Annotated in this window: 103 protein-coding genes and 2 pseudogenes (1 of these 105 cut by a window edge); 51 read left to right on the top strand and 54 right to left on the bottom strand. The window is 71.8% G+C overall.

Features of this window, described 5'->3' with window-relative positions:
* The 4 genes from ACZ58V_RS07500 to ACZ58V_RS07485 form a co-directional block, all read left to right on the top strand.
* Positions 1-1,675 carry the 3' portion of a bifunctional cytochrome P450/NADPH--P450 reductase gene (locus ACZ58V_RS07500; protein ID WP_471288868.1) on the top strand. 1,505 nt of this gene lie to the left of the window's left edge, so only the last 1,675 of its 3,180 coding nucleotides appear in the window; its start codon lies off the left edge, out of view; it ends in the stop codon at positions 1,673-1,675.
* 30 nt (positions 1,676-1,705) lie between these two features.
* A complete protein-coding gene (locus tag ACZ58V_RS07495; RefSeq protein WP_471288866.1) occupies positions 1,706-2,692 on the top strand; it encodes a phosphotransferase family protein in 987 nt (328 codons plus the stop codon).
* A gap of 73 nt (positions 2,693-2,765) precedes the next feature.
* Positions 2,766-4,055, top strand: coding sequence for an ROK family protein (locus tag ACZ58V_RS07490; protein WP_471288865.1), 1,290 nt, complete (start codon positions 2,766-2,768; stop codon positions 4,053-4,055).
* 60 nt (positions 4,056-4,115) lie between these two features.
* Positions 4,116-4,400 carry a hypothetical protein gene (locus ACZ58V_RS07485; protein WP_468185838.1) on the top strand — a complete coding sequence of 95 codons (285 nt, stop codon included), beginning with the start codon at positions 4,116-4,118 and terminating at the stop codon, positions 4,398-4,400.
* Between the two features lie 74 nt (positions 4,401-4,474).
* Here ACZ58V_RS07485 and ACZ58V_RS07480 read toward each other — a convergent pair whose 3' ends face one another.
* The 4 genes from ACZ58V_RS07480 to ACZ58V_RS07465 all read right to left on the bottom strand — a co-directional run bounded on the left by ACZ58V_RS07480 (position 4,475) and on the right by ACZ58V_RS07465 (position 8,460).
* Positions 4,475-5,503 carry an SDR family oxidoreductase gene (locus tag ACZ58V_RS07480; protein WP_468185841.1) on the bottom strand — a complete coding sequence of 343 codons (1,029 nt, stop codon included), beginning with the start codon at positions 5,501-5,503 and terminating at the stop codon, positions 4,475-4,477.
* 65 nt (positions 5,504-5,568) lie between these two features.
* Positions 5,569-6,717 carry an FUSC family protein gene (locus ACZ58V_RS07475; RefSeq protein ID WP_468185844.1) on the bottom strand — a complete coding sequence of 383 codons (1,149 nt, stop codon included), beginning with the start codon at positions 6,715-6,717 and terminating at the stop codon, positions 5,569-5,571.
* Entirely contained in the window at positions 6,714-7,379 is a 666-nt protein-coding gene (locus tag ACZ58V_RS07470; RefSeq protein WP_189722023.1) for an HAD family hydrolase, read from the bottom strand. The genes ACZ58V_RS07475 and ACZ58V_RS07470 overlap by 4 nt, the downstream gene beginning before the upstream one ends.
* 40 nt (positions 7,380-7,419) lie before the next feature.
* Entirely contained in the window at positions 7,420-8,460 is a 1,041-nt protein-coding gene (locus ACZ58V_RS07465; RefSeq protein WP_471288864.1) for a PHP domain-containing protein, read from the bottom strand.
* Positions 8,461-8,553: 93 nt separating this feature from the next.
* On the opposite strand from ACZ58V_RS07465, the gene ACZ58V_RS07460 reads away from it, so the two are divergent.
* The gene (locus ACZ58V_RS07460; RefSeq protein ID WP_189722021.1) at positions 8,554-8,790 is read left to right on the top strand and encodes a hypothetical protein; all 237 of its coding nucleotides are present in this window, start codon (positions 8,554-8,556) and stop codon (positions 8,788-8,790) included.
* Positions 8,791-8,892: 102 nt separating this feature from the next.
* Here ACZ58V_RS07460 and ACZ58V_RS07455 read toward each other — a convergent pair whose 3' ends face one another.
* The 4 genes from ACZ58V_RS07455 to ACZ58V_RS07440 form a co-directional block, all read right to left on the bottom strand.
* The gene (locus ACZ58V_RS07455) at positions 8,893-9,438 is read right to left on the bottom strand and encodes a VanZ family protein (protein ID WP_468185850.1); all 546 of its coding nucleotides are present in this window, start codon (positions 9,436-9,438) and stop codon (positions 8,893-8,895) included.
* A 145-nt stretch (positions 9,439-9,583) separates the two neighbouring features.
* Positions 9,584-10,246: a DUF4230 domain-containing protein gene (locus ACZ58V_RS07450; protein ID WP_468185853.1), complete on the bottom strand. Its 663-nt coding sequence runs from the start codon at positions 10,244-10,246 to the stop codon at positions 9,584-9,586.
* A 108-nt stretch (positions 10,247-10,354) separates the two neighbouring features.
* Complete coding sequence (locus ACZ58V_RS07445) at positions 10,355-10,735, bottom strand: anti-sigma factor antagonist (protein WP_468185855.1); 381 nt, start codon at positions 10,733-10,735, stop codon at positions 10,355-10,357.
* A 182-nt stretch (positions 10,736-10,917) separates the two neighbouring features.
* The gene (locus ACZ58V_RS07440) at positions 10,918-11,355 is read right to left on the bottom strand and encodes a MarR family winged helix-turn-helix transcriptional regulator (protein WP_468185858.1); all 438 of its coding nucleotides are present in this window, start codon (positions 11,353-11,355) and stop codon (positions 10,918-10,920) included.
* Positions 11,356-11,458: 103 nt separating this feature from the next.
* Between ACZ58V_RS07440 and ACZ58V_RS07435 the strand changes: the two genes are divergently transcribed.
* The 3 genes from ACZ58V_RS07435 to ACZ58V_RS07425 all read left to right on the top strand — a co-directional run bounded on the left by ACZ58V_RS07435 (position 11,459) and on the right by ACZ58V_RS07425 (position 14,664).
* On the top strand, positions 11,459-12,913 hold the full coding sequence (locus ACZ58V_RS07435) for an aldehyde dehydrogenase family protein (protein ID WP_471288862.1): 1,455 nt from the start codon (positions 11,459-11,461) through the stop codon (positions 12,911-12,913).
* A gap of 23 nt (positions 12,914-12,936) precedes the next feature.
* Positions 12,937-14,043 carry an NAD(P)-dependent alcohol dehydrogenase gene (locus ACZ58V_RS07430; RefSeq protein ID WP_471288860.1) on the top strand — a complete coding sequence of 369 codons (1,107 nt, stop codon included), beginning with the start codon at positions 12,937-12,939 and terminating at the stop codon, positions 14,041-14,043.
* Positions 14,044-14,205: 162 nt separating this feature from the next.
* Positions 14,206-14,664, top strand: a complete 459-nt coding sequence (locus tag ACZ58V_RS07425; RefSeq protein WP_471288859.1) for a transposase — start codon at positions 14,206-14,208, stop codon at positions 14,662-14,664.
* 19 nt (positions 14,665-14,683) lie between these two features.
* Here the strand turns inward: ACZ58V_RS07425 and ACZ58V_RS07420 are convergent, their stop codons facing one another.
* Positions 14,684-16,051, bottom strand: a complete 1,368-nt coding sequence (locus tag ACZ58V_RS07420; protein ID WP_471288858.1) for a cytochrome P450 — start codon at positions 16,049-16,051, stop codon at positions 14,684-14,686.
* A gap of 355 nt (positions 16,052-16,406) precedes the next feature.
* Here ACZ58V_RS07420 and ACZ58V_RS07415 point away from each other — a divergent pair, with 355 nt between their 5' ends.
* Positions 16,407-17,015 carry a 3'-5' exonuclease gene (locus ACZ58V_RS07415; protein ID WP_471288856.1) on the top strand — a complete coding sequence of 203 codons (609 nt, stop codon included), beginning with the start codon at positions 16,407-16,409 and terminating at the stop codon, positions 17,013-17,015.
* A 152-nt stretch (positions 17,016-17,167) separates the two neighbouring features.
* On the opposite strand, the gene ACZ58V_RS07410 is transcribed toward ACZ58V_RS07415, so the two are convergent.
* Positions 17,168-18,118 carry an NADP-dependent oxidoreductase gene (locus ACZ58V_RS07410; RefSeq protein ID WP_471288853.1) on the bottom strand — a complete coding sequence of 317 codons (951 nt, stop codon included), beginning with the start codon at positions 18,116-18,118 and terminating at the stop codon, positions 17,168-17,170.
* Positions 18,119-18,189: 71 nt separating this feature from the next.
* Between ACZ58V_RS07410 and ACZ58V_RS07405 the strand changes: the two genes are divergently transcribed.
* The 6 genes from ACZ58V_RS07405 to ACZ58V_RS07380 all read left to right on the top strand — a co-directional run bounded on the left by ACZ58V_RS07405 (position 18,190) and on the right by ACZ58V_RS07380 (position 23,733).
* Entirely contained in the window at positions 18,190-19,134 is a 945-nt protein-coding gene (locus ACZ58V_RS07405; protein ID WP_471288851.1) for a GlxA family transcriptional regulator, read from the top strand.
* Between the two features lie 263 nt (positions 19,135-19,397).
* Positions 19,398-21,116 carry a sensor histidine kinase gene (locus tag ACZ58V_RS07400; protein ID WP_468185877.1) on the top strand — a complete coding sequence of 573 codons (1,719 nt, stop codon included), beginning with the start codon at positions 19,398-19,400 and terminating at the stop codon, positions 21,114-21,116.
* A 5-nt stretch (positions 21,117-21,121) separates the two neighbouring features.
* Entirely contained in the window at positions 21,122-21,532 is a 411-nt protein-coding gene (locus tag ACZ58V_RS07395; RefSeq protein WP_193481281.1) for a roadblock/LC7 domain-containing protein, read from the top strand.
* Positions 21,529-21,900: a DUF742 domain-containing protein gene (locus ACZ58V_RS07390; protein WP_189722010.1), complete on the top strand. Its 372-nt coding sequence runs from the start codon at positions 21,529-21,531 to the stop codon at positions 21,898-21,900. The genes ACZ58V_RS07395 and ACZ58V_RS07390 overlap by 4 nt, the downstream gene beginning before the upstream one ends.
* Positions 21,881-22,486 (top strand): GTP-binding protein, encoded by a 606-nt coding sequence (locus tag ACZ58V_RS07385; RefSeq protein ID WP_468185881.1) that lies wholly within the window; start codon positions 21,881-21,883, stop codon positions 22,484-22,486. The genes ACZ58V_RS07390 and ACZ58V_RS07385 overlap by 20 nt, the downstream gene beginning before the upstream one ends.
* On the top strand, positions 22,483-23,733 hold the full coding sequence (locus ACZ58V_RS07380; RefSeq protein ID WP_468185883.1) for a cytochrome P450: 1,251 nt from the start codon (positions 22,483-22,485) through the stop codon (positions 23,731-23,733). The genes ACZ58V_RS07385 and ACZ58V_RS07380 overlap by 4 nt, the downstream gene beginning before the upstream one ends.
* A gap of 70 nt (positions 23,734-23,803) precedes the next feature.
* On the opposite strand, the gene ACZ58V_RS07375 is transcribed toward ACZ58V_RS07380, so the two are convergent.
* Together ACZ58V_RS07375 and ACZ58V_RS07370 are read right to left on the bottom strand one after the other, a co-directional pair.
* The gene (locus ACZ58V_RS07375) at positions 23,804-24,079 is read right to left on the bottom strand and encodes a hypothetical protein (protein WP_471288847.1); all 276 of its coding nucleotides are present in this window, start codon (positions 24,077-24,079) and stop codon (positions 23,804-23,806) included.
* A 104-nt stretch (positions 24,080-24,183) separates the two neighbouring features.
* The gene (locus tag ACZ58V_RS07370; RefSeq protein WP_471288845.1) at positions 24,184-25,797 is read right to left on the bottom strand and encodes a hypothetical protein; all 1,614 of its coding nucleotides are present in this window, start codon (positions 25,795-25,797) and stop codon (positions 24,184-24,186) included.
* 782 nt (positions 25,798-26,579) lie between these two features.
* On the opposite strand from ACZ58V_RS07370, the gene ACZ58V_RS07365 reads away from it, so the two are divergent.
* On the top strand, positions 26,580-27,044 hold the full coding sequence (locus ACZ58V_RS07365) for a pyridoxamine 5'-phosphate oxidase family protein (RefSeq protein ID WP_468185891.1): 465 nt from the start codon (positions 26,580-26,582) through the stop codon (positions 27,042-27,044).
* A gap of 79 nt (positions 27,045-27,123) precedes the next feature.
* Positions 27,124-27,516, top strand: a complete 393-nt coding sequence (locus ACZ58V_RS07360; RefSeq protein ID WP_189722006.1) for a VOC family protein — start codon at positions 27,124-27,126, stop codon at positions 27,514-27,516.
* A gap of 23 nt (positions 27,517-27,539) precedes the next feature.
* Here ACZ58V_RS07360 and ACZ58V_RS07355 read toward each other — a convergent pair whose 3' ends face one another.
* From ACZ58V_RS07355 to ACZ58V_RS07345, 3 genes are read right to left on the bottom strand one after another with little or no spacing between them, the layout of a single operon-like run.
* Entirely contained in the window at positions 27,540-28,334 is a 795-nt protein-coding gene (locus ACZ58V_RS07355) for a thioesterase family protein (protein WP_471288843.1), read from the bottom strand.
* A 51-nt stretch (positions 28,335-28,385) separates the two neighbouring features.
* Complete coding sequence (locus ACZ58V_RS07350) at positions 28,386-28,712, bottom strand: branched-chain amino acid transporter permease (protein WP_471288841.1); 327 nt, start codon at positions 28,710-28,712, stop codon at positions 28,386-28,388.
* A complete protein-coding gene (locus ACZ58V_RS07345) occupies positions 28,705-29,406 on the bottom strand; it encodes an AzlC family ABC transporter permease (protein ID WP_471288839.1) in 702 nt (233 codons plus the stop codon). Before ACZ58V_RS07345 ends, ACZ58V_RS07350 begins: the two co-directional genes overlap by 8 nt.
* A 62-nt stretch (positions 29,407-29,468) precedes the next feature.
* Here ACZ58V_RS07345 and ACZ58V_RS07340 point away from each other — a divergent pair, with 62 nt between their 5' ends.
* A complete protein-coding gene (locus ACZ58V_RS07340; protein WP_468185903.1) occupies positions 29,469-29,927 on the top strand; it encodes an Lrp/AsnC family transcriptional regulator in 459 nt (152 codons plus the stop codon).
* Positions 29,928-29,997: 70 nt separating this feature from the next.
* Here the strand turns inward: ACZ58V_RS07340 and ACZ58V_RS07335 are convergent, their stop codons facing one another.
* A complete protein-coding gene (locus ACZ58V_RS07335; RefSeq protein ID WP_184587111.1) occupies positions 29,998-30,294 on the bottom strand; it encodes a DUF4235 domain-containing protein in 297 nt (98 codons plus the stop codon).
* Positions 30,295-30,333: 39 nt separating this feature from the next.
* Positions 30,334-31,356, bottom strand: a complete 1,023-nt coding sequence (locus ACZ58V_RS07330) for a glutathione S-transferase family protein (RefSeq protein WP_468185906.1) — start codon at positions 31,354-31,356, stop codon at positions 30,334-30,336.
* A 159-nt stretch (positions 31,357-31,515) separates the two neighbouring features.
* On the opposite strand from ACZ58V_RS07330, the gene ACZ58V_RS07325 reads away from it, so the two are divergent.
* Positions 31,516-32,436 carry a cation diffusion facilitator family transporter gene (locus ACZ58V_RS07325; RefSeq protein WP_468185909.1) on the top strand — a complete coding sequence of 307 codons (921 nt, stop codon included), beginning with the start codon at positions 31,516-31,518 and terminating at the stop codon, positions 32,434-32,436.
* 68 nt (positions 32,437-32,504) lie between these two features.
* Here the strand turns inward: ACZ58V_RS07325 and ACZ58V_RS07320 are convergent, their stop codons facing one another.
* Positions 32,505-32,954, bottom strand: coding sequence for a nitroreductase family deazaflavin-dependent oxidoreductase (locus ACZ58V_RS07320; RefSeq protein WP_189721998.1), 450 nt, complete (start codon positions 32,952-32,954; stop codon positions 32,505-32,507).
* 75 nt (positions 32,955-33,029) lie between these two features.
* Positions 33,030-33,662 carry a LysE family transporter gene (locus tag ACZ58V_RS07315; protein ID WP_468185913.1) on the bottom strand — a complete coding sequence of 211 codons (633 nt, stop codon included), beginning with the start codon at positions 33,660-33,662 and terminating at the stop codon, positions 33,030-33,032.
* Positions 33,663-34,025: 363 nt separating this feature from the next.
* Here ACZ58V_RS07315 and ACZ58V_RS07310 point away from each other — a divergent pair, with 363 nt between their 5' ends.
* Positions 34,026-35,222 (top strand): cytochrome P450, encoded by a 1,197-nt coding sequence (locus ACZ58V_RS07310; RefSeq protein WP_471288835.1) that lies wholly within the window; start codon positions 34,026-34,028, stop codon positions 35,220-35,222.
* A 19-nt stretch (positions 35,223-35,241) separates the two neighbouring features.
* A complete protein-coding gene (locus tag ACZ58V_RS07305) occupies positions 35,242-35,442 on the top strand; it encodes a ferredoxin (RefSeq protein WP_372498772.1) in 201 nt (66 codons plus the stop codon).
* 9 nt (positions 35,443-35,451) lie between these two features.
* Here ACZ58V_RS07305 and ACZ58V_RS07300 read toward each other — a convergent pair whose 3' ends face one another.
* On the bottom strand, positions 35,452-36,003 hold the full coding sequence (locus ACZ58V_RS07300) for a TetR/AcrR family transcriptional regulator (RefSeq protein WP_468185918.1): 552 nt from the start codon (positions 36,001-36,003) through the stop codon (positions 35,452-35,454).
* Positions 36,004-36,095: 92 nt separating this feature from the next.
* On the opposite strand from ACZ58V_RS07300, the gene ACZ58V_RS07295 reads away from it, so the two are divergent.
* A complete protein-coding gene (locus tag ACZ58V_RS07295; protein ID WP_468185921.1) occupies positions 36,096-36,554 on the top strand; it encodes a nuclear transport factor 2 family protein in 459 nt (152 codons plus the stop codon).
* Between the two features lie 28 nt (positions 36,555-36,582).
* On the top strand, positions 36,583-37,119 hold the full coding sequence (locus tag ACZ58V_RS07290) for a flavoprotein (protein WP_468185924.1): 537 nt from the start codon (positions 36,583-36,585) through the stop codon (positions 37,117-37,119).
* Between the two features lie 3 nt (positions 37,120-37,122).
* Here ACZ58V_RS07290 and ACZ58V_RS07285 read toward each other — a convergent pair whose 3' ends face one another.
* Positions 37,123-37,998 (bottom strand): hypothetical protein, encoded by an 876-nt coding sequence (locus ACZ58V_RS07285; RefSeq protein ID WP_468185927.1) that lies wholly within the window; start codon positions 37,996-37,998, stop codon positions 37,123-37,125.
* Between the two features lie 213 nt (positions 37,999-38,211).
* On the opposite strand from ACZ58V_RS07285, the gene ACZ58V_RS07280 reads away from it, so the two are divergent.
* On the top strand, positions 38,212-39,180 hold the full coding sequence (locus ACZ58V_RS07280) for an aldo/keto reductase (RefSeq protein ID WP_468185930.1): 969 nt from the start codon (positions 38,212-38,214) through the stop codon (positions 39,178-39,180).
* Between the two features lie 85 nt (positions 39,181-39,265).
* Here the strand turns inward: ACZ58V_RS07280 and ACZ58V_RS07275 are convergent, their stop codons facing one another.
* Complete coding sequence (locus ACZ58V_RS07275; protein ID WP_468185932.1) at positions 39,266-40,108, bottom strand: phytanoyl-CoA dioxygenase family protein; 843 nt, start codon at positions 40,106-40,108, stop codon at positions 39,266-39,268.
* A gap of 61 nt (positions 40,109-40,169) precedes the next feature.
* Between ACZ58V_RS07275 and ACZ58V_RS07270 the strand changes: the two genes are divergently transcribed.
* Together ACZ58V_RS07270 and ACZ58V_RS07265 are read left to right on the top strand one after the other, a co-directional pair.
* Positions 40,170-41,150: a helix-turn-helix domain-containing protein gene (locus tag ACZ58V_RS07270; RefSeq protein WP_471288830.1), complete on the top strand. Its 981-nt coding sequence runs from the start codon at positions 40,170-40,172 to the stop codon at positions 41,148-41,150.
* A 242-nt stretch (positions 41,151-41,392) separates the two neighbouring features.
* Positions 41,393-43,513, top strand: a complete 2,121-nt coding sequence (locus ACZ58V_RS07265; protein ID WP_471288828.1) for a ricin-type beta-trefoil lectin domain protein — start codon at positions 41,393-41,395, stop codon at positions 43,511-43,513.
* Positions 43,514-43,524: 11 nt separating this feature from the next.
* On the opposite strand, the gene ACZ58V_RS07260 is transcribed toward ACZ58V_RS07265, so the two are convergent.
* Both ACZ58V_RS07260 and ACZ58V_RS07255 read right to left on the bottom strand, forming a co-directional pair.
* Positions 43,525-44,781: an SLC13 family permease gene (locus ACZ58V_RS07260; protein ID WP_471289917.1), complete on the bottom strand. Its 1,257-nt coding sequence runs from the start codon at positions 44,779-44,781 to the stop codon at positions 43,525-43,527.
* 65 nt (positions 44,782-44,846) lie between these two features.
* Positions 44,847-47,234: a SpoIIE family protein phosphatase gene (locus ACZ58V_RS07255; protein WP_468185940.1), complete on the bottom strand. Its 2,388-nt coding sequence runs from the start codon at positions 47,232-47,234 to the stop codon at positions 44,847-44,849.
* A gap of 257 nt (positions 47,235-47,491) precedes the next feature.
* Here ACZ58V_RS07255 and ACZ58V_RS07250 point away from each other — a divergent pair, with 257 nt between their 5' ends.
* The 3 genes from ACZ58V_RS07250 (at position 47,492) to ACZ58V_RS07240 (ending at position 53,831) form a co-directional block, all read left to right on the top strand.
* A complete protein-coding gene (locus ACZ58V_RS07250; RefSeq protein ID WP_471288825.1) occupies positions 47,492-50,581 on the top strand; it encodes a glycoside hydrolase family 2 TIM barrel-domain containing protein in 3,090 nt (1,029 codons plus the stop codon).
* Between the two features lie 146 nt (positions 50,582-50,727).
* Positions 50,728-52,971: a glycoside hydrolase family 9 protein gene (locus tag ACZ58V_RS07245; protein WP_471288824.1), complete on the top strand. Its 2,244-nt coding sequence runs from the start codon at positions 50,728-50,730 to the stop codon at positions 52,969-52,971.
* Positions 52,972-53,039: 68 nt separating this feature from the next.
* Positions 53,040-53,831 (top strand): alpha/beta fold hydrolase, encoded by a 792-nt coding sequence (locus ACZ58V_RS07240; protein WP_471288822.1) that lies wholly within the window; start codon positions 53,040-53,042, stop codon positions 53,829-53,831.
* 18 nt (positions 53,832-53,849) lie between these two features.
* Here ACZ58V_RS07240 and ACZ58V_RS07235 read toward each other — a convergent pair whose 3' ends face one another.
* Positions 53,850-54,782: a sigma-70 family RNA polymerase sigma factor gene (locus ACZ58V_RS07235; protein WP_468185951.1), complete on the bottom strand. Its 933-nt coding sequence runs from the start codon at positions 54,780-54,782 to the stop codon at positions 53,850-53,852.
* Positions 54,783-54,967: 185 nt separating this feature from the next.
* Between ACZ58V_RS07235 and ACZ58V_RS07230 the strand changes: the two genes are divergently transcribed.
* The 3 genes from ACZ58V_RS07230 to ACZ58V_RS07220 all read left to right on the top strand — a co-directional run bounded on the left by ACZ58V_RS07230 (position 54,968) and on the right by ACZ58V_RS07220 (position 57,537).
* Positions 54,968-55,213 carry a hypothetical protein gene (locus tag ACZ58V_RS07230; RefSeq protein ID WP_234845748.1) on the top strand — a complete coding sequence of 82 codons (246 nt, stop codon included), beginning with the start codon at positions 54,968-54,970 and terminating at the stop codon, positions 55,211-55,213.
* 3 nt (positions 55,214-55,216) lie between these two features.
* Entirely contained in the window at positions 55,217-55,594 is a 378-nt protein-coding gene (locus ACZ58V_RS07225) for a toxin Doc (RefSeq protein WP_193481257.1), read from the top strand.
* A gap of 314 nt (positions 55,595-55,908) precedes the next feature.
* Positions 55,909-57,537, top strand: a complete 1,629-nt coding sequence (locus ACZ58V_RS07220; RefSeq protein WP_471288818.1) for an RICIN domain-containing protein — start codon at positions 55,909-55,911, stop codon at positions 57,535-57,537.
* A 40-nt stretch (positions 57,538-57,577) separates the two neighbouring features.
* Here the strand turns inward: ACZ58V_RS07220 and ACZ58V_RS07215 are convergent, their stop codons facing one another.
* The 4 genes from ACZ58V_RS07215 to ACZ58V_RS07200 form a co-directional block, all read right to left on the bottom strand.
* Positions 57,578-58,747 (bottom strand): lactate 2-monooxygenase, encoded by a 1,170-nt coding sequence (locus tag ACZ58V_RS07215; protein WP_471288814.1) that lies wholly within the window; start codon positions 58,745-58,747, stop codon positions 57,578-57,580.
* Between the two features lie 77 nt (positions 58,748-58,824).
* Positions 58,825-59,517: an alpha/beta fold hydrolase gene (locus ACZ58V_RS07210; protein ID WP_471288812.1), complete on the bottom strand. Its 693-nt coding sequence runs from the start codon at positions 59,515-59,517 to the stop codon at positions 58,825-58,827.
* Positions 59,514-61,142 carry a purine-cytosine permease family protein gene (locus ACZ58V_RS07205; protein ID WP_471288810.1) on the bottom strand — a complete coding sequence of 543 codons (1,629 nt, stop codon included), beginning with the start codon at positions 61,140-61,142 and terminating at the stop codon, positions 59,514-59,516. The genes ACZ58V_RS07210 and ACZ58V_RS07205 overlap by 4 nt, the downstream gene beginning before the upstream one ends.
* A 206-nt stretch (positions 61,143-61,348) precedes the next feature.
* Positions 61,349-61,906 carry a hypothetical protein gene (locus tag ACZ58V_RS07200; RefSeq protein ID WP_468185964.1) on the bottom strand — a complete coding sequence of 186 codons (558 nt, stop codon included), beginning with the start codon at positions 61,904-61,906 and terminating at the stop codon, positions 61,349-61,351.
* A 324-nt stretch (positions 61,907-62,230) separates the two neighbouring features.
* On the opposite strand from ACZ58V_RS07200, the gene ACZ58V_RS07195 reads away from it, so the two are divergent.
* Complete coding sequence (locus ACZ58V_RS07195; RefSeq protein ID WP_471288807.1) at positions 62,231-62,665, top strand: protease inhibitor; 435 nt, start codon at positions 62,231-62,233, stop codon at positions 62,663-62,665.
* A 150-nt stretch (positions 62,666-62,815) separates the two neighbouring features.
* Here the strand turns inward: ACZ58V_RS07195 and ACZ58V_RS07190 are convergent, their stop codons facing one another.
* From ACZ58V_RS07190 to ACZ58V_RS07170, 5 genes are read right to left on the bottom strand one after another with little or no spacing between them, the layout of a single operon-like run.
* A complete protein-coding gene (locus ACZ58V_RS07190) occupies positions 62,816-63,022 on the bottom strand; it encodes a CDGSH iron-sulfur domain-containing protein (protein ID WP_468185970.1) in 207 nt (68 codons plus the stop codon).
* Positions 63,003-63,656 (bottom strand): HemK2/MTQ2 family protein methyltransferase, encoded by a 654-nt coding sequence (locus ACZ58V_RS07185; RefSeq protein WP_468185972.1) that lies wholly within the window; start codon positions 63,654-63,656, stop codon positions 63,003-63,005. Before ACZ58V_RS07185 ends, ACZ58V_RS07190 begins: the two co-directional genes overlap by 20 nt.
* Positions 63,657-63,677: 21 nt before the next feature.
* The gene (locus ACZ58V_RS07180) at positions 63,678-64,691 is read right to left on the bottom strand and encodes an iron-containing redox enzyme family protein (RefSeq protein ID WP_468185975.1); all 1,014 of its coding nucleotides are present in this window, start codon (positions 64,689-64,691) and stop codon (positions 63,678-63,680) included.
* Between the two features lie 41 nt (positions 64,692-64,732).
* The gene (locus ACZ58V_RS07175; RefSeq protein WP_471288804.1) at positions 64,733-64,921 is read right to left on the bottom strand and encodes a hypothetical protein; all 189 of its coding nucleotides are present in this window, start codon (positions 64,919-64,921) and stop codon (positions 64,733-64,735) included.
* A gap of 46 nt (positions 64,922-64,967) precedes the next feature.
* On the bottom strand, positions 64,968-65,978 hold the full coding sequence (locus tag ACZ58V_RS07170) for a Ppx/GppA family phosphatase (protein ID WP_471288801.1): 1,011 nt from the start codon (positions 65,976-65,978) through the stop codon (positions 64,968-64,970).
* A gap of 134 nt (positions 65,979-66,112) precedes the next feature.
* On the opposite strand from ACZ58V_RS07170, the gene ACZ58V_RS07165 reads away from it, so the two are divergent.
* Both ACZ58V_RS07165 and ACZ58V_RS07160 read left to right on the top strand, forming a co-directional pair.
* Entirely contained in the window at positions 66,113-66,454 is a 342-nt protein-coding gene (locus ACZ58V_RS07165) for an ArsR/SmtB family transcription factor (RefSeq protein ID WP_399022503.1), read from the top strand.
* A gap of 6 nt (positions 66,455-66,460) precedes the next feature.
* Complete coding sequence (locus tag ACZ58V_RS07160; RefSeq protein WP_468185985.1) at positions 66,461-66,988, top strand: SRPBCC family protein; 528 nt, start codon at positions 66,461-66,463, stop codon at positions 66,986-66,988.
* Positions 66,989-66,992: 4 nt separating this feature from the next.
* On the opposite strand, the gene ACZ58V_RS07155 is transcribed toward ACZ58V_RS07160, so the two are convergent.
* The 4 genes from ACZ58V_RS07155 to ACZ58V_RS07140 form a co-directional block, all read right to left on the bottom strand.
* A complete protein-coding gene (locus ACZ58V_RS07155; protein WP_471288798.1) occupies positions 66,993-69,815 on the bottom strand; it encodes an NHLP bacteriocin export ABC transporter permease/ATPase subunit in 2,823 nt (940 codons plus the stop codon).
* Position 69,816: 1 nt separating this feature from the next.
* The gene (locus ACZ58V_RS07150; protein ID WP_471288797.1) at positions 69,817-72,042 is read right to left on the bottom strand and encodes an NHLP family bacteriocin export ABC transporter peptidase/permease/ATPase subunit; all 2,226 of its coding nucleotides are present in this window, start codon (positions 72,040-72,042) and stop codon (positions 69,817-69,819) included.
* Entirely contained in the window at positions 72,039-72,845 is an 807-nt protein-coding gene (locus ACZ58V_RS07145) for a biotin/lipoyl-containing protein (RefSeq protein WP_468185990.1), read from the bottom strand. Before ACZ58V_RS07145 ends, ACZ58V_RS07150 begins: the two co-directional genes overlap by 4 nt.
* Before the next feature lie 115 nt (positions 72,846-72,960).
* Positions 72,961-73,176: a type A2 lantipeptide gene (locus tag ACZ58V_RS07140; protein WP_184587045.1), complete on the bottom strand. Its 216-nt coding sequence runs from the start codon at positions 73,174-73,176 to the stop codon at positions 72,961-72,963.
* A 744-nt stretch (positions 73,177-73,920) separates the two neighbouring features.
* Here ACZ58V_RS07140 and ACZ58V_RS07135 point away from each other — a divergent pair.
* Positions 73,921-75,345, top strand: a complete 1,425-nt coding sequence (locus ACZ58V_RS07135; protein ID WP_468185994.1) for a S1 family peptidase — start codon at positions 73,921-73,923, stop codon at positions 75,343-75,345.
* Positions 75,346-75,505: 160 nt separating this feature from the next.
* On the opposite strand, the gene ACZ58V_RS07130 is transcribed toward ACZ58V_RS07135, so the two are convergent.
* On the bottom strand, positions 75,506-77,662 hold the full coding sequence (locus tag ACZ58V_RS07130; RefSeq protein WP_468186218.1) for a PP2C family protein-serine/threonine phosphatase: 2,157 nt from the start codon (positions 77,660-77,662) through the stop codon (positions 75,506-75,508).
* A 220-nt stretch (positions 77,663-77,882) separates the two neighbouring features.
* On the opposite strand from ACZ58V_RS07130, the pseudogene ACZ58V_RS07125 reads away from it, so the two are divergent.
* Positions 77,883-78,506: pseudogene (locus ACZ58V_RS07125) on the top strand (LuxR C-terminal-related transcriptional regulator); the annotation flags it as partial.
* Here the strand turns inward: ACZ58V_RS07125 and ACZ58V_RS07120 are convergent.
* From ACZ58V_RS07120 to lanKC, 4 genes are all read right to left on the bottom strand, one after another.
* Positions 78,429-80,351: an ATP-binding cassette domain-containing protein gene (locus tag ACZ58V_RS07120; protein WP_471288794.1), complete on the bottom strand. Its 1,923-nt coding sequence runs from the start codon at positions 80,349-80,351 to the stop codon at positions 78,429-78,431. The pseudogene ACZ58V_RS07125 and the gene ACZ58V_RS07120 overlap by 78 nt on opposite strands.
* Positions 80,348-82,105, bottom strand: a complete 1,758-nt coding sequence (locus ACZ58V_RS07115) for an ABC transporter ATP-binding protein (protein WP_471288791.1) — start codon at positions 82,103-82,105, stop codon at positions 80,348-80,350. Before ACZ58V_RS07115 ends, ACZ58V_RS07120 begins: the two co-directional genes overlap by 4 nt.
* Positions 82,106-82,190: 85 nt before the next feature.
* Positions 82,191-82,307, bottom strand: a complete 117-nt coding sequence (locus ACZ58V_RS07110; RefSeq protein WP_010040504.1) for a SapB/AmfS family lanthipeptide — start codon at positions 82,305-82,307, stop codon at positions 82,191-82,193.
* 84 nt (positions 82,308-82,391) lie between these two features.
* A complete protein-coding gene (lanKC, locus tag ACZ58V_RS07105) occupies positions 82,392-84,998 on the bottom strand; it encodes a class III lanthionine synthetase LanKC (protein ID WP_468186004.1) in 2,607 nt (868 codons plus the stop codon).
* A gap of 186 nt (positions 84,999-85,184) precedes the next feature.
* Here lanKC and ACZ58V_RS07100 point away from each other — a divergent pair, with 186 nt between their 5' ends.
* The 7 genes from ACZ58V_RS07100 to ACZ58V_RS07070 all read left to right on the top strand — a co-directional run bounded on the left by ACZ58V_RS07100 (position 85,185) and on the right by ACZ58V_RS07070 (position 92,295).
* Positions 85,185-87,644, top strand: a complete 2,460-nt coding sequence (locus ACZ58V_RS07100; RefSeq protein WP_471288788.1) for a SpoIIE family protein phosphatase — start codon at positions 85,185-85,187, stop codon at positions 87,642-87,644.
* Between the two features lie 99 nt (positions 87,645-87,743).
* Positions 87,744-88,163, top strand: coding sequence for a CBS domain-containing protein (locus ACZ58V_RS07095; RefSeq protein WP_468186009.1), 420 nt, complete (start codon positions 87,744-87,746; stop codon positions 88,161-88,163).
* Positions 88,164-88,288: 125 nt separating this feature from the next.
* A complete protein-coding gene (locus ACZ58V_RS07090) occupies positions 88,289-88,471 on the top strand; it encodes a hypothetical protein (protein ID WP_468186236.1) in 183 nt (60 codons plus the stop codon).
* A 104-nt stretch (positions 88,472-88,575) separates the two neighbouring features.
* Positions 88,576-89,643, top strand: a complete 1,068-nt coding sequence (locus tag ACZ58V_RS07085; protein ID WP_189721960.1) for a glucose-1-phosphate thymidylyltransferase — start codon at positions 88,576-88,578, stop codon at positions 89,641-89,643.
* Positions 89,640-90,620 carry a dTDP-glucose 4,6-dehydratase gene (gene rfbB / locus ACZ58V_RS07080; protein ID WP_471288786.1) on the top strand — a complete coding sequence of 327 codons (981 nt, stop codon included), beginning with the start codon at positions 89,640-89,642 and terminating at the stop codon, positions 90,618-90,620. Before ACZ58V_RS07085 ends, rfbB begins: the two co-directional genes overlap by 4 nt.
* On the top strand, positions 90,617-91,495 hold the full coding sequence (gene rfbD / locus ACZ58V_RS07075; RefSeq protein ID WP_468186017.1) for a dTDP-4-dehydrorhamnose reductase: 879 nt from the start codon (positions 90,617-90,619) through the stop codon (positions 91,493-91,495). The genes rfbB and rfbD overlap by 4 nt, the downstream gene beginning before the upstream one ends.
* Positions 91,492-92,295: a class I SAM-dependent methyltransferase gene (locus tag ACZ58V_RS07070; RefSeq protein WP_215116788.1), complete on the top strand. Its 804-nt coding sequence runs from the start codon at positions 91,492-91,494 to the stop codon at positions 92,293-92,295. The genes rfbD and ACZ58V_RS07070 overlap by 4 nt, the downstream gene beginning before the upstream one ends.
* Positions 92,296-92,946: 651 nt before the next feature.
* On the opposite strand, the gene rfbC is transcribed toward ACZ58V_RS07070, so the two are convergent.
* Together rfbC and ACZ58V_RS07060 are read right to left on the bottom strand one after the other, a co-directional pair.
* Positions 92,947-93,555, bottom strand: a complete 609-nt coding sequence (gene rfbC / locus ACZ58V_RS07065; RefSeq protein ID WP_468186020.1) for a dTDP-4-dehydrorhamnose 3,5-epimerase — start codon at positions 93,553-93,555, stop codon at positions 92,947-92,949.
* Positions 93,556-93,559: 4 nt separating this feature from the next.
* Positions 93,560-95,503: a glycosyltransferase family 2 protein gene (locus ACZ58V_RS07060; RefSeq protein WP_471288783.1), complete on the bottom strand. Its 1,944-nt coding sequence runs from the start codon at positions 95,501-95,503 to the stop codon at positions 93,560-93,562.
* Between the two features lie 209 nt (positions 95,504-95,712).
* Between ACZ58V_RS07060 and ACZ58V_RS07055 the strand changes: the two genes are divergently transcribed.
* From ACZ58V_RS07055 to ACZ58V_RS07045, 3 genes and pseudogenes are all read left to right on the top strand, one after another.
* A complete protein-coding gene (locus tag ACZ58V_RS07055) occupies positions 95,713-96,216 on the top strand; it encodes a metallophosphoesterase family protein (protein ID WP_468186025.1) in 504 nt (167 codons plus the stop codon).
* A gap of 33 nt (positions 96,217-96,249) precedes the next feature.
* Positions 96,250-97,065: a methyltransferase domain-containing protein gene (locus tag ACZ58V_RS07050; protein WP_471288782.1), complete on the top strand. Its 816-nt coding sequence runs from the start codon at positions 96,250-96,252 to the stop codon at positions 97,063-97,065.
* A 70-nt stretch (positions 97,066-97,135) separates the two neighbouring features.
* A pseudogene (locus tag ACZ58V_RS07045) lies at positions 97,136-97,339 on the top strand (TetR/AcrR family transcriptional regulator); the annotation flags it as partial.
* Between the two features lie 477 nt (positions 97,340-97,816).
* Here ACZ58V_RS07045 and ACZ58V_RS07040 read toward each other — a convergent pair.
* From ACZ58V_RS07040 to ACZ58V_RS07020, 5 genes are all read right to left on the bottom strand, one after another.
* Positions 97,817-98,260 carry a carboxymuconolactone decarboxylase family protein gene (locus ACZ58V_RS07040; protein WP_471289915.1) on the bottom strand — a complete coding sequence of 148 codons (444 nt, stop codon included), beginning with the start codon at positions 98,258-98,260 and terminating at the stop codon, positions 97,817-97,819.
* Positions 98,261-98,509: 249 nt separating this feature from the next.
* Positions 98,510-99,562, bottom strand: a complete 1,053-nt coding sequence (locus tag ACZ58V_RS07035; protein ID WP_468186033.1) for an alcohol dehydrogenase catalytic domain-containing protein — start codon at positions 99,560-99,562, stop codon at positions 98,510-98,512.
* Positions 99,563-99,588: 26 nt separating this feature from the next.
* Positions 99,589-100,596 carry an NADP-dependent oxidoreductase gene (locus ACZ58V_RS07030; protein WP_468186036.1) on the bottom strand — a complete coding sequence of 336 codons (1,008 nt, stop codon included), beginning with the start codon at positions 100,594-100,596 and terminating at the stop codon, positions 99,589-99,591.
* 244 nt (positions 100,597-100,840) lie between these two features.
* Positions 100,841-101,173: a putative quinol monooxygenase gene (locus ACZ58V_RS07025; RefSeq protein WP_468186039.1), complete on the bottom strand. Its 333-nt coding sequence runs from the start codon at positions 101,171-101,173 to the stop codon at positions 100,841-100,843.
* 85 nt (positions 101,174-101,258) lie between these two features.
* Positions 101,259-102,365: an XdhC family protein gene (locus ACZ58V_RS07020; RefSeq protein ID WP_468186042.1), complete on the bottom strand. Its 1,107-nt coding sequence runs from the start codon at positions 102,363-102,365 to the stop codon at positions 101,259-101,261.
* A gap of 182 nt (positions 102,366-102,547) precedes the next feature.
* Here ACZ58V_RS07020 and ACZ58V_RS07015 point away from each other — a divergent pair, with 182 nt between their 5' ends.
* Complete coding sequence (locus ACZ58V_RS07015) at positions 102,548-104,518, top strand: GTP-binding protein (protein ID WP_471288780.1); 1,971 nt, start codon at positions 102,548-102,550, stop codon at positions 104,516-104,518.
* An 82-nt stretch (positions 104,519-104,600) separates the two neighbouring features.
* Positions 104,601-106,460, top strand: coding sequence for a cellulase family glycosylhydrolase (locus ACZ58V_RS07010; RefSeq protein ID WP_471288779.1), 1,860 nt, complete (start codon positions 104,601-104,603; stop codon positions 106,458-106,460).
* On the opposite strand, the gene ACZ58V_RS07005 is transcribed toward ACZ58V_RS07010, so the two are convergent.
* Complete coding sequence (locus ACZ58V_RS07005) at positions 106,457-107,710, bottom strand: YncE family protein (RefSeq protein WP_471288778.1); 1,254 nt, start codon at positions 107,708-107,710, stop codon at positions 106,457-106,459. The genes ACZ58V_RS07010 and ACZ58V_RS07005 overlap by 4 nt on opposite strands.
* A gap of 128 nt (positions 107,711-107,838) precedes the next feature.
* Between ACZ58V_RS07005 and ACZ58V_RS07000 the strand changes: the two genes are divergently transcribed.
* Positions 107,839-108,498 carry a TetR/AcrR family transcriptional regulator gene (locus tag ACZ58V_RS07000; protein ID WP_468186052.1) on the top strand — a complete coding sequence of 220 codons (660 nt, stop codon included), beginning with the start codon at positions 107,839-107,841 and terminating at the stop codon, positions 108,496-108,498.
* 1 nt (position 108,499) lies between these two features.
* Here ACZ58V_RS07000 and ACZ58V_RS06995 read toward each other — a convergent pair whose 3' ends face one another.
* Positions 108,500-109,495, bottom strand: coding sequence for a GlxA family transcriptional regulator (locus tag ACZ58V_RS06995; RefSeq protein WP_471289913.1), 996 nt, complete (start codon positions 109,493-109,495; stop codon positions 108,500-108,502).
* A 149-nt stretch (positions 109,496-109,644) separates the two neighbouring features.
* Here ACZ58V_RS06995 and ACZ58V_RS06990 point away from each other — a divergent pair, with 149 nt between their 5' ends.
* Entirely contained in the window at positions 109,645-110,526 is an 882-nt protein-coding gene (locus tag ACZ58V_RS06990; protein WP_471288776.1) for an NAD(P)-dependent oxidoreductase, read from the top strand.
* Between the two features lie 5 nt (positions 110,527-110,531).
* Here ACZ58V_RS06990 and ACZ58V_RS06985 read toward each other — a convergent pair whose 3' ends face one another.
* Both ACZ58V_RS06985 and ACZ58V_RS06980 read right to left on the bottom strand, forming a co-directional pair.
* Entirely contained in the window at positions 110,532-110,873 is a 342-nt protein-coding gene (locus ACZ58V_RS06985) for a hypothetical protein (RefSeq protein ID WP_468186058.1), read from the bottom strand.
* A gap of 5 nt (positions 110,874-110,878) precedes the next feature.
* Positions 110,879-111,997 (bottom strand): cbb3-type cytochrome c oxidase subunit I (locus ACZ58V_RS06980; protein ID WP_471288774.1); only part of this gene is annotated, 1,119 nt, incomplete at its 5' end.

Genomic DNA, 111,997 nt, shown 5'->3' with positions numbered 1-111,997 from the left:
CGGCAGCAACTACGGCACCTGCCGCGACTTCGCCGCCCAGCTCGCCGACGAGGCCGCCGCCGTCGGCTGCGAGACCCAGGTGGCAGCCCTGGACGCCTACGCCGGCGGCCTGCCCACCGACCGGCCCGTCGTGATCACGGCCGCCTCCTACAACGGCCGCCCCACCGACGACGCCACCGCCTTCGCCGCCCGCCTCGAAGAGGACCACGACCTGTCCGGCGTGACGTACGTGGTGCTCGGTGTCGGCGACCGCAACTGGGCCGCCACCTACCAGCACGTCCCCACCCGGATCGACGAGCGGCTCGCGGAGTCCGGCGCCACCCGGCTGCTCGACCGCGCCGCCGCCGACGCCTCCGGCGACCTCACCGGCACCGTCCGGGAGTTCACGGCGGCCCTGCGCACCGCCCTCCTGCGGCAGTACGGCGACCCGGACGCAACGACCCCGGACCCCGAGCCCACGGCCGCCTACGAGGTCCGCACCCTGACCGGCGGCCCGCTGGACGCCCTCGCCGAACGGCACGAACTCGTCCCCATGCGGGTCACCGAGGCCTACGACCTCACCGCGCCCGGCTACGCGCGCCGCAAGCGGTTCCTCCGCGTCGCCCTCCCGGACGGCGTCACCTACCGCACGGCCGACCACCTCACCGTGCTGCCCGCCAACGACCCGGACCTCGTCACCCGCACCGCCACCGCGCTCGGCGTCGACCTCGACGCGGTCCTGGACATCCGCGCCACCCGCCCGCGCCGCGACGGCATCGCCGTCGACCGGCCCGTGACGGTACGGCAGCTCCTCACCCACCACGTGGAGCTGCAGGAGCGCCCGAGCGCCGGGCAGCTCGCCGCGCTCGCCGACGCCAACCCGTGCCCGCCGGAGCGCATGGCCCTGGCCGCCCTCACCGACGACCCGCGCACGCTCGTGGAGATCCTCGAGGACCACCCGGCCCTGCGGGGCGCCCTGGACTGGCCCCAGCTCCTCGACCTCCTCACCCCGCTGCGCCCCCGCCACTACTCCATCTCCTCCTCGCCCGCCGTCGAACCCGGCCACGTGGACCTGATGGTGTCGCTGCTGCAGGCACCCGCACGCTCCGGCAGGGGCGTCTACCGGGGCACCGGATCCGGCCACCTCAACGCGGTGGAGCCCGGCGACACGGTCTACGCGCGCGTGCAGCCGTGCCGGGAGGCCTTCCGTATCGACGCCACCGGCGGAGCCGCACCCGTCGTCATGGTCGCGGCGGGCACCGGCCTCGCCCCGTTCCGCGGCGCCATCGCCGACCGCACGGCCGCCCTCGCGGCGGGCTCCGAACTCGCCCCGGCCGTCTGCTACTTCGGCTGTGACGCGCCCGACGCCGACTTCATGCACGCCGACGAACTGGGCGCCGCCGACACCGCCGGGGCCGTATCGCTGCGCCCCGCCTTCAGCGAGACCCCCGAGGGCGAGGTGCGCTTCGTGCAGCACCGCATCGCCGCCGAGGCCGAGGAGGTCTGGGGCCTGCTGGACGCCGGAGCGCGGGTGTACGTCTGCGGCGACGGTTCGCGGATGGCGCCCGGGGTGCGGGAGGCGTTCCGTACCCTGTACCGGAAGCACACTGGCGTTGACGAGACGGCCGCCGAGCAGTGGCTCGACGGGCTGGTCGCGGACGGGCGTTACGTCGAGGACGTGTACGCGGCCGGCTGAACGAAGCCGTAGGGGAGGGGTGGGCGCACGGTGGTGGACTCCTGGGAGCGGGCCCGGCGCATCCTGGAGGCGGCGGGCCTGGATCCCGGCCGCCTCGCCCGCCTCCGCCCGCTGACCGGCGGCACGTACAACACCGTCGAGGAGCTCCGCCTCACCGACGGCACCCGCCACGTGCTGAAGATCCCGCCCGCCGCCGCTGTTCCCGGCCTCCGGCACGAGCGCCGACTGCTCGTGTCGGAGGCCGAGTTCTACCGCTCGGCAGCCCGCGCCGGAGTCCAAGCGCCGCGGCTGGTGTCCATGGGGGACGACTTCCTGCTCATGACCGCCTGTCCCGGCGCCCCCTGGGACGACTCCCTCACAGCCGTGGAACAGACCGCGCTGCGTACGGAGCTGGGACGCCGGACGGCCCGACTGCACCGCGTGACGGGCCCCGGCTTCGGCTATCCCTCCGGCGCCCTCGGCCCGCTCGCCCCCGACTGGCGGACCGCGTTCACGACGATGTTCGACGCCGTCCTCGACGACGCCCGGCGCTACGGGGCCCGGCTGCCCCGCCCGGTCGACGCGGTGGCCCGTACCGCCCGCTCCGCGTACGGCGCCCTCGACGAGGTCACCGTCCCGTGCCTGGTGCACTTCGACCTGTGGCGGGGCAACATCCTCGTCGACCGCTCGGACGGAGCGGCCCGCATCGGCGGCCTCATCGACGGGGAGCGCATGTTCTGGGGTGACCCCCTCGCCGAATTCGTCTCCCTGGCGCTGCTGGGGGACATCAAGGAGGACGAGGCGTTCCTGGCGGGCTACCGGGAGTCCGGCGGCCGGGCCGGCTTCGACGCCCCGGCCCTCCTCCGCCTCGCCCTGTACCGCGCCTATCTGTACCTGATCATGCTCACCGAGACGATTCCGCGCGAGGTCGGCGAGGACCAGGAGCGCTGGGTTCAGGAGACGGTCGCCCCGGAACTCGTCGCCGCCCTGGACGAGATCGAAGAGCTCCTCGGCAGGAAATCTCACAGCGTGAAATAAGGGGTGGAGGAATGTCGCGCCGAGCCTGCCCCGGCGGTATGTTGCAGGTCGGACAAGAGGTGGAAGGAGCCGCATGGCGGGGCGGAACGGGCGCACGGTACGCGATCTCAGGCGGGCCAACCGCACGGCCGTGCTGCAACGGCTCTACTTCGACGGCCCGCTCAGCCGCTTCGCCCTCGGCCCGGCGACCGGACTGAGCTCCGGCTCCGTCAGCAACGTCGTCGCCGACCTGCTCACCGACGGGCTGGTGGAGGAGGCCGGCAGCGTCGACTCCGACGGCGGCCGCCCCCGCACCCTGCTGCGCGTCGCGCCCGGCAGCGGCCACATGATCGGCGTCGACGTCGGCGAGACCCGGGTGCGTGTGGAACTGTTCGACCTCACCCTGACCGAGCTGGCCCGCGTCGAGCGCCCGCTCGCCGTCCAGGGGTACGAGGTCGAGGTCATCGTCGACCACATCCGCCGGGGCATCGCCGAGGTGCTCGACACCGCCGGCCTGGCGCCCGAGCGGCTCCTCGGCGTCGGCATCGGCGTCCCCGGCATCGTCGAGCGCACGCTCGACCGAGGCGCGCTCGTGCACGGGCAGACCATCGGCTGGGACGCCGTCCCGCTGGAGGCCCTGCTCCGCACCGGAACCCCGCTGCCGGACACCGTCCCGTACTTCATCGACAACGGCGCCAGGACGCTGGGCCAGGCCGAGATGTGGTTCGGCGCCGGACGGGGCGCGCACAACGCCGTGGTGGTCCTCCTCGGCTCAGGCGTCGGCGCCAGCCTCGTCACCCCCGAGGCGGAGCAGGGCCGGGCCGTCGAATGGGGGCACCTGACCGTCCGGGTCCGGGGCCGCCGCTGCCGCTGCGGGGCGCTCGGCTGCCTGGAGGCCTACGCGGGCGCCGAGTCGCTGCTCGCCCGCTGGCGGGAGGAGGGTGGCCGGGGCCAGGACGGCACCGACGAGGAGTCCGCGCTCACCGCGATGCTCGCCGCGGCGTACCCGCCCGGGGACGGCGAGGCCGACCCGGTCGCGCTGGCCGTCCTGGAGGAGACCGCCGAGTACCTGGGCGCCGGGCTGGCCGACCTGATCAACCTCTTCCAGCCCGAGCGCATCCTCATCGGCGGCTGGGCGGGCCTGGCCCTCGGCGCCCGCTTCCTGCCCGCCGTACGCCGTCACGCCCTGTCCTACGCGCTGCGCCACCCGGCCGGGAAGGTGACCGTCGAGCTGGGCCGGCTCGGGCCCGACGCGGTCACGGTCGGCGCCGCGATCCTGCCGCTCGCCGACTTCTTCGCACGCGGCGGACGGCGTCCCGATCCCGCACCGGAGAGTCCGCTCCCCGCATGGCACGCGGTACTTCAGGAGCGGGCACCACGCTGAGGTTTCGCAGGTCACGCCGGAGGTACTCGCGTGGCGCCCGGACCACGAAGGGAGGACGCCGTGACCGACCACCGCCTCGAAGGACCCGGCGAGAACGGTCAGCCCGTCCCGCGGGACATGCCGGACCAGCAGGCCGCCAGCGGCGAGGACCCATGGGAGGCCGCCTCGCGCTTCACGGGCACCGGCGAGGCCGAGAAGGACGAGAGGGACGGGAAGGACCACGCCGACGAGCCCGCCGACGACGTCCCCGAAACGGACGAGGCGGGGACGGGCCGGCAGGGGGAGCCGCCCCGACAGGGAACGGTGCACCCCGAGCATCCGGTGCCGGACGAGCCCGCCGACTGAGTGCCCCTGAGCTCCGATGGCCGCAGCCGACCGTGGGGGCCGGCTGCGGCCATCGGGTCGGGTGTGGCCTGTGGTCAGCCCACCTTGTGTCCCCGCATCGGTTCCGTCCGCGCGCCCGCACCCTGCTGGAGTCCCTGCAGGAACTGCTCCAGCACCTCCGGCGCCGTGTGTTCCGGCCGCCAGCCGAGTTCCGTACGCGCGCGTGAGCAGTCCATCAGGGGCAGCCGCAGCACCGCGTCGAACAGGTGCGGTGAGGCGGGCAGCAGGCGCAGGCCCCAGGCGGCGGCGATCGCCGAACGGGCCGCCGTGCGCGGAAGCCGCACCGGACGGGCGCCGAACATCCTGCCCAGGAGGTCCGCGTCGACCGTCGGCTCGGCCGCCAGGTTGAACGCGCCCCGGGCGTCGGAGTGCACCGCCAGCCGGTACGCGTGCGCCGCGTCGTCCGTGTGCAGCGCCTGCACCCGCAGCCCCGCGATGTCGGGCAGGAAGGGCAGCAGCTCCGGACGGGCCGACGGGCCCGGCAGGAAACGCCCGCCGAAGATACGGCGTTGCTCACTCGCGGACTCCCGCTGGAAGAGGAAGGCGGGCCGCATCCGCACCACCCGTGTCTCGGGATGATCGCGCTCGAACGTGTCCAGCGCACGCTCCAGGTAGGCCTTCTCCCGGCAGTACGCGGCGTCCGGCCAGCCGTGCGTCGGCCACGACTCGTCCACCGTCCGGTCCTTGGGGCCCGGCGAGTACGCGCCCACCGACGAGGCGTGCACCAGCGCCGGCACCCCCGCGGCGGTCACCGCCTCGAACACCCGCATGCTGCCGAGCACGTTGGTGCGCCAGGTCGCCGCCGGGTCGTGCGTCGGCTGGAACGCCCAGGCCAGATGGACGACCGCGTCGGCGTCCGTGAACCGGTCCACGAGGTCGGACTCCGCGAAGGCCAGATCGACCGCGGACCAGTCCGTCTTCGGTGGCGACCACTCGGGGATCCGCCGGGCCAGGCCCAGCACGGAGGCGACCTCCGGATCCTCGGAGAGGAGGCGCACCACGCTGGTGCCCACATTGCCGGTGGCGCCTGTGACAACAACCCTCTTGCCCGTTCCGCTGCTCACCTTCCGCTCCTCTCGGCCGCATGGTTCCGCGAGCGGTGACCGAGTACCCGGGGGGCACGTGGATGTCACCGCCCCCGGTCGTCCGGCACGGTCTCGGCCCACAGGTTCTCCGCCTGGAGCAGCAGCGTGCCCAGGACCGCCGTGTGCGCGGCCCCCTCCCCGGCGTGCCGGCGCAGTTTCTCGTGCAGCTCCTGGTGCAGCTCCCGCATCGCCTCCTCGGTCTCCTCGTCCGGACGGGGCCGCACGCTGCCGTCGAGCAGACTGTCGGCCTCGGTGTGGCAGGCTTCCCCGATCAGCTCCAGCAGACGCGCGTACGCGTCGAGGGCCGGGCCCTCGGGCGGGGCGGGCGTCCGGTTGTCGTCCACGGACACCGCCAGGGCCCGGGTCAGCGCGGCCACGTGCCCGGTGACCCGGCCGAACCGCTCGTCCTCGTCCACCGGCGGCAAAGCGCCCCCGTGCGGCACGCGGTGCAGGCGCCGCAACGGGCCGTAGGTCAGGCGCAGGCTCTCCTGGCTCCACCGGCGCGCCGAGCGCAGCGCCTCCAGGCGGTGGTCCAGCCGGGACGACGCGCCGAGCCAGCCGGCGGCGGTCTGCGCGTCCCACTCGCCCTCGCGCAGGTCGGCGGCGACGGTGCGCAGGACATCGCCCGCCTCCCGGGCGAGGGCCGCCAGGTTCTCCCGTACGTCCCGCAGATGGACCGGCGGCAGGACGAGCGCGTTGACCGCGACACCGATCACGGCGCCCAGTGCCGCCTGCCCCACGCGATGCCCGACGCTTGACATGCTCACGGATCCCGCAGTGAGGGTGAACAGGGCGGTGGTCGCCGCGTAGATGCCCTGGTCGCCGAAGCGGGACCAGTTCGCGAGCAGCATCAGCACCGGGACGGACAGGGCGAGGGCGCCCGTCGTGTCGCCGGTGATCGCCTGTGCGGCCGAGGCCAGCACGGTGCCGACGCAGATCGCCCCGAACTGCCGCGCGCCCTGCACCAGCGAGCTGTAGACCGTGGCCTGCACCAGCACCAGCGCCACCCACGGCGCCATCAGCGCCAGCGGGTCCCCCATCCAGACCCCGCCCACCACCCAGGCGAGCACCGCCGCCGCGGCGGCCTTGAGCGACTGGACGACCAGATCGCGTTCCCGCCCGGGCCCGATCCAGGCGGCTCGCAGGGCGTCCCAGGCGGCCCGCGTCCCGCGCCGCACGGAGGCCGGCCTCATGCCAGCGGACTGCCACGGAGGGAGGACAGCAGGTGCGCGGGGTCGGCGTAGACCGCTTCCGCGCCGGACTTCTCAAGGTCGGTGCGCGGGATGCCGCCGCACAGCACGCCCACACAGCGCACCCCGGCGCGGCTGCCCGCGAGCATGTCCCACACGGTGTCGCCGACGAAGACCGCCCGCTCCGCCGGCACCCCGGCCAGCTCCAGGGCGTGCTCGACCGGCTCGGGTGCCGGCTTGCCCTCGTCGACGTCGTCGGCGCTCGCCGTGGCGGTGATGGCGTCGTCCGCGTCGAGGGCCCGGCGCAGCGCGCTCAGCTCGGCGCCGCCCGCCGAGGTGGCCAGCACCACCGCCCAGCCCTCCCGGTGCAGCCGTCGCAGCAGCGGCCCGGCCCCCGGCAGCGCGGGCAGCCGGTCGACGTACTGCCCGTACAGCGCCTTGTGGGCGGCGCTGATGCCGGCGTCCTGGTCCTTGTCACGGCTGTCTCCCAGCAGGTGGGCGACGAGGTCGGTGGAGGGCAGGCCCACGGCCCGGTGCACGGCGTGCGTCGGCACCTGGTGGCCCGCCTGCCGGAAGGCCTCCCACCACGCCACGACGTGCAGGTGATTGGTGTCGACCAGCGTGCCGTCGACGTCGAACACGGCCGCCCGTTCGGCGCTGCCCATGGGTGCTGCCCCTTCCTCTCCGGCTCGCCCGGGTACCACCTCAGCCGCCCGCCACTCCGGACGGCACCCGCCGCTCTCGGGTCCAGGCCAGCAGCTCCGGAAGGGACCATGTCGTCACCACACGCTCCGGCGGCACCCCGCACTCCTCCGCCCGCGCGCACCCGTTGATCTGCCAGTCCAGCTGCCCCGGCGCGTGCGCGTCGGTGTCGACGGAGAACAGCACCCCCGCGGCCACGGCCCGGCGCAGCAGCCGCCGCGGCGGGTCGAGCCGCTCCGGCCTGCTGTTGATCTCCAGGGCCGTGCCGGTCTCGGCGCACGCCGCGAACACCTCGTCCGCGTCGAACTCCGACTCGGGCCGCCCCCGCCCCGTCACCAGCCGCCCCGTGCAGTGCCCGAGCACATCCGAGTGCGGATCACGTACGGCGGCCACCATCCGCCGGGTCATCGACCGGGCGTCCATACGCAGCTTGGAGTGCACCGACACCACCACGACGTCGAGCCGGTCCAGCAGCTCCGGCTCCTGGTCGAGCGAGCCGTCCTCGAGGATGTCGCACTCGATGCCGGTCAGCAGCCGGAACGGCGCCCAGGTCTCGTTCAGCTCCGCCACCACGTCCAGCTGCTCCCGCAGCCGCTCGGCCGTGAGGCCACGCGCCACCGTCAGTCGTGGCGAGTGGTCGGTCAGCGCCGCCCACTCATGGCCCAGCGCCGCCGCGGCCCGGCCCATCTCCTCGATCGGGCTGCCGCCGTCCGACCAGTCGGAGTGCAGATGGCAGTCCCCGCGCAGCAGCTCCCGCAGCCCCTCGCCGCCCCGCACGGCGGGCCGCTCCGTGGCCTCGCCCTCCAGCGCGCGCAGATAACCGGGCTCCTGCCCGGCCAGCGCCTCCCGCACCACCTGCGCGGTCTTCGGACCGACGCCCTTGAGCGACTCCAGCGAACCGTCCGCCGCACGCCGGCGCACCTCGTCGTCGCCCAGCTCCTTCAGCACCCGGGCCGCCGTACGGAAGGCGCGCACCCGGTACGTCGGTGCCAGGGACCGCTCCAGCAGGAAGGCGATCCGGTCCAGTGCCTCGACGGGATCCATCGCCACCTCCACCTCAAGGGTTCCCCAGCGCCCGGCGGACCGCACGACGGACTGAACCCCGCGCGGTCGCCGGTTGCGCTCTACTCTCGATGCATGACCGAAAGCGCGAGCCCGTACATATCCCACCCGCGGATCATCGTGCTCGGGGTGCAGCCGGGCACACCGCCGTTCCGGATCGTGGAGATCGACGGCCAGGTGGTCGGGGAGGCCAAGGCCGCCACCGACGTGCTGACGGCCGCGGCCGCGTTCGGCATCACGGTCCACGACATGGACGATCCGGACGTGGTCCGCTGGGTGGGCGGAGACAAGTACACCTGGACCCTGCACTAAGGGGTCCTTGCACTATGAGCACCCGGGTCGCGCGGCCTGGTGCCGCACCTCGCAAGGCGCCAGACCACGCGACCTGACCGGACGCTCATAGTGCAAGGACCCCTAAGCCTTCCCGGCCGACGGCTTCCTCTCCGCCCGGCCGCGCCGGGGCCTGCGCGCGTGGACCGCCCGGCTCAGGCGACGGCCCAGGAGCAGGTAGCCGATCAGCGCGCCCGTCGTGTTGAGGATGACGTCGTCGATGTCGAAGGCGCGGCCGGTGACCAGGGCGCCCTGGGCGAACTCCACCAGCAGCATCACGACCGCGGTCATCAGCAGGACGCGCAGGATGCCGCGCGTGCGCGGCGCGACGACGGGCACGAGGATGCCGAAGGGGACGCCGAGCAGGATGTTGCCGCCGATCTGCCGGAAGGCGTCCCGCAGTTCCGGCTGGTCGAGATAGGCCTTCAGGGAGTCGCCGGGCCGCAGGTTGGTGTGGGTCAGTGCCTCCGAGGCGGGCGAGGGCTGCAGGGTCAGCTGCGCCAGCACCACGGCGAAGGCGACCATGAACGTGAAGGCGCACAGCGTCGCCAGCAGCCGGACGGGCAGCGGGAGCGGATGTCGCTCGCTCCCGGACCCGACGGTACGGGGACGTGAGGCTGTACTGGCCATACGGTCCTCCAGTCTTCAACTTCCCTGTGTGACAGGGCGGTTACCCACAGGCGTGCCGACGATGCCGCCGGGGGGCCGGTCCCAGCCACTGTTGCCCGCGTTCCGCCGGGGCACTCCGCCCTGTCCGAGGTACTCGTCGGCCGGGTCAGTTCCCGTACGACACGCGCACCTCCTTGAAGCCCAGGGAACGCAGCAGACCTTCGAGCATGCCGGTGGCGTTCTTCTCGGCGCGTGCGGTCAGCTCGCTCTCCTTCGCCGCGTCGCCGATGTGCCGTACCGCGAGTTTCTGCACGGCCTGTTCACCGTTGGGGTTGTCCGAGAAGAGGTCGCCGAGGCGGTCGAAGAGACCACGCTGCTTGGAGACGGCGTAGGAGCGGTCGGGGTCGAGGGCCGGCTTGCCCAGTTGAGCGTGGGGCAGCCGGAGCGTGGCGGACGTACGGTCGCCGTTGACCTTCACGTCGTTCTCGCCGACCTTGCCCAGGTCGACGTAGGCGTCCACGGTGCCCGCGCCGACGTACAGCGTGCGGGTGCCGCGGATCGCGTCGGGCAGGAACCTGGCGTCCTTCTCCAGGTCCACGACGACCTGGAAGTTGCCGGAGGCGGCGTCGTAACGGCTGATGTCCTGGATGGACTTCAGCAGCGCGGGGCCGGACCGGTCGTGGGTGTCGGTGCCGAACAGGTCCTTCAGGCCCGGGATCACGCTGAGCCGGATCCCGGCGAAGAACACGACGAGCACCAGGACGAGCGCGCCCACCACCTTGGCCCAGCCGGGCATGCGCCTGGGGAGGCGCTTGACGGGAGTCGTCATGCGACGGCCCTCCTTCCTACTGTCCGGATGCCCGCCACATCCCTTGCCAGACCGGCCGGTTGAAGACGGGAGGACTTCGGTGGAAGCGCGAAGGGCGCATTCGGGGCGTCACACCGAGCCGGACGTGGCCTCCGGCTGTTCCAGGGCCGCGTCCAGCGTCGGCTGCGGCGGCAGCAGCCGGGACAGGCCGGTGATGCGCAGGACCCGCAGGGTCAGGGGGTGGGCGCAGACGAGAAGTACCCGGCCGTCCCGGTCGAGGACCCGGCTCCTGGCCCGGTAGAGCAACCGCAGGCCCGAGCAGTCGAAGAACTCGATCCCGCTGAGGTCGATCACGACCCGGGCGGCGGGGCGGTTCGTCTCCCGGTCCAGGTGCGGGGCGATCTCCGTGGCCGCGGCGAGGTCGATCTCGCCGCGGAACTCCAGCACGGTGTGTCCCCGTTCCTGGTGGACGCGCAGATGCCGGGTGAGCGGTGCAGGTTCCTGCCGCACGACGAGATCGCCTCCAGCTTGCTCCGTGCGTGGGGGAGGGGGCACGGCCTCAACACCGTTCCCTGCTCCGCAAGTTACCCTCCAACGAGTGAATTTGAGCATGTTCGATTGACATATGTCTCTGAATTGCGACCGAGTTGGCCGAGGTTCGCGCGGGGGAGTGCGCGGGCGTGCGCTCCGGGCTACGACAGGGCGTGCCAGGCCTTGGTGAGCGCCTGGCGGAACTGCTCGGTCTGGTGTGCCGTGAGGTCGCGCACCATCCGCTCCTCCAGATCCCGGACCGGCCCGGCGTGCCGGGCGAGCAGCTCCCGGCCGTCGTCGGTGAGCAGGATCAGCAGCTCCCGGCGGTTGCGGGGATTGCGCTCCCGGCGCACCAGCCCGCGGCCCTCCAGGGAGCGGACGAGATCGGCGATGGACTGCGCGGTGACGAAGGAGTCGCGCGCCAGCTGGGCCGCCGACAGTCCGTCGTGTCGCTCCAGGACGGTCAGCGCGGTGTACTGGAGAGCGGTGATCCCGGAGGGTCTGACCAGCTCGTCCAGGTGGGAGCGCACGACGAGCTCCACCTGCTTGACCATGTAGAGCAGGGAAGGGGGCGCCTTGGTCACCTGTGTGTCGAGCATGGATGCAGGCTAGAGCATTGACAGGAAACCTGTCTGTAAAGAGACTGCGAACCAACAGGAATCCTGTTGGTTGAAATCTTGGCGACGACGCTGGGGAGCGGCGATGACCACCTTCGAGAGGGAACCCGGACAGCTGTTCATCGGGGGCCAGTGGCGCGAGGCCGCCGACGGGGCGCGTACCGAGGTGGTCGACCCGTCCCGGGGCACGGTCGTCACCACCGTCGCGGAGGCGGGCCCCGCCGATGTCGACGCGGCCGTACGCGCCGCCCGCGAGGCCTACGACGACGGCGCCTGGTCCGGACTGAGCGGCCGCGAGCGGGGCCGGGTGCTGCACCGCGTCGCCCGGCTGATCCGCGAGAACGCCGACGAGCTGGCCGCCCTGGAGAGCCTCGACGTCGGCAAGCCCATCTCGCTGTGCGGAGCGGTCGACGTGACGAACGCGGCCAACGACTACGAGTACTTCGCGAACCTCGCCCAGAGCCAGGACGGCGCCCTGCGCGACACCCCCATGAACGCCCTCGCCTACACCAGGCTCGAGCCGCTCGGCGTGGTCGCCGCGATCACCCCGTTCAACTTCCCGCTGATCCTCGCCGGCTCCAAGCTCGGCCCCGCGCTCGCGGCCGGCAACACGGTCGTCCACAAGCCCGCCGACGAGACCCCGCTCAGCGCCCTGTACATGGCCCGGCTGCTCCAGGAGGCGGGCGTACCGGACGGTGTGGTCAACGTCGTGACCGGCAGCGGCCCCGTGGCCGGTGAAGCACTGCTGCGCCATCGCGGAGTCGACAAGGTCGCCTTCACCGGCTCCACCGCGATCGGTCGGCATGTCGCGAGCGTCGCCGGCGAGGCGCTCAAGCCCGTCACCATGGAGCTGGGCGGGAACGCGGCCCACATCGTCTTCGAGGACGCCGACCTGGAGAAGGCGGTCGGCGCGGTCATCAAGGGCTTCGTCTTCAACACCGGCCAGTTCTGCATGGGCGGCCCGCGCCTGCTGGTGGCCCGCTCGGTGTACCCGACGCTGCTCGGCGTCCTCGCCGAGGCCGTGCCCGGGGTGCCCATCGGCGACCCGCGCGACCCGGCCACGGTCATCGGCCCGATGGCGGCCGAGAAGCACCTGAAGAAGGTCGAGGAGTACGTCGCCCTCGCCCGCAAGGAGGGCGCCCGCATCGTCTGCGGCGGCGAGCGGCTCGACCTGGACGGCGGCTACTACTACAAGCCCACCGTCATCGCCGACCTGTCGAACGACTCCCGCGTGATCCAGGAGGAGATCTTCGGCCCCGTTCTCACCGTGCAGCCCTTCGACGACGAGGACGAGGCGGTCGCCCTCGCCAACTCCACGCCCTACGGCCTGGCCTCGGGCGTCCAGACCAGCCATCTCGCCCGCGCCCACCGGGTCGCCGACCGGCTCCAGGCCGGCATCGTCTGGATCAACGACTGGGCGATGCTCGACCCCGCCGTGCCCTTCGGCGGCGTGAAGGACTCCGGCTACGGCCGTGAGTACGGGCCCGAGGCCCTCGCCGGTTACACCAAGGTCAAGTCCGTCGTCGTCTCGCTCGACTGAGACACCGTCAAGGAGCCATTGCGATGCCCACCACCACCCGTGCCGCGGTCGTCGAGTCCGGCGGCGCGCCCTTCACCCTCTCCGACGTCGTCCTCGATGAACCCGGCCCGCGCGAGGCGCTGGTCCGCATGGTCGCCACCGGCCTGTGCCACACCGACCTGGGCGTGGCGAGCGGCGGACTGCCCTTCCCGTTGCCCGGGGTCCTCGGCCACGAGGGCGCGGGCGTCGTCGAGGCCGTCGGCTCCGCCGTCACCGGCGTCGCGGCCGGCGACCACGTCCTGCTCTCCTTCACCTCCTGCGGCGACTGCCGCAACTGCCGCGGCGGGCACCCCGCGTACTGCGCGACCTGGCTGCCGCTGAACCTGCTCGGCGGCAGCCGGGCCGACGGGACGAACACCATCAGCCGGGACGGAGAGGCCCTGGGCGGCCACTTCTTCGGCCAGTCCTCCTTCGCCGAACGGGCACTTGCCGACGAGCGCAGCCTGGTCAAGGTCGACCCGGACGTGCCGCTGGAGTCGATCGCCCCGCTGGGCTGCGGCGTACAGACCGGTGTGGGGGCCGTCTGGAACGTCCTGAAGCCCGACACGGGCAGTACGGTCGTCGTCCTGGGCGCCGGGGCGGTCGGCCTGTCGGCCGTGATGGCGGCGGCCCTCACCCCGGCCACGAGGATCGTCGCCGTCGACCAGGTCGCCGAACGCCTGTCGCTGGCCACCGAGCTGGGCGCCACGCACACCGTCGACACCAGCCGGGAGGACCTGGCCGAGGCCCTCGCCGGCATCACGGGCGGCCAGGGCGCGGACGGTGTCGTGGAGACCACGGGCAACGTCGGCGTCCTGCGCCAGGGCGTCGACGCGCTCGCCGCCCGCGGCACCCTGGTCGTCGTCGGCGCCCCGCCCTTCGGCACCGAGGTCGCCCTGGACGTCAACGGCCTGCTCGGCGGCAAGCGGATCGTCGGCCTCACCCTCGGCGACAGCGAGACCCAGACCATGATCCCCGCCCTGGTCCGCCTGGCGAAGGAGGGCCGTCTGCCGCTGCACCGCCTGATCAGCACGTATCCCTTCGCGGACATCGACCGGGCGGTTCAGGACATGAAGTCGGGCAAGACGATCAAGCCGGTGCTGACGTTCTGACACCGGCGACTGAGCCGGGCAGGTCGGCCGCCGGCCCCGCCGGCCGGGCTGTGACCAGGGGGCCGGGTGGCTGGTGCGGGTCTGGACGGTGGCCGGGCGGGACCTGATGGTTCGCCCCTTCCCGCCGGTCTGCCGACTTGTCGACAGGGGTACGGGCAGGGCGTGGCCCGAGGCGCGGCCGGATGGTTCGGGAGCTACCGGGCCGGGGCCTCCCCGGCTGCTGCACGCCGGTCCGCCCCGACGGCCCGGCCCGTACTGGAGGGCGTCAAGGTGCGTGGCCCGGTCGGCCGCCCGCGCACCCGGCCCGGCGCCGTCGCCGCGGACAAGACTTACTCCTCCCGCGCCAACCTTGCCTACCTGCGGCGACGCCGTATCCGCGGTGTCATTCCGGAGAAGGCCGACCAGGCCTCCAGCCGCAAGAAGAAGGGTTCTCGCGGCGGCCCGCCCGGTCGGTCACGATCCGGAGCTGTACAAGGACGCAACACCGTCGAACGCTGCATCAACAAGATCAAGGAGTGGCGGGGCCTGGCCACCCGATACGACAAGACCGCCACCAGCTACCTCGCTGGACTCCACCTACGCGGTGCCGTGATCTGGATCCGCAGCCTCCGACCAACGTGATCCAAACCTGGAACAGGCCCTAGAGACCGCCCCCGGCTCGGGGACGGTTCCGGCGGCGGACCGTCATCCGCAGGGTGTGCGGCCGTACGGTGAGCCGGGCGACCTGGCGGATGACCTGGCCCTCGGCGAGTTCCAGCCGTACCGAACGCAGCATCGTCGCGAGCGCCGTGACCATCTCGGTGAGGGCGAGACGGTCCCCCATGCACTTGTGCTTGCCGTCCCCGAAGGGCAGGAACGCGCCCGGCGGAGGCTCCTGCGCGGGGTCGGTCCACCGGTCCGGGGCGAAGGTGTGCGGGTCGGGGAAGCGCTCGGGGTCGCGGTGCAGGGCGTGCTGGCAGTAGGCCAGTTCGGTGCCGGCGGGCAGAATCCACTCGCCGAGCCGAGTCTCCTCGGTGGTGCGGCGGGTGACCAGCCAGCCAGGGTGGTGCAGCCGCAGGGTCTCGGTGATGACCCGGTTCAGGTACGGCAGCCGGATCACGTCGTCGAAGGCGACCGGCCGTTCGCCGAGGACCTCGTCCAGCTCAGCCATGACCCGGGCCTCGATGTCGCGGTTGCGGGCGAGTTCGTACAGAGCCCAGGACAGCACCGACGCGGTGGTCTCGGTGCCCGCGACGGCCAGGGTAAGGATCTCGGAGCAGATCTGATGCCCGGTCAGCGGCTCCCCGGTCTCCTCGTCGATGGCGCGCAGCAGCATGGAGAGCATGTCCCCGGTGTCGTGCCCGGAGGCCTGCAGTTCGTCGACGGCGGTGTTGATGGTGGCGCGTACGCCGGCCCGGGCCCGGTCGAAGCGGCGGTTGAAGGGCAGCGGCAGACGCTCGGCCCAGTCGGGCAGCATGATGCGCACACCGACGTCGTTCAACACCACCGACAGGTCGCTGCGCAGCCGGCGGAAGACTCGGTCGTCGAGGCTGCCGGCGAACACCGTCTTGGCCAGCATGTCTAGGCTAAGCCCGACCATCGCCTCGCGTACGTCGAGGGTTCGCCCGGGCTCCCAGCTGGCGACCGTGGCCGTCACCTCGGCACGCATGATGTCGACGTACCGGCTGATCTCGGTGTGGGCGAACGCCGGTTGCAGCTGGCGGCGTTTGCGTACGTGGGTCCGGCCGGTGGCGGTGACGACACTGTCGCCCAGCAGCTGGCCCAGCTTGTCGTAGAGCCGGCCCTTGTCGAGGCTGGGCCCCAGGGCCTTGAGCATCTGGTGGATCAGGGCCGGGTCCTGGACCACGATGGTGCGTGTCCCGGGTTGCAGGATGATCTCGACAAGTGGTTCTCGTGTCTCGCGCAGCGAGTCGATGAAGCCGAGGTTGTCGCGCATTTTCAGAGTGTGGCCGATGAACGGAAACGATCCTGCGGCTCGAGGTATGGGGGGAGGCGCAGTGGACGTCACGGGTCATCACCTTCACGGCAATCATGGGTTCAAGGGCGCCCCTATGACTTCCCTGAACCTTCCCAAGTGCAATCCTGACATGAACGTGTCCTGCGCCACGTGGCGATCTGGTTGGGAGGGGAGGGAGAGCCCTCTCTCCTCTCCGGCTTCGACGGCGTCCCGCTGAGCCTGACCCAGTCATTCCGCTTTGGCCCGGCCCTCGCCGCCGAAGCCAACAGATGGCCAGCCATCGTTGAATCCCCCCTGCGGCTCACGGGCACGCCTGCCTGCCCTCGACACCAGTGTCGGCCCGGTCGACCACCCCGATGGCGTGCTGTGCCGGTCCGACGCCGGTGCCATTTGCGAAGCGCTCCGCATGCTGGAGGGAGCCAAGCGCGTCGCGATGGTCGGCGGCGGACAGGCCCTGGAGAAACTTGCCGTGGCCGCCGGTCAGCTCAAGGCCGGACGCCGCCCAAGTCACCCCGAGCTGTGCCTGTTCACCTCGTGGGACGAACTGCACGAGTACGCCACCTCTGACCCCTCCGGCGGCGACCTGCTGCCGCTTGTTGACATCGTCGACGAGTACGGGCCGGAACTCGTCCTCGCCGCCGTACGCAACCTGCATCCCGAACAAGAAGCAGACGTCGTCGTCTCCACCGGCCACAAGGCCAAAGGCCGCGAATGGCCCACCGTGAAGGTCGCCACAGACTTCGAGCCCAAGGCCGGCGGCAGAAAGGAACCCGCCGAGAACAGCGGGATGCCTGCCATCGACCTTGGCGAAGCCCGCCTCGCCTACGTAGCTGTTACCCGCGCCCGTCAGCGACTCGACCTCGGCGGCCTGTCCTGGATCAACAACCACCCAAGCCACTCGACTCCCACGGCGCCCTCTTCCCGCAACCGAGTCGGCGCCCAGCCATCGGCGGGGGATCGGCTCGGACCTCCACCTGGCCAGCCCGTCCTCCTTCGGCCTCCCACGACAACGTAGATCGCCGTGTTCGCGCCGCACCGGCATCCTCCTAGAGTCCGGCCAGCCCGGCCAGCCCGGCCAGCCCGGCCAGCCCGGCCAGCCCGGCCAGGGCCCGCACAGGCCGGCCAGGGCCCGCACAGGCCGGGGGAAGGTGTGCCCGCCCAGCCGGGCTAGTCGTTCACCAGCACCAGCTTCCCCGTAGTACGCCCGGTGTCGCCCAGCGTGTGCGCTTCCGCGGCAGCGGCCAGCGGGAAGGTGCCCGCGATCGTGGCGCGGAGCTTGCCCGCCTCGGCGAGTTCCGCGATCGCCCGCATGTCGCTGCGGTCGGCGTCGACGAGCATGCGGAGCCCCCGTACGCCAAGCCGCTCGGCCTCCTCGTAGAAGTCGTTCGAGCCTCCCGGGAGGATCGAGACCACGACACCGCCGGGGCGCAGGACGCGCAGGGAGCGCAGGGCGTTGTCGCCGCCGATCGTGTCCAGGACGACGTCGACGTCCTTCACGGCCTCGGTGAAGTCCGTCTCCCGGTAGTTCACCGTCTCGTCCACGCCGATCGAGCGCAGGAACTCGTGCTTGCCCGCGCTCGCGGTGCCGATCACGTACGCGCCGCGCGCCTTGGCGATCTGCGCCGCCACATGCCCGACCCCGCCCGCCGCGGCGTGGATCAGCACCCGCTGCCCGGGCTGTACGTCCGCGTGCTCGACCAGCGCCTGCCACGCGGTGAGCGAGACCAGCGGCAGCGCGCCCGCCTGGGCGTGGTCGATGCCGGCCGGCTTACGGGTGAGGGCGCGGACCGGAGCGATCACGTACTCCGCGTGCGAGCCGTGCCCGTACGGATACGGCAGCATGCCGAAGACCTCGTCACCGGGCGCGAAGGCCACGACTCCGATGCCGACCGCCTCCACCTCCCCGGAGACGTCCCAGCCGAGGACGAAGGGCGGTTCGCCCAGGAAGCCGCCGGTCTCGCGGTGCTTCCAGTCGGTCGGGTTGACCCCGGCGGCCCGCACCCGGACCAGCACCTGGTTCGGTCCCGGTACCGGGCGCTCGGTTTCCACTTCCTTCAGGACCTCGGGACCGCCGAGGACGTCCTGGCTGATGGCTCGCATCGTGTTCTGTGTGCTCATGGTGTCCCAGCCTGCCGGTCCGCGCCCCACCCGCCAATGGCAAGATTGCCAACCTTCGATAGGATCGTGCCATGCGACGTGAACGAGTGGTGGTCCTGGCCCTGGACGGGGTGTACCCCTTCGAGCTGGGCATCCCCAGCCGGATCCTCGGCGCGGCCGACGGCCGGTACGAGGTGCTGACCTGCTCGGTCGACGGCCGTCCGGTGCGCACCAACGCGGACTTCGGCGTCACCGTCGAACACGGCCCCGAGGCCCTGGCCACCGCCGGCACGGTGGTGATCGCGCCCGTCGCGCCCGACCGTCTGACCGACGAGGTGCCCGACGACGTCCTGGCCGCCCTCGCGCTCATCCGGCCCGGGACCCGCATCGTCTCCATCTGCACCGGCGCCTTCGTCCTCGCCGCAGCGGGGCTCCTCGACGGGCACAGGGCGACCACCCACTGGCAGGTCGCCGACCGGTTCCGGCGCATGTTCCCGCTCGTCGACCTCGACCCGGATGTGCTGTTCGTCGACGACCACCCGTTCCTCACCTCCGCCGGAGCCGCCTCCGGCGTGGACATCTGCCTGCACCTCGTCCGCAAGGACCACGGCAGTCACCTGGCCAACACCGTCGCCCGCCGCTGCGTGGTCCCGCCGTTCCGGGACGGCGGCCAGGCCCAGTACATCGAGCAGCCCGTCCCCGAACAGGGCGCCGCGAGCACCGCCGCCACCCGCGCCTGGGTCCTGGAACGCCTCGGCGAGCCCCTCACCCTGGCCGACCTCGCCGGCCACGCCCGGATGAGCCAGCGCACCTTCGCCCGCCGCTTCCACGACGAGGTGGGCCTCAGCCCCGGCCGCTGGCTGATCCAGCAGCGCGTGGCCCGGGCCCAGCACCTGCTGGAGTCCAGCGACCTCACGGTGGACCAGATCGCCGGCCGGGTCGGCTTCGCGACGGGCGCGTCCCTGCGCCAGCATCTCAACGCGGCGATCGGGGTGTCCCCGCAGGCGTACCGCCGCACGTTCCAGACCGCCCGCTGACCCGCCTGCCTGCCGCGTGAGGGCCGGTGCGCGGCCAACTCCGCTGGCTGGCATGAACATTTGTCGACCTGTTGCCTTCTGTCGAAGCGTGACGGAACCCTCACGTCCGCAGAGCGACGCGTTTGATCCTTTCGGGTCCAAACCCGATAAGGTTCCGATCGGCGCTGCGAGTTGACGCGATCGCGTCCGGTCGACTCGCGGTGCGTACTCATGAGTGCGATCCACACACCCCCTGATCGATCGTGTTTGTTCGAAGGATGCAGATGGAACTCGCCACTCCGCCACCGGCGGCGCGGGCCCCTGTCGCCTGGTACAGCTGGTGGTTGATGCCGCTGGGCTTGGGAGGCGGGACCGTTGCCGCCACGTTCATGAGCTCGGACCGAATAACCGCGGCCGTCGCAGGTCTCGCGGCGACGGCCGCCGGCACCGTGTGCGTACGCCTGCTGCTGCGCACCCGGGCACAACTGCACCGTGCGGAGAACTCCTTCCGCACCACGCAGGCCGAGCACAACCAGCAGTGGCAGCAGCACGTAGCGGGCCTGGAACGGAAGTTCTCCGCCGAGCGCGCCTCCCTGGAGTCCCAGGTCACCGAGCAGAACGCGACCTACGAGCGGCGCCTGGCCGACCAGGGCGCCACGTACGAGACGCAGCTCGCCGACCAGTCCCGGGCCTACGAGGAACGGCTGACCGAGCAGGCCACGTCCTACGAAGCCCAGCTCGCCGACCAGGCCGAGGTCTGGCAGGAACAGCTCTCCCACCAGCTCGCCGCGGTCGCCCGGCTCGCCGACGAGCAGCTGCCCGACGCGATGGCCAGGCTGCGTTCCGGTGACGCCATCGACGACGTCCTGCCCACCGTCAACCAGTGCGCCAAGGTCAGTTCCGACCTCCAGGCCGAGCTGCGCAAGGTGCTGCGCACCGCCCTGATCGGCCTCGAGTCGGAGTTCGACCGCTCCACCTCCGCCGAGCAGGCCGTCATCAGCATCGGCAACCGCATCCACGTCCTGACCAGCAAGCTCCGCGGCCGCCTGCACGAGATGCAGGGCGAGCACGGCAGGCTCCCGGCCGTCGCCCGGGGCCTGATGGAGCTCGACCAGGAGATCGGCCCCGCCGACTGTCTCGCCGCCAGCATCGGCGTGCTCGGCGGCTCGGACCGCCCGGGCCGGCAGTGGCAGGAGCCGCAGCGGCTGCTCAGCGTGGCGCGCGGCGGCATCGGCCGGATCAAGGACTTCCACCGGATCCAGGTCCGCCACCTGCCCGAACTCGGCGTCGACGGCGGTCTCGTGGACCACCTCACACTGATCTTCGCCCACCTTCTCGACAACGCGGCCCGCTACTCGCCGCCCACCGAGCCGGTGCTCATCTCCGGCAAGGAGGTGCCCAACGGCGTCGGCATCGAGATCCAGGACTCCGGCAAGGGCCTGAGCGAGGAGAAGAAGCGCGAGGCCGAGCACGCCCTCGCGGGCACCGCTCCCGGCGCCGGCCTCGGCGGCATCACCGAGGACGCGAACATCGGTCTGCGCGTCGTCGGCGCTCTCGCCCGCCGCTACGGCATCCGCGTCACCTTCGCGGACTCCCCGTGGCTCGGCACTTCCGTGGTAGTCGTGGTTCCGCACAAGTACTTCAGCCCGATGCCCGCGGTCGCCGCCACACCGGCCGCGCCCGCCCCGGAGGTCCGCACCGCCAGTGCGGCCCCGGCTCGCGAGACGGTCACCACACCGGCCGCCCCGGCCGAGGCCATGGAGACCACGCCCGGCGGACTGCCCCGGCGCCGCAGCAAGCGGAACGAAGCGGCCGAGCCCAGGGAGGCCGAGCGGAGCGACCGGGGCACCGTCTCCGCCGTCCCGCCGGACGCCTCGTTCTCCGGTCTCGCCGCCTTCGCCACCGCCGGACGCGACGCCGAGGAGGCCTCCCGGGCGGCCGACGACCGCGACACCCACGCCGGACGCGAGTCCACCGAGCACCGCACCGAAGAGAGCGACTAGTCCTCATGACGCAACAAGGAACCGATGTGAGCTGGGCGCTCCGCGATCTTGTCGAGAGCATCCAGGAGATCCGCTTCGCCCTCGTGGCCTCGAGTGACGGCAAGGCCATCACCTCCTACGGCGCAGAAGACCCCGATGACGTCGACCGCTTCGCCGCCGTGGTGGCCGGCCTGCAGGCCCTGGCCCAGCCGGTGGCCGAGCAGTTCCCGCAGTACGCCGGGCAGCTGCGCCTCGCGATGATCGAGGTCGACGGCGGGCACCTCTTCGTGGTCCGTGCCGGTGTGGAGACGTACCTCGGTGTCCTCGCCAGGGAAGGCCTCGACCAGGGCCTGCTCGGACACCAGATGAGGGACCTGGCCCGCAGGATGGGTGAGCTTCTCGGCACCACTCCGCGCCTGGAGGAGCACTCTGGATGAGTGCTCCCCGCAGGCCCGTGGACCCGTCCGGTCTCGAGCGCTACTACGTCCTCACGGGCGGACGCAGCGGACCGGGCGGTTCGGCGTCGAGCCTCGACGTGGCGACGCTCGTCGTCGCCCGCGCCGCCCCGTTACCGGGCATGCAGCACGAGCACGAGGAGATTCTCCGCCGGTGCCGCGATCCGCTGTCGGTCGCCGAACTCGGCGCTCACCTCGGGCTGCCCTTCAACATTCTCGCAGTGCTGCTGTCGGACCTGCTCGTCGCAGGTCGCGTCGAAGCCCGTAACCCCATCCCGGCACACGACGCCGGCCGCGGGCCCGACCTCGCGCTCCTTGAGGAGGTACTCAGTGGACTTGAAAGGCTTTGACCAACCCGGAGGGCGGGCGGGCGGGGACGCCCGCTCGGTGAAGGTGATGATCGCCGGCGGGTTCGGCACCGGGAAGACCACCATGGTCCGGTCTGTCAGCGACATCAAGCCGCTCACCACCGAGGAGACCCTCACCCAGGCCAGTGCCGACGTCGACCGTCTCATCGGCGTCGCCGACAAGACGCAGACCACCGTCAGCCTGGACTTCGGCAAGATCGGCATCAACGAGAGCCTGGTGCTGTACCTGTTCGGCACGCCGGGCCAGGAGCGCTTCTGGTTCCTGTGGAACGGGCTGTTCAAAGGGGCGCTCGGCGCGATCGTCCTGGTGGACACCCGCCGCCTGGAATCCAGTTTCCGGGCGATCGAGGAGATGGAGCGGCAGGAAGTCCCCTTCGTCGTCGCCCTGAATGTCTTCCCCGACTCCAACAACTATCCGGTCGAGGAGATCCGGGACGCCCTGGACATCCCCGAGCACACCCCGGTCATAGCCTTCGACGCCCGCGACCGGGCCTCCAGCCGGGACGTCCTCGTCGCCCTGATCCACCATCTGAAGGAACGCTCGGCCGTGGCCCTGGAGCCCCGATGAACGACTCGACCGAATCCGGACTCCAGGCCGTACGGGGCTGCCCCGTCGCCCATCACGGCGCCGACCTGACCAGGCTGTACGGCCCGGACGCCGCGACCGATCCAGGAGGCGTCTACGAGCGGCTGCGCAAGGAGCACGGCTCGGTCGCGCCGGTCCTGCTCGAAGGCGACGTGCCCGCCTGGCTGGTCCTCGGATACCGCGACAACCGGCGGGTGCTCGACAATCCCCGTCAGTTCAGCCGGGACGCGCGGATCTGGCGGGACTGGCGGGAGGGCCGGATCGAGGAGACCTCGCCGATCATGCCGATGGTCGGCTGGCGCCCCGACTGTGTGTCCCAGGACGGCGAACCGCACCGCAGGCTGCGCGGCGCCGTCACCGACGGGTTGCAGGCGGCGGCCGCCCGGGGCATCCGGCGGCACGTCACGTACTTCGCGAACAAGCAGATCGACGCGTTCGCCGACGCCGGGCACACCGACCTCGTGGCCGACTACGCCGAGCAGCTGCCGATGCTCGTGCTCACCAGGATGCTGGGCCTTCCCGCGGCGGACGGGCTACGCATGATCGAGTCGTGCGCCCAGGTCTTCAAGGGCGGTGAGGGCGCCCTCGAGCACAACGACCGGATCATGCAGATCCTCGCGGAACTCGCCGAGCGCAAGCGGGCCGAGCCGGGCTCCGACTTCGCCACGGCCCTGCTGGAGCACCCGGCCGGCCTCGACCACGACGAGGTCGTCAGCCATCTGCGCCTGGTGCTGATCGCCGCGCACACCACCACCAGTAATCTGCTGGCCCGGGTCCTGCAACGGGTCCTCACCGACGCCGCCCGGCTGTCCGGTCTGGTCAGCGGGGAGCTGAACGTCTCCTCAGTGGTGGAGGAGGTCATGTGGGACGCCCCGCCGCTGTCCGTGCTGCCGGGCCGGTTCGCAACCGCCGACATGGAGCTCGGAGGCCATCACGTCCAGGAGGGAGAACTGCTCATCCTGGGCCTGGCCGCCGGCAACCTCGACCCGGATGTACGGCCCGACTCGGCCGTCGCCGTGCAGGGCAACCAGGCGCACCTGGCGTTCAGCGCCGGACCGCACGAGTGCCCAGGGCAGAACATCGGCCAGTCCATCATCGAGATCGGCGTGGACGTTCTGCTGCACCGGCTGCCGGACCTGCGCCTGGCTGTACCGCCGGAAGAACTCGGCTCGACGGCCTCCACGTGGGAGTCCCGGCTGGACAGCCTGCCGGTCGAGTTCGCCGTCTAGGCCACGCCGGCGGACCGTTGCCCGGCCGGCTTCCGGCCGGGCAACGCCGTGCGTGGGTGCGGGCGGTGGCTCACACGCTCAGCAGGTCGTCGACCGAGCTGCGTCCGGGGAGTTCGGCCGTGGCCACGGGGCACTCCTCGGTGGCGGCGTAGCGGCCGGTGGTCCGCTCGACCTCGGCCTGGACGGTGTGGTGGAGGCCGTCGCCGCGCTGCCGGCGGCCGTGCGGGCCTTGCGGTGGCGCGGCGCTGTCCTCATCATCGCCCTTCAGCAGGGGCCGTTCGGGGCGTTTGAGGTGGAGGACGATCAGGCCGATGTCGAGGTAAGCGCCGTCGCCGAGTACGGCCATGCCCTGGCAGTGCTTTCGCGTCTGCGGTAGGGCCGGGCACAGGCTGGGCCGCTACCACCACCAGGCGGGTGCGAGCAACGGCCCGAGCCTTCAGGATCGAGGCGTCAGCCGTCGAGCCAGTCGCCTGCGACGCCCGTGGGACGGTATCCCGTGGCGTTCCAGAGGAAATGCGGGTGGGCACAGCCGAACATGTAGGCGAGCAGTGCGGTGTCCTCCCTCCCGGTCTGAGGGTCGTGCAGGGTGTGGAACCTCTCGGATCCGACTACGCCGGCGTCTTGTTGGACATGACGGGCGCGGTCCGGCGATGGTGCGGCGCTGGATGCCTCCACGGCGGCTATGTAGGTGCGGCGCAAGATCTCCCATGTGCTGTCCGTGTTGCCGTACCAGGGGCCGTGCAGTGCTTCGAAGGCATGGAGCTCGGCGTCGAAGAGGTGCCATGTCCGGGGGTATTGGGCTCGACAGCGTGCGGACAGTTCGGCGGTCCGGGTGCTCAGTGCTGGTGCGGTGGGCCGCGGGGCGATGGTGAGGGTGGTGCCGTGGGTGAGGATGCCGGTGCATGGGTTGGGCTGCAGGTCGCACAGCGGGCACTCCTCGGCCGGGGGGAGGCCCTGGGTGATGCCGTCGAACCACAGGGCGTGGCGGCCCGTGAGCCCCATCCAGACGATGGTGGTGGTCATCAGCCAGGTGTTCCACATCGGGCTGTGGGCCTCGGGCATGCAGCCGTACTTGACGAGGGCTATCGCGCAGGCAGCGTAGAGCGCCTTGGTGTGGGTGGGCATGTCGGCGAGCCAGAAGTTGCTGATCTCGCCGGTGAGGGCGTCGGCTCGGACATCGGCCATGTCGTCGATGGCGCGGCACAGCAGCAGGGAGGCGAGGTTTTCTTCCTGCCAGAGTTCGGTGTCGGGGGCGACGTGCCAGAACAGGCAGTCCAGCATCTGCAGGGCTGAGTAGGTGCTCTGGTTGAGCGGGTTGGTCTGGGGGAGCATGACGCCGCCCGCGTCGTGCTGTTGGAGCCAGTACTCGTCGACGGATCGCTTGTGGGCCGCGAAGAGTCCGGAGACCAGGGCCCGTGCGCTGTTGGTGCTGAAATTCTCGGCCAGGCGGCCTTCGACGTGTTGGGTGAGGCGCGTTGTGTCGATGGTGTCGATCACGCGTTTGTATTCGTGGAAGACGAGGATGTCGTTCTCGAAGCGGTGGCGGTGGCCGAGGTCTCGTTCGAGGTCGTTCATCTGCCGGGTCCAGGACCATCCACCGGTCAGGACGCTGTCGAGTTCCCGGCGGTATGGCCAGGTCTTGACGGTGAGGGGACGACCGGCGCTCTGGCGCCAACGGTAGTCGTCCAGCGTGCGTGCGGGGGGCGTGGGCAGCCGACGGCACAGAGGGCAGGCGCAGACGGTTGTCTGCTCCTCCTCGCGCGGCGGGGTGAGTGCCCGGCTCCTCCAGGCCCCTTCCAGCATGGTGCAGGTCAGTCTGCAGACCTCGATGTCGGTGCTGACTTGGGGGAAGGCTGCTTCGATCATGCGCAGGCTGGTGTCGAGGTGCCTCAACCTGGCGTAGCCCTCCTCGTCGGGCGGGAGGAACGCGGGCCGCGCCAGATGGAGGGCTCCCTCCACATGCAGCGTCGTGCTGGAGTGGGGGGAGCCGAATGCGTTCAGCCGCTGCTGAGCGGCGTTCTGGGACCTTCGGTACTGCTCCGTGCTCCCATTGATCTGTTTCACCAAGAGGCGGGCCAGGGTGTTCCCCGCCTCCGTGGGCTGGAGCTGGGCGCTTGGCTGCGCCGGGAGCGAGCTGTCGGCGGATGCCTTCGGAACAGCACCTGCGACTCGAGATTTCACACCGGTCTCCCAATAAGCTGTGGTCCTGGCAACGGAATCGATCGACCGTGGTCGTTGACCTGCCGTGTCCGGGAATCTTCTGTACTTTCCGCGACGGCCTCGCCGGACAGCCGGACTCATGCGACCGGCTTTGGCTCCTGCTGCGAACGACCGCGAGAGGCACGACTGCTGCGATGACGGCACTCCTGCTGCAAGGCGAGCACCTGCATCGCCGCCTCAGCTGTGTTGATCAGGAAGCACTCGCGGCCCGTCAGGCGTAGCGCGACCCCTGGAGACGAGATGCGCTGCTTCGCCCGAGGCGTGTGGGTAGCTGACCGGGGTGTCGAAGGGGAGGCCGAACCGGACGTCCTGAGGCATGTGGTTCCTTTCGGGAGACGGACCGCAGAGCCCCCCGCCCCTGCGAGCGGACGGTGCCATGGCCGACCGCGCACTCGAACTCGGCTTCGCACTGCGAACGTTGAACCGAGAAGCGGTACGAGGCTGCCCACGGCGGGAATAAGCCATTCCGTGACCCCGCCGTGATCTCGGTTACTGCAGGAACCGCTTGAGCTGCGTATGCTCCCTCGTCCCTCACCCGGCATGGCCCGTCCGCCGGGCCTCCCCAGCCTCTTGGCGTCACACTGGACTTCGCCCCGTTTGACGACTCCTCAGGAGGCGCACCGACGATGACGTCCCCACCCGTACGCGGCGCTGAGCAGCGCAAGAAGGACACCCTGCACCGTCTGGACCACGACGTGGACGCCTGGGTCGCCACGGCCGACACCGCGTCGGGGACGCCGCACCTCGTCCCGCTGTCCTTCCTCTGGAACGGCTCGTATCTGCTGTTCGCCACGCCCGCGTCCAGCCCCACCGGACGGAATCTGACCGCGACCGGCCGGGCCCGCGTGGGCATCGGGCCGACCCGTGACGTCGTCCTCGTCGAGGGCACCGTCGAGACCGTCCAGCCCGGCGAGCTCACGGAGCAGGACGCCGAACTCTTCGCCGCCAAGACCGGGTTCGATCCCCGCCGGCTGGCCACGCCGTACCTCTACTTCCGTGTCGTGCCGCGGCGGGTGCAGGCCTGGCGGGAGGCCGACGAACTGGACGGGCGCGAACTCATGCGTGACGGAAGGTGGTTGGTGGCCGACTGAATCGGCCGGACCGGGATAACCGCAAGGTACAAGGCCGCGGGGCACGATCGCCCCGCGGCCGGAATCCTGCGGAGGAGACATGGCACTGGTGAAAGCGGGGGTCCTGGTGCTCGACTGTGCCGAGCCCGAGAAGCTCGCCGTGTTCTACAAGGAGTTGCTGGAGGGGGAGGAGTCGGACGCGACGGCCAACCGGGTGGAGATCAAGACCGCCGACGGCTTCCGGATCGCACTGCGCCGGGACGTGAACGCGACCCCGCCCAGCTGGCCGCGCCCCGAGAACTCCCTCCAGGCCCACCTGGAGTTCGTGGTGGACGATCTCGACGCGGTGGAACGCCGGGTCGTCAGCCTCGGCGGGCGCCCCCTGGAAGCCAAGGAGGCCTCGGGCCCCCTGGAGGAGCGCGGCTACGCCGACCCGGCAGGCCACTCCTTCATCCTGCGCCGCACCCCACCGACGGCACCCAAGCAGGGCTGAACGCGGCGTTCCGCCGGCGCCGTTCAGTCGGTCGCCGGCAGGGGGCGGACGGTGAGGATCTGCTGGGCATGGCCGACGGGGCCGGTGAGGTCGTGCAGGACCGTGCTGGTGACGCCCTGGCCGGCGGGACCGAAGGTGACGGTGGTGTCGAGCCCGGTCCAGCGGCCTTCCGGCCGGCGGTGGAGGTGGAGGGTGAGGTCGACGTTGGGGAACATCCAGGCGGTGGGCGGCTGTCGCGCGGCGATGCCGTTGGCGGTGTCGATGAGCGCGATGTAGGAAGCGAGCGGACTCACGGCCTGTCCGGCGACGAGGTCGAGCCGCGTGGAGACCCAGGCCGTCGTGCGGCCTGGCCGCGGGGGCGCGAGCGGACGGACGTCCAGGGAGGCGATGTATCCGCCGGGCCACACGGAGGCCAGCGGCCAAGGGGTGAGCGCCTCGGGAGACGTGAGGGCGTCCGCGGCGTCGCCGGCGACCTCCGTGGTGTCGTGGTCGGCGAGGAGCCAGGCGCGGGCCCGCACGACGGGACGGCCGGCTATGAGGGCGACCGCTTCGACGAGTTCGATGGTGCGGCCGGGCCGGATGGTCTCCACGCGGATCTCGCACTCGTCCAGGGCGAGCCGGCCGAGGATGTCGAAGCTGATCCGGGACAGTGTCAGGCCGGCGTCCGGCCGTGCGGCCGGATGCCGGTCGATGGCGTGGACGATCAGGCCGGCGAGCGGGCTGAAGTGCTGCTCGTCCGGGTCCCATGCGCCGCTCGCGTGGACGGTGGGCTTGTAGCGGTGCGTGTCGATCGGTTCGTAGTAGCTGCCGGTGTTCAACGGACGCGTGCCTTTCGGCCGGGGGCGATGGGGTGGTCGGTGGTGTGACGCTCAGTGGGTGAAGACCGCGCCGGCCAGGGCCACATGGACGGCCGTGCCGGCGAGGATGCTCAGCAGGGCGTTGCGGAGCCACAGGTGCAGGCCCACGGTGACGGCGAGGGCGGCCATCGGGGCCACGGCGCGTGACTCGGTGAGCGGCAGATCGCGCAGGCAGTAGACGACCAGGATCACCATCACCCCGGCGGGCATCCGGGTGCTGAGGTACCGCACGGTGGCGCTGGACCGCAGCGGTGCCAGGGCGGCGAACGGCAGGGCGCGCAGGGACCAGGTGACGGCGGCGGTGACGAGGACCGCGACGACGGCGTAGGTGTCAGACATGGGCGGGCTTCCTCCGGGTGGTGAGCCGGCGTGCCAGGAGTCCGGCGGTGAACAGGGCGAAGGCCGCCGGCAGCAGCTGCCCGGGAAAGAGGAGGCGGGCGCCCAGGGCGCAGAGCAGGGCGAGCACCGGGGTCGGCAGATCGCCCCGCAGGTCACGGATCGCGTCGAGAGCGAGGACGGCGAACAGCGCGGTCAGGGCGAAGTCCAGTCCGGTGACACCGTCCGGTACGAGGGAGCCCAGCAGTGCCCCGGCCGTCGCGCTGCCTGCCCAGTACAGATGCATGAAGAACTGCAGCCACAGGATGCGCGGGCTCGACCAGCCCCGGGCCTGTCCGCCCGCGGTCAGCGCGTACGCCTCGTCGGTGAGCGCGAAGGTGCTGTACGTCCGGGCGAGCCGGCCCCGCACGCGGTGCAGGGGAAAGGACAGGGCGTAGAAGACGTAGAAGACGTGCCGCGCCTGCACCAGGAAGGCGGCCAGGGCGATGGACGCCAGCGGCGCGGTGGCCACGACCATGCCGATGAGCAGGAACTCGAACGAACCGCCGTAGATCAGCGCCGCGGACAGCCCGGCCCACCACCAGTCGAGCCCCGACTGGACCACGAGCGCCCCGAAAGCGAGACCGAGCGGCACCATGCCGAGGCCCACGGAGGCACAGTCCTGGAAGGCGGCCCGCGCCGCAGGGCTTATTCGCATGTCGACATTTTAGAAAAGTTCGCACCTCATATGGTTGCCGATTGTGGCCCTATGCTCTCGCTATGGGCAATGAAAGTGGCCTCGATGCCGTCGACCGCGAAATTCTGTTTCATCTACGCCAGGACGGCCGGCTGTCGAACGTCGAGCTGGCCAAGCGGGTGGGGCTGACTCCGCCTCCGTGTCTGCGCCGGGTCAAGCGTCTGGAGGAGAGCGGCGTCATCGCCGGCTACCGGGCCGTCATCGATCCCGGAGCCGTGGGCCGCGCGCTCGAAGTGCTCATCGACGTCGAGATCTACGCCCAGGACCGCAGGACGGTCGAGGAGTTCGAGACCACCGTGGCCTCCTACGAGGAGGTCGTCGAGTTCCGGAGGATGTACGGGCGTCCCGACTACTTCCTCCGCGTCGCCGTGGCCGACCACACCGCCTACGAGGCCTTCATGATGAGCAAGCTCAGCGGCCTGCCCGCCGTCCTGCGCCTCGAGTCGCACCTCACCATGAAGACGATCAAGGTGAACGGCTGAGCGACGCCGGGCACAGGCCGGCCCCGCCCGCCGCACAGGCCGGACGGGGCCGGGCGAGGCCGGGCAGGTGTCAGTCCCGGCCGCCCTTCTCGTCGGCCGGCCACGTGCCGGTCGAACGCTCGATGGCCTTGGCGCCCGCGCGGTCCACGGCGCTGCGCACCACCGCGAAGATGGCGCCCTGGACGGCTGCGGCCAGCAGGATCTCGCCCCAGCCGCGGTCCCGGTCCAGCGCGTCGGGCGCGTCCTCCTCGTGCCGGATCGCCATCCACGTCTTGCGGAAGGCGAGCCCGGCCAGCCAGCCGCTCGACCAGCCCAGCACGAACCCGAGGGGCTGGTAGGCCATGGGCATCTTCTTTTTCTTCGCCACGTGGATCTCCTTCGTCGCTCAGGGGGTGGGTGGGAGTGGTCAGGGGGTGTGCGCGGCCGGGACCCGCTCCTCGGCGCGGACCGGCCCCGGCGGCGTGCCGTCACCGAAGGGCCGGCCGCCCAGCTCCTCGCGGCGGTGCGGGGTCAGCCAGCCGGACAGGTCCGGGCCCAGCGGCACGACGCGGGTCGGATTGATGCCCGTGTGCACCTGGTAGTAGTGGCGCTTGATGTGGTCGAAGTCGACGGTGTCGCCGAACCCGGGCGTCTGGTACAGGTCACGGACGTACCCCCACAGCACCTGGTTCTCCGTCAGCTTCCAGCGGTTGCACTTGAAGTGGCCGTGGTAGACCGCGTCGAAGCGGACCAGCGTGGTGAACAGCCGGATGTCCGCCTCGGTGATCGTGTCGCCGACGAGGTACCGCTGCCCCTCCAGCCGCCCCGCGAGCAGCTCAAGACGCCGGAACACGCCCGCGCAGGCGGTCTCGTACTCCTCCTGCCCGGTGGCGAACCCGGCCCGGTACACGCCGTTGTTGACGTCCTGGTAGACGTCCGCCATCACCTCGTCGATCTCGTCGCGCAGCGCGTCGGGGTACAGGTCGGGCGCGCCGTCCCGGTGCAGGGCCGTCCATTCGGTCGCGAGGTCGAGCGTGAGCTGCTGGTAGTCGTTGGTGACCAGCTTCCCGCTGGGCACGTCCACGATCGCCGGCACACTGACACCGCCGGGGTAGTCGGTCTCCCGCCGGTCGTAGGCCTCGCCGAGGTAGCGGATGCCGAGGACCGGGTCGCGGCCGTCCTCGTCCAGCGTGAAGCGCCAGCTGCGGTCGTCCTGGATCGGATCGGCGACGGCCAGGGACAGCGCGTCCTCCAGGCCGAGCAGCCGTCGGGAGACCAGCGACCGGCTCGCCCACGGGCAGGCGCGGCTGACGACCAGACGGTAGCGGCCCGCCTCCACCGGCCAGCCGTCCCGGCCGTCCGTCGTGATCCGGTCCGCGAAATGCGCCTTGGACCGTTTGAACGTCCTCCTGCCATAGGCGCTGTTGCCGTCGCCGTCGTCGCGGCTCATGGGGGTGACCTCCTTGCCGTACGTGTGGCCCGCCGGTCGTGCGAGTGCCCTGGTGAACGCGTTCCCCTTTTTCCGTCGACGGCACGGTGTGAGCACCGCCGACCGGGGCAATCGGCGTGGGTGACTGAACAGGGATCTGATCGGAGGACACGCGTCACCGTGCTGGTGGCGCTCGCGGCCAACCTGGTGATCGCGGTCGCCAAGGCCGTCGGCGGCCTGTTGGCGGGTTCACCCGCCCTGCTGTCGGAGGCGGCCCACTCGGTGGCCGACAGCCTGAACGAGGTGTTCCTGCTGGCGGCGCTGCGCCGCAGCCGCCGCCCCGCCGACCGGCGTCATCCCTTCGGCTACGGCAAGGAGCGGTTCTTCTGGTCGCTCCTCGCGGCAGTCGGGATCTTCGTCATGGGCGGTTGCTTCTCGTTCTTTCAGGGCTTCGAGGCCCTCGCGAGCGGATCGGAGGAGAAACTCGGCGGCTATGTCGCCGGCCTGATCGTGCTCGGCGTCGCCCTCCTCGCGGAGGGCGGTTCCTTGTTGCGTGCCCTGTACCAGGTGCGCCGGCAGGGCGGTATGCGCGCCGGGCTGCGCGACCCGGCCCTGCGGACGGTCGTCGCCGAGGACGGCACCGCGGTGCTCGGCGTCACGCTGGCCATGGTGGGCATGGCGCTGCACATGGTCACCGGCCAGGTGGTGTGGGAGGCGTCCGCCTCACTCGCGATCGGCGCCCTGCTGGTCTACGTCGCTTTCCGGCTGGGCCGTGACGCGCGCGACCAGCTGATCGGCGAGGCCGCCGACCCGGAGGCGAGCGGGCGGATCCGGGCACTGCTGCGGGCGCAGCCCGAGATCGACAGTGTGGAGGCACTGTTCACGATGAAGACGGGCCTCGACTCGGCCCTCGTGGCCGCCCGCGTCGACCTGGTGCCCGGCCTGGACAGCGAGCACGTCGAGGACGTCGCCGTCCGTATCAAGCGCTCCATCTCCCGGACGGTGCCCGAGGCGGACCAGATCTTCCTCGACGTCACGGACCGCCGCGCCCGGGAGGCAGCGGAAAGCCCCGCCGCGACGGGGGAGCGCGGCGGGGCCTGAACCACGCGTGCCCCGCCGCCAACGGTTCATGCACCCCGAGCGGAAATTCCTTGCCGCCCGCCCTGGCCTCAGTCGCCGGCGACGGGCTCCAGCACGAACAACGGAATCTCCCGGTCGGTCTTCTTCTGGTAGTCCGCGTACGCCGGATACGCCGCGACGGCCCGGTCCCACCACTCGGACTTCTCCTCGCCCGTGACCTCACGGGCGGTCATGTCCTGCTTCCGGGGCCCGTCCTGGAGCTCCACATGCGGGTCGGACTTGAGGTTGAAGTACCAGACCGGGTGCTTGGGCGCACCGCCGAGGGAGGCGACGGCGGCGTAACGCCCCTCGTGTTCCACCCGCATCACCGGTGTCTTGCGCAGCTTGCCGCTCTTGGCGCCCCGTGAGGTCAGGACGACGACCGGCATCTTGGAGCCCTGCAGCGTCGTCCCCTCCGTACCGCCGGAGCTCTCGTACAGTTCCACCTGCTTGCGCACCCACTGCGTCGTGCTGGGTTCGTACTCGCCTTCGAGAGGCATGGCAACCCGTCCCATCGTCGTGTCAGAGGCCGACTGGTAACTGATACCTGCCCTCAACACCGGTACACGCGCGATTCATCCTGGAGAAACCGCCATTCGCACGGCCAAGGCCGTCGTCACCCCGCTCGCCACCAGCGCCGTCGCCAGCCGGCCCCGGTGACCGGTCAGCGCCCGGCCCAGCAGGGCACCGCTCCCGGCGAGCAGCACCTGCCAGCTCGCGGAGGCGGCGAAGGCGGCCAGGACGAACACACCCTGCTCCACCGGCCCGGCCGGACCCGTGGCCCGGGAGCCGAGCACGAGCGCCGCGAAGTAGATCACGGTGGTGGGGTTGAGCAGGGTGATGCCGAGCAGCCCCAGGTAGGCCCGGGCGGGACTCGGGGGAGCGGGGGCCGTCCGCGTGGCGAGCCGGTGGCCGCGGTACTCGCGCAGGGCGGTGACCGCGCCCCACACCGCCAGCCCGAGCAGCACCAGGACACAGACCCAGCGCAGCGGCCCGAGCACCGGCCGCAGCGCGGCGGCCAGGGCCGTGCCCCCGAGCGTGGCGGCGAGGGCGTACAGCCCGTCGGCGGTGGCGACGCCGAGCGCGGCGCAGACACCGGTACGCAGGGACGTTCGGGCGGTGAGGGAGACGAGGTAGGTCCCGACCGCGCCCACGGGGACGGCGATGCCGTACCCGGCGAGCAGCCCCGCGACGAGCGCGGCCGTCATGACCGCGGCGGCGTCGGACCTCCACGGAGGCCGGACCGCTGCTGTCGGCGCGTGGCGGAAGCGGCGACGGACAGCGACGGCGGAAGGACATCGGGCGTAGGCATGGCTGGATCCTGAGGCCTGTCCCGCCGCACCGACAACCGGTTTTCGAATCGCCGCCATGACGGCCCCGGAGTCCCCGGCTCCCCTTGAGAGCCCTGTTCGCTCATCACGGGCTCCGGACCCCTGCCTTCGAACGTGAAGACGCCCTTCCCCGGCCATGTTGCCGCCGCAACCGAACTGGCCGAACTTCGCGTCGCCCTATAGGTGCCCGGGGCATCTAATGATGATCGGCACGACGCACTACTCGTCTGCGAGGTCTTCATGACGGACACGACCGCACCCGTCGCCTTCCCCCAGAGCCGGACCTGCCCCTACCACCCGCCCGCCGCCTACGACGCGCTGCGCACCGAGCGCCCCCTCACCCGCATCACCCTCTTCGACGGCCGCGAGGCCTGGCTGGTCAGCGGGCACGCGATCGCCCGCGCGCTGCTGGCCGACCCGCGCCTGTCGTCCGACCGCGACCGGCCCGGCTTCCCCGCCCCGACCAAGCGGTTCGCCGGGATCCGCAACCGCAGAACGGCCCTGCTCGGCGTCGACGACCCCGAACACCGCACCCAGCGGCGCATGGTCGTCGGGGACTTCACCCTCAAACGGGCCGTCGAACTCCGGCCACGGATCCAGCAGATCGTCGACGAACGGCTCGACGCGATGATCGCCCAGGGCCCGCCCGCGGACCTGGTGACCGCCTTCGCGCTGCCGGTGCCGTCCATGGTGATCTGCGCCCTGCTCGGCGTCCCGTACTCCGACCACGACTTCTTCGAGACCCAGTCGCGACGGCTGCTGCGCGGCCCGGAGACCGCCGACGTGCTGGACGCCCGCGACCGGCTGGAGGCGTACTTCGGTGAGTTGATCGACCGCAAGCAGAAGGACCGAGGGGCCGGTCTGCTGGACGACCTGGTCCACCGGCAGCTGAGCGAGGGCGCGCTCGACCCCGAGGGCCTGATCGCGATGGCTCTCATCCTGCTGGTCGCGGGCCACGAGACGACCGCCAACATGATCTCGCTCGGCACCTTCACCCTGCTCCAGCACCCCGAGCGGCTCGCCGAACTGCGCGCGGACCCGGGGCTGCTGCCGACAGCGGTCGAGGAGCTGATGCGGATGCTGTCGATCGCGGACGGCATGCTGCGCCTGGCCGTCGACGACATCGAGGTGGCCGGGACGACGATCCGCGAGGGCGAGGGCGTGGTCTTCGCGACCTCCGTCATCAACCGCGACGAGACGGTCTACCCCGAGCCGGACACGCTCGACTGGAACCGCCCGTCCCGGCACCATGTCGCGTTCGGCTTCGGCATCCACCAGTGCCTCGGCCAGAACCTCGCCCGCGCCGAACTGGAGATCGCCCTGCACGCCCTCTTCGACCGGCTGCCCGGCCTGCGCCTGGCCGCCCCGGCCGACGAGATTCCCTTCAAGCCGGGCGACACGATCCAGGGGATGCTGGAACTCCCCGTGACCTGGTAAGAGGCTTCCGCACATGCACATCGACATCGAGATCGACACGGACGTCTGCATCGGCGCGGGCCAGTGCGCCCTGACAGCCCCGGAGGTGTTCACCCAGGACGACGACGGCTACAGCGCCCTACTGCCCGGACAGGAGGACGGCGGCGGCAGCCCGCTGGTGCGGGAGGCGGCCCGGGCCTGCCCGGTGAGCGCCATCACCGTCTCGGAGAGGGTGAGCTGAAGCCCGGCCTCATGTGGTCCCCAGGAGCAGCCGGGCCGCCTCGCGCGCCTCGGCCGCGGGCTCGGCGCTCCCGGTGACACCCGCCGTGACCATGGCACCCTCGGCCAGCAGGAACAGCTGCCCGGCCAGCGCGCCGGGCAGCCCCGCCGCGTCCACGAGCGAGGCGAGGTAGTCCCGGAACGCCCGCTTGTGCGCGCGCACTTGGCCGGCCACGCGCGCGGACGTGGCGCCGAGCTCGCCGTACGCGTTGATCCACGCGCAGCCGCGGAAGTCCGGCTCGCCGAACCATCCGCCGAGCCAGTCGAACACGGCCAGAATCCGCTCCCGGGGCTTCCCGTGCCGCTCCACGTACTCGGCCAGCTGCCCGCGCCAGCGCACGTCGCGCCGCTCCAGATACGCCTCCACCAACTGCTCCTTCGCCGGGAACAGCTGGTAGAGCCGTTTGAGCGAGACCCCGGACATGCCGCGCACGTCGTCCATCCCGACGGACCGCACGCCCCGCCCGTAGAACAGCTCCTCGGCCGCGTCCAGCGCCCGCTCCCGGGCCACCGCGCTGTCCATGTACCACCACTCCTTGACGCGAGAACGAGCGTTCTCCTACCGTAGCAGCCATCTGGAGAACGCTCGTTCTCCGCTGTGACCGGGGAGAATCCATGACCGACCGCCCGCCCCTGCCGCCCTTCACCCGAGAGAGCGCCGCACAGAAGGTCCAGGCCGCCGAGGACGCCTGGAACACCCGCGACCCGCAGAAGGTCGCCCTCGCCTACTCGGAGGACTCCGTCTGGCGCAACCGCGACACCTTCGTCACCGGCCGCGCCCGGATCGTCGAGTTCCTGACCCGCAAGTGGGAGCGCGAGCGGGAGTACGCGCTGCGCAAGGACCTCTGGGCCTTCGGCGGCAACCGCATCGCCGTCCGCTTCCAGTACGAGTGCCGGGACACCGAGGGACAGTGGTGGCGCTCCTACGGCAACGAGCTGTGGGAGTTCGACGGGCACGGCCTGATGACCCGCCGTGAGGCGAGCATCAACGACGTACCGATCGAGGAGGAGGAACGCCGCATCCTCGGCCCGCGGCCGGAGCCGGAGCGCGGTCGCGCCGTCCCCCTCCGGTGAGCCCGGGGGAGTCGCTAGGGTTTCCGGGATGACCGACCAGGCCGCCCGCAAGCCCTTCCTCTACGTGGTCGTCTGCGCCGCCGGAATCGCCGCGGACGTCACCAAACTGATCACCGCCGCGCAGGAGCGGGACTGGGAGGTCGGTGTCATCGCGACGCCTGTCGCCATGAACGGCTTCTTCGACACGGCGGCCGTAGAAGCCCAGACGGGCCGCCCCATCCGCTCCGCCTGGCGCACCCCGGGCGAGCCGCGCCCCTTCCCGGCGCCCGACGCCCTGGTCGTCGCACCCGCCACCTTCAACACCGTCAACAAGTGGGCGGCCGGCATCGCCGACACCCTCGCGCTGGGCACCCTCTGCGAGGTCGCGGGGCTCGGCGTGCCGATCGCCGTCCTGCCGTGCGTGGCCGACGCGCTGGCCGCCCACCCCGCCTACCGGGACAGCCTCGAACGGCTGCGGGGGATGGGCGCGCGGTTCGGGGAGCCGTACACCGGAGAGCCGGGCGAGGACGGCGGGCGGCCGGAGTTCGGCTGGGAACGGGCGCTGGACCTGGTCGAACGGGGCTGACGGTCAGCCGCAGCCGACCGTGGGCCCCTCCACCATGCCGCCGGTGTAGAGCGCCTGCCCGCGCGGCATCCAGTAGCCCAGCTTCGAGACGACCGTCGAGCAGGCGGAGCCCTGTGTCACCTGGACCCGCACGGTGGCCGGACGGCCCGGCTGGAGGTCGGTCAGCGCACAGTCCACGGAGTACGTCAGCCGGTCCTCGGCCGGGGCCCGTCCGATGAGCGGGTTGACGCACCGGGCGTCCGCCGTGCTGATCCGCACCCCCGTGCTCTCCTCGCCGATCAGCCCGAAGCGGGCACTGCCGTCGCCCTGTTCGCTGTCGCGGTACACCCGGTACGTCAGCGTGGTGGTGGCCCCGCGACGCAGGGTGGTCCGGTCGACCTCGACACGGTGCGTGGGCCGCTGCTTCGGCGCGCTCATGGTGAGCACGGCCCGGACCGTGCCGCGCAGGTCCACCCCGCCCGGCGTGGAGCGGACATGCACGGTGGCCGTGACGTCGTAGACCCCCGGGCCGGGGTACGGCTGCGAACCGGGCAGTGTCCCGGATGCGACCGTCCTGCCCTGGCGTTTCGCCGTCCAGGTGCCGGAGGTCAGACAGGCGTACCGGACGGACGTGCCGGGGCGGTCGCAGTTCGCGGGTGCCGAGACCGCCATCACCGGGGTGCCGCTGCCCGCGCACAGGCTGACCGTGGCCCGCTCGCCGTCCGCGCCGCGCAGCACGCCCGCGGGCGCGCACAGCGTCGCCGGTCCCTCGGCCACCGGAGCCTGGGCTCTGACCTCGTGTCCGGGCGGGGCCGGACGGCTCCAGGCGGTCGAGATCAGGGCGAGGGACGCCACGGCCGCCCCGGTCAGGATCCTGAGTGTCCTCCGTCGTGCCGCCACGCGTTCTCCCGTACACCGCCGACCGACCGGGCGCCGGTCACCTGCGCCGAGGATGCGGCAGCGGTCCGGCCGCCTCGCCGCTCCCACGCCGTGCGGTCACCTGGGGGCAGCAACGATGACGGCCCGTCAGCCGGTCCGGCACACCCTGCCTTCGAGCGCACACGAGCACGTACGCTCCCCTGGAAACCCCTCCCGAAGGCAGGAGCAGCAACGATGCAGTACGTGAAGCTCGGTTCGACGGGCCTGGACGTCTCCCGGATCTGTCTGGGGTGCATGACCTACGGCCTGCCCGACCGCGGCCGTCACGAGTGGACCCTCGGCGAAGAGGCCTCGCGCCCGCTGATCCGGCAGGCGGTCGAGGCGGGGATCAACTTCTTCGACACGGCGAACGTCTACTCCGACGGCACCAGCGAGGAGATCGTCGGCCGTGCCCTGCGCGACTTCGCCCGCCGCGACGAGATCGTGCTCGCGACGAAGGCGCACGGCCGCATGCGGCCCGGTCCGAACGGCGCCGGACTGTCCCGCAAGGCGATCATCACCGAGCTCGACCAGAGCCTCACCCGCCTCGGCACCGACTACGTCGACCTCTACCAGATCCACCGCTTCGACCCGCACACCCCGGTCGAGGAGACGATGGAGGCCCTGCACGACGTCGTCAAGGCCGGCAAGGTCCGCTACATCGGGGCCAGTTCGATGTACGCCTGGCAGTTCTCCAAGGCCCAGTACACCGCGCGGCTGAACGGCTGGACGCGCTTCGTCTCCATGCAGAACCACTACAACCTCATCTACCGCGAGGAGGAGCGCGAGATGCTGCCCCTCTGCGAGGACCAGGGCGTGGGCGTCCTGCCCTGGAGCCCGCTCGCCCGCGGCCGCCTCACCCGCGACTGGGACACCACGACCGAGCGCAGCGCCACCGACACCTTCGGCAGCAACCTGTACCAGGAGGGTGACCGCACCATCGTCGAGGCCGTCACCCGCATCGCGGCCGACCGAGACGTCCCCCGCGCCCAGGTGGCCCTCGCCTGGCTGCTCCACCAGCCCACGGTCACAGCGCCGATCGTAGGAGCGTCGAAGCCTCGGCATCTGGAGGACGCCGTGGCCGCTGTCGACCTCCAGCTCAGCGACAAGGAACTCGAGAAACTGGAACGCCCCTACACAGCACATCCGATCGCCGGCCACTGAGCTTCTTCAGGGGCGCGGGGCTGTATCGATGTGCCGCTCCGCCGCGTGGGCGCGACAAGCCACGACGAAACCCGCAGCCAACCGATCAGTGCGGCCCCTGCGGCGACGAGAACTCCGTCCCGCAGGGCCCCGCCCCCTCACTCTCCGACAGGGCCACCCGCCCCCCACTCATCGACAAGGTCCGGTAGAACCGACCGATCCGCTCCGCCGACCGCCCCACATAGTGGCCGATGAACGACCGCCGGAACCGATCCCCCGACCGGTTCGGCCGCGACCCGTGCACCAGGCTGCCGTTGAAGAACAGAACATCCCCCGGCGACATGTCCACCGGCACCGGCGCCATCCCGGGCGGCGGCGGAACATACTCCCGGGCGAAGGAAACCCCCGCATCCGCCTCCTCCGGACAGAACACCTCCATCCGGTGCGTGCCCGGCACGACCTCCAGCCCGCCGTTCTCCCGGTCGATCACGTCGCATGCCAGCCACGCCGCCACGCACGTGCCCGGCTCCACCCGCAGATAGAAGTTGTCCTGGTGCAGCGCCTGGCCCCGGGCGCCGGGCGGCTTGAAGTAGAACATGCTCTGCGCGGCCAGGACCTCCTCCCCGAGGAGCGTCTCCAGGACCGTGCGCAGCCGGGCGTCCAGCAGGACGTCCCGGGCGAGGCCGTTGATCTCGTGCGGGTGCATGACCCGGGGCCAGACGCGCAGCGGATCGGCGTCCGCCCCGGACGCACGCGGCTCGAAGTGCCCGGGAACCGGCCCGGCCGCGTGCAGGGCCGAGAACTCACCGCACAGCCGCTCGATCTCGTCGGCCCCGAAGAGCCCGCGTACGACCGTGAAACCGTCCTCCTCGAACCCCTCCCGGTACCGCCGGAGCCCGGCGGGATCCAGGATGGGAGCGCCGGCGGCGCCGTTGCCCGTGACTGTCATGAGCGCACTCCTCGGTCGGGTGTCCACGGTCCGACACTAGGCCGCCCTGTCGTCGAGGAGGATGCCCGTGCGTGCTGACGGATTGCCCGGCACTGCTGCGAACGGGAACGACGGGGTCCCCGCCCCGCCGCCCGGCCTGGTCGTGCTCGGCCATTTCGACCAGTCGCCCGGCTACGCCGTCAACCGCCCGCGTGGCTCGGCGAGCTGGCTCTTCACCTGGACCACGGGAGGCCGGGGCCGGCTGCGGCAGGGTGCCGTGGAGACCTCGGCCGGCGCCGGTGACCTCGTGGTGCTCGCGCCGGGTGTCCCGCACGGCTACGCGGTGGAACCCGGCGCCCGGCACTGGCGGTTCTGGTGGGCGCACTGCCAGGCCCGTCCGTCGTGGGCCGGGTGGCTGCGGCCGTACGACGCCGGCGACGGGGTGTACGTGGTCACGTCCGCCCCGGCCGGTGTGCGCGGCCGCGTCGAGTCTGCGTTCCGGCGGATGCACACCGACGCCCGCTGGACCGGGACCGGGACCGAGGCGCCGGCCGCACCGGCGTCCCCGGACGTGCAGGTCGCCGTCGCACACGGCAGTGCGGCCCGCGAACTCGCCCTGTGCGCGCTGGAGGAGATCGTCCTCCTCACCACAGCCGGTGCCCGGCCGGCGGCGCCCCGCCCCGGCCTCGACGCACGGATCCGCCGGGCCGAGGAGCTGATCGCCGCCGACCCGGGCGCCCCGCACACCGTCCGCTCGCTTGCCGAGGACGTCGCCCTGTCGCCGTCCCGCTTCGCCCACCTGTTCAGCCGGCAGCTCAGCCGGTCGCCCATGCGCGCCCTGCGCGAGGCCCGGCTGCGGCACGCCGCGCGGCTGCTGGAGGGCACCGACCTGCCCGTGGAACGTGTGGCCGCTGCCTCGGGTTTCGCCAGCCCGTCCCACTTCAACCGCGTCTTCCGCGAGCGCTACGGGATACCGCCCGGCGCGTACCGGACAGAGTACGGCGACCCGTCCGGCCCAGCGGTTTCCGGACGGCGACGGGAACCGGGCGAATACCTGCCATAAAAGCCGAGCGGGCAGCCCGGAAATCCCTTTCGGCACGCTGATTGACAGTTTGTCAAAAAGCCCTGGCCGCCTACACAATGCACGAAACGGCGAGATCTCTTGTTCCCTGTCGCTGACCTGTGCAAAGGTGTGCCCTGTCGGCGTGCGGACAGCACGCCGTTCTTTCGTATGCGCGAGGCCGCCGTGCTGGCATACCCCTTGGTATGGACTTTATTCCGCATGTCCTTGAGAGGAATGCATCCGTGAACGACGCAAGTCCGTCGAATTCCCCGGCCCCGGCCCGCAGGTTCGGCCCGACGGACGAGCAACTGAGCGCCGAGCTCAGGAAGTGGACGGGCGCGACGCCCGCACTTCATCCCGTCGGCGAGCTGCTGGACCGGCACTGGGAGGCGGCTTTCGCCTACGCCCGGCTGTGCACCGCCGGTCCGCATTTCGCCGGAATGCTCACCACCGCGGCCTTCACCCGGCTCTTCGGCGAAAGCCTGCGCCAGAACGGTCCGACATCCGCCTGGCGGCCCCAACTGCTCGTCACCGTGCGGCGGATCGCGGCCGAGTGGGCCACCGACCACCGACGCGACATGCTCCACCCGGATCTGCTGTCCGAGGCCGGTGACGGGGAGCGGCCGGCCGCCCGGCTGCTGCCGAGGCAGCACCGGCGCCTGCTGTCCGGGGCCTTTCAGCGGCTGCCCCAGTCGGCCCGCTGCCTGCTGTGGCACATCGAGGTCGAGTCCGAACCGCTCACGGCCCCCGCCGGGTTGCTCGGCCTGGACGAGGAGGGCGCGCGCGTCGAACTGGCCCGGGCCCGTGACCGGATGCGCGAGGAGTGCCTCCAGCTGCACCGCGAACTCGCCCCCGACGAGGAATGCCGGCGCTATCTGCGCCTGCTCGACGTGACGTATCGACGGGGCGCCCTCGAACTCGACCCGGATCTACGCGCGCATATCGAGGGATGCGGGCACTGCAGCTCCGCCGCGGACCAGCTCGACCGGTTCAACCACGGGCTCGGCGTCGCCCTGGCGGAGGCGGTGCTGGGCTGGGGCGGGCAGGACTACGCGGAGAGTGCGTCGATCAGGGCCGCGGAGGCCTCCCCGGAGAGCGGCGTTCCCGGGGGCACGGCCGGTACGGAACCGGCTGGTGCCGCGCGTGCGGCGTTCCCGGACCCCGTCGCCCTCGCCGGCGCGGTGGGGGAGTCGTTCACCGACCCCGTCGACCCGGTGGCCGCGCCACCCGCCCCCGCAGCCGAAGGGGAAGCGGGGGCCCCATCGCAGGTCCGGGTCCAGACGCAGGCGCAGGACCAGGCGCAGGCCTTGGCCCTGGCCCACGCCCAGGAGGCATTCCCCACCACCCCTCCCGACGCGCCGGCACCGGCCGTTGGAACGGCCCCCGGTCCGGACGCCGTGGGCCCGCGCACCGCCTCTCCCGGATCCGCCTCTCCCAGATCCGCCCACAAGGCGGCCCGCCGTGCCGCCCGTCGCCGAAACCTCACCGTGGGCGTCCTGACCGTCAGCGGCCTGGTCGTCCTCCCGCTGGTCCTGTGGTCCATAGGCAACTCCGGCGACACAGCCCCGCCGGCCGCCGCGGACCGGCCCTCCGAGGCATCCGGCCCGGGCGCGGCCAAGCCGACCGGTGACCCGTCCTGGATCGGCGCGGGCGAGCCCCGCAAGGGCGCTCTGCGCGGCCGGCTGCACAACGTCGCCTCGGGCCTGTGCGTCGGCGTCGAGGGCAAGAAGGCCGTCGAGGACGCGGAAGCCGCACTCACCACCTGCTCCTCGGCCCCCGCCCAGCAGTGGACGTACGAGACCGACGGGCTGCTGCGCAACGGTGCCGCCCCCGACCTGTGTCTGGACTCGCGGCTCGGCTACTCGGTGCGGCTCGCCCCCTGCACGGGCCCGTCCCGGCCCGACACCAAGGACATCAGCTACGACTTCATCCTCCAGGGCGCCCTGGTGCCCCGCCGGGACCAGGAGCTCGCCCTGGCCCCGGCCGCGACCGACGGCTCGGGGGCCCTGGTCCTCAAGACCCGGGCGGACGACGAGGTCCAGCGCTGGGTGATCGACACCTCCAAGACCGATCTCCAGATGGAGGTCGTCAACTGGGAAGCCGCCGCTCCGGTGCCGCAGCCCGAGCCCACCCCGACCCCCACCCCCACACCCACACCGTCGAGGACACCCGAGGCGCCCCCCACCCCGACCGCCACTCCGTCGACGTCCCGGCCGGAGCCCGCTAGCCCGTCGCCCGGCACCACGTGCCGCTACTACGGCTACTACTGCTCCGGGAACGGCGACCACGGCTACCCCGGATACGGCTATGGATACGGATACGGATACGGATACGGTGATGGCTACGGCGGTCGCGGCCGCTGACCGGGCGCGGCTCAGACCCCCACGACCCCCAGCGACAGCCACAGCGCCACCACGGCCGGCACCAGCGCGGCGGGTACCGCGAGCAGCCCGAGCCGGGTGAATTCCCCGAGTTCGACGCGGTGCCCGTGCTGCTGCACGATCCGCCGCCACAGCAGGGTCGCCAGCGATCCGGCGTAGGTCAGGTTGGGGCCGATGTTCACGCCGAGCAGCACCGCCAGCACGGCACCGGGACCGGCCCCGGCGGTCAGCGGAAGCAGCACCAGCACCGCGGGCAGGTTGTTGATGAGGTTCGCCAGGACGGCGGCCACTACGGCCACGCCCAGCAGCGCGAACAGGCCCGAGCCGTCGGGCAGCACACGGTGGAGCGCGTCGGCGAGCCCGTTGTCGACGACCGCGCGCACCACGACGCCGAGCGCGAGCACGAACGCCAGGAAGGCCGGGGACGCGGAGCGCACCACCGTCAGCGGGGTGGCCCGCCGCCGCAGCAGCGCCCGCCCGGCCAGCACCAGCGCACCCGCCAGCGCGGCCCACGCCGGCGCGATCCCGACGGCGGAGGCCACGACGAACCCGGCCAGGGTGCAGCCCACCGTGACCAGGGCGAACAGCGGCAGCTCGGGAGGCCGCGCGGGGTCGGCTGCCGGGAGGGGGGCGGCCAGTTCCCTGGCGAAGAAGCGCCGGAAGATCACGTACTCGGCGCCGATCGCGACCAGCCAGGGCAGTGCCATCAGCGCCGTGAACCGGGTGAAGCTCAGCCCGCTCGCCGTGAAGGCGAGGAGGTTGGTCAGGTTGGAGACCGGCAGCAGCAGCGAGGCGGTGTTCGACAGGTGCGCGCACGCGTAGAGGTGCGGGCGGGCCTGGACGCCCATCCTGGTGGCGGTGGCGAGCACCACCGGTGTCAGCAGGACGACCGTGGCGTCCAGGCTGAGCACGGCGGTGATGACGGAGGCCAGCGCGAACACCGCGGTCAGCAGCCGCCCGGGACGCCCCGCCGCCCAGCGGGCCATCCACGCCCCGCACGCCGTGAAGAGTCCCTCCACGTCGCAGAAGTGGGCGAGCACCAGCACGGCCGCGAGGAACCCGACCACGGGCCCCAGCCGCTGGACCTCCTCCCACGCGTGGGTGGGCGAGATCACGCCGACGGCGACCGCGAGCCCGGCGGTCGGAACCGCCAGGACGGCCTCGGGCAGCCCCTTCGGACGGACGACGGCCCAGACGAGTACGGCGGCCAGCAGTGCCACGGACAGGACTTCGGCGAGCGGGGTGTTCAGGGCGGGGTCCTCCGGGGCGGTCTCAGGCGGTGCCCGCCCATGAAACCAGGCGCCGGTAAGAACGCTCACATCGCGTCGGGCATCGTCAGCTCCGCCCAGATCGTCTTGCCGTCGGGGGTGTGCCTGCTGCCCCAGCGCTGGGTGAGCTGGGCGACCAGGAGCAGACCGCGGCCCCCCTCGTCCCAGGTCTTGGCCCGGCGCAGGTGCGGGGCCGTGTGGTTGGTGTCGGACACCTCACAGATCAGCGTGTCCGCGTCGTGGATCAGCCGTAGCCGGATGGGCTTGGCGCCGTAGCGGATGGCGTTGGTGACCAGCTCGCTCACCACCAGCTCCGCGGTGAACGTGGCCTCGGTCAGCGTCCAGCGCTCGAGCTGTTCGACGACCTGCTTGCGGATGGGGGCCACCAGCGCCGGGTCGGCCGGGATGTCCCAGGTCGCGACCTGGGAGGACGGCAGACCGCGGGTGCGGGCCAGCAGCAGGGCCACGTCGTCGGCGGAGCCGCCCGAGGGGAGCAGCGCCTGCAGCACGCGGTCACAGATCTCGTCCAGCGAGCCGGAGGGCGCCGACAGGGCCTCGCGGAGCATCCGCTGGCTCGTGTCGACGTCCCGTTCGCGGCTCGCGAGCAGCCCGTCGGTGTGGAACGACAGGACACTGCCCTCCCGCAGCTCCACCTCGGCGCTCTCGAACGGCAGCCCCCCGACACCGAGCGGGGGACCGGAGGGCAGGTCGAGCTGCCGGGCCGGGCCGTCCGGTGGGACCAGGAAGGGCTGCGGGTGCCCGGCCCGGGCCAGGGTGCAGCGCCGCGACACCGGGTCGTACACCGCGTAGAGGCAGGTCGCGCCCACCTCCCCGGTGCCGGCCGCCTCTTCGCCGCCGGATTCCTGGGACAGCCGGACGACCAGGTCGTCGAGGTGGGTGAGCAGTTCGTCGGGGGCCAGGTCGATGTCGGCGAGGGTGCGGACGGCGGTGCGCAGCCGGCCCATGGTGGCCGAGGCCTGGATGCCGTGGCCGACGACGTCCCCGACGACCATGGCGACCCGCATCCCGGACAGCGGGATCACGTCGAACCAGTCGCCGCCCACACCGGAGCGGGTGGCGGGCAGATAACGGGAGGCCGCCTCCACCGCCGCGGTGCGCGGCAGGTGGCGGGGCAGCAGACTGCGCTGCAGCGTGAGGGTCGTCTCCCGCTCGCGGGAGTAGCGGCGCGCGTTGTCGATGCAGACGGCGGCCCGGGCCGTGACGTCCTCGGCCAGCAGCACATCGTCGTCCGTGAAGTCCTCGGGGCGGTGAAAGCGGGTGAACACCGCGACCCCGAGGATGGTGCCCCTGGCCTGGAGCGGGACGGACATCGTGGAGTGGATGCCGTACTCGCGGACCCGGCGGAAGCGGACCGGGTCCCAGGCGAGCCAGCGTTCGAGGTCGTCCTCCGAACCCGAGGCCACCACCGCGTGGCCCACGATCAGCGAGGCCGCCTGCGGGGAGGACGCCGGGTAGACCTCCACCTGCCCCGGCTTGGCGACCGCCTCGGGGCTGCCCGTGTTGACCGACTGGTGGGCGGCCCGGCGCAGACTCACCGGTGGCACGGGCGGCTCCGCGGACTCGCCGCCGTGCTCCCGGGTGTCGAGCAGATCGACGCTGACGAAGTCGGCGAGCGCCGGGACGCACACGTCCGCCAGCTCCTGGGCCGTACGGGTGACGTCGAGGGTGGTGCCGATGCGCACGCTCGCCTCGTTGACCAGTTGCAGCCGTTCCCGTGACCGGTACTGCTCGCTGAAGTCGTGGGCGGTCACGCACACGCCCCGCACCTGGCCGGCCGGGTCGGTGAGCGGTGCGATCCGGGCCAGCCAGGCGTGCGCGCCCCGGCTCTCGCCACTGGCCTTCATGTACGTCTGCATGTCCTGCCGCCGGCCGGTGCTCAGCACCCGGCGCAGGTTCTCCTCGAGCTCGGTGTTCTGCGGCCGGCTGCCGATGTCGGTGGGTCTCAGACCCCGCAGGCGGTGGGCGGGCATCCCGAGGAGGTCCGCCATGGCGTCGTTGACGCCGCGCAGCCGCAGCCCCTCGTCGAAGATCATTGTGGCGCAGGGTGACTGGGTGAGGGCCGACCGCACCAGCGGGTCCTCCGCAGGCCCCACGTCGTCGGCCTCCGGCGGGGACACCGCGAACCACTCGGCCGTCTCGCCCTCCGGCGGTCTGCGGTGGGCGAGCACCCACACGGACACCGTACGGCCGTCGCGATGGCGCAGCGCGAGCATGCCGCTCCAGCGGGCGTCGCGGGGCGCGGGCGGCGCGTCCGCGTCGGCGGCCAGCAGCTCGGCGGCCGGGCGGCCCACGACCTCGGCGGCGGTGTGGCCCAGCAGCCGGCTGGCGCCCTCGCTCCACTCGGTGAGCACGCCGTCGGCGGCGATGACGGCACGCGCGGCCCCGTCATCGTCGAACGGCTCGTGCGGGCTCATCGTCGCCACTCCATACGGACACTCACAGTGATCAGAGAGGTCGCTTGAGTTCCAGCCTAGTCCGTAGGCGCCCGACGTGAACCGGTAACCCCGGCAGCGCCCGGCCGTGCGGGGTCGGGGCGTGATTCCGGCCGATGTGACGCCTGGGACAGAAGGATGTCGCCGCACCCTTGACGGCTCTGTGTGACACCTCGACAGAATCTGTTTGTTCACGATCAGTTGTGAGTACTTCTGGGCCTTAATGAGGGAGAGCCTCTATGTCGGTCACGCGCAGATCGGTCCTGCTCGCCTCCGCGGCCGCGCCCGCGGCCGGAGCGCTGCTCGGTGCCCCGGAGGCGTGGGCCGCCGAGGAGGAGCGCGGCGCGTCCGGCCGCAGTACCGTCGCCCTGCGCGACGGCTGGCGCTTCGCGCTGGTCAACCCGGGCGGCATCACCGACCCGACCGGCGCCTACGCCGACGCCGCGCTTCCCGGCTACGACGACTCCCGGTGGCGCGAGATCGCCGTCCCGCACGACTGGAGCATCGAGCAGGCCCCCACCACCGAGCACGGCACCACCAGCGGCACCGGCTTCCTGCCCGGCGGCCTCGGCTGGTACCGCCTCTCCTTCACCCTGCCGCCCGCCCTCGCGGGCCGGCGGATCTCGGTGGAGTTCGACGGCGTCTACATGGACTCCCACGTCTACTGCAACGGCGAGGAGGCCGGCCGTCACCCCTACGGTTACACCGGCTTCGCCTTCGACCTCACCGACCTGGTGCACACCGACGGCACCACCGAGAACGTGATCGCGGTCAAGGTCCAGAACCGGCTCCCCAGCAGCCGCTGGTACTCGGGCAGCGGCATCTACCGCGAGGCCCGCCTGGTGATCACCGAGCCGGTGCACGTGGCCCGCTGGGGCACCCACGTCCGCACGCCCGAGATCTCCGCCGAGCGGGCCGTCGTACGGATCGACACCTCGGTCGTCGACGCGTCGGGCGCGGGCGCGGACGTCGAGGTCGTCTCCAGGATCGTCGACCGCAAGGGCCGCACGGTCGCCCGTACCTCCTCCACCGTCGCCGTCACCGACGAGCGGACCGAGACCCACGAACTCACCGTCAAGCGACCGGAGGTGTGGGACATCGAAGCCCCGCACCGCTACACCCTGCACACCGAACTGCGCGTCGGCGGCCGGACCACCGACACCTACCGCACGCCCTTCGGCTTCCGCACCTTCCGCTTCGACCCGGACGAGGGCTTCTTCCTCAACGGCACCCACCACAAGCTCAAGGGCGTCGACCTCCACCACGACCTGGGTGCCCTCGGCGCCGCCGTCAGCAAGGACGCCATCCGCCGGCAACTGCTCATCATGAGGTCGATGGGCGTCAACGCCTTCCGCACCTCCCACAACCCGCCCTCCCCGGAGATGATCGAGGTCTGCGAGGAACTCGGCATCGTCATGCTGGTGGAGGCCTTCGACTGCTGGAAGAGCCCCAAGACGCGGTACGACTACGGCCGCTTCTTCGACGAGTGGGCCGACAAGGACATCGCGGAGATGGTCCTGGCCGCCCGCAACTCGCCCGCCGTCCTGATGTGGTCCATCGGCAACGAGGTCAGCGAGTTCACCTCCACCGCAGGTCTCGCCATGGCCGACCGACTCATCGCCGCCATCAAGGCCCACGACGTCATCCGCCCGATCGTGATCGGCTCCCACCGGCACCGCAGCGTGCCCGCCCCGGGCTCTCCCGGCGATCTGATCCTCGCCAAGATCGACGGCCTGGGCCTCAACTACAACACCGCCAAGTCGGTGGACGCCCTGCACGCCCGCTACCCCAAGCTGTTCCTGTTCGAGTCGGAGTCGTCCTCGGAGACCTCCACCCGCGGCGCCTACCAGGAGCCCGAACACCTCAACACCGGCGAGGACCACACGCCGGGCCGGCGCGCGACGTCCTCCTACGACAACAACCTCGCCTCGTGGACCATGAGCGGCGAGTACGGCCACAAGAAGGACCGGGACCGCAAGTGGTTCGCCGGGCAGTTCCTGTGGTCGGGCATCGACTACATCGGCGAGCCCACGCCGTACGACGTGTTCCCGGTCAAGGCGTCCTTCTTCGGCGCGGTCGACACCGCGGGTTTCCCGAAGGACATGTACTACCTCTTCCAGAGCCAGTGGATCGAGAAGCCGATGGTCCATCTGCTCCCGATGACCTGGAACCACGACGAGGGCGACACGGTCGAGGTCTGGGCGTACGCCAACGTCGACACCGTCGAGCTGTTCCTCAACGGGAAGTCGCTGGGCGTCCGGCGGTTCGACACGAAGAGGACCGCCGACGGCCGCGTGTACCTGGAGACCACCGAGGCGACCGGCGACGACAAGACCTTCACCGACGGCCCCTGGCCCGGCAGTTACACCAGCCCGAACGGCAGCGCCGGAAAGCTGCACCTGACCTGGAAGGTGCCCTTCGAAGCGGGCGAACTGAAGGCCGTCGCGCGCAAGGGCGGCAAGACGGTCGCCACCGACGTGCTGCGCACCGCCGGCGCCCCGCACGCGATCCGCCTGACACCGGACCGCGAGTCCACCGCCGCTGACGGCCGTTCGCTGGTCTTCGTGACCGCCGAGGTGGTCGACCGGCGCGGCGTGGTGGTGCCCGGAGCGGAGCACCTGATCTCCTTCGAGGTGGCGGGCGGCTCCCTGGCCGGGCTCGACAACGGCCGGCAGGAGAGCGCCGAGCGCTACCAGGCGAGCACCCGCACCGCCTACCACGGCAAGGCCCTCGCCATCGTCCGCTCCGGCACGAAGCCGGGCGCGGTGAAGGTGACCGCCCGCGCCGACGGACTGCGCACCGGCACGGCGACCGTACGGGCCACCCCGGCCCGGGACCGGGCCGAGACGACCCCGCCCGCCTTCAGGCCGGAGCACCCCGCGCCCCTGGATCACCCGCACGCGGACGCCAGTTACTCCGGCCGCCCGGACACCCTGCCCGCCGCCATGCTCGACGGCGATCCGGCCACCGGCTGGTCCAACGGCTTCTACAAGCAGGCCACGGCCCTGCTGCCCGCCTTCGACGGGGCCCGCGGCGAGGACTGGGTCTCGGTCGACCACGGGCGCACCCGCGCCTTCGACCGGGTGGACGTCTCCTTCACGGTGGACGCCACCCACAGCCTGCCCGCGGCGATCGCGGTGGCGGTGTGGGACGGCCGGGCGTGGCGGGCCGTGCGGGACGCCGCGATCGACTGGGCCACCGCCTCCGAGGCCCCTACGGTGATCACCTTCAAGTCCGTCCGCGGCTCCCGGATCCGGCTCACCCTGACGAGTAGCCACCCCGACGAGGCGCGGGGCGCGATGCGCATCAGCCGGCTGGACACGGCCTAGGCCACACTGGTCCGGACGGGCGGCGGACAGCCAGTCCCGTCCGGACCGTTGACGGGGTGTCACATCAGCCACAACCATGGCGGCATCCGCATCTGGGAGCGCTCCCATGCCGAGCGCCACCCGCCCCTCTCCAGAGGAGCCCGGACGTGAAACGACGCAGAACCGCCCTGCTGTCCCTGACGGCCCTCCTGGCGACCGCGCTCACCGCGCTGCCCTCGGCACCGGCCGGGGCCGAAGAGGTCGAACAGGTCAAGAACGGCACCTTCGACACCACCACCGCCCCTTGGTGGACGACCAGCAACGTCACCGGGGGCCTGTCCGACGGCCGGCTCTGCGCCGAGGTACCCGGCGGCACCACCAACCGCTGGGACGCCGCCGTCGGGCAGAACGACATCACCCTCGTGAAGGGGGAGTCGTACCGTTTCTCCTTCAGCGCGACCGGCACGCCCGCCGGACACGTGGTGCGGGCGATCGTGGGCCTGTCGGTGTCCCCGTACGACACGTACTACGAGGTGACACCGCAGCTCAGCGTCTCCGGCGACACGTACTCCTACACCTTCACCTCGCCCGTCGACACCGCCCAGGGCCAGGTCGGCTTCCAACTCGGCGGCAGCGCGGACGCCTGGCGCTTCTGCATGGACGACGTCTCGCTGCTGGGCGGCGTCGCGCCGGAGCCGTACGAGCCCGACACCGGCCCCCGGGTCCGCGTGAACCAGGTCGCCTACCTGCCCGCCGGGCCGAAGAACGCCACCCTGGTCACCGACGCCACGGCGAAGCTGCCCTGGGAGCTGAAGAACGCCCGCGGCACCGTGGTCGCCCGGGGCACGAGCGTGCCGCGCGGGGTCGACGCCTCCTCCGGGCAGAACGTCCACTCGATCGACTTCGGCGCGTACCGCAAGAAGGGCACCGGCCTCACCCTGGTCGCCGACGGCGAGACCAGCCGCCCCTTCGACGTCGACGCGAGCGTCTGGGAGCGGCTCCGCCTCGACTCGGCGAAGTACTACTACACCCAGCGCAGCGGCATCGAGATCCGCGAGGACCTGCGGCCCGGGTACGGCCGCCGGGCCGGGCACATGGGCGTGGCCCCCAACCAGGGCGACACCGCCGTGCCGTGCCAGCCGGGCGTGTGCGACTACAGCCTCGACGTCAGCGGCGGCTGGTACGACGCCGGCGACCACGGCAAGTACGTCGTCAACGGCGGCATCTCCACCTGGGAGGTGCTGAGCACCCACGAGCGCGCGCTGCACGCCCGCACCGGCGACGCCGACAAGCTCGGCGACGGCACGCTCGCCATCCCCGAGAGCGGCAACAAGGTCCCGGACATCCTCGACGAGGCCCGCTGGGAGCTGGAGTTCCTGCTGAAGATGCAGGTGCCCGCCGGAAAGCCGCTGGCCGGCATGGCCCACCACAAGATGCACGACGAGCAGTGGACCGGACTGCCGCTGCTGCCGAGCGACGACCCGCAGAAGCGCGAACTGCACCCGCCGTCCACCGCGGCCACCCTGAACCTGGCGGCCACGGCCGCGCAGGCGGCCCGCCTGTACCGGTCCTACGACAAGGCGTTCGCCGACAAGGCCCTGGCGGCCGCCCGCAAGGCCTGGTCGGCGGCGCTCGCCCACCCCGACCGCCACGCCTCCGAGAGTGACGGCATCGGCGGCGGCGCCTACCCCGACAACGACGTGACCGACGACTTCTACTGGGCGGCGGCCGAGCTGTATCTCAGCACGGGGGAGAAGCAGTTCGAGGAATACGTCCTGAAGTCCCCGGTCCACACCGCCGACCTCTTCAGGCCCCTCGGCTTCGACTGGGCCCGCACCGGGGCGGCGGGCCGGCTCGACCTCGCGACGGTCCCGAACAAGCTGCCGGGCCGGGACAAGGTGCGCGAGTCCGTCGTCAAGGGAGCCGACCGCTACCTGACCACCCTGAAGGACCACCCCTACGGCATGCCCTACGCGCCCGACGGCAACAAGTACGACTGGGGCTCCAGCCACCAGGTCCTCAACAACGCCGTCGTCCTCGCCACCGCGTACGACATCACCGGCGCCTCGAAGTACCGGGACGGCGCCCTGCAGAGCATGGACTACATCCTCGGCCGGAACGCGCTGAACATCTCCTACGTCACCGGCTACGGTGAGGCCAGCTCCCAGAACCAGCACAGCCGCTGGTACGCCCGCCAGCTCGACCCCGGCCTGCCCCACCCGCCGAACGGCACCCTGGCCGGCGGGCCGAACTCGAGCATCCAGGACCCCTACGCACAGAGCAAACTCCAGGGCTGTGTCGGACAGTTCTGCTACATCGACGACATCCAGTCCTGGTCGACCAACGAACACACGATCAACTGGAACGCCGCCCTGACCCGGATGGCCGCCTTCGTGGCGGACCAGGGGTAGGGAACGTGTCCGGTGCCGGGGGAGTCCGCCGACAGGACGTCTCCGGCACCCGCGCGTAGCCTGGTCACATGCACGCGGTGCGGGTAGACGGCGTCGAGGTCGCCTACGACCGGGCGGGCTCGGGCCCGCCCCTGGTGCTCGTGCACGGCGCCACCGCGGACGCCCGCCTCTGGCGTGGCCAGGTCGCCGACCTGGCCGACGCGTTCACCGTGGTCGCCTGGGACGAACCGGGGACCGGCCGCTCCTCCGACGTACCGCCCTCCTTCACCCTCGCCGACTACGCCCGCTGCCTGGCGGCGGTCGTCAAGGACGTGGGCCTCGGCCCGGCCCATGTCCTCGGCCTGTCCTGGGGCGGGACCATCGTGCTGGAGCTCTACCGGCACCACTCCGATCTCGTCAGGACGCTGCTCCTCGTCGACACCTACGCCGGCTGGAAGGGCTCGCTGCCCGCGGCCGAGGTACGGGCACGGGTCGAGGGGGCCGAGCGGCTGCTCGCGGTCCCGGCCGAGGACTTCGCGCCGACCATGCCCGGCCTGTTCGCGGGCGCGCCACCCGCCGAAGCCGTACGCCTGCTGTCCGTGATGTCGGCCGACACACGCCCCCAGACCATGCGGACCGAGCTCACCGTCATGGCCGAGGCCGACCAGCGCGACCTGCTGCCCAGGATCACGGTGCCGACGCTCCTGCTCTGGGGCGAGCTCGACACGCGCTCCCCGGTGGAGCAGGTCGCCCACCCGTTCCTGGCGGCGATCCCGCACGCCACGCTGGTCGTGCTGCCGGGCATCGGGCACCTCAGCAACATCGAAGCCCCGGAGGCCTTCAACCGGACGGTCCGGGAGTTCTGCCGTGCCCGTTCCTGAGCGGCCGGCCCCGGACGCCTACGCCTCCCCCTTGGGCACATGGGCGAGCTTGTCCGGATTGGCCACGACATAGATGCCGCGCACCCGGTCGCCCTCCGGAGTGAGGTCCAGCACCAGGACGGCGAACGGCGCGTCCCCGTCGAACAGCACGGCGGCGTCGTCGCCGTTGACGCGGCGGTAGCGCCAGACGGGGTTGCGCGGACCGCCGCGCCCGGAGGTGAGCAGGCGGGCCACCTTGTCCCGGCCGTGCACCGGGCGCAGGCTCGCCGGCTTGCGTTTGCCGCCGGCGTCCGTCCACGCCGTGACGTCCGGCGCGAGGACCTCCATCAGCGCGGCGATGTCCCCGCCGAGCGCCGCCCGCACGAACCGCTCGGTCGCCTCCCGCCGCACCCGCGGATGCGCCTCGTACCGCGGCCGCCGCGCGTGCACATGCTCCCGGGCCCGGTGCGCCAACTGCCGTACGGCGGCGGGGGAGCGGTCGATGACCTCCGCGATCTCGGCGTGCGGGTAGCCGAACACCTCGCCCAGGACGAACACGGCCCTCTCCAGCGGGGTCAGCGACTCCAGGACGACCAGCATGGCAAGCGACACCGACTCGGAGCGCAGGGCGGGCCCGTCGGCGGTCTCGGCCTCGCCCTCGGCGACCAGGGGCTCGGGCAGCCACTCGCCGACGTATGTCTCCCGCCTGCGGCTGATCGTGGCACGGCGGCGCAGCGCGTGGTTGACCGCCGCCCGCACGAGATAGGCGCGGGGGTTGTCGACGCCGGCCAGGGGAGCGCCGCCGCCGCGGGCCGTCCAGGACAGCCAGGTCTCCTGCAGGACGTCCTCGGTGTCGGCGACACTGCCGAGCATGTTGTAGACGACGCCGAACAGCAGCTCGCGATGGTCGACGAACACCCCGGTCGCCTCGTCGGCCGGGGCGTCGGTGCCGGGTGCGGTGATCTCGGTCATGCGTGGTCCTCCCAGAGACGCGTCACCACTGGGACCCGGTTGGGGTCCCGGAATGTGACATCGCCGGGGTGTCATGTGACGCAGGTCTCGGCGGCCGGTCGGCGGGCACCGCTGCCCGGTACCGTCTGATTCCTCTCTGACCTGGTGATATTTACGAGTCAGTACCCGAGCGGTACCTTGAAGGCATGCCAGCTCTCAACGTGGAGTTCAGCGACCGCGAGCTTGAGGACCTGCGGCAGATCGCCAAGGAACGCGGTACATCGATGAAGGCGCTCGTGCGGGAGGCGGCCGCGGCCGACATAGCGCGCCACCGGGCGCTCCAGGAGGGCGCGGAGGCCTTCCGCAGGTTCTTCGCGACTCACGCCGACGAGTTCGCCGCGGCCTTCCCGGACGATGAACCGTCCGCCAAGGGCGAAGGGCGGGCCGCCTGACCGATGGCACCCGTCATCCATATCGACGTGCCCTGGCTGCTGCAGCGCCATGAGGAGGTCCTGCCGGACCAGCCCACCGTCAACGACTTCTCCGCTCTGGTCGCCGCAGTCGCCCGGCACCGCGTGGACCCGCCGCGCCTCGGGGTGAACTCCGACCCGGCCTGGCGGGCCGCCGCGCTCCTGCACACCCTCGCCGTGCTCCGGCCGCTGCCCACGGCCAACGCCCGCTTCGCCTGTGCGACGGCCGTGGCGTACATGTTCGTCAGCGGCGTCGGCATCGACCCGCCCTACGGCGCCCTCGTCGACCTCGCCCGCGATCTGATGTCCAACACGACCGACGTCTACGGCGCGGCGGACCGGCTGCGCTCCTGGCAGATCTGACCTGATTCACACAGGGCGCACGGAAATGTCGAAAACGGGTACGAGCGACGTACGTGTGTTCCCCGTTTCTGACTTTCTGTCAATGGGCCGGATGTTGCACGGGCGCCTTGTTGGTCGTGTGGGGGTTGTGCAAGAGTGAAACACGCGTGCGGGGGGAATGGCCGGGTGTCGCACGTGATTTGCAGACCGGGTCCGATTCGCCACCGATGAATTCGCACCTCCCGCGCCGCGCCGGAAAGGCTCGCACCAACCGGGCTCCTTTTTCGGCGGCAGGACTTCTGTGTGTCACCTGCGCGTGGGAAGGAACCATCTCAGTGCCCACCCCCCACCCCCCTCGTCCCCCGTATCCCCCGCCCGGCGGGGATCCCGGGGAATCCGATGAATCACTCGCCGCCCCGCTGAGAGGCAGCCCGGAGGGCGAGGTCGCCGCCCATTCCGTCGCGCTGCTGACGACGCGGCACTGGCAGCCGGTGTACGACTACGCGGTCATCTGTCTCGCCTCGTCGGCGCAGGTCGCCGCCATGGTCACCGGGACCGCCTTCCACCGGACCCTCAACCGCGTCGCCTTCGGCGACTCGGCCGTCGCGCTGCGCCCGGTCCTTCTGGTGACCGTGCGCGACACGATCCGTGAGTGGTCCGGCGACGATCGAATATCCGCCGTACTGCCGGCGCTGCAGAAACCGGCCGGAGGGCGGGGACTGCGCGCGGCGGCGTCCATGACGCCCGAAAATCGGGCACTCGCGGAGCGGGCATTCCAGGCACTTCCCGCCGCCGCGCGCTGTTTGCTCTGGCATGTCGAGGTCGAGGCAGATCCTTTAAGCGTCCCCGCAGGCCTGCTGGGCATGGATACCGACATCGCGTCGGCCGCCCTCGAACAGGCGCGTGACAAATTCCGTGAAGGTTGTGTACATGCCCATCGTGAACTCGCGCCGACCCATGATTGCCGGTTCTACAACCGCCTCCTCGACGTCCCGATCCGCCGGGGCGGCGCACTGCTGCCTGACGTGCAGCAGCATCTGGCGGAGTGCCGCTACTGCCGGAACGCGGCCGAACAACTGAGCCATTTCGAGGGCGGTCTCGGCCCGTTGATCGCCGAAGCGGTGCTCGGCTGGGGCGCGCGCCGCTACCTCGACTCGCGTCCGGGCCGGGCCTCGCACGGTACGCGCAGTGGTCGCGGCGGCCGGCGCGGCGGCGGGCGGTCCGGGAACGCGCGCCACCGTCTGCTGTCCCGGATCCCCATGCCCGCCCGCCGGGTCCCGGGCGTCCGGGTCCCGGAAGCGCTGCGGTCCTCCCGGGCACTGCTCTCGGGCGTCGGCGCGGTGTCGGCCGGGGTGCTGGCGACGGTGCTCATCATCAGCGCGTCGTCGTACGACGGCGGCCAGGCCGACCCGGCCGGCTCCAACAGCGCCGCCGGCGGCAACGGCAGCGGGTCCGCGACACCGCCGGACACGGCCGTACTGCCCACCGCACCGGGCGTGACGCGGCTGCGCAACGCGGGCGCCGACCTGTGCCTCGACATCCGGGACCTGCCGAAGGAGGGCTCGGGGGCGAAACTGGCCTCGTGCTCGACGGCGTGGACCCAGCAGTGGACGTACGAGAACGACGGGCTGCTGCGCAGCGTCGCCGATCCCGGGCTGTGCCTGGACTCGCACAAGGACGCCGGCGTCGTCGTCCTCGGCACCTGCGCCGAGGAGGATGCCGAGCGGGGCGAGGACGTGCGCTACGACCTCACCGTGCAAGGGGAGTTGCTGCCCCGCTGGGACGAGCAGCTCGCCCTCACCTCCACCGACGACGACCCGGACGCCGACATCGTCGTCAAGGTCCGCGACCGGTCCGACGAGCAGCGCTGGCAGCCGGAGCCCGTGCCCACGGCCGCGGGTTCCCTGTCGATCGCGGAGGCGGACGTCCCGACCGCACGGCAGGTGACAGGGCCGAACGGCTGAACGCCTGAGCGGTGAACTCGGCCTCGCCCCCGCCCACGCCTCAGCCCGGCTCCTCCGTCAGGTCGGCCGGACCGATCGTCGCAGGCGTGGCGTGGCCCGACAGGGCCAGGGTGAGGTCGAGTTCGGCCAGGAGGCAGCGGATGATGTGTTCGACGCCGGGCTGTCCGTCGAGGCCGAGACCGTAGACGTACGGGCGTCCGACGAGCACCGCCCGCGCGCCCAGCGCGAGGGCCTTGAAGACGTCGTCGCCGGTGCGGACGCCGCTGTCGAAGAGGACGGTGAGCCGGTCGCCGACGGCGTCCACGACCCGGGGCAGCGCGTCGGCGGCGGCCACGGACCCTGCCACCTGGCGGCCGCCGTGGTTGGAGACGACGACGCCGTCCATGCCCGCCTCCGCGGCCAGCCGCGCGTCGTCCGGGTGCAGGACGCCCTTGAGGACGATCGGGCCCTCCCAGTTCTCCCGCAGGAACGCCAGGTCCGGCCAGGACTTGGCCGGGTCGGAGAACATGCCGACGAAGTGCATCACGGCCGCGTTCGGGTCCTCGTGCACCGGCTTGGCCAGGCCCGCCTGGAAGGCCGGGTCCGAGAAGTGGTTGGCCGTGCCGACGCCGTGGAGGAAGGGCAGATACGCCTGGTCGAGATCGCGGGGCCGCCACGACAGCAGCGGTGTGTCCAGGGTGACGACGAGCACGCTGAACCCGGCCGCCTTCGCCCGGTTCAGGAAACTGCGGGCCACCTCCGGGTCCTTGGGCCAGTACAGCTGGAACCACCGCTCGGCGTCGCCCATCGCCTCGGCGACCTGCTCCATGGGCGTGCTCGACGCGGACGACAGGATGTACGGCACGCCCTGCGCGGCGGCGGCCCGGGCGGCGGCGGGTTCGGCGTCCGGGTGCATGATCGACAGCACGCCGACCGGGGCCAGCGCCAGCGGGGCGGGCAGGGCGCGGCCCAGCACCTCGACCGACAGATCCCGTTCGTGCACGTCCCGCAGCATGCGCGGCACGATCCGGCGACGCTCCAGGGCCGCCCGGTTGGCGCGGGCGGTGCTGCCGTTCCCCGCGCTGCCCGCCACATAACCGACCGGGCCGGGCCCGAGCCGCTGTTCGGTCAGCTCCTCCAGCCGGGTCAGATCGGTGGGCAGGCGGGGCACGGCACCCGTCATCCCGTTGAGGTAGATCTCGTACTGGAAGTCAGCCCAGTGCTTCGCCATGTCGTCCGTCCCGGCCTCTCGTCGCTGAGAACGCGCAGTACGCCGACCATACCGACCGGTAGGCAGGGCGGGGGTGATCAGGGTCGGGTCGCCGACTCGTGCAGGACACGAGCCAGTTCGCGCGGCCGGGAGAACATCGGCCAGTGGCCGGTGTCCATCTCGATCAGCTCCCAGCGGTCGCTCTTGAGCAGCTCCGCCACCACCGGCATCGGCTCGTCCCCGTCGAGCAGGCACTTGATGTACGTCACCGGGAGCTCGCCGAGGTCACTCCGCAGCACGGCCGGCTCGGTCGCCGTGGCGCCCGGGTGCGGGGTCGAGCCGTGCACGATCCGGGCGATCTGCTCGTCCGTCAGATCCTGTCCCGCGTACTCGGGCGCGGTGAGAGGCGGCCAGAAGCCGCTCGCGGCGATCGCCTCCCGCACCGGTTCGCTCGGCCAGCCCGAGAGGGCCGACTCGCCGTCGACCGGGACCATGGCGTCGACGAACACCACCCGGGCCGGCCGGTCGCCGATCCGCTCGGCGGCCTGCCCGACCGGGACGCCCGCGTAGCTGTGCCCGACCAGGACGACGTCCCGCGGCCCGAGCCGCTCGACCTCGTCGACGATGTCCTGGACGTGCGTCTGCTGCCCCGCGGGCAGCCCCTGTCTCTCGGCGAGGCCCGACAGCGTCACGGCATGCACGTCGTGTCCGGCCGCGCGCAGCTCGGCCGCCACCTCGTCCCACGCCCACGCCCCGAGCCAAGTCCCTGCCACCAGTACGAAATTGGTCATACCGGCAACTTAGCCGAGGGGGCTGACAGCGCCCCCTCGTCGCCGGGCCCCGTGATCGGCGGCACCGGCACTTCGACGGTCCGGGCCAGCCGGGCGCCCTCGGGGCCGTACACCGCCCGGGGTTCGGGGAACAGCCACAGCAGGGCCAGGAACAGCACCGCCGCCACGACCAGGGACAGCGGCAGGCTGATGTCGACACCGCCCGCCAGGTCGCCGAGCGGGCCGACGAACTGCCCGGGGATGTTGGTGAAGAGCACGCCGAGCACGGCCGCCACCCACCAGGCGGTCATGCCCCGCCAGTTCCAGCCGTGCGTGAACCAGTAACGGCCGCCGCGCTGACGGCGGTTGAAGACCTGGAGCGCCTCCGGGTCGTACCAGCCGCGCCGCGTCCAGTAGCCCAGCATCATCACGACCATCCACGGTGTGGTGCATGTGATGATCATCGTGGCGAAGGTCGAGATGGAGCGTACGAGGTCGAGCCCGAACCGGCCGGCGAAGATGAACGCGATCGACAACGCGCCGACCAGCAGCGTCGCCTGGACCCGGGACAGCCTCGGGAACACGGACGAGAAGTCGAGCCCGGTGCCGTACAGCGCCGTCGTGCCCGTCGCCATGCCGCCGATCAGCGCCAGCAGGCACACCGGCAGGAAGAACCAGCCCGGGGAGATCGCGAGCAGCCCGCCCACGAAGTCGGGGGCCGCCGGATCGACGTACTCCGGCGCCTTGTCCGCGATGACGCTCGCGGTCGTCAGACCGAACAGGAACGGCAGCAGCGTCGCGATCTGCGACAGGAACGCGGCCCCGACCACCCTCCGGCGCGGGGCGCTCGCCGGGATGTAGCGCGACCAGTCGCCGAGGAACGCCCCGAACGACACGGGGTTCGACAGCACGATCAGCGCCGCCCCGATGAACGACGGCCAGAACAGGTCCGTCGTCGCCGCGTCCGCCGAGTCGGTGAAGACGCCCGCGTACGACGGGTCGAAGTCACCCGCGAACGCCACCGCGCCGAGCAGGAACAGGGCGCTCGCCGAGGTCACCGCGATCTTGTTGACGAACAGCATGAACCGGAAGCCGTACACGCACACGGCGAGGACCAGCACCGCGAACAGCGCGTAGGCGACGGCGTAGGACAGGTCGTCCCGGGCGAGTCCGAAGAGCCGGTGCGCGCCGCCGACCAGGGCGTCGCCGGAGCTCCACACCGAGATGGAGAAGAAGGCGACGGCCGTCAGCAGGGACAGGAACGAGCCGACCACGCGGCCGTGCACACCGAGGTGCGCGGACGACGAGACGGCGTTGTTGGTGCCGTTGACCGGGCCGAACACCGCCATCGGACACAGGATCAGCGCGCCCGCGACGACCCCGAGGAGGGTGGCCGCGAGGCCCTGCCAGAAGGAGAGGCCGAACAGGATCGGGAAGGCGCCGAGGACGCAGGTGGAGAAGGTGTTGGCGCCGCCGAAGGCGAGCCGGAACAGGTCCAGCGGGGTCGCGGATCGCTCGGCGTCGGGGATCCGGTCGACGCCGTGGGTCTCGACCTCCGTCAGGGACGGGGGAGACGCGGCGGGGGAGGGGCGGTCGGCGTCTTCGGGACGGTCGGCGTCAGCGGGGCGTTCGGCCGGCGAGGACAAGAGGGCTCCAGCGGGGACGGGGCGGTGGAGCGCGGCGTGGCGCGGTGGCGGGGCGGACGGCCGCTCACCGGACGCGTGGGTGTGCGGCGGCGAGCGGATGCCGTCCTCATGGGGTCTGCCGACCGTAAACGATCACCGGCGGGCGACACCAGAGGACGGTTCATCCATTCTCGGCGTTCTCGCTGGACGATTCCTCCATTCCTCGGTCACTCCGCGTCGTCCGCTGGCGGTGCCTGGTCCGTCTCGGCGTCCGGCCCTTGTGCCCGCACCCGTTGCACGTGTTCGAGGGAGTCGCGCAACTCCGCGAGCCAGTCGTCCGTATGACGCTGGACCAGACGTACGCACCAGGCCAGCGCGTCGCTGCGGCTGCGGGCGACGCCGCCGGCGATCAGGGTGTCGAGGACCTGGCGCTCCGGCTGGCGCAGCCGCGTCATCACCGGCGCGGCCACGTGCGTGAACAGCGCGCGCCGCCCACCGCACTCCACGCCCCAGGACACCTTCCGGCCGAACCGGTGCTCGGCCTCCCGGGCCACGGCCATCCGGTCCTCGCGGGTGCGCTCCCGGAACTCCTGCACCCGGCTTTCCAGCGCCGCCTCCCGTTCGGCGTCCGGAGCGTCCTCCGCCAGCCGGGGTTCGGGGATGCGGCCGATCACGGTGATCTCCTCGCGGTCGACCGTGAGCTCGGTCAGTTCCTCGAAGAGGTCGTCGGGAAGGCGGCCGGCGAACCAGCCGCGCAGCTTCTCTCGCTGCTCTTTCGTAATCATGTAATGACGATTACTCGACCTGAGCATGAACACAAGGGGTTGCGAAGTGGTCGGCTGAGAGCGGAATCGGAATGTTTCAGGCCTATTAACGAGCAGCTGGAAACCAGCCATCTGGCCGCATCGTGCCCCCGGAGGCCGTGCGGTTACGGGCTTCATCCGTCCGGATTCCGTAACTTCACGCCACTGATTCAATACGCAATGTTACTGAAACCAGTGGGGTCGATGTGTGTTTCGGCGGTGGACTCGGCAGACTCGCGCTCGCCGATCCGGCACCGAACGAGCATGGATCGGCACACCCTGTAATCGAGCGGAAGGATGCACACAATGCGGAACACCGCGCGCTGGGCCATGACCCTCGGCCTGACGGCCACCGCCGTCTGCGGACCCCTCTCCGGGGCCGCGCTCGCCAGTCCGGGTCAGGCCCCCACCGCGCTCTACGCCCCGTCGGCCCTCGTACTCACGGTGGGCCACGGTGAGAGCGCGATCGCCGTGACCCCGGAACGCGCGGTCACCTTGACCTGTGCCCCGAAGCCCGGCGGCACGCACCCGGTCGCCGGCTCGGCCTGTACGGAACTGCGGGGCGTCGGCGGCAACATCGACGCCCTGACCGCCCGGGACGGAGTGATGTGCACCAAGCAGTACGACCCCGTGGTCATCACCGTCGACGGTGTCTGGCAGGGCCAGAGGGTCTCCTATGAGCGCACCTTCTCCAACGAGTGCGTGAAGAACGCCCACGGTTCGGGCCTCTTCGCGTTCTGAGACCGGGATCGCGCAGTTCCCGTGAAGTAGACGGCCCGTTGCTGGGGAGCCGGGTTGTCGTCGCGGGGAGCGATCTCGTACAAGGGGGCCGGCGGGCGGAGTGGGGCCGCCCGTCGGCCCCTGGGCGTTGCACGTGGCCGGGTCTCCGGGTCACGCCCGGTCGCGGTGGCTCGTGTCGCACCACGGGTAGCGGCGGCTGCGGCGGCAGGTACACAAAGCTACGCGGAAGCGGTCGGAGCGGACGACGGAGCCGTCCTCCAGTTCCACCTCCACCGGGCCCTCCACCAGGAGCGGGCCCTTGTGCCGGACGGTGACGCGCCTCGGCGGCGCGGACCGGTCAGACGGGGAGTTCGGCACGGACGACCACCAGCTCTTCCTTGTTCTCGGTGGCGGGCAGCAGCCCCCGCTGCCGCAGCCAGCGTTCCCGGCCGCGCAGGACCGGCCCGAACGCGATCCGGTGCCGGCGGGTCACCGCGGCCTTCAGGCCGGACGCGCGCAGTCGCCCGACGGTCAGCTCCGGGTCGCTCAGCGCCGACTGCACGAGCAGGAGCACCCCACCCGGACGCAGCAGCGCGGGCGCCTCCCGGCAGATCCGGTCGACGACCAGTCGTCCGTCACCGCCCGCGTCCCAGGCACGGGCCGAACCACGCGGCTCCCTGTCGCCCTGCGGGGACGGCACGTACGGCGGATTGGCCAGGATCAGATCGAACGACTCTCCGCGCACGGGATCGAAGAGGTTCCCGTGCCGGATGCGGAGGGGGAGTCCCGCCAGCCGGGCGTTCAGCCGCGCGGCCCACACGGCGCCCCGGGACACGTCCACGGCGGTCACACGCGGACCGCGGCGCGCGGCCTCCAGTGCCAGGGCGCCGGTCCCGGTGCCGACGTCGAGGACCTCCGCGCCCGGGGGCAGCGGCTCGTCGGACAGGGCGCCCGCCAGCAGCTCGGTGTCGTCCTGCGGGGCGTAGACGCCCGGGGGTGCCAGTGGATTCACGCCGCTCGGGTACCCCGGCCGTCAGGAGATATGGGTTATCTCGTGAGTAAGCGGTGCATACAGTGACGAATGTGACGCACGCCAGTCGGTGAGCAGCCGGGCGCCGAAGCGGTCTTCGGTGAACTCGGTGGCGGCGATCCCGAAGGCGACATCGGGGGAGAGGTGCGGCTCCCACTCCAGCAGACCGCCGATGACGTCGTGGCGCACCACCTGCTCGTGGACCGCGTCGGCCTCGACGTGCTCGTCGTAGAAGTGCTCGGCCGCGGGCCCCGCGCCCGTGCGGCGCATCGCCTCGGCGAGCCGCCGCGACCCCGGGGACGAGGTGATCTCGACCGTCGCGAAATGGCCGACCAGGGCACCCCTGAGGGCCCGGTGCAGGCCGAAGAGGGACATGAGGTTCACCGTGACCAGGGCCTCGGCGGTCGCCGCGTCGAGATAGCGGCCGTACGTGGGGTCCAGGCCCAGGTCCGTCATCAGGTCGGCGAACAGCCGTGCGTGCACGCGGTCGGCGCGGCCGCCGCCCCACTCGTCGAACTCGACCGCCGCCATCGCCGCCTTCGCCCGGCCCCACAACCGCGGCAGCACCCAGGCGTGCGGGTCGGCCTCCTTGAGGTGGTACAGGGAGCGCTGGGCCGCGTACTCGCGCACCTGCCACAGCTCGCCCTCGTCCCGCAGGAAGTACGAGACGCCCGTGCCGTGGACGGGCTCGACCAGCAGACCGCGCAGCGCCTCGTCCACGCTGCCGTGCACCCGGGCGTCGGCGCGCAGCGAGGACAGGAAGCGTTGCTCCAGGGCCGCTCGGGTGCGCAGCAGGTCGGGATCCCACTCCAGCTCCGGGGTCACGCCCGCGAAGCCGCGGTAGTGCAGTTCGTAGCACAGGTACAGGGCGAGCTGCAGGTCGTCGCCGTACACCTGGGCCCGTTCGATTTCCTCGCGGCGGGGCAGCCGGCCCGCGCCCCGCAGATACGCCTCGACACGCCTGCTCAGCGCTCCGCGCGGGAGGGGCAGGGGCGGTCCGTCGCGGTCGTGCTCCATGCGCGCCGGGTACCCGGCCGGAGCCCGGTCACCCGCCCGCGTCACTCTCCCTCGGACTCCTCCTGCGCGCGCTCGTTCGGTGTGATGGCATCGCCGGCCTCACCCCGGTGGCGTCGCCGCCCGGCGGAGTCCTCGGTGCGGTTCTCGGCGTCCTCGATCTCGCGCAGGACCTCCTCGAGCGCCGTCTCGGGCTGCTTGTCGGAGGCGTCGCGGTTGTTGTCCTGGGGCATCGGGGTCTCCTTCCCGCGTTCGGTTTGTCGGTTCCGTCCGCCGTGCTCAGTTGGCCGCGGCGGCGGCGATGCGCAGCGGCACCGGGTCAGGAGGGGCGGTCTCCTCGTTGTGGCGGGTGACCTCCGCCCACCAGGACGGGCCGTCCTCGATGTGGCGCAGCAACACGCCCTCGCGGATCGCCCAGGGGCAGACCGTGACGGCCCTGATGCCGGTCAGCTTCATCGCGGTGTGCGCGACCACCGCGCCGGCCAGGCTCTGCGCGGCCCGCGGCGCGGAGATGCCGGGCAGGCGCGTGCGTTCGGCGGCGGGCAGGGCGGCCAGCGTCGTGATCGCCTCCCGCAGCCCCGCGCGGTGCAGTTCCCGGTCCACGAACGGGCCGTGGCGTCCGGGTGCGGCGCCGCACAGCCGGCCCAGCTGCTGGAACGTGCGGGAGGTGGCGACCGCGGTGCGCGGGCCCTCCCAGCGGATCCGCGCCGCGACGTCCCGCAGCTGATGGCGGACCCTGCGGCGCAGCGCCCGGACCCGATCCGGCGACGGCGGGTCCTCGTCCTCGAAGAACTCGTGGGTGAGCCGCCCCGCGCCCAGCGGCAGCGACGCCACGAAGTCGGGCAACCGGCCGCGCCCGAAGGCGACTTCGAGTGAGCCGCCGCCGATGTCGAGCAGGGCGAGCGGCCCCGACCGCCAGCCCATCCAGCGCCGGGCCCCGAGAAACGTCAGCTCGGCCTCGACCTCACCCGGCAGGGTGCACAGCTCCACGCCGGTACGGGCCCGGACGGTGTGCAACACCTCCTGCCGGTTCGGCGCGTTGCGCACCACGGCGGTCGCGAAGGCGAGCGGGCCGGCCGCGCCCCACCGGGTGGCGGTCCTGCCCGCCTCGGTGACCGCGTCGACGAGTTGTCCGACCGCCTGCTCAGGGATGGGTTCCCCCGGTGTGACCTGTTCGGACAGCCTGAGTCGCCACTTCGAGGTGTGCACCGGCAGCGGCACACCGTTCTGAGCGTCCGAGACGACGAGTCTGACCGTCTTCGATCCCACATCCACCACGCTGATTCGCATGGGGCGGAGGTACCCAATTACGCGGCGGAGCAACGGAAGTGTGCGCGGAGTGCGGCGAAGTCACGCCACCGGACACGGGGCCCCTGTGGTTATATTCCTTGACTGGAATATAACGGCAGAGGCATATTGGAGGCATGTCCGACGCCGCCCTCTGGACCGCCCTCGCCGACCCCCACCGGCGGGCCATCGTCGCGCTGCTCCTGGAGCGGCCCCGGGCCGTCGGTGAGATCGTCGAGGCGTGCGGACTGAGCCAGCCGAGCACCTCGAAGCACCTGAAAGTGCTGCGGGAGGCAGGCCTCGTCCGGGTGCGGCAGGACGCGCAGCGCCGCGTCTACGCCCTCGACCCCGGCCCGATCGCCGCACTCGACGCCTGGCTCGCCCCGTACCGCGAGCTCTGGAACGAGAGCCTCGACGCGCTGGGCCGCCGACTCGACGAGACGCCGGACACCACGGAACCACCCACACCGAAGGACTGATCCGCCATGGCAGCCGAACTCACCGGCACCTATCTGACCCTGGACGACGGCCGCCCCGCCGTCCGCTTCAGCCGCACCTACGACCATCCCGTCGACCGCGTCTGGCAGTTCGTGACCGACCCGGACGAACTGGAGCGCTGGTTCCCCTCCCGCGCCGAGATCGAGCTGCGCCCCGGCGGCACGGTCAGGTTCAGCGGCGACCCGCACATGGCGGACGCCACGGGCCGGGTCATCGCCGTCGACGCGCCCCGGCACCTGTCGTTCGAGTGGGGCGGGGACGAACTGCGCTTCGACCTGGAGGAGACCGAGGACAAGCGCACCCGCCTCACGCTCACCAACGTCCTCCAAGCCCAGGATTCCGCCGCCCGCAACGGCGCCGGCTGGGAGGTGTGCCTGAGCGCACTGGACGCCAGGGCGCGCGGCGAGCGGACCGCCGGTCCGCATGCCGGGGCCGACGCGCCCTGGCGGGAGCTGTACGCCGCCTACGTCGCGGCCGGGGTGCCCTCCGGCGCCCCCGTGCCGGGACTGGACTGACCTCTCACGCCATCTGCCGCCGCACCAGCTCGTGCAGCCGGCCGCTGGTGTCGGCGAGCAGCCGGTCGGGCGGGCCCTGCTGGATGACCTTGCCGTCCTCCATCACCACGACCCGGTCGGCGTCCATCACGGTGGACAGCCGGTGCGCGATGACGACCCGGCTGGCGTTGAGCGCCTTGGTGCTCTCGATGACCGTGCGCTGGGTCTCGTTGTCGAGGGCACTGGTCGCCTCGTCGAAGAACAGGATGCGCGGCCGGCGGATCAGCGCCTGCGCGATCATCAGCCGCTGGCGCTGGCCGCCGGAGACGGCGCCGCTGCCCGAGACGATGGTGTGCAGGCCCATCGGCATCCGCTTGATGTCCTCGGCGAGGCCCGCCATCTCGGCCGCCGCCATCGCCTCCTCCGGCGTGTACGGCTCGGTGCCGCAGATGACGTCCAGGATCGAGCCGGTGAACGGCTGCGCGTGCTGGAGCACCACACCGCACTGGCGGCGCACCGCCGACTGGTCGAGGGCCCCCAGATCCTGCCCGTCGTACAGCACACTGCCCGACAGCGGCCGGTCGAAGCCGATCAGCAGGCGCAGCAGCGTCGACTTGCCGCAGCCGCTGGGGCCGACGACCGCGACGAACTCGCCCGGCTTCACCTCGAACGACACGTCGTCAAGGATCAGCGGACCGTCGTCCGAGTACCGGAAGGACACCCGCCGCGCCTCGATCGCGCCGGACAGCGGACCCGGCCGGGTGCTCGCCGTGCGCACCTCCGGCGTCGCGTCCAGCACCGGCCTGATCTCCTCGAACAACGGCAGCGCGGCCACCGCGGAGACGAACGAGCCGGTCAGCTGCGTGACGGAGGTCAGCACCATCGTCACCGAGGTGTTGAAGGTGAGGAACGCGGCCGCCGACATCGAGCCCCGGGCCGGGCCGGCGAGCAGCATGAACATCAGCAGCGTGCACAGCGGCAGATACACCGCGCCCAGCACCGCCGAGAGGTTCTTGATGCGGCCGACCTTCTGCTGGAGCTCCCGGCTGCGCGCGAACTCCGACGCCCACGCGGCGTACGCGTAGTTCTCGGCGGCGGCCACCCGCAGCTTGGGCAGGCCGCGCAGGGTCTGGAACGCCTGGTTGTTCAGCTTGTTGGAGAGCACGACCAGCCGCCGCTGCCAGCGCACCTGCCACAGTCCCAGCCCCAGGAACACGGCCGCGATGACGACGAGCATGCCGATCGCGGCCATCGCCATCGGCACGCTGAACCACAGCAGCAGCCCCAGGTTCATCGCCCCGATGGTCACCGACTGGGCGACCGTCGGCCCGACCCCCGCCAGCAGCCGGCGGATCGAGCTGATGCCCATGGCCGCGCTGGCCAACTCGCCGGTGGAGCGCTCGGTGAAGAACCGCGTCGGCAGTCTCAGCAGCCGGTCCCACACGGCCGGCTGGAGCGTGGCCTCGATCCGGCCCTCGATCCGCAGGATGGTGAGGTTCTGCAACAGCATGAAGGCCGCCGCCACCACGCTGCTGAGCATCACCGCCAGGCACACCTGCACGATCAGTTCCGTCTGGGCCTTCGGCACGAACTCGCCGAGCACCTTGCCGGTGGCGACGGGCACCAGTGCGCCGATCGCCACCGTGACCAGGCCGCTGAGCAGCAGACCGGTCAGGTCGCCGCGCATGCCCTGCATACAGAACCGCAGCAGCCCCAGCGGACTGAGCCCCCGCTCGGGCAGCGGACGGTAGAACATCACCGCACGCGGCTCGAACTCGTCGGCGTTGGCCTTCTCGACGGGCGTCTCACGGCCGGTCGACGGATGGACGGCGACATATCCGCCGCGCCGCCACAGCAACGCCACCGGCGCGCCCGACAGGGCCCGGTGGCCGACCAGCGGCCCTACGTTGTCCCGCCACCAGCGGCCGTCCAGGCGCACGGCCCGGGTGCGGACGCGGGAGGCCAGGGCGACCTGCTCGACCGGGTCGAGGCGGTCGCCGCCGGTGCCCTTCTGCGTGGGCTCGGCGAGTCTGATCCCGGCCGCCTGGCCGACCAGCTTGCAGGCCGCGTAGGAGGCGTCGGCATCGGCCGAGGTGGTCCGCTTCGACGACCGCTTGCCGATGGAGGCGAGCAGCGTCTGGTCGGCCTGGGCGCGGACCGCCTCGCCGGCCTTGATGCCCTCGGCCGTGCGCGTCTCGTGGGTGCGCTCCAGCTGCTCGATCCAGCGGTCCAGCGTGGTCAGCAGCCGGTACTGCTGGTCGACCATGCTCTGCCACAGACCCGGGTCCATCAGCAGGTCGGCCGCGGCCTCCGCGCCGTACAGCGAGCCGTACTGCACGCTGCCCGGCGGCACCTGCATCCAGAACACGTCGTCGTCGGTCGGCGCCGCGGCCCGCTCGGTCGCCATCGGCGCCTGGAACAGGATGGACAGACTGCGGCCGACGCCCAGTGCGAGCGCGTACTCCAGCGGACTCGTCGTCGGAGGCACGTACTGCGGATTGCCGTACTCGTCGTACGACCAGGTCGCGGTGTCGGCGGGCTGGTACAGCTCGCGCAGGCCGATGCGGTGCACCACGCAGTCCCGCAGCGGGCGGGCCACCAGCGTGTGCTGCGGGCCCGGCACCGGGCCGAGTACCAGCGAGCCGGCCTCAAGCCGGCCGAGGTGGTGCCAGTGGCCCTGCTGGCCGGCGTCCACCGCGAACAGGTCGACGGCTCCCGCCGCGACCAGCCACAGCACCTGCGGGCCCTCCAGGTCGAGACGGTTGAACCCGGCGCAGTCGATGCGCGAGCCCATCTGCCCGAAGGCGCCCAGGACGAGGTCACCCTCATGTCCCTGAACGGTCGTCATCTCACCGCTCCCTGACCAGCGTGGCGTACGCGCCGCCGCGCGCCACCAGCTCCTCGTGCCGTCCCCGCTCCACGACCGTGCCGTGCTCCAGGACGACGATCTCGTCGCTGTCACGCACGGTGCTGAGCCGGTGCGCGATCACCACACAGGCACAGCCGCGCCGGCGCAGGTTGTCCATCACGACCAGCTCGGTCTCCGCGTCCAGCGCGCTCGTCACCTCGTCGAGCACCAGGATGCTCGGCCGGCGCACCAGCGCCCGCGCGATCTCCAGCCGCTGGCGCTGCCCGCCGGAGAAGTTGCGGCCGTCCTGCTCGACCTTGCTGTGGATGCCGCCGGGGCGGCGCGTGACCACGTCGTACAGGGCGGCGTCCCGCAGCGCGTCCTCCACCGCGTCGTCCGGGATCGACGGGTCCCACAGCGCCACGTTGTCGCGGATGGTGCCCTCGAACAGGAACACGTCCTGGTCGACGAAGGAGACCGAGGCGGCCAGCGCCCCGCGCGGAATGTCGTCGATGCGCTGTCCGTCGATGCGGATCACGCCCTCCCACGGCGCGTACAGGCCGGAGATCAGCCTCGACACCGTGGACTTGCCGCTGCCGGAACCGCCGACCAGCGCGACCTGCCGCCCCGGGCCGACCGTCAGGTCGAAGCCCGTGAGCAGGGGCTTGTCGAGCGGGCTGTAGCCGAAGGTGATGTTCTCCAGCTCGACGTGGCCCTGGAGGCGGCGCGTCGACTCGCCGGAGTCGGGCCGGCCGTAGAGCGGGTCGGCCTTGAAGTTCTCCACGTCCTTCAGCCGGGCCACGTCGGCCGCGAAGTCCTGGATGCGGCCCGCGACGCCGTTGAGCCGGGTCAGCGGGGCGGTGAACCGGGCGACCAGGGCCTGGAAGGCGACCAGCAGGCCGACCGAGATGTGGCCCTCGACCGCCCGCATACCGCCGATCCAGAGGATGAGCCCGCTGTTGAGGGTGGCCAGGGTCGGCGCGACCACGCCCAGCCAGGCGCTCGGCACGCCGAGCCGCTGCTGCTCCTCCAGCGTGGTGGCGTGCTGCCCGGCCCACTTGCGGAAGTAGCCGTCCTCGCCGCCGGTCGCCTTCATCGTCTCGATCAGCTGAAGACCGGTGTAGGCGGTGTTGGTGAGCCGGGCCGTGTCGGCGCGCAGCTTCGCCGTACGGGTCGCGCGCAGCCGTACGACGACCCGCATCGCCACGATGTTCAGCAGCGCCACGCCGATGCCGACGAACGTCAGCTGCGGGTCGTAGCTGTACAGCAGCACCGCGTACAGGACGACCACGATCGCGTCCACGCCCGCCGCCGCGAGGTCGCGGGACAGGGTCTCGGCGACCGCGTCGTTGGACTGCAGGCGCTGCACGAGGTCGGCCGGGCTGCGCTGGGAGAAGAACGTCACCGGCAGCCGCAGCAGATGCCGCAGGAAGCGCGCGCTGGACAGGGTGGACGAGATGATGCGGCCGTGCAGCAGGTTGGCCTGCTGGAGCCAGGTCAGCACGACGGTGAGCAGCACGCACGCCGCCATCGACGCGAACAGCACACTGAGCAGCGAGGTCTGGTTGCCGATCAGGAACTCGTCGATGTAGGTGCGGCTGAGCGCGGGTACCGACGCGCCGACCGCCACCAGCAGCAGGCTCGACACCACCGCGGCGGGCATCGTGCCCGCGGTGCCGCGCAGCCGGGCGGGCATCGCGCCCAGGACGCCGGGCTTGCGGCCGCCCCGGGCGAAGTCCTCGCCGGGCTCCATGACCAGCACGACACCGGTGAAGCTGCCGTCGAAGTCCTCCATGGGGACAAAACGGCGGCCCTTGCCGGGGTCGTTGATGTAGACGCCACGGCGCCCGAAGCGGCGGCCCATGCCGTCGTAGACGACGTAGTGGTTGAACTCCCAGAACAGGACGGCCGGCGACTTCACCTCGGCGAGGGCGGCCAGGTCCATCTGCATGCCCTTGGCCGTCAGGCCGTAACTGCGGGCCGCCTTGAGGAGGTTGCTGGCGCGCGAGCCGTCGCGGGAGACGCCGCAGGCGATGCGCAGCTCCTCCAGCGGGACGTGCTTGCCGTAGTGGCCGAGCACCATCGCCAGGGAGGCGGCGCCGCACTCGACGGCCTCCATCTGGAGCACGGTGGGGGTACGGACGGTCTTCGCGGCGGCTTTGGGCACCTTGCGCTTCGGCGGGGCCGCGCGGCGCCTGCTCGGGGGCTCCTGTGCGGTGGCGCTCATGGCAGCAGCCAGTCGACGGGACGCTGGTCGGTGAGCCGGATCGAACCCGACGCCATCGTCATCGAGGTCAGCTTGTACGGCGGGCCGTCCGCGGACGACCACTTGTATCCGCTCTTCGTGGCGGACGACTTGTCCAGCCGGACCGTCACGGCCACGGGCCTGCCCTTCTTGGTGAACTGCTCGCCGAGCTGGCTGTCCCCGAGGAACGCGGCGATCTGCTGCGGGGACTGGGCCGCGCGGTCCACCGACTTCACATGGCCGCGCAGCACGCCGTACTCCTGGGTCGGCACCGACTGCACGGTCAGATCCACGGAGGCGTCGTCGGGAATGGAGGCGGCGTTCTCGGCGGGGACGTAGAGGGTCGCGTACAAGGCGTCCTCGGTGTGGGCGACCTTCTCGACGGCGGCCACGTTCGCGCCGGTCTGGATGATCTGCCCGACGGTCGCGGCGAGCCCGGAGACACGGCCCGCGTCGAGCGCGCGGACGACGACCTCGCCCTTGGCCGTACGGACCTTCAGCACGGGGGAGTTCGCGGCCACCTGCTCGCCCTGCTTCGCGAGCACCGCGGTGACCTGGCCCGCGACGGGGCTCTGGAGGAGGTAACTGCCCTGCCCGTGCGTGAGGATGGCGGGTGCGCTGACGGTGGAGGCCACCGAGCCGGTCACCGCCCATACCGAGGCGGCCGCCATCGCGACCACGGTCACCGCGAGCACGAGCCAGCCCTGCGGGCGGGCGAAACGCACCGGGAGGTCGAGTTCCTCCGGTGACTGGAGCTTGGCGAGGGCCTGTTGGCGGAACTGCAAGGAACTTCCCTCACCCGTAGAAGAGGTTCTTGTCGCCGTGACGGAAAGGGTCACGGCACCCGAAGATCCCGGAACCGCCGGCTGCGGTTCCGGGAGTCATCGGCACAAGGCTCGATCAGAGGCCGGAGACCAGGCCGGTGACCGGGGCCGTGTTCAGGCCGGTGACACCCTCGACGGTGCCGACGGCCGTGTCGACCACGCCGGAGACCGGGGCGATGCCGTCAACCGTGTCGGTGACGGTGTTCACGGCGTTCACGGACAGGCCACCGGAGATGGCGTCCAGCTGGGCGTCGGCGATCTCGACGGTCTCAACCTGGGGGGTGGAGTTCATGATGGAACTTCCCTTCATATGGATATCTCATAAGGGGGGAGCGGCCCCCTCTGGGGACAGATGACGGCCGCGACCGCGAGCGCCGGGCACCCGTTTCCGGAGTGCCCTCCGCGGCTCCCGCGATGCGATGGATCAAAGCACGCTGCGGGTCCGCGCTTCCAATCAACCAGGCGTCTCACCAGGGAACTTGCGCCCCAGCGGTACCTATTGGTGCAGGAGTGCGCACGTCTCGGTGGCGACTTCTTCACATGCGCCACAGCATCGGCTCATCCGACGCCTTGCATCCGGAGGCGGCGAATCCGGCACTCCCGCCCCAAAGGCGTGACAGGCACCTCCCGCTTGTGGATAACCCTCCGCTTGGTGACTGGGTTGAGCATTCGATGTGCAGATTCGCTGAAGTCGGGATTCGACTCGGTGTTCGCAACAGATCGTTTCCGGTCGGACACGGATCGTGTCGGTTCGGCGGGCCGGGACGAGGGCCGCAGCCGAAAGACCGTCATCAAGCCAGGCGCTGCCCTGGGCCGACGAAAGCCCTCCGCCCGGCCCCTCGCCCTGACCAGGGAAGTCGTCGACCGGGCGGGTCGGTGTGCGGGCAGCGGGAGTTGGCTGATTCCGCGATGCGAAGGGATCACTTGCAAACGCGATTGAACGCCCCACGTGGCACGTGCGTACCAACAGCCATCCAGGCGCCCCCCAAGCTGCCGAACGGCGGCACAGGCTCCGTCCCCCCAGGAGGAGAGAAGTTTGAGTCACAAGCGAATTCCGAAGCGCAAGGCCGCGATAGCGGTGGGCGGCGTGGTGGCGCTCGGCGCGGCCGCGATCCTGCTCCCCAACGCCAACGCGTCACAGGACGGTTCGTCCGACGACGCGGCCGCCGCGCCGAAGACACTGAAGGCGGGCGACGCCTCGGATCTCGCCTCGCAGCTCTCCGGGCTCCTCGGTGAGGCGTTCGGCGGCTCCTACTACGACGGCGACAGCCAGCAGCTCGTCGTCAACGTCGTACCGGGCGACAACAACAACGTGATCGTGCAGGCGAAGGCGGCCGGCGCGAAGGTCCGCGAGGTCGACAACAGCTGGTCGGAGCTGCAGAGCGGCGCGCAGACCCTGAAGTCCGACGCGACCATCGCGGGCACCTCGTGGTCGATCGATCCGCAGACGAACAAGCTGCGTGTCACCGCCGACAGCACCGTGACCGGCGCCAAGTGGGACAGACTGGAATCGACGGTCAAGAGCCTCGGTACCGGCATGGCGACCCTCTCGAAGTCCGCGGGCACCTTCAAGCCGTTCGTCTCCGGCGGCGACGCCATCTTCGCGGGCGGCTCGCGCTGCTCCCTCGGCTTCAACGTCACCGCGGACGACGGCTCGCCCGCCTTCCTGACGGCCGGTCACTGCACCCTCGGCGGCAACGAGTGGTCGGACGCGCAGGGCGGCCAGCCCATCGCCACCGTCGACCAGTCGACCTTCCCGGGCGACGGCGACTTCGCGCTCGTGAAGTACGACGACCCGGCGACCGAGGCGCCCAGCGAGGTCAACACCGGCGACCAGACCGTCCCGATCACCGAGGCCGCGGAGGCGACCGTCGGCCAGGAGGTCTTCCGGATGGGCAGCACCACCGGGCTCAACGACGGCCAGGTCCTCGGCCTCGAGGCCACGGTGAACTACCCGGAGGGCACGGTCACCGGCCTCATCCAGACCAATGTCTGCGCCGAGCCCGGCGACAGCGGCGGCTCGCTGTTCACCCAGGACGGTCTCGCGATCGGCCTGACCTCGGGCGGCAGCGGTGACTGCACGGCCGGCGGTGAGACGTTCTTCCAGCCGGTGACCACCGCCCTGGAGGCCGTCGGCGCGACCCTCGGCGCGGGCGGCGCGGGTGCCGGTGCCGGTGAAGAGGCCGGTGCGGGCGAGGAAGCCGGTGCGGGCGAGGAAGCCGGTGCGGGTGAGGAGGCCGGCGCCGGTGCGGGTGCCGGTGAGGAAGCCGGCGCTGGTGAAGAGGCCGGTGCGGGTGAGGAGGCCGGCGCTGGTGCGGGTGCCGGTGAAGAGGCCGGTGCCGGTGCCGGTGCCGGCGAGCAGGCCGGAGGCGAGGAAGCGGGAGCCGGCGCTGATGCCGGTGCCGGTCAGGACGCCGGGCAGGGCGTCGAGGACAACTCGGGTCTGACCGAGTCCCGCTGACCTGAAACCGTCGGAGCCGGTCCGACGACGCCGGCTCGGTTCCGCCCCCTTCCTGGCGGACCGGGCCGGCCCACCGGCGCATGCGAGCACCGTCCGGCGGTGCACCGGGCCGGCCTCCCTCGGGAGGGCCGGCCCGTCCGCTTACCCGCGCTCGGTTTCCCTAGCCGACCGCCCTGAGCAGCAACAGGGCGATGTCGTCGAGCCGTTCCTCCCCGTCCCTGTGGTGCCGCTCCTGATGAATGAGACTGTCGGCCAGCTCGTCCAGCGGCTGGTCGCCGGCGTCGGCCAGGCGCCGGCCCAGGTCCGCGAGGGCCTCCTCGAAGTCCGTGCCGGGGGACTCGACCAGCCCGTCGGTGTAGAGGACGAGCAGCGAGCCGGGAGCGAGGGCGACCTCCGTCGTCGGGTACACCGCCGAGGCGTCGATGCCCAGCAGCGGGCCCCCGGCCAGGTCCAGGACGCGCACCCGCCCGTCCGGCCGTCTCAGCAGCGGCGGCGGATGACCTGCCCGGGACATCACGGCCCGGCCGTGCGCCGGGTCGAGCCGCAGGTACAGGCAGCTGGCGAACAGGTCGGACCCGAGGTCGAGCAGCAGCCGGTTGGTGCTGCGCATGACCTCCTCGGGTGCTTGGCCCACGGCCGTGTACGCGCGCACCGCGGTGCGGACCTGGCCCATCAGCCCGGCCGCCGTGACGTTGTGGCCCTGCACGTCCCCGATCACCGCCGCCGCCATCCCCTGCGTGCGCACCAGGTCGTAGAAGTCGCCGCCGATGTCCATGCCCTGAGTGGCCGGCACATAGCGGCCGGCCGCCTCGATACCCGGCAGCGACGGCAGCGAGTGCGGCAGCAGCGCCTCCTGGAGGCCGTGCGCGAGCCGGTGCTTGGCGTCGTAGAGCAGTGCCCGCTCCAGCGCCTGGGCGATCAGCCCGGCCAGGCTGGTCAGCACCGCCCGCTCCTCCGTCGGGAAGGGGTGCGGCTCGGTGAAGGAGAGCACGCACGTCCCCACCGGCCGTCCCTGCGCGATGAGCGGCAGATAGGCCCAGCCCGCGAACTCGTCGGGGGTGGCGAGTCGCGCCGGGTAGAGGCGCTCCAGCTGTTCCCGCGACTCGAAGAACGCGGGCACGCCCGTCCGCAGCACCTTCGTGCCGGGCATCGGCTCGCTGAGCGGCATCCCGTCGAACTGTTCCACCGTGTGCGCGTCCCGGTATCCGCGATGCCCGAGCACGCGCAGCCGGTTCGCCTGCGAGCCCAGCACGACCAGGGCCTGGCTGCCCACGGCCGGGGCGATCTCGTCGGCGACCAACTGCACCACGTCCTGCACCCCGACCGCCTCGGTGAGCGCGCTCGCCAGATCCAGCACCTGCGACATGGTGACCAGCCGGGACGGCGTCCCGTCGGGCGGCGGTGCGGACCGGTTCATCTCCGACACCGCCCGCGACCTGGTGATCCGGACGCTGAGGCCCGTCGTGCTCGGATACAGCCGGAACGACAGCCACTCGCCGGGCGGGCGCAGCGCCACGAACGAGGTGGTGTGCTGGCTCAGCAGCGCGGCCCGGTAACGGTCCTCGTACACCGGGTCGTTGAGCCACGGCACCGACGCCCACAGCTGGGTGCCGAGCAGCCGGCTGACCGGGACGTTCAGCAGCTCGGCCGCCGCCGCGTTGACGAAGCCGACCCGCCCGTGCAGATCCAGCGAGACCAGCCCGTACGGCAGACGGCTCACCATCCGGGCCGCCTCGACCGTGCCGAGCGTGCCGGCGATCCCGCTCACCAGGGGCGAGGCGAGCACATCGGTCTCGGGGTGCGGCGGGATGCTGTGCTCGGCCGCCCGCTCCAGCCGGACAGCGAGCCGGCCGCAGGCCGCCGTCAGATGCTCGCGCTCATGGTCGGACAGCTCTGGCGGATGCGCGCCCGGCCAGGTGACGAAGACCGCGCCGTAGACGGTGGACTCGGTCGCCACCGGCACCGCGGCCAGGGCGAACGGATAGGGCAGCACCACGGCGATGCGCGGATAGTGGCGGGCCATCGCCTCCTCGCCCCCGACCCAGACCAGCCGCCGCTCGCGCGCCGCGTCGGCGACCGGGATCGGCGCGCTCAGCCCCACCCGCTCCCAGGGCGCCGCGAACGCCCGGGGAAGCCCGGCCATCACCGCCATCTCCAGCACCGGCTGATCCGGCGCCATCAGGTACACCGCGCCGGAGTGGGCGTGCACCTCGTCCATCATCGAGGCCAGCGCCAGAGACAGCAGCGGACGGCCGACCTGCGTCCTGGCGGCTGCCGGCGCCTGTGCGGACGACTGCCCGTCGGACACGCCGACCACCTCCTCGCACGGCCGCGCGACCGGGCTCAGGAACAAATCTCCACCCTGGCGGCCCGTCGCGCACGACGAGCGGCACCGGGACGGTCTTACGGTTACCGTCGGTTACAGTCTTCCGGCTCCGTTGAGGGAACTCGCGTACCCCGACGGCCGTGTCCCATGCCGCCGTAGTCGAAGCGCGGCCGGGCGTACGGGCGCCGCGCGTGCGCCCCCGCGCACCTTGATGGCTGGATCTTCGCGCCCACGCAGGGTCACCGTCACGAACAATGGAGCAGACGCTCAACATGACGAGGGGGGCGTACGGCGAGCCGAGGGGGTGGCAGTGATCCGGGTGCTGTTGGTGCATGACGAGTGTCTGGTGAGATCGGTACTGGCGGAGTGGCTGCGGGGGGAGCCTGATCTGGCGGTGCACGACACGCCGTGGCGCGGCGCCCCGGGCCTGGTGCGCTCCGTGCGCCCGGACGTCTGTGCGGCGGACCTGGAGTGCGCGGACTCCTACGGCATCCCTCCGCTGGGCGACCTGTGCCGGCCGGGCCCGGACCGGATCCGTCCGCGATTACTCGTCCTCTCCACCGCGAGCCGGCCCGGACTGCTGAAACGGGCGGTCGAGGCCGGTGCGCTCGGCTACGTGGACAAGGAGAGCTCGCCGCAGAACCTGCTGCGCGGAATACGCCGCGTCGCTGAGGGGGAACGTTTCGTCAACGACTCGCTGGGCTTCGGTTTCCTCAAGGCTGCCGAGATGCCGCTCACCCGAAGAGAGCTGAGCGTGTTAACCCTCGCGGCCGAGGGAGCCTCCATCGCGGAGATCGCCGGGAGCCTGCACCTGTCCCACGGCACCGTGCGCAACTACATGGCGGCCATCACCCGCAAGACCGGGGCCCGTAACCGCATCGACGCCATCCGCATCTCGCAGGGGCAGGGCTGGCTCTGACCGCCGCCGGGACGGACCGGGCGCCCAGCTGCCGACGAGGTCCCGGTAGAGCGCCGAGGTCCGCAGCAGCTCCTCGTGCCCGCCGTACGCCGTGCTCCTGCCGTCCATGACCAGCACACGGCCGGCGCGGCGGGCCGAACTGATGCGGTGGGCGACGACCACCAGGGTCCCGCCCGGCCGCGCGGCGAAGGCCCGCTCCGCGCGCTCCTCCGTCTCCGGATCCAGGTGACAGGTCGCCTCGTCGAGCAGGGCGAGCGGGGCGTACGACAGATAGGCCCTGGTCAGCGCGATCAGCTGCCGTTCGCCTGCCGACAGGGCCGCCGGGTCGACCCGCGCCCCGAGGCCGCCGAGCCGGCCGGCCAGCGGGGCGAGGCCGACCGCCTCGGCCGCGGCCAGCAGTTCCTCCTCGGGCACCGGGTCCGGCCGCAGGTAGGCGAGGTTCTCGGCCAGGGTGGCGTCGAAGACGTACGCCTCCTGCGGGATGAGCACGCGCGCGGCGGCCGCCTCCGGCCCGGGCACGGTGTGTCCGCCCACCGTGATCGTCCCCTGGTCCGGCGTGAGGAGCCCGGCGACCAGGGCGGTGAGTGTGGACTTGCCGGTGCCGCTGGGGCCGACGACGGCCAGGTGCGCGCCGGCCGGGAGGGTGAGGTCGAGGTCCTGGACCACGGGGGCACTGGCGGGGCCGTAGGCGAAGGTGGCCGAGGTGAGGGAGAAGGCCGGGGGCGTGCCCTCGGCCGGCTCCGGCGCGGGGAGTCCGGGGCCCGGCTTCCCCGTGGGCCTGCCGGTGTCCGCCCGGGCCAGCCTGCGCAGCACCACCGTCAGGCGGGAGCCGCTGGTGCCCAGGCCGTGGACCAGGTTGCGCAGGGCGGGCAGCAGGGACTGGGTGACGTAGGAGAGGGCACCGACCAGGGCGCCCGTGGTGACGCCGTGGGCCAGGAGCCACGGGGCGGCGGCGAGCAGCAGCACGATCGGCAACTGGCCGCCGACCGCCAGGGACGCCACGCGCAGCACGCCCCAGTGGGCCAGGGCGCGCGCCGCGCGCAGTTCCGCCTCGACCCGTTCGCCGGTGCCGGCGGCGATCTGCGCCTCCGCGCCGGTCGCCGTGATGTCCCGCAGGCCCGGGCAGACGGCGCCCAGCTCACCGGCCAGCGCCTCATCGGCGACGAGGAAGGTCTCCTGCCGCCGGGCCAGCGGCCGCAGTGTCACCGCGAACAGTGCCACTCCGGCGGCGAGGGGCGGCCCGACGACGAGCAGCAGCGGCGGGGCGAGGGCGAAGAGGCCGGCCAGGGCTCCGGCGGCGGTGAACACGAAGGAGCGGGAGACCATCACCAGTCCGGCGAAGGTGTCCCGGGCGATCTCCACCTGCTGCGTGAGCCCCGACAGCGAACCGGTGTCACCGGTCCGCACTCCGCGCGAGACGACCCGCTCCACGAGCCGGTCCCGGAGAGGTTCGACCAGCGCGGCGACGGCGGCGTACACCCGCGCGGTCCCCCACGCGCCGACGAGCACACCGACCCCGGTCACCGCCAGCCAGATCAGTCCGACATCCGCCCGCCCGCGCAGGAACCCCTCGTCCAGGGCGCGGGCGGGACCGTAGCCGATGAGGAAGGTCTGCCCGGTCTCCAGCACGGACCAGGCGACCAGGCGGAACAGCACCCGGCGGCGGGCCAGCAGGAAGCGCAGGCCCCGGGCGGGGAGGCCGGTTCCGCCGGGTGATCCGCCGTCCTGGGACCCCGCGCGTGTACGGATCCGGCCCGTCATACCGGCACACCCCCCTCCGCACTCGCACCCGTACTCGCCGGTTCCGTCCCCTCCCCGAACGCCGCCCGGTACGCCGCGAGCCGCCACAGCTCCTCGTGCCGCCCCACCGCGCGCACCCGCCCGTCGTCCAGCCAGGCCACCGCGTCGGCGGACGCCGCCGTCGCGCTGCGGTGGGCGACCAGCAGCCGGGTGCCGCCCGGGCCGTCGCCGAGGAGGGCGTCGGTGATGTGGCGTTCCGTCACCGTGTCGAGGCTGGAGAGGGCGTCGTCGAGGATCAGCAGCCGGCCGCCGTGGGCGAACGCCCTGGCGAGGCCGAGCCGTTGGGACTCGCCGCCGGAGCGCGGGGCGTCGGCGACAGCCGTGTCGTATCCGTCGGGGAGGCGGCGGACGAAGTCGTCGGCGAGGGCCGTGCGGGCCGCCTCACGGACGCGGGCGGGGGAGGGGTCCGGCAGGCCGAGGCCGATCGCCTGCTCGACCGTGCCGCCCAGGAGGGCCGGGCGGGCGAAGGCGTAGCCGACCGCGCGGCGCAGGTCGGCGTGCGGCAGGTCGCGCAGCGGCACCCCGTCGAGGAGCACCTCGCCCTCGTCCGGGTCGGCCAGCCGTCCGGCGAGCGCGGCCAGCAGCGACTTGCCCGCACCGGACGGGCCGACCACGGCCAGTGTCGTGCCGCCCGGCACGACGAGGTCCAATCCGTCGAGCACGACGCGTCCGCCACGCCGGGCCGTCACACCGCGCAGCTCCAGCCGGCCGGGTCCGTCGGGCAGCCGGTGTACGCCGAACTCGGCCGCGGGCTCGGTCCGTACCTCCCCGAGACGCCGGGCCGCCGCCCGGGCCCGGGCCAGGCCCGCGAGCCGGCCGACCAGGACGCCGACGCCCGTCGCGAGCACCGCGTACCGCGAGGCGGCGAGGACGTCCCCCACCGACAGCCGGTCCCGGGTGAGCAGCACACCGGCCACGGCGACGACCCCGAGGTGCAGCAGCGGTGCCACGGCGACCGCCTGCGCGGCGGCCCGCCCCTGCACCTGCCACATGCGGTGTCCGGCCCGGGACAGATCGGGCAGCGGCCGCAGCACGCGGGCGGTCTCCTTGTCCTCCGTACCCGCCGCCCGGACGGTACGGACGCCCTCGACGGCCTCCGCCAGCGCGGCCGCGATCCGGCCCTGGGCCCGCTGATACCGGGCCGCGCTCTCCGAGGTGTCACGGGAGACGGCGCGCAGCAGAAGAGTGAGGACGGGGGCTCCGGCGAGGAAGACGGCCGCGAGCCACCAGTCGATCAGGCCGAGCGCGACCACGCCGCCGATCGGGCCGGCCAGCGCGGCCAGGAGTGCCGCCCGGGCCGAGGGCGTGGTCCCTGCCTCGGCCGCGTTGCCGACCAGACGGGCGACGAGGTCACCGGAGCCGAAGCGGTCGGCCGCGCGGGGGCCGACGCCCAGGACGTGCCCGGTCAGCGTGCGGCGCAGCCACGCGGTGGTGCGGGCGTCGACGGTGCCGGTGAGGACGGTCTGCGCCGCGTCGAGCAGGGCGAGCAGCAGCACGAGGCCGGCGCAGTAGAGCACCCAGCGGGTCGCCGGAGCCTGCGCCAGCAGAAGATCGAGGGCCCGGCCGAGCGCGGCCGGCAGCAGCAGTCCGGCACCGGTCGCGGCGATGCTCACCAGGCACAGGGCCGCACAGCGGGCCCCGCTGTACCGGGTGGCCGTACGCAGCAGCGTGCGGGCCTGTCCGGCCGCCGGGTCGTCGTCACCACGCGGGGTCATGGGGGCCTTTCGCGGGACGGGAGGGGCCCCGGGCGGCCCTGTCCCCGAAGGGAGAAGACCGCCCGGAGCCGTACCGCAGACGCGGTCAGAGACAGAGCAGAACGCTCGCGGCGCTGATGCAGGAGAGCAGGCTCACCGTGCTGGCGCCGCCGCCGTCCGTCCGCTCCTCGGACTCGATCGTCTGCAGGTCGAGAAGTGCCATGGTGTGTCCTTCCGTTGGGTGTCCGTCCGTGGTCATCCGTGGGGACGGGGTTGTGTCACGACTCCGCGGGATCGCGGAACCGCGTCATAGGGGCCGCCGGTTCGGCGGCGGGAGGAACGGCAGGTGGGCGTCGGACGCCGGATCGAGGGCCGCGCCGAGCGCCAGCAGGCACCCTGCCGTTCCGGTGGCGAGATCCATGGACAGCCGCATCATCTGGTGGCCGGGGAAGGCCAGTTGGCCCTGGTACGCCATCGCGAACCAGCCGAGTCCGGCGATCTGCCCGGCCAGCCGGTCCGCGGTCGCGTCCGGCGAGGTCGTGCGGCTGAGGTGCAGGATCATTCCGGCGCGGCCCTGGAAGAGCCCGGGCTGCGCGTAGAAGCGTGAGGTGGCGGCGGTGAGCACACCGGAGCGGGCCGGGGCGAACTCTTCGGCGAGGTCCGGGGCGTGCGCCACGAGGTCGTCGAGGACCATGCCGAGTCCCGCGCTGCCGTCGCCGAGGTAGGGCAGGGTCCGCCAGCCCTCGTCGACCTCCAGCGCCCCGCCCTCGCGGGTCACGCAGGACTCCAGGTCCCGGCGCAGGGCGATCGCCGCGGCCTCCAGCCATCCCGCCTTGCCGGTCCACTCGTACTGCCGCAGCATGAGCAGCGCGGGACCGCTCGCGCCCCGCAGCAGTCCGGCGCGCCGCTTGGGCGTGGCCGGGGGCGGCTCGGTGAGCCGCTGTACGAGGATCCGCGCGGCCTCGTCGGCCCGCTCGCGCAGCTCCGTCTCGCCGGTCGTCTCGGCCAGCCGGCCCAGGACGAGGCCCAGTCCGGCCAGCCCTCCGTGCAGGTCGGAGGAGAGGTTCTGCCACCGCTCGGCGAGGATGCCCTCGACCAGGTCCAGCGCCCGCTGCCGGTGCCCGAGCCGGTCCAGGACCAGGGCGACGCCCGCGAGCCCGTCGTACAGGCCGAGCGGCGTGCCGACCGGAGCCGGTGCCGTCCGGGTGAGCAGCCAGCGCTCGCCCTCCTCGTACCGCTCGGCACCGGTCGCGTCCAGCGCGTACAGCACCCCGGCCGCGCCGTGGGCGAGCCCGAGCCCGCCGCCGTCGGAGAACTGGGCGACATCGCCAGGGAAGAGCCGGTCGTCGCGCTCCGGGGTGGCCGAGGCGAGGATCGCCTTGACCATCGAGTCGCGGCTGTACGGCCAGTCGCCGGGGTCCACCGGTGCGGAGGGAGCGGCCACCGTACGGCCGGACACCTCCCGCGTGATCTCCGCGACCGCCTCGTCGAGGAACCCCTGCGGCACGTCCGGGAACTGCTCCGAGATCACCTCGGCCAGATGCGCCGCCTTGCCGCGGTCGACCACGAACAGCGTGGTCACGGGCAGGAACAGGGCCAGTCGCAGACAGGCCAGGGCGTAGCGGTCGACATCGGCGCCCCGGCGGTCCGGCGGCGCGAAGAAGCCCGGGTGGGCGACGACCTGGCGGCCGTTCTCCTCGGCCGGGGCCGCCGCCTCGAAGTCGAGGAGGAAGACCGACTCCTCGTCCGGCGCGACCATGATGTTGAAGACGTGCAGGTCGTTGAAGACGATGCCGCGGGCGTGCACCGCCGCCACGGCCTCCTCCACCTCGCGGTGGATGCGCAGCGCCCACGCCGTGTAGGCGGCGACGGCCCCCGCGTCGGGATCCTGGGCCAGCAGCGGATGCCGCTCGGCGAAGAACGAGTTGAGCGGACGGCCCTCCAGGAAGTCCATCACCAGGAACCGGTGACCGCCGAGCTCGAACCAGTCGCGCACCTCCGGGACCACGCCCGTGCCCGCGACCTGCTCCAGCGCCTGCCTCTCCCGCTCCAGCCGGGCGACCGCGTCGGCCCCGTCCGAGGCGAGCCCCGCGTGTGGCCGGCCCTCCTTGAGGACGACCTTGCGACCGTCGCGGGTGTCGGTGCCCACGTACACACCGCCGCCGTTGGAGAAGTGCAGGGCCTTCTCGATGCGGTACGGCAGCTCGCCCGTCGTCGTGTTGTTCCGCGCGTCGAGATGCGGCTGGAGGAACGCTGGCAGCGTCACCCACTCCGGCACCTGGAAGGACGGCGTCCGCCGGTCCGGCACCAGCTGCCCCGCGCCGTCGCGCACCGCCGGCACCAGCGAGCCCCGCTCGTCCACGACGAACGAGCGCGCGAAGGCGCCGTAGCGGACGTACAGCGGGCCCTCGCCCCAGCGCAGATCGGTGAGGATGTACGGCCCCTCGAAGCCCTCCAGCAGCGCGCCCAGCTCGCGCAGCACCTGGTGCAGCTGTTCCTCGTCGGCCGGATAGACGGTGACGAACTTGCCGCTGCCGTCGCGGGGCGCGTACTTGGTGTTGCGCAGGTGCAGCAGGTGCGGGCCGGGTACGAACTTGAAGGGGACGCGCCGCTCGACGCAGTAGTCCCAGACGATCCCGGCGATCTTCTCCGCGTTCGCCCGGGTCGCCGACGCGTGGATCTTCCAGCCCTGCGCGGGACCCTGCAGCGGTTCGCCGTCCGGACCGGGCGGCGTCATCGTCAGCCAGTCGCCGATCCGCGCCGTCTCCCACCCCTCGGGCACGGGCCGGCGGGCCGTCTCGTAGAGGTGCGCGGCCGCCCCCTGTGAGGCCTCCTGCCCGCCTCGCGCCAGCCGGTCCGGTGTCTCGTAGAAGTGCCGGTCGGCCAGCGCGTACACCTCGTACCGCTTGTCCATGCGTCCCCCTCCGTGATCGGCACCGAGCTTTCCAGCCACGCGCCGGGCCGGGACAGTCACGGCTGTCACGAGAACAGCGTGCGGAACGCATAGGTAAAGACATGTTCGGTTCCGTTCGAGCGCCCGCGTCGGTGCTGGTCCGCGGAACGCTCACAGGGGCTGCGCAGGTGTCGCATAAGCGCTGTAATGGCCAACGTGGTCAGTGAGGGCGCCCGAGAACCCCAAGAACGCGGAACGCGAACGCTGCGTGCCGAAAGTGCCCTCAAAGCGATCGCGGTCGATCAGGAATCGCCGGAAAGAGTGCACCGCGTCCTCGAACAGGCACTCGTCTTCGCCGGCGCCGCGTTCGCAGCCCTGTACACACCCAGCCAGGACGGCGAGCTGCTGCGCCTGGTGGAGTCGGCCGGGGTGCCGAGGACGCTGTACGGACTGCGCGACAGCTATCCGCGCGCCGGGCGGTCCCCGGTCGCCGAGGCCCACCGCGGCGGACGCCCCGTCTCGCTGGGCCCCGCGGAACTCGCCGAGCACGTCCAGGCCCGGCGCGTGCCGTCCCGGGACTTCTTCCTGACCGCCCTGCCCGTCCACGGGGACGGCGGCGGCTGTCTCCTCGCCGTGTGCGAGCGTCCCGGCGGATTCGACGCCGACGACCGCGAGTGCCTGCACCTCATCTCCGAGGCGGTCGCCTTCCCCGCCCCGGCCGCGCCCGCCGAGGGCGGTGAGCTGCCGCCCGGCGCGTTCAGCCTCGCCATGGACACCGGCCGCGTCCGGGCCGGCGACGACCTGCTGGACCTGTTCGGCCTGGACCCCGTGGAGTTCGACGGCCGGGTCGAGACCCTGCTCGGCCTGACCGTGCCGGAGGACCTGCCCTCGCTGATGTCCGTGGTGGAGGCCGACCACATGTCCATCGGCGACCGGGAGCTGGAGTTCCGGGTGCTCCAGCCCACCGGACCGCCGAAGTGGCTCCGGCTGCGCGGGCGCCTCCTGCCCGGCGGCGTGGGCCACTCCGCGCGGCTCGTGGGCACCGTCGACGACGCCTCCACGCTGCGCTCCGACGTCACCGATGTCGCCCGCGTCCAGCGCCTGGCCACCGCGCTGGCCACCGCCGTCACCGTCCGCGACGTCGGCGAGGCCGTCGTCGCCGCCCTGCGCCGGCCGCTCAGAGCCGACCGCATCGCGCTCGCCGAGCTGGAGAGCGAGCGGCTCGTCGTCACCGTCCTCGACCCGCCCGAACCCGAGGCCTGGCCCGAGCTGTGGCGCCGGGAGTGGCGCACCGAGTGGCCCGACGCGCCCGTACGCGCCATGCCCACCCTCGCCGCCGCCCTGCGCGAGGGCCGCGCCCGGATCTGGCCCGCCGGCAGCGCCCTGGAACGCGGCCTGTCCGAGGTCGGACCCGGCGGCCTCGCCGTCCTGCCGCTGCCCGCCGGGAACCGCATGGCCGGGGCCTGTCTGATCGGCTGGGACACGCCGCACGACTTCGGCTCCGACGAACGCGCCCTGCTCACCGCCTGCGCCGGCCTCGCCGGACAGGCCCTGATGCGGGCCCGCGCCTTCGACGCCGAACACGAACTCGTCGGCATGCTCCAGCGCCAGCTGCTGCCCCGCCGCCTGCCCCGGCTGCCGGGCGCCGAGGCCGTCGCCCGGTATCTGCCCAGCACGGCAGGGCTGGAACTCGGCGGCGACTGGTACGACGTCATCCCGCTGCCCGACCACCACGTCGCGCTCGTCATCGGCGACGTCCAGGGCCACAGCGCCGGCGCTGCCACCCTCATGGGCCAGATGCGCACCGCCCTGCGCGCCTACGCTGTCGAAGGGCACACGCCTGACGTGGTGGTCTCCCACGCCAACCGGCTGCTCATGGACATGGAGACCGACCTCTTCGCCACCTGCGCCTACGTCGACATCGACCTGGAGGAGGGCTCCGCCTGGTGCGTGCGCGCCGGGCACCTGCCGCCGGTGCTGCGCTACCCGGACGGCACGACCGAGATCGCGGAGGCCGAGGGCGGCCCGCCCCTCGGGGTGATCACCCAGGCCGACTTCCCCATGAGCCCGCTCCGGCTCCCACCCGGCACCCTGATCGCCCTGGTCACGGACGGGCTCGTCGAGACGCCCGACTCCGACATCGACGAGGGCATGGACCGCCTCGCCGACGAGCTGGCCGCGTCGGCCCCCGTCGATCTGGGGCTCGTCGCCGACGCCCTCCTCGGCAGCGCCCAGCGCAGCGACGACGTCGCCGTGCTCCTCCTGCGCTACGACGGCATGGACCTGCGCCCGCTGCGGGAGAGCTGGACGGTGTGGCGCGTGCCGCAGGCGGTCGGCCACGCCCGCCGCTTCGCCCGGCGCACCCTGCGCTCCTGGGGCGTCACCGAGGACTTCGACGCCGCCCTCCTCGTCGTCTCGGAACTCGTCACCAACGCCCTCGTCCACACCGACGGCCAGGTCCGCATGGACCTCACCCTCATCAACAACCGCCTGCGCGTCGCCGTCGCCGACGCCTCACCCCGCTCCCCGGTCAGGCCGACCAGCATCGGCTGGGAGGCCACCGGCGGCCGGGGCGTCCTCCTCGTCGAGGCGCTCGCGGCGACCTGGGGCACACTGCCGGTCAGCGGTGGCAAGCAGGTGTGGGCGGAGCTGGCGCTGGGGCGCTGAACACCCGCGCGAGTCCCTGGTGACCGGGCGGGTGCTCCGGGTACCCGGAGCGACGTCGGACGGGGGAACCCCACGAAGAGCCGAGGAAAGAGGCACGTCATGGCTCAGCATGTCCGCGACATCATGACCAGCGACCCGGCGACGGTCGAACCGCAGACCTCCGTCGCCCAGGTGGCCCGCATCATGCGCGACGAGGACCTCGGCGTCGTCCTGGTGACGGACGGCGACGATCTGCACGGGTTGGTCACCGACCGTGACCTGGTGATCCGGTCGGTGAGCGAGGGCACCGATCCGGAGCGGACCACGGTGGCCGGCGCGTGCAGCGACGACCTGGTCACCATCGGCCCCGACGAGGACCTGGTCCATGCGGTGGAGCTGATGCGCGAGCACTCCGTGCGCCGTATCCCGGTCGTCGAGCACGGCCACCCCGTGGGCATCGTCTCCCTGGGCGACATGGCCATGGAGCGCGACCCGGAGTCCGCGCTGGGCGACATCAGCGCCGCGCGCCCCAATACGTGACGGGTGTGAACGGCTCTGCCCCGCAGGCGCGTTGACAGCCGCGGTCCGGGCGTCACTACGCGCGTTTGTTCGGTTTCTCTTGGGTTACTCGAACTGCAGCGGATCCAGAAGGAAGATGATGAGTCGTGACGCCCATGGACCTGAGTGACAAGCCCACCGTCCGTCGGCCCGAGACCGGCTGGTCGAAGGCACGCCGCCTGCGCGGCAAGGCCGCGCTGCGGACCTGCCTCCCCGCCGTCGAGAACCGGGCCACTCCCGGAAACACACGCTCCGGGCCGGAGTGGAACATCGTCAGGGGCGAGGACTGACCGCTCCCCGGGGGACCGCGCGGTGACCATCCGAGTAACTCCGCGCATCGACAACCAAAAGAAGTGATGTTCACATCCGCCGGATCACGACTAAGGTGAACCGAATGAAGGCTCTCGTGCTGTCCGGCGGCGCAGGAACAAGACTGAGGCCGATCACACACACGTCGGCCAAACAACTGGTGCCAGTGGCCAACAAGGCCGTGCTCTTCTACGGGTTGGAGTCGATCGCCGAGGCCGGCATCACCGACGTGGGCATGATCGTCGGGGACACGGCCGCCGAGATCGAGGAAGCGGTGGGTGACGGGTCGAAGTTCGGCCTGAAGGTCACCTACATCCCCCAGGAGCGGCCCCTCGGGCTGGCCCACGCGGTGCTGATCGCCCAGGACTACCTCGGCGACGACGACTTCGTGATGTACCTCGGCGACAACTTCATCGTCGGCGGCATCACCGACCTCGTCGAGGAGTTCCGCGACAGCCGGCCCGACGCCCAGATCCTGCTCACGCGCGTGGCCGACCCACGCGCCTTCGGTGTCGCCGAACTCGACCCGTCCGGCCAGGTGATCGGCCTGGAGGAGAAACCCGACCAGCCCAAGAGCGATCTCGCCCTGGTCGGCGTCTATCTGTTCACGCCCGTGATCCACGAGGCCGTGCGCGCCATCGAACCGTCCTGGCGCGGCGAGCTGGAGATCACCCACGCCATCCAGCACCTGATCGACTCCCGCGCCGACGTGCGCAGCACGGTCATCAAGGGCTACTGGAAGGACACCGGCAACGTCGGCGACATGCTCGAGGTGAACCGCATGGTCCTCGAAGCCATGGAGCGCCGCATCGACGGCGCTGTGGACGACGCCTCGCAGACCATCGGACGGGTGGTCGTGGAAGAGGGCGCCCGGATCGTCAACTCCCGCATCGTCGGGCCCGCCGTCATCGGCAGGGGAACCCTCGTCAGCGACTCCTACGTCGGTCCCTTCACCTCGATCGCGGAGAACTGCCGGATCACCGACAGCGAACTGGAATTCTCGATCGTGCTGCGGGACTCCTCGATCCAGGGCGTCGGCCGGATCGAGTCCTCCCTGATCGGCCGGCATGTCGAGGTGACCCCGGCCCCCAGCGTCCCCAGCGCCCACCGACTCGTCCTCGGAGACCACAGCAAGGTGCAGATCACTTCATGAACCTCCTCGTCACCGGTGCCGCCGGGTTCATCGGCTCCCGCTACGTCCGTGCGCTGCTCGCCTCGGACGCGCCCGACGCGCCGCGCATCACCGTGCTGGACAAGCTCACCTACGCCGGCACCCTCGACAACCTCGAACTGACCCACCCCCGGCTGGAGTTCGTCCAAGGCGACATCTGCGACGCCGAACTCGTCGACAAGCTGATGGCCGGCGCCGACCAGGTCGTGCACTTCGCCGCCGAGTCGCATGTGGACCGCTCCATCACCGGCGCCGCCGACTTCGTCCGCACCAACGTGCTCGGCACCCAGACCCTGCTGGACGCCGCCCTGCGCTACGACGTGGGCTCGTTCGTGCACGTCTCCACCGACGAGGTCTACGGCTCCATCGAGTCCGGCTCATGGCCGGAGGACCACCCGCTGCAGCCGAACTCGCCGTACTCGGCCTCCAAGGCCTCCTCCGACCTGCTCGCCCTCGCCTACCACCGCACCCACGGCCTGGACGTGCGCGTCACCCGCTGCTCCAACAACTACGGCCCGCACCAGTTCCCCGAGAAGGTCATCCCGCTGTTCGTCACCAACCTCCTCGACGGCGGGACGGTGCCCCTGTACGGCGAGGGCCGCAACGTCCGTGACTGGCTGCACGTCGACGACCACTGCCAGGGCGTCGACCTCGTCCGCACCCAGGGCAGGCCCGGCGAGGTCTACAACATCGGCGGCGGCACCGAACTCACCAACAAGGAACTCACCGGCCTGCTCCTTCAGTCCTGCGGCGCGGACTGGGACCGGGTGGAGTACGTCGAGGACCGCAAGGGTCACGACCTGCGCTACTCCGTCGACTGGAGCAAGGCCCGCGACGAACTCGGCTACCGCCCACGCCACGACTTCACCACCGGCCTGGCCGAGACCGTCGCCTGGTACCGCGACAACCGTGCGTGGTGGGAGCCCCTGAAGCGGCGCGTCGCCCAGGAGCGCGCATGAGGTGGCTGATCACCGGAGCGGGCGGAATGCTCGGCCACGACGTCGTCGAGGAACTCACCCGGCGCGGCGAGGACGTGGTGGGCCTGGACCGCTCCGCCCTGGACATCACGCGCCCCGAGGCCGTCGACACGGCCGTGCGGGAGCACCGCCCCGACCTCGTCGTGAACTGCGCCGCGTACACGGCCGTCGACGACGCCGAGACCGACGAGGCCCGCGCCCTGGAGATCAACGGCGACGGACCGCGGTTGCTGGCCCGGGCCTGCGCCGCGCATGACGCCCGGCTGATCCACGTCTCCACCGACTACGTCTTCTCCGGCGACGCCCGCACGGCCCCCTACCCGGAGGACCATCCGACGGCCCCGCGCACCGCCTACGGCCGCACCAAGCTGGCCGGCGAGCGGGCCGTGCTGGAGGAACTGCCCGGGTCGAGCGCGGTCGTGCGCACGGCTTGGCTCTACGGGGTCCACGGCACTAACTTCGTGCGGACCATGATCGGTCTCGAAGCCCGCCGCGACACCCTCGACGTCGTCGACGACCAGCGCGGGCAGCCCACCTGGAGCGCGGACGTCGCCGAGCGGATCGCCGACCTCGGACCCCGGCTCGGCCCCGAAGCGCACGGCGTCTTCCACGCCACCGACGCCGGCGAGGCCACCTGGTACGAGCTGGCCCGCGAGGTGTTCTCCCTTCTCGGCGCCGACCCGGACCGGGTGCGCCCCACCAGCAGCGCGGCCTTCCCCCGGCCCGCGCCCCGCCCGGCGTACAGCGCCCTCGCACACGGCCGGTGGCAGGAGATCGGCCTGCCCCCGCCGCGCGAGTGGCGCTCCGCCCTGCACGAAGCACTGCCCCGCATCCGCAAGGAAGGTCCCACTTCGTGAAACGCCATGAGTTCCTCCGGGGACTGCACAAGGTCAGCGCCAATCGCAACTACCTGGAGATCGGCGTCAACGACGGGCGCAGCCTGCGCCTGTCCCGCGTCCCCAGCATCGCGATCGACCCCGCCTTCAAGGTGGTCTCGGAGCTGAAGTGCGATGTCCACCTGGTGAAGGCCACCAGTGACGACTTCTTCGCCCGTGACAACCCCCTCCAGCACCTCAAGGGCGGCCGTCACCCGCTGCGCAACCTGCGCCGCGGCCGCAGCCCGATCGGCTACTGGCGCCGCACCACGCTGGATCTGTCGTTCATCGACGGCATGCACATCTTCGAGTACGCCCTGCGTGACTTCATGAACGTCGAGAAGCACTCCGACTGGTCCAGCGTGATCGTCTTCGACGACATGCTGCCGCGCAGCGTGGACGAGGCGGCCCGGGACCGGCACACCAACGCCTGGACCGGTGACGTCTACAAGATCACCGAGGTTCTGGCGCGCTACCGCCCCGACCTGGTCACGATCCAGGTGGACACCGCCCCCACCGGCCAGCTCGTCGTCTTCGGCGCCGACCCGAACAACCGGGTCCTGCACGACAAGTACGACGAGATCATGGCCGAGTACAAGGTGCCCGACCCGCAGAAGGTCCCCGAGGCGATCCTCGAACGGGCCGGCGCGGTACGCCCCGAGACCCTCCTGGAGGCAGGCTTCTGGGGCCCCCTCACCCAGGCCCGCAACCGCGGCCTGCCGCGCCGCATCGGCTGGGAGCCCCTGCGCAAGTCCCTGGAGCAGGTGGGCGTCAGCCGCTGACGCCACGGCGCCGGCCGCCGCCCGGGGCGACCGGCGCCGTCACCTTTTCCTCGGGTCGGCGGGACCGGCCCGAGGCGCGGCCGACCCGTGCCTGCGACGTGTCGCGGTGACTGCCTCCCGGTGTGTCGGGGCATCAGCCTCGGGACCGCTGCGCGGTCGGCGGGGCCGGCATGGTGCGGGGCAGCGCTTGCTTCGCGCCTCGGGCACCGGTCGTGCGCCGCTGCTCGCCGAGCCGGCCCGGCGTGGTTCCCCGCGGACGCGGGGCGCCCCCCCCCTTGTCGTGTGTGTCATCACTCGCTGTGCGTCGCGGTCGGCCTCCGGGCGCGCCACGGGCACCTGTCCGGGGCCGTTGCGCCTCCTGTAGGCGTGGAACGTGCCTCGCCGCGTGGCGCGAGATCGCCTTCGGTCGGCCGCTTACGCGGCGGGCCGGGGCTGCCGCCCGGGCAGCGCTCGCGGCATGCGGCGGGTTCCGGCCTCGGCGCCGCCGCGCCCCTCAGCCCCCCCGGGCCGCAAGTCGGCCATCTCGACTGGCCTCCGGCTCAGGCGTCGCGGGCCCGGGCTCATAGCGCCCATCGCGTGCCGGACCTGAGCGGTGGGGTGCGCCGCGCCCAGATTCGCTGAGCCAGGCACACCCGCCGCGTCACCCGGGCGTCAGCCGTCTCCCCGGCCGGCCCGCAACTCCTCGTAGTACGCACGGCAGGTCTCGTACGACGGCAGCAGACCCTGGCGTTCCGCCTCGGCCAGGGTCGGGGCCTGTTCGTCCTTCGGGGAGAGGAGAGGGGTGATGCCCTCGGGCCAGGCGATGCCGAGGGCCGGATCGAGGGGGTGGATGCCGTGTTCACGCTCCGGGGCGTACCCGGTGGAGCAGAGATAGACCACCGTGGCCTCGTCGGTGAGTGCCATGAACGCGTGGCCCAGCCCCTCGGCGAGGAACACCGCGTGGCGGGTGTCGTCGTCGAGTCGTTCGGCCTCCCACTGGCCGTAGGTGGGGGAGCCCACCCGGATGTCGATCACCACGTCCAGGACGGCACCGCGCACACATGTGACGTACTTGGCCTGGCTGGGCGGCACGTCGGCGAAGTGCACACCACGCAGCACGCCGCGCCGGGAGACCGAGCAGTTGGCCTGGGCCAGGGCCAGATCGTGGCCCGTGGCCTCGCGGAACTCCTCGCCGCGATACCACTCGTGGAAGCTGCCCCGGTCGTCCGGAAAGATCTTGGGCTCCAGAATCCAGGCGCCCTCTATCCCCAGTGGTCGCATGCTGTCACTGCCCTCCGATCCTGATACGGGAAACCACCTTCCGACGCGCGGTACCGACCGCCCGCCGCGCCCGTCGCGCCAGCCGCAGCGCGACACCGGGCCCCGGCACCGGCACGACCAGCACCTGACCGTCGGCGGAGCGCAGCGCGAACGGCAACCCGGTGAAGCGGGGCCGGTCGGCGCCCGGGGTCAGACACAGAGCCACCCGCCAGGTGTCACGCGAGAGGTCCTTGGCGGGCATCGCCGCCTCCAGCACCGCCCCGCGCCCGTCCGGAGCGGGGGAGAGCGTGCCGGACGCGTCCAGGATCCGGCTCGAGGAGACGAACCTCAGCGGCACCTCGCTGTCACCCTCGACATGCAGCGGAAGCGGGGCACGGAAACGGTCCCCGGAGACGGTGACGTCCATCGGCTGCACGCTGCCCAGACCGAGCCGCTTGCCCCGCGCGCCGAGCTGCAGGGAGAGGTTGCCGTGCGGCTCCGTCCAGTACGGCAGAACCGGCCGGTCGCCGACGAGTCCCACGTCCGGCGTGGGCCGGGTCGCCCGCGGGGCCGGGCCCAGCCGGCACTCCTTGGTCCAGCCGCCCAGCTTGACCCGTACGACCGCGTCCCAGACGCCGCCACCGGGCAGGCCGGCCGGGTCGACGGTGGCGGTCGCCCGCAGCACCAGCCGGACCTCTTCGCCGTCCCCGACGGGCACGGTCTCGCGCGTGAACGTCACCGGCTGGAAGAACTGCGCGGCGCTGGAACGCTCCCGCAGCAGCAGATCGGCCGTGGCCTGCCCGAAGCGGGCGGCCGTCTCCGAGGCCACCCACTCCACCGCCTCGGTCACATCCTTGGGCGTGTCGTTCAGCGGGGCCGCCTCGGCGTCGGCGGGGAAGGTCATCGGCTCGCCGCCGGACGTGTACTCGGCCGTGAAGCCGATGCTGAGGGAGCCGTCCCGCCACTCCACGTGCGCGGGGGCCGCCTTGGGCGCGATGCCGGCCTCCCATTCCGCGAAGGACACGACGTCGTCGTACCGGTCGGCCGTGGTCAGCGCGGCGACGACCTGCTGCGTCGGCTGCAGCCCTTCCGCGACACCGGGACCGAACCGTTCGACGACGACCTCGTGGATCTCCCCGAACAGCTCCTTGCGGTAGTCGTCCGGCAGGTTCAGCAAGCGCCGGGCCCGCAGCCGCTCGACCATCTCCACGCGCAGCCAGCGGCGGAAGAGCTTGTCACGCACCGGGCCGGGCTCGGTGTACCGCTCGACGACGTCGAGGGCCTCGCGGAGGTTCTTGAAGTATCCGGCGGGGTCGAAGCGTTCGAAGCCGGCGTTGGAGCTGTCGTCCCGCCGGATGTGGTAGTAGCAGACGTAGTCGCTGACCACGGAGACGTTCTCCGCGCGCAGATACGCCTCGGCGATGAAGACGTGGTCCTCCAGGCGCCGTCTGCCCTCGGGGAAGCGCAGGCCGGTGCGGTCGAGGAAGGCACGGCGGATCATCTTGTGCGGGGTGAGGCTGTCGATGAGCGGGGCGTTCTCGACGGTGGCGCGCGGGTGGTTGCGGCGGAAGAGCTCCACCGGCACGCCGCGGCCCTTGCCGGCCATCTTGCCCACGACGACGTCGGCACCGTTGGCCACGCCGTAGTCGTACATCCGCTCCAGGGCCTCGTCGCCCAGGTAGTCGTCGTTGTCGACGAACATGACGAACTCGCCGCTGGAGGCGGCGATGCCGACGTTGCGCGGCTTGCCCGACCAGCCGGAGTTCTCCTGGTGGATGACCTTCATCCGGGAGTCCTCGGCGGCGAGCACGTCGAGCCGGGCCGGGGTGGCGTCGGTGGAGCCGTCGTCGACGAAGATCACCTCGTACTCTTCGGGAGGCAGGGACTGCCTCTGCAGCGAGGTGATGCAGTCCTCGATGTAGATCCCCGGGTTGTAGACGGGGATGATGACGCTGACCTTGACCGGCATCGGGTTTCCGGGCCCCTTCGGGTCGCTTGCCGTAGACGTCCTGTCTTACTGCGTGTTGCCCGATGCTAACCCGGTAGGCAACGCTGCCTCACCTTTCGAGACCTGGCCGTGATCATCTCGGTCGACACGGCAACTGAGCTGCGCTGTCTGTCTGTTCGCGGTCAAGTCGGTTCCGGGGCGGAGCGGGCCGCTGCCTCTAGGCTGAGGGCGTGCGTCTGCTCCTCATGTCCGACACCCACCTGCCGAAACGGGCCAGGGAACTGCCCGCGCCGCTGCTGGCCGAACTTCCGCACGCCGACGTCGTGTTCCACGCCGGGGACTGGGTCGACACGGCCACCCTCGACCTGCTGGAGAGCCGCTGCCGCAGGCTCGTCGCCGTGTACGGCAACAACGACGGACCGGACCTGCGGGCCCGGCTGCCGGAGGTGGCGTACGCGGAACTGGGCGGGCTGCGCTTCGGGGCGATCCACGAGACGGGACCCGCCCAGGGCCGGGAGAAGCGCTGCGCCGCCCGCTTCCCCGACCTCGACGTGCTGGTCTTCGGGCACAGCCACATCCCCTGGGACACCACGGCCGCCACCGGCCTGCGCCTGCTCAACCCGGGTTCCCCGACGGACCGCCGCCGCCGGCCCCACTGCACCTACATGACCGCCACGGCCGCGGACGGCCGGCTCACCGAGGTGGAACTGCACCGGCTGCCGCCACGGGCCTGACGGTTGTGGAAGCCACCGTGACATGATCGGCGCATGGGGCAGGACAAGGGGTATCTCCTGGACAACCGGCAGGTCGAGGCCGGTACCCGCCTCGACGCGCTGGCGGCCCTCTTCGACGCCTCGACGTTCCGGCACTTCGAGACCGTCGGGATCGACGAGGGATGGCGATGCTGGGAGGTCGGGGCCGGCGGGCCGAGCGTCGCCGCGTGGCTCCGTGAACGCGTCGGGCCGCGCGGACGCGTGCTCGCCACCGACATCGACGTCTCCTGGGCGCAGACCGCCGCCACCGGGGGAGTGGAGGTACTCCGCCACGACGTGGGCCGCGACGAGCCCCCGGCCGGGCCCTTCGACCTGGTCCACGCCCGTCTCGTCCTGGTCCATGTGGCCGAGCGCGATGCCGCGCTGCGCACCATGGTCCAGGCGTTGCGCCCCGGCGGCCGGCTGCTGATCGAGGACGCCGACCCCGCCCTGCAACCGCTGATCTGCCCCGACGAGCACGGTCCCGAGCAGGAGCTCGCCAACCGGCTCCGCCACGGCTTCCGCCGGCTGCTGCGGCAGCGTGGTGGCGACCTCTCCTACGGACGCAGGCTGCCGCGCCTGCTGCGCGAGGCCGGCCTCGCCGACGTCGAGGCCGACGCGTACTTCCCGATCGCCTCGCCCGCGTGCGACATCCTCGAGACGGCCACCGTCCAGCAGGTACGCGACAAACTCGTCGCCGAGGGCCTCGCCACGGACGAGGAGATCGAGCGCCACCTGGCCAACATCGCGGCCGGGCGCCTCGACCTCGCCACGTCACCGATGATCTCGGCGTGGGGCCGCCGGCCGGTAGGCGACGACTCGCGGCCCTGATTCAGTGGGCGCCTCGTGCGGGGAACGGCGTCGGCGTGTCCGGGGGCGTGCCCGGCATACTGCCCGTCCGATGAGCGAACCAACCGAGGTGGCCGCACGCCCCTCGATCCAGCGTGACGAGCAGCGAGAGGCTTCCCGCCGCGGGCTCTTGAAGGCGGCGGTGGAGATCCTCGCGGAGGAGGGCTACCGCGGTCCGACGGTGAAGAAGGTCGGCGGCCGTGCCGGAGTCAGCCGAGGCATGGTCAACTACCACTTCACCTCCAAAGCGGGGCTCGTGGAGGCCGTGGTCGCCGATATCCGCGAGACGTTCATCGACATGCTCCGGGCCCGGCCCGGATACCCGCGGATGAGCGGGCTCGAGGCCGTACTGGCCAAGCTCGACCAGTTCTTCGCCCGTCCGGCCGAGCCCAAGCCCGAGCCGGGGCTACGGGCGCGCGCGTTGCCGGTGCTCCTCGTCGAGGCGGGCGGCAGCGCCGACGGGATCAAGGGCGTGTCGGCCGAGCATCTCAGCCTCGTGCGGACCGGCGTCGAGGAGGACATCCGGCGGGGGATCGCGGACGGAAGCATCCGCCCGGACCTGGACGCGGTCGCACAGTCGGTCCTGGTGGAGAGCATCGCTCGCGGTGTGCTCCTGCAGTATCAACCGGACTCCGCTCGCACCCGCCTGGCGGACATCGCGCGGGCCGCCCACGAGACGCTGGTGCTCGCACTCACGTCGACGCGGGGCGACGACGGATCTCCCGGCCGCGCGTCATACGGCACTGAGCCCGCCCGCGGTTCCTTTCCCTTCCGCGAAGCCAGTGCGGTCGAAACCGGGGTCCAGTTCCACACCGGTGGCGTTCAGGAAGAAGGCCACCATGTGGTACTGCCCCACCAGTATGGCGATCTCGATCAGTTCGGCGTCGCCGAAGTGATCGGCCAGAGCCTCCCAGGTCGCGTCGGACATCGTCGCCTCGCGGTTCAGCTCGTCCGCCGCCCGGATCAGGTGCCTCCGGAGGTCCGTCCAGCCGGGTGCTTCCGGCCCCTCGGTGATGCGGTCGATGTCCGCGTCCGTGACACCCGCGGCCCTGGCCAGGGGAACGTGCCGTCCCCACTCGTACCGTGCGCCGGTGTTCCACGCGGTACGCAGGATGAGTAACTCGCGCAGCTCTTCCGGCAGTCGGCCGCTGAGGAGCAACTGGCCGCCGAAGGGCATGAACTGCTCGTAGAGATCGGGATGGCGCACGAGCGTGGTGAAGATGTTCGGGATCCGGTCCCCAGGGTCGTGGGGTGCGATGGCCAGCAGTTCCCGGGTCCGTGCGTCCCACTGTTCTTCGGGGAGCGGCAGCAGTCGCGGACGGGGCTGCCGGGCGGCTTCGTCGCGCTGTGACATGGCGACCTCCAGTGTCCGAGGGGCTCACCCTAGGAGGCTGACTGAAGGCTTAACAAGTGAAGGCCGGAAGGCTCACTGGGTCGGGTCCAGAAGGATCTTGCGGACGCCGTCGGATCGGCCGGCGAACAGTTCGTACGCCGCAGGGCCTTCGGAGAGGGCGAAGCGGTGGGAGACCACGACCTCGGGCTGGATCCGGCCGGCCCGGGTGAGGGCGATCAGGGGAGGGAGCTCGTAGTGCACCGAGCACAGCCCGATGGCGAACTCCAGTTCCTTGATCTGCGCGAGTCCCATGTGGAAGGGGAACGCCTTGCTCTGGCTGACCCCGATGACGCTGACCCGGCCGGCCTGCCGGACGGCCTTGAGGGCGAGCTCGATGGTGGCGTCGGAGCCCACGGCCTCCACCACGGCGTCCGGCCCGCGGCCGGCGGTCAGGTCCCGGACGGCCGACCGCGCGTCGTCACCCTCGATCGGCTCGACGCCCAGGCCGGCGGCGAAGTCGCGGCGCTCCGCGACCAGGTCCGCGCCCAGCACCCGCGCCGCGCCCATCGCGAAGGCGGACTGGGCGGCCATGAGGCCGACCGGGCCGAGGCCGATGACCAGGACGGTCTCGCCGGGCTGGATGCGGGCCCGGCGGCAGCCGTACCAGGCGGTGGGGGCGTTGTCCGTGAGGACGACGGCGGCCTCGTCGGAGATGTCCTCGGGCACGTGCACCAGATTCACGTCGGCGTAGGGCACGGCCAGGACCTGGGCCTGGCTGCCCTGGAGCTGCGGGCTCACTCCGTAGCAGAGCTCCGTGCTCGACTTGGCGCGCTCGCACCGGGCGGTGAACCCGGCCGCGCACGACCGGCAGTGCGCACAGCCGGCGGAGGCGGGCACCAGAACCCGGTCGCCGGGCTTGAACCGGGTGACCTGGCCGCCGGTGTCGACCACCACGCCGACGCACTCGTGTCCCGGTGTGTAGCCCAGTTCCGGGCTGAACGCGTTGCCGCCGTAGATGTGCAGGTCGCTGCCGCAGATGCCGGCCGCGGTCACTCGCACCACCGCGTCGGTGGGGCTGGTGACGGCCGGGTCGGGGACATCCCCGTAGCGGATGTCGTGACGGCCTTGGTAGGTCAGTGCCTTCATCGGATTTCTCCCTCCCTTCGGCCCGGTCAGTCCGCGATCTTCAGCACCAGCTTGCCGTGGTTGTCACCACGGAACAGCCGCATCAGGGTTTCGGGGAACTCCGCGACCGAGCCGGACACCACGTGCTCCAGGGACTTCAGCCGGCCTTCCGCCCGCCACGTGGCCATCTCCGCGATGCCCTCGGCGTACCGTTCGGCGTAGTCGAACACCACGATGCCCGTCATGGAGGCGCGGTTCACCAGCAGCGACAGGTAGTTGGCGGGGCCCTGCGGCTTGGTGCTGTTGTACTGGGAGATGGCGCCGCAGACGACGACGCGGGCGCCGCGCGCCAGCCGCAGCAGCACGGCGTCCAGAACGTCTCCGCCGACGTTGTCGAAGTACACGTCGACGCCGTCGGGGGCGTGCTCGCGCAGCGCCTTGCGGACGTCCTCGTTCTGGTAGTCGATCGCGGCGTCGAACCCGAACTCGTCCACCACCAGCCGGCACTTGGCCTCGCCGCCGGCGATACCGATGACCCGGCAGCCCAGGATCTTGGCGATCTGCCCGACGACGCTGCCGACGGCCCCGGCCGCTCCGGAGACCACGACGGTCTGCCCGGGCTCGGGACGCCCGACCTCGATCAGGCCGAAGTAGGCCGTCAGGCCCGACATGCCGAGCGTGCCGAGATACGTCGGCAAGGGGGCCGCCGCCGGGTCGACCTTGGTCACGTCGCGTCCGTCCGACACGCAGTACTCCTGCACGCCGAACGAGCCCGACACATGGTCGCCGACCGCGAATCCGGAGTGCCGGGAGGCGATCACCCTTCCCACCGCGCCGGCGCGCATCACCTCGCCGATCTCCACCGGGCGGATGTAGGACCGGCCCGCGTTCATCCAGCCGCGCATCGCCGGGTCGATCGACAGACAGAGCACCTGCACCAGGAACTCCCCGTCGCCGGGCTGCCCGGCCGGCTCCTCGACGTGCTCCCAGTCGGTGGGGCGAGGCTCTCCCACGGGGCGTGCGGCCAGGCGTATCTGGCGGTTCATCGTGCTCATCTCCGGCGGCTCCTTCGACGGTCGCGTTGGCTTGGCGGCCGGCACGGCCGGCGACTTTCCTCGACGGCATACCGTCCAGTCGGTACGGCGGTGAGCGTACGGGTGCCCTGCCGCCCGAGGCAAGAGGGGGCCCGCTGCGACCTACGGCTCATGCGCGCGGGCGGTACCCCGCCCCGCGGACGGAGCGGGCAGCCGTGGCGGTCATGCCCGTGAGCGCGCTGATCGTCGGCGCTTGGGCAGGGAGCTACTCCTGTCCCGGGACCGCCATCTCCCCGAGGAGTGACCAGTCGTCCTGCGGGATGTCGGCGTTCACGATGCGCGGCGTCTCGGCCAGATGCGGAGGCAGCGTCTGCTGCGCGGCCTTGAAGTGCGCGGACTGCACATGGGCGGCCCCGGCCTCGTCGTCGCGGAACGCCTCGACCAGGACGTACTCCGTCGGGTCCTCCACGCTGCGCGACCAGTCGAACCACAGGCAGCCGGGCTCGGCGCGCGTCGCCCGGGTGAAGTCGGCGGTGATCTGGGGCCAGCGGTCGGCGTGCTCGGGACGGACCCGGAACTTTGCGGTGATGAAGATCATGGGATTCCCTTCGCTGATGTCCTGACGGCGACACGATCGTACGAACCCGGCTCGGCAGCGACCTGACCGGGCGCGGCAACGGTGATCAGGAGAAGCGGTGCGGGTGCACCGCCCCCTCCGTCGCGGTCAGCGGCGCGCCGCTGCCGCCCCAGCGCAGTGCGACGATCTCGGCGGCGACGGAAACCGCCACCTCCTCGGGGGTACGGGCCCCGAGATCGAGGCCGACCGGTGAGCGCAGCCGGGACAGCTCGTGTTCCGTGAGGCCGGCCTCGGCCAGCCGTTGCGCCCGGTCGGCGTGGGTGCGGCGGCTGCCCATCGCCCCGATGTACGCGGCCGGCCGGCGCAGGGCCTCCTGGAGCAGCGGCACGTCGAACTTGGGGTCGTGGGTGAGGACGCAGATCACCGTGCGCGCGTCGGTGTCCGTGTTGCGCAGATAGCGGTGCGGCCATTGGGCGACCACCTCGACGCCCGCGGGGAAGCGCCGGGGCGTGGCGAAGACGGGGCGGGCGTCGCAGACGGTGACCCGGTAGCCGAGGAAGTCCCCGATGCGGGCCACGGCCGCGGCGTAGTCGATCGCGCCGAAGACCAGCATCCGTGGCGGCGGGGCGAAGGACTCCAGGAACACACTGACGGAGTCCTCACGGCGCTGCCCCCGCGGCCCGTAGTGCCGTAGTCCCGTCGCGCCCAGGGCGAGCTCGCCGCGGGCGTCGGCGGTGACGGCCGCGTCCAGGCCGCTCGCGCCGAGCGTGCCCGAGACCCGGTCCGGCCAGACGGCGAGCGTCGCCCCGCGCGGCGCCGGGCCGTCGGTCACCGTGGCGAGGGTGACCGGCTCGCCCGTGGCGACCGAGCCGGCGACCGCGCCGAAGACGGGGTCCCGCTCGGGCGTCACGGGACGCACCAGCAGCGTGATCTCGCCGCCGCAGGTCAGGCCGACGGCGAAGGCGTCCTCGTCGCTGTAGCCGAAGGTCTCCAGACGCGCCTCGCCGCTCGTCACGACGTCCCGCGCCAGCTCGAACACCGCACCCTCGACACAGCCCCCGGACACACTCCCCACGACCTCCTCGCCCGGGCCCACCGCCATCGCCGCACCCGGGTCGCGCGGCGCGCTGCGGCTGACCTCGACGACCGTCGCGAGGCCGAACGGGAGCCGGGCCGCGTACCAGCGGCCCAGCGCCGGAAGGATGTCACGCACGTTCCGCTCCTTCTCCTGCGGAGATCCATCGGAAGGCCCTTAATTCCGTTGTGCCCCCTCGGGCCCTTCTGCTGCACTGCACGGGACAGCGACGTCACCGAGTCCCGAGGAGCAGCAGATGCGCACTGCGTTCATGTCCCCCCAGTCAGGAACGGACCTCTCTCCGAAGGACATGACGCTTCGTGCACGTGCTCAACCTTGGAATCCTCGCCCATGTCGACGCCGGTAAGACCAGCCTGACCGAGCGGTTGCTCCATTCGGCCGGGGTGATCGACGAGATCGGCAGCGTCGACGACGGGAACACCCGTACCGACACCCTCGCGCTGGAGCGACAGCGCGGCATCACCATCAAGTCCGCCGTCGTCTCCTTCCCCCTCGACGGTGTGACGGTCAACCTGATCGACACCCCCGGCCACCCGGACTTCATCGCCGAGGTGGAGCGGGTGCTCGGCGTGCTGGACGGCGTCGTGCTCGTCGTCTCCGCCGTCGAAGGAGTGCAGGCGCAGACACGGGTGCTGATGCGGACGCTCCAGCGGCTGCGCATCCCGACCCTGCTCTTCGTCAACAAGATCGACCGGCGCGGCGCACGGTACGAGGAGGTGCTGCGGGCGATCTCGGCCCGGCTGACACCCGCGATCGTGCCGATGGGAACCGCCACCGGCCTCGGCACGCGCCGGGCTCGCTTCACGCCCGGTCCCGTCCCGGCCGCGCTCGACGTCCTCGCCGGCCACGACGACACGCTGCTGTCCGCGTACGTCGAGGACACCGTCACGGACGCCCTCCTGCACACCTCCCTCGTCGCCCGGACCCGGGAGGCCCTGGTCCACCCCGTCTTCTTCGGCTCCGCCGCCACGGGCGCCGGTGTGGACGCGCTCCTGGCGGGCATCGAGGAACTGCTGCCCCCGGCCGACGGGGACGCGGACGGGCCGCTCTCCGGGACCGTGTTCAAGGTCGAGCGGGGCCCGGCGGGGGAGAAGGCCGCCTACGCCCGGCTGTTCTCCGGCACCCTGCGCACCCGCGACCGGATCCCGTTCGGAACGGACGGCGCCGAAGGCCGGATCACCGCGATCAGCGTCTTCGGGCAGGGGACGGACACCCGAGGGGACGCCGTCGTCGCCGGACAGATCGCCCGGCTCTGGGGTCTCGGCGACATCAGGATCGGCGACGCGATCGGCGAACCCCGCAAGGCGTACGAGCACTTCTTCGCCCCGCCCACCCTGGAGACCGTCGTCGTCCCGGGCCCGGACGTGAACAGCGGCGCACTGCACCTCGCGCTCACCCAACTCGCCGAACAGGACCCGCTGATCGGCCTGCGCCACGACGAACGGCGGCAGGAGACCTCCGTGTCCCTGTACGGCGAGGTGCAGAAGGAGGTCATCCAGGCCACCCTCGCCGAGGAGTACGGGCTCGGCGTCACCTTCCGCGAGACCACACCCCTGTGCGTCGAGCGGCTCGTCGGCACGGGGCAGGCCGTGGAGTTCAACAAGAAGGACGCCAACCCGTTCCTCGCGACGGTCGGCCTGCGCGTCGATCCCGCACCGGTCGGCTCCGGCGTCTGCTTCCGGCTGGAGGTGGAGCTCGGCTCCATGCCGTACGCCTTCTTCAAGGCCGTCGAGGACACCGTGCGCGAGACCCTCGACCAGGGCCCGCACGGCTGGCGGATCCCCGACTGCACCGTCACCATGACGCACAGCGGCTACTCACCCCGCCAGAGCCACGCCCACCAGGGCTTCGACAAGAGCATGTCGAGCACCGGCGCCGACTTCCGCGGTCTGACCCCGCTGGTGCTCCTCGAAGCGCTGCGGCGGGCCGGGACCCGCGTCCACGAGCCGATGCACCGCTTCCGTGTCGAGGCCCCGGCGGACACCCTCGGCGCGCTGCTGCCGGTGCTGGCCGCGCTCACCGCCGTACCGCGGACGACCGAGACCCGGGGCGCCGGATGCGTCCTGGCGGGCACGGTGCCCGCGGCGCGGGTGCACGAACTGGAACAGCGGCTGCCCGGGCTCACCCGTGGCGAGGGCGAGTTGGAGAGCGTCTTCGACCACTACGCGCCCGTCACGCACGGCACGGTTCCGAGGCGCCCGCGCACCGACCACAACCCGCTGAACAGGAAGGAGTACTTGTTGAATGTGACACGAAGGATGGCCGGATGACGTGTGCGAGCCGGCCCAGAGGGAACTTACTCCAGAGTCAGGGGTGTTGACGGTGTCCTGAAATGGCCGGACTGTAGTGTACATGCCAACTATTCAGGCACGTCTCCTGGTTGTCCTGGCTGTCCTCTTCGGCTCCGTGACGGTGGCGGGCGTCCCGCCCGCCACCGCCGCGCCCCCTCCCGGCTCCCTCTGGTTCGACGACCCGACCGTCACCGTGCGGAACGGCCGCTTCACCGACGCCTCCGGCCGCGAGATCGTGCTCCGCGGTTACAACGTCTCCGGCGAGACCAAGCTGGCGGAGAACGGCGGCCTGCCCTTCGCCTCGGTCGCCGACGCGAAGAAGTCGGCGACCGCCCTGCGTGCCCTCGGCGGCGGCAACACCGTCCGCTTCCTGCTCTCCTGGGCGTACGCCGAGCCCGAGCGCGGCAAGGTGGACACGGCCTACCTCGCCGCCGCCACCGACCAGATGCGGGCCTTCCTCGACGCCGGCATCCGCGTCTACCCCGACTTCCACCAGGACCTCTACTCCCGGCACCTGTTCGACGCCGACAGCTGGTACACCGGCGACGGCGCACCCAAGTGGGCGGTGGACGCCGGGAACTACCCCGACGAGTCCTGCGGGATCTGCCTCTTCTGGGGGCAGAACATCACCCAGAACGAGGCCGTGAAGCGAGCCTCGTACGACTTCTGGCACAACGCTCACGGCGTGCAGGACGCCTTCCTCGCCACCGCCGAGAAGACCATGGCGTACGTCCGGCAGCACCTGGACGCCGACCGGTTCAAGGGCGTCGTCGGCTTCGACCCCTACAACGAGCCGCACGCCGGCGTCCACGACTCCGGGCAGACCAGCCGGGCCTGGGAGAAGGACGTGCTGTGGCCGTTCTACGAGAAGTTCCGGGCCCGCATGGACACGGCCGGCTGGCGGGACAAGCCCGCCCTCGTGGAGCCGAACCTCTTCTGGAACGCCAACCTCGACTTCCAGAAGCAGGAGGGCGGCCTGCTGGACGCCGGCACCCTCGGACCGCGCTACGTGTTCAACACCCACTTCTACGACCAGAAGGCCATCTCTGGCGTCTTCATGTGGGGCAAGGCGGCCGACGGCCAGTACGCGAACGACTTCCGTACCGTCCGCGACCGGGCGGCCTCCGCGCAGACCGCCGCCGTGGTCAGCGAGTTCGGGCACCCGCTGGCCGGCAACGTCTCCGACAAGGCGCCGACCGTCCTCAAGGCCATGTACCAGGCCCTCGACTCCCGCCTGAAAGGCGCCGACTGGTGGTCCGACCCGGCCACCTCGGGACCCGTGCTCTCCGGCTCGCAGTGGCAGTGGGACATCTACAACGGCCGGCACCGCGAGCTGATGAACGGCAACCCCGACAAGGTGCTCACCACCGGTGACGCCTGGAACGACGAGGACCTGTCCGCCGTACGCCTCGACGACTCGGGCAAGCCCGTGCTGCGCCAGGACGCCCGGCTCCTGGACCGCCTCTACCCGACTGCCACGGCCGGCAGAACCGTCGGCTTCACCTACGAGGACCGCTCCCGGGACGGCTCGACGACGCTGACCTGGAACCCGGTGCCGAGCTCGCTGCCGAACGTACAACGGCTCGTGGGATCGGGGCAGTACGGGCTGCTGCTGTGGCGCTCGGACGGCGGCTCGGCGCCCACCGAACTGCACCTGCCGGCGAGCTTCCCGACCTCGTCCACCACGGTCGTCTCCGACCTGGGCACGGCCCATGCCCCGCCGGCGTACACCTCGACGACCCCGGTCGGCGTGGCGCAGGAGCCCGGCGGCACGGGAAGCCGCCGCCTGCTGCTCACCGCGCCGGACTCGGGCGTCCTGCACTACGCGCTGGTGACCAACGGGGCGACGGCCCCCTCGGCGGACCTGCTGAAGGCGGCCCGCTCCGAGCTGGCGACATGGGCCGCGAAGGAGGTCGACTAGCCGGCCGGGCTCGTCCAGCCGGCCTCCACATGGCCGAGCCGGACGCGCTGCGGGTGGTCTCCGACCGGCACGGACACGACCTTCTTCCCGGTGGCGAAGTCGATGGCCGTGACCTGGTCGGAGCCGCTCTCGGAGACCACACAACTTCTGCCGTCACCGCTGACCGTGGCCCAGTAGGGCTTGGCGGCGGTGACGAGCGGGCCCTCCTGGAGGGTGGCGCGGTCGACGACCGTGGCGTAGTCGTCCATGGTGCCCGCGACGCAGAGCTTGCGGCCGTCCGGGCTCATCGAGAGGCCGTGGTGGCGGGAGTCGTTGACGAACGTGGTGCGGTCGTCGCTGGTCGCCGGGTTCTTCGGCAGGGTCTTCGTGCGGGTGATCTTGTCGGTGGCCAGGTCGTACTCGAAGAAGCCGTTGAAGAACGACACCTGGAAGTACAGCTTCGACTCGTCCGGCGAGAACACGGCCGGCCGGACCGCGTCCGAGTGGTCCTTGAGACCGATCGCGTCCAGGCGCTGGCGCATGTCGATGACCTTGACCTGCTGGTACGTGGTCGCGTCGATGACGGTGATGCGCCGGTCGCCCTTCGTCCAGTCCAGCCACGGGGCGTCGGTCTGCGTGTTCACCTCGCCGATCGACATGTTGTAGATGTACTTGCCGTCCTTGGTGAAGATGTTCTCGTGCGGCTTGTCCCCGGTGGCCGCCTTGCCGAGCTGCTTGCCGGTCTCGATGTCCAGCACGTGCACGGAGTTGCCGGTCGACGCCGACACCGCGACCCGCTTGCCGTCGGGGGAGACCGCCATGTGGTCGGCGCGGAAACCGGACACCGGGAAGCGCCAGTTGATCCGCCCGGAGGCGAGGTCGATCGAGACGACGTCGGCGAAGCTCGGCCGGGAGACCACCACCGACTTCCCGTCCGGCGTGGAGTACATGTCGTCGACGAACTGGTCGTGGCCCTCGCCGACGCTGTTGCGGATCGTCATGAAGGCGATCCACCGGATCGGATCGGCGTTGATCTCCGCCATCCGCTCGTCCTTGTCGGGGACGACGTCGATCCGGCCGATCTTCGCGAAGTCGCCGGTGGACCTGATGACATCGGCGGTGCCTTCCCAGTTGTTGCCCACGAACAGCACCTCGCGCAGCGCGGCGGAGGCGGCCGGGGCGTCCGCATGGGCAGCGGTCGCGGGGACGGTGAAGGTCAGGGCGAGGGCGGCGGCTACGGAGCACAGGTGCCGTCGTCGGAAAGCAGGCATGACTGCTCCTTGGAATCTGAACACACGTGGTTTCAGAATGAACTTACTGAAAAGTAAGGAAGGGGCGGCCTTCTCCACAAGAGCGCGTGCACGACAAAATCGGTGTTCGAACCACGAAGGGAGAGCCGGTGCCGGGCAGACTCAGAGCGCCGACCGGCCGCTACGGCGGCAAGACAGCCGAGGAGCGGCAGGCCGAGCGGCGCCGGCGGTTCCTCGACGCCGCGCTCCGGCTGTTCGGCGACACCCCCGGCTTCCGCTCCACCACGGTCGCGGCGCTCAGCGAGGCGGCCGGACTGTCCACGCGCCAGTTCTACGAGGAGTTCCGCACCCTGGAGGACGTGCTCGCCGCGCTGCATCTCCAGGTCAACGGCTGGGCCGAGGCGGCGGTCCTGGAGGCCGCGGCGGCATCCGCCGAACTGCCGCTCGTCGAGCGCGCCACGGCGATCTTCCGCGCCTACGCCGGGAACCTCGCGGCCGATCCGCGCCGTATCCGCATCACGTTCGTCGAGATCATCGGCGTCAGCCCGCGCATGGAGGAGCAGCGGCTCGCCCGCCGGGCCGGCTGGGTCGGCCTCATCTGCGCCGAGGCCGAAGCGGCCGCCGCACGCGGGGAGGCCGCACCCCGCGACTACCGCCTCGCGGCGACGGGCTTCATCGGCAGCGTCAACGGGCTGTTGCACGACTGGAGCGCCGGGTGGGTGGACGCGACGCTGGACGAGGTGGTCGAGGAACTGGTCCGGCAGCTGCTGGGGATCCTGCGCCCGCCGGGCTGGACTCCCCGGACGTGAGTCAGACCCGTGTCCGGCCGCGTCCGCCGGTGGGCGTCCCCGGGAAGGCCCGCCGGTAGTCGCCCGGCGACACCCCGAGGTGCTTGAGGAAGTGGTGACGGAGGTTGTTGGCCGTGCCGAGGCCGCTCAGTTCCCCGACCTTCTCGATCGGCAGGTCCGTCGACTCCAGCAGTGACCGGGCGCGCCCGAGCCGCTGGTCGAGGAGCCACTGGAGAGGTGTCGTCCCGGTCGCAGCCTGGAGGCGCCGGTAGAAGGTACGCGGACTCATCGAGGCCCGCCGCGCCAGATCGGCGACCGTCAGCGGCCGGTCGAGGTTCGCCCTCGCCCACTCCAGGACGGGAGCCAGCCCCTCGTCGTCGCTGGGCGGCACCGACAGCTCGATGAACTGCGCCTGCCCGCCCGGCCGGTGAGCGGGCACCACCATGCGGCGCGCCAGCTGGTTGGCGACGTGCGCGCCCAGGTCGCGCCGCACCAGATGGAGACACAGGTCGAGGCCGGCGGTGAGCCCGGCGCTGGTGAGGACATCGCCGTCGTCCACGTACAGCACCGACTCGTCGACCCGCACCTTGGGGTACCGCTCGGCCAGCCGGTCGGTGTGCATCCAGTGGGCGGTGGCGCGGCGTCCGTCGAGCAGCCCCGCCTCGGCGAGCGCGAAGGCTCCGGTGCACAGGGACACCATGCGGGCACCCGCGTCATGGGCGCGCCGCAGGGCCGCGACCAAACCCTCCGGCAGTGGCCTGCCCTCGTCGACGCACGGGTCGGGCACCGAGGGCACGATGACCGTGTCCGCGTCCGCCAGGTCGTCGAGTCCGTAGCGGGTCCGCAGTGTCAGCCCGTGCCCCTCCGCACCCTCCCGCGCCCCCGCACCCGTCCCGCAGAGCCGCAGGTCGTACCAGGGATCGGCCAGATCCGGCTGCGGCTTGCCGAACACCGTGCAGGGGATGCTCAGTTCGTACAGATCCCACGACGGGACCCCGATCTCCTCGGTCACGACCACGGCGACGGAACCAGCACCCATGCCCCGAAGCGTATGGCAGGAATTTGGTGGACGCCGTCACTACTGTCACTGTTCCCGATCTTCGCGCCCTGCGAGCGTTGCCGTACGTGATCACGCATCACCTACGTACGCTTCACGAGGAGTTGGGCATGAACGCAGAACAGCAGGCCGTCACCGTTCTCGGACTGGGCTCGATGGGCTCGGCCCTGGCCGCCGCGCTGCTGGACCGGGGCCACCCGACCACGGTCTGGAACCGGTCCCCGGACAAGGCCAGGCCCCTGGTCGAGCGTGGCGCCCGCCTGGCCGCCACGCCCCAGGAGGCGATCGACGCCTCCTCGCTGATCATCGCCTGCGTGCTGGACTACGAGGCGCTGTACACGGTCCTCGACCCGGCCGCCGTCGACCTCGCGGGCAGAACCCTGGTCAACCTCACCTCCGGCTCTCCCGAGCAGGCCCACCAGGCCGTCGAGTGGGCCCGGTCCCACGGGGCCGACTACCTCGACGGCGCCATCATGACCACCCCGCCCGGCGTCGGCGACCCCGCCATGATGTTCCTGTACAGCGGCTCCCGGCAGGTCTTCGAAACTCACCGCCCCACCCTGACGGCCCTCGGCGACCCCCTGTACCTGGGCACCGACCCCGGCCTCGCCTCCCTCTACGACGCCGCGCTGCTCGGCTTGATGTGGTCCACCATGACCGGCTGGCTGCACGGCACGGCGCTGGTCGGCGCCGAGGGGACGCCCGCCGGCGACTTCACCCCCGTCGCGATCCGCTGGCTGACCGCTGTAGCGGGCTTCCTCACCACGTACGCCCCGCAGGTGGACGAGGGCCGCTACCCGGGCGACGACGCCACCGTCGACGTGCAGATCGCGGCCATCGACCACCTCATCCACGCGGCGGCGGCCCGGGGCATCGACAACGCGCTGCCCGAGCTGCTGAAAACCGCCATGGAGAAGGCCGCCGCGGCGGGTCACGGACAGGACAGCTACGCCAGCCTGATCGAGGTCCTGCGACCCGCGACGCGGGACTGAGCGGACTAGCCCGACACCAGGACCACGAGGTTCACGGCCACCACCAGCGTGACTCCCAGCAGCAGTGCGGCCAGCAGCCGGGCGCGGAGCCCGCGGTACGCCGCCTCGTACTCGCCCCGCAGTTCCTCCCCGCGGTGGACCGTCCGCTGCCACGAGGCACGGGTGAGGGCGAGGTGCTCCGCGGCGAACAGCCGTTCCACCTCCTGCCGTTGAGCATCGGGCAGCCAGTCGAGCCCGGCGGCGAAGCGCTCGGCGGCCGTGCGGGCCTCCTCGCGCGCCGCGGCGGCGAGGAGATGGCCCTCGACCTCGTGATGGAAGACCCGCATGTCCACAGGGAGACCCTTCATCGCGGTCATCGGAGCGTCAGCTCCCGCTCCGCCGCCGCGACGTCCGCATGATGCAGGTCGAACGCCGGGGACTCGCTGCGGATCCGGGGGAGGGCGACGAAGTTGTGGCGGGGCGGCGGGCAGGAGGTGGCCCACTCCAGGGAGCGGCCGTAGCCCCACGGGTCGTCGGCCGTCACCTTCTCGCCGTACTTCGCCGTCTTCCAGACGTTGTGGAAGAACGGCAGCATCGACATGCCGAGCAGGAACGAGGAGATGCTCGACACCGTGTTGAGCGTCGTCAGGCCCTCCACCGCCAGGTAGTCGGGGATCCGCCGCTGCATGCCCTCCGCGCCGAGCCAGTGCTGGACCAGGAACGTGCCGTGGAAGCCGATGAACAGCGTCCAGAAGGTGATCTTGCCGAGGCGCTCGTCCAGCATCTTGCCGGTGAACTTCGGCCACCAGAAGTGGAAGCCGGAGAACATCGCGAACACGACCGTCCCGAAGATGACGTAGTGGAAGTGGGCCACCACGAAGTACGAGTCGGAGACATGGAAGTCGATCGGCGGCGAGGCCAGCAGCACACCCGTGAGCCCGCCGAACACGAACGTGATCAGGAAGCCCATCGCCCAGAGCATCGGTGTCTCGAACGACAGGCTGCCGCGCCACATGGTGCCGACCCAGTTGAAGAACTTCACACCGGTCGGGACCGCGATGAGGAAGGTCATGAAGGAGAAGAACGGCAGCAGCACACCGCCGGTGACGTACATGTGGTGCGCCCACACCGTCACGGACAGACCCGCGATCGCGATCGTCGCGCTGATCAGACCCGTGTAACCGAACATCGGCTTACGGGAGAAGACCGGAATGACCTCGGAGATGATGCCGAAGAACGGCAGCGCGATGATGTACACCTCCGGATGGCCGAAGAACCAGAACAGGTGCTGCCACAGCAACGCCCCGCCGTTGGCGGAGTCGAATATCTGCGCCCCGAACTTGCGGTCCGCCTCCAGCGCGAACAGGGCCGCGGCCAGGACCGGGAAGGCGAGGAGCACCAGCACACCGGTCAGCAGCACGTTCCACACGAAGATCGGCATGCGGAACATCGTCATGCCCGGGGCGCGCATGCAGATGATCGTGGTGATGAA

It is taken from the genome of Streptomyces sp. NPDC040589, assembly GCF_055594445.1.
This window is presented reverse-complemented; position numbering and strand designations above follow the sequence as displayed.

Excerpts from the sequence above, each read along its gene's own strand:
- ACZ58V_RS07405 (WP_471288851.1), top strand. The coding sequence starts at position 18,190 with ATGCGACGTGAACGAGTGGTGGTCCTGGCCCTGGACGGGGTGTACCCC.
- ACZ58V_RS07320 (WP_189721998.1), bottom strand. The coding sequence starts at position 32,954 with ATGCCTCTCGAAGGCGAGTACGAACCCAGCACGACGCAGTGGGTGCGC.
- ACZ58V_RS07115 (WP_471288791.1), bottom strand. The coding sequence starts at position 82,105 with ATGACCCCGCGTGGTGACGACGACCCGGCGGCCGGACAGGCCCGCACG.
- ACZ58V_RS07035 (WP_468186033.1), bottom strand. The coding sequence starts at position 99,562 with ATGAAGGCACTGACCTACCAAGGCCGTCACGACATCCGCTACGGGGAT.
- ACZ58V_RS06990 (WP_471288776.1), top strand. The coding sequence starts at position 109,645 with ATGAACGCAGAACAGCAGGCCGTCACCGTTCTCGGACTGGGCTCGATG.
- ACZ58V_RS07215 (WP_471288814.1), bottom strand. The coding sequence starts at position 58,747 with ATGGCGAAGCACTGGGCTGACTTCCAGTACGAGATCTACCTCAACGGG.
- ACZ58V_RS07085 (WP_189721960.1), top strand. The coding sequence starts at position 88,576 with ATGAAGGCTCTCGTGCTGTCCGGCGGCGCAGGAACAAGACTGAGGCCG.
- ACZ58V_RS07230 (WP_234845748.1), top strand. The coding sequence starts at position 54,968 with ATGCCAGCTCTCAACGTGGAGTTCAGCGACCGCGAGCTTGAGGACCTG.
- ACZ58V_RS07175 (WP_471288804.1), bottom strand. The coding sequence starts at position 64,921 with ATGCCCCAGGACAACAACCGCGACGCCTCCGACAAGCAGCCCGAGACG.
- ACZ58V_RS07310 (WP_471288835.1), top strand. The coding sequence starts at position 34,026 with ATGACGGACACGACCGCACCCGTCGCCTTCCCCCAGAGCCGGACCTGC.
- ACZ58V_RS07380 (WP_468185883.1), top strand. The coding sequence starts at position 22,483 with ATGAACGACTCGACCGAATCCGGACTCCAGGCCGTACGGGGCTGCCCC.
- ACZ58V_RS07465 (WP_471288864.1), bottom strand. The coding sequence starts at position 8,460 with ATGGATCCCGTCGAGGCACTGGACCGGATCGCCTTCCTGCTGGAGCGG.
- ACZ58V_RS07040 (WP_471289915.1), bottom strand. The coding sequence starts at position 98,260 with ATGCCCTTCGGCGGCCAGTTGCTCCTCAGCGGCCGACTGCCGGAAGAG.
- lanKC (WP_468186004.1), bottom strand. The coding sequence starts at position 84,998 with ATGGACAAGCGGTACGAGGTGTACGCGCTGGCCGACCGGCACTTCTAC.
- ACZ58V_RS07340 (WP_468185903.1), top strand. The coding sequence starts at position 29,469 with ATGGGCAATGAAAGTGGCCTCGATGCCGTCGACCGCGAAATTCTGTTT.
- ACZ58V_RS07290 (WP_468185924.1), top strand. The coding sequence starts at position 36,583 with ATGACCGACCAGGCCGCCCGCAAGCCCTTCCTCTACGTGGTCGTCTGC.
- ACZ58V_RS07235 (WP_468185951.1), bottom strand. The coding sequence starts at position 54,782 with ATGACCGAGATCACCGCACCCGGCACCGACGCCCCGGCCGACGAGGCG.
- ACZ58V_RS07415 (WP_471288856.1), top strand. The coding sequence starts at position 16,407 with ATGCTGGAGGGAGCCAAGCGCGTCGCGATGGTCGGCGGCGGACAGGCC.
- rfbD (WP_468186017.1), top strand. The coding sequence starts at position 90,617 with ATGAGGTGGCTGATCACCGGAGCGGGCGGAATGCTCGGCCACGACGTC.
- ACZ58V_RS07475 (WP_468185844.1), bottom strand. The coding sequence starts at position 6,717 with ATGAGGCCGGCCTCCGTGCGGCGCGGGACGCGGGCCGCCTGGGACGCC.
- ACZ58V_RS07170 (WP_471288801.1), bottom strand. The coding sequence starts at position 65,978 with ATGCGAATCAGCGTGGTGGATGTGGGATCGAAGACGGTCAGACTCGTC.
- ACZ58V_RS07350 (WP_471288841.1), bottom strand. The coding sequence starts at position 28,712 with ATGTCTGACACCTACGCCGTCGTCGCGGTCCTCGTCACCGCCGCCGTC.
- ACZ58V_RS07280 (WP_468185930.1), top strand. The coding sequence starts at position 38,212 with ATGCAGTACGTGAAGCTCGGTTCGACGGGCCTGGACGTCTCCCGGATC.
- ACZ58V_RS07010 (WP_471288779.1), top strand. The coding sequence starts at position 104,601 with ATGCCAACTATTCAGGCACGTCTCCTGGTTGTCCTGGCTGTCCTCTTC.
- ACZ58V_RS07375 (WP_471288847.1), bottom strand. The coding sequence starts at position 24,079 with ATGGCCGTACTCGGCGACGGCGCTTACCTCGACATCGGCCTGATCGTC.
- ACZ58V_RS07295 (WP_468185921.1), top strand. The coding sequence starts at position 36,096 with ATGACCGACCGCCCGCCCCTGCCGCCCTTCACCCGAGAGAGCGCCGCA.
- ACZ58V_RS07410 (WP_471288853.1), bottom strand. The coding sequence starts at position 18,118 with ATGAGCACACAGAACACGATGCGAGCCATCAGCCAGGACGTCCTCGGC.
- ACZ58V_RS07270 (WP_471288830.1), top strand. The coding sequence starts at position 40,170 with ATGCCCGTGCGTGCTGACGGATTGCCCGGCACTGCTGCGAACGGGAAC.
- ACZ58V_RS07315 (WP_468185913.1), bottom strand. The coding sequence starts at position 33,662 with ATGACGGCCGCGCTCGTCGCGGGGCTGCTCGCCGGGTACGGCATCGCC.
- ACZ58V_RS07365 (WP_468185891.1), top strand. The coding sequence starts at position 26,580 with ATGACGTCCCCACCCGTACGCGGCGCTGAGCAGCGCAAGAAGGACACC.
- ACZ58V_RS07400 (WP_468185877.1), top strand. The coding sequence starts at position 19,398 with ATGGAACTCGCCACTCCGCCACCGGCGGCGCGGGCCCCTGTCGCCTGG.
- ACZ58V_RS07490 (WP_471288865.1), top strand. The coding sequence starts at position 2,766 with ATGGCGGGGCGGAACGGGCGCACGGTACGCGATCTCAGGCGGGCCAAC.
- ACZ58V_RS07360 (WP_189722006.1), top strand. The coding sequence starts at position 27,124 with ATGGCACTGGTGAAAGCGGGGGTCCTGGTGCTCGACTGTGCCGAGCCC.
- ACZ58V_RS07435 (WP_471288862.1), top strand. The coding sequence starts at position 11,459 with ATGACCACCTTCGAGAGGGAACCCGGACAGCTGTTCATCGGGGGCCAG.
- ACZ58V_RS07150 (WP_471288797.1), bottom strand. The coding sequence starts at position 72,042 with ATGAGCGCCACCGCACAGGAGCCCCCGAGCAGGCGCCGCGCGGCCCCG.
- ACZ58V_RS07165 (WP_399022503.1), top strand. The coding sequence starts at position 66,113 with ATGTCCGACGCCGCCCTCTGGACCGCCCTCGCCGACCCCCACCGGCGG.
- ACZ58V_RS07100 (WP_471288788.1), top strand. The coding sequence starts at position 85,185 with ATGGCCAACGTGGTCAGTGAGGGCGCCCGAGAACCCCAAGAACGCGGA.
- ACZ58V_RS07390 (WP_189722010.1), top strand. The coding sequence starts at position 21,529 with ATGAGTGCTCCCCGCAGGCCCGTGGACCCGTCCGGTCTCGAGCGCTAC.
- ACZ58V_RS07430 (WP_471288860.1), top strand. The coding sequence starts at position 12,937 with ATGCCCACCACCACCCGTGCCGCGGTCGTCGAGTCCGGCGGCGCGCCC.
- ACZ58V_RS07180 (WP_468185975.1), bottom strand. The coding sequence starts at position 64,691 with ATGGAGCACGACCGCGACGGACCGCCCCTGCCCCTCCCGCGCGGAGCG.
- ACZ58V_RS07060 (WP_471288783.1), bottom strand. The coding sequence starts at position 95,503 with ATGCCGGTCAAGGTCAGCGTCATCATCCCCGTCTACAACCCGGGGATC.
- ACZ58V_RS07110 (WP_010040504.1), bottom strand. The coding sequence starts at position 82,307 with ATGGCACTTCTCGACCTGCAGACGATCGAGTCCGAGGAGCGGACGGAC.
- ACZ58V_RS07300 (WP_468185918.1), bottom strand. The coding sequence starts at position 36,003 with ATGGACAGCGCGGTGGCCCGGGAGCGGGCGCTGGACGCGGCCGAGGAG.
- ACZ58V_RS07240 (WP_471288822.1), top strand. The coding sequence starts at position 53,040 with ATGCACGCGGTGCGGGTAGACGGCGTCGAGGTCGCCTACGACCGGGCG.
- ACZ58V_RS07255 (WP_468185940.1), bottom strand. The coding sequence starts at position 47,234 with ATGAGCCCGCACGAGCCGTTCGACGATGACGGGGCCGCGCGTGCCGTC.
- ACZ58V_RS07210 (WP_471288812.1), bottom strand. The coding sequence starts at position 59,517 with ATGACCAATTTCGTACTGGTGGCAGGGACTTGGCTCGGGGCGTGGGCG.
- ACZ58V_RS07395 (WP_193481281.1), top strand. The coding sequence starts at position 21,122 with ATGACGCAACAAGGAACCGATGTGAGCTGGGCGCTCCGCGATCTTGTC.
- ACZ58V_RS07195 (WP_471288807.1), top strand. The coding sequence starts at position 62,231 with ATGCGGAACACCGCGCGCTGGGCCATGACCCTCGGCCTGACGGCCACC.
- ACZ58V_RS07450 (WP_468185853.1), bottom strand. The coding sequence starts at position 10,246 with ATGACGACTCCCGTCAAGCGCCTCCCCAGGCGCATGCCCGGCTGGGCC.
- ACZ58V_RS07470 (WP_189722023.1), bottom strand. The coding sequence starts at position 7,379 with ATGGGCAGCGCCGAACGGGCGGCCGTGTTCGACGTCGACGGCACGCTG.
- ACZ58V_RS07095 (WP_468186009.1), top strand. The coding sequence starts at position 87,744 with ATGGCTCAGCATGTCCGCGACATCATGACCAGCGACCCGGCGACGGTC.
- ACZ58V_RS07330 (WP_468185906.1), bottom strand. The coding sequence starts at position 31,356 with ATGAGCCGCGACGACGGCGACGGCAACAGCGCCTATGGCAGGAGGACG.
- ACZ58V_RS07225 (WP_193481257.1), top strand. The coding sequence starts at position 55,217 with ATGGCACCCGTCATCCATATCGACGTGCCCTGGCTGCTGCAGCGCCAT.
- ACZ58V_RS07440 (WP_468185858.1), bottom strand. The coding sequence starts at position 11,355 with ATGCTCGACACACAGGTGACCAAGGCGCCCCCTTCCCTGCTCTACATG.
- ACZ58V_RS07200 (WP_468185964.1), bottom strand. The coding sequence starts at position 61,906 with ATGATTACGAAAGAGCAGCGAGAGAAGCTGCGCGGCTGGTTCGCCGGC.
- ACZ58V_RS07250 (WP_471288825.1), top strand. The coding sequence starts at position 47,492 with ATGTCGGTCACGCGCAGATCGGTCCTGCTCGCCTCCGCGGCCGCGCCC.
- ACZ58V_RS07460 (WP_189722021.1), top strand. The coding sequence starts at position 8,554 with ATGACCGAAAGCGCGAGCCCGTACATATCCCACCCGCGGATCATCGTG.
- ACZ58V_RS07005 (WP_471288778.1), bottom strand. The coding sequence starts at position 107,710 with ATGCCTGCTTTCCGACGACGGCACCTGTGCTCCGTAGCCGCCGCCCTC.
- ACZ58V_RS07345 (WP_471288839.1), bottom strand. The coding sequence starts at position 29,406 with ATGCGAATAAGCCCTGCGGCGCGGGCCGCCTTCCAGGACTGTGCCTCC.
- ACZ58V_RS06985 (WP_468186058.1), bottom strand. The coding sequence starts at position 110,873 with ATGAAGGGTCTCCCTGTGGACATGCGGGTCTTCCATCACGAGGTCGAG.
- ACZ58V_RS07160 (WP_468185985.1), top strand. The coding sequence starts at position 66,461 with ATGGCAGCCGAACTCACCGGCACCTATCTGACCCTGGACGACGGCCGC.
- ACZ58V_RS07030 (WP_468186036.1), bottom strand. The coding sequence starts at position 100,596 with ATGAGCACGATGAACCGCCAGATACGCCTGGCCGCACGCCCCGTGGGA.
- ACZ58V_RS07050 (WP_471288782.1), top strand. The coding sequence starts at position 96,250 with ATGGGGCAGGACAAGGGGTATCTCCTGGACAACCGGCAGGTCGAGGCC.
- ACZ58V_RS07155 (WP_471288798.1), bottom strand. The coding sequence starts at position 69,815 with ATGACGACCGTTCAGGGACATGAGGGTGACCTCGTCCTGGGCGCCTTC.
- rfbB (WP_471288786.1), top strand. The coding sequence starts at position 89,640 with ATGAACCTCCTCGTCACCGGTGCCGCCGGGTTCATCGGCTCCCGCTAC.
- ACZ58V_RS07140 (WP_184587045.1), bottom strand. The coding sequence starts at position 73,176 with ATGAACTCCACCCCCCAGGTTGAGACCGTCGAGATCGCCGACGCCCAG.
- ACZ58V_RS07275 (WP_468185932.1), bottom strand. The coding sequence starts at position 40,108 with ATGACAGTCACGGGCAACGGCGCCGCCGGCGCTCCCATCCTGGATCCC.
- rfbC (WP_468186020.1), bottom strand. The coding sequence starts at position 93,555 with ATGCGACCACTGGGGATAGAGGGCGCCTGGATTCTGGAGCCCAAGATC.
- ACZ58V_RS07025 (WP_468186039.1), bottom strand. The coding sequence starts at position 101,173 with ATGATCTTCATCACCGCAAAGTTCCGGGTCCGTCCCGAGCACGCCGAC.
- ACZ58V_RS07455 (WP_468185850.1), bottom strand. The coding sequence starts at position 9,438 with ATGGCCAGTACAGCCTCACGTCCCCGTACCGTCGGGTCCGGGAGCGAG.
- ACZ58V_RS07120 (WP_471288794.1), bottom strand. The coding sequence starts at position 80,351 with ATGACGGGCCGGATCCGTACACGCGCGGGGTCCCAGGACGGCGGATCA.